The 98,692-nt window shown below is 35.5% G+C and carries 82 protein-coding genes and 1 other RNA gene; 75 read left to right on the top strand and 8 right to left on the bottom strand.

The window, feature by feature from the left end:
• The 9 genes from F823_RS0102100 to F823_RS0102140 form a co-directional block, all read left to right on the top strand.
• Window positions 1-253 (top strand): hypothetical protein (locus F823_RS0102100; RefSeq protein WP_019595328.1); only part of this gene is annotated, 253 nt, incomplete at its 5' end.
• 206 nt (window positions 254-459) lie between these two features.
• Window positions 460-1,251 carry a Fe-S cluster assembly ATPase SufC gene (gene sufC / locus F823_RS0102105; RefSeq protein WP_002845041.1) on the top strand — a complete coding sequence of 264 codons (792 nt, stop codon included), beginning with the start codon at window positions 460-462 and terminating at the stop codon, window positions 1,249-1,251.
• On the top strand, window positions 1,241-2,653 hold the full coding sequence (sufB, locus tag F823_RS0102110; RefSeq protein ID WP_019595329.1) for a Fe-S cluster assembly protein SufB: 1,413 nt from the start codon (window positions 1,241-1,243) through the stop codon (window positions 2,651-2,653). Before sufC ends, sufB begins: the two co-directional genes overlap by 11 nt.
• 11 nt (window positions 2,654-2,664) lie before the next feature.
• The gene (locus tag F823_RS0102115) at window positions 2,665-3,495 is read left to right on the top strand and encodes a SufB/SufD family protein (RefSeq protein WP_002845039.1); all 831 of its coding nucleotides are present in this window, start codon (window positions 2,665-2,667) and stop codon (window positions 3,493-3,495) included.
• 111 nt (window positions 3,496-3,606) lie between these two features.
• Window positions 3,607-4,842 (top strand): aminotransferase class V-fold PLP-dependent enzyme, encoded by a 1,236-nt coding sequence (locus F823_RS0102120; RefSeq protein WP_002842524.1) that lies wholly within the window; start codon window positions 3,607-3,609, stop codon window positions 4,840-4,842.
• On the top strand, window positions 4,832-5,278 hold the full coding sequence (sufU, locus tag F823_RS0102125) for a Fe-S cluster assembly sulfur transfer protein SufU (protein ID WP_002845038.1): 447 nt from the start codon (window positions 4,832-4,834) through the stop codon (window positions 5,276-5,278). Before F823_RS0102120 ends, sufU begins: the two co-directional genes overlap by 11 nt.
• Window positions 5,279-5,477: 199 nt before the next feature.
• Window positions 5,478-6,062, top strand: a complete 585-nt coding sequence (locus F823_RS0102130) for a hypothetical protein (protein WP_019595330.1) — start codon at window positions 5,478-5,480, stop codon at window positions 6,060-6,062.
• Window positions 6,063-6,073: 11 nt separating this feature from the next.
• Window positions 6,074-6,622: a chromate transporter gene (locus tag F823_RS0102135; RefSeq protein ID WP_002842551.1), complete on the top strand. Its 549-nt coding sequence runs from the start codon at window positions 6,074-6,076 to the stop codon at window positions 6,620-6,622.
• A complete protein-coding gene (locus F823_RS0102140) occupies window positions 6,623-7,180 on the top strand; it encodes a chromate transporter (protein WP_002842508.1) in 558 nt (185 codons plus the stop codon).
• A gap of 632 nt (window positions 7,181-7,812) precedes the next feature.
• On the opposite strand, the gene F823_RS0102150 is transcribed toward F823_RS0102140, so the two are convergent.
• Window positions 7,813-8,223: a hypothetical protein gene (locus F823_RS0102150; RefSeq protein ID WP_002845033.1), complete on the bottom strand. Its 411-nt coding sequence runs from the start codon at window positions 8,221-8,223 to the stop codon at window positions 7,813-7,815.
• Between the two features lie 57 nt (window positions 8,224-8,280).
• Complete coding sequence (locus F823_RS0102155) at window positions 8,281-9,012, bottom strand: HAD family hydrolase (protein ID WP_002845032.1); 732 nt, start codon at window positions 9,010-9,012, stop codon at window positions 8,281-8,283.
• Window positions 9,013-9,163: 151 nt separating this feature from the next.
• Here F823_RS0102155 and F823_RS0102160 point away from each other — a divergent pair, with 151 nt between their 5' ends.
• The 4 genes from F823_RS0102160 to F823_RS0102175 all read left to right on the top strand — a co-directional run bounded on the left by F823_RS0102160 (window position 9,164) and on the right by F823_RS0102175 (window position 12,698).
• Window positions 9,164-10,312 (top strand): hypothetical protein, encoded by a 1,149-nt coding sequence (locus F823_RS0102160; RefSeq protein ID WP_002845031.1) that lies wholly within the window; start codon window positions 9,164-9,166, stop codon window positions 10,310-10,312.
• Window positions 10,313-10,435: 123 nt separating this feature from the next.
• A complete protein-coding gene (locus F823_RS0102165; RefSeq protein WP_002845030.1) occupies window positions 10,436-11,092 on the top strand; it encodes a helix-turn-helix transcriptional regulator in 657 nt (218 codons plus the stop codon).
• Between the two features lie 251 nt (window positions 11,093-11,343).
• Entirely contained in the window at window positions 11,344-11,634 is a 291-nt protein-coding gene (locus F823_RS0102170; protein WP_002842535.1) for a hypothetical protein, read from the top strand.
• 296 nt (window positions 11,635-11,930) lie between these two features.
• Complete coding sequence (locus tag F823_RS0102175; RefSeq protein ID WP_242821680.1) at window positions 11,931-12,698, top strand: hypothetical protein; 768 nt, start codon at window positions 11,931-11,933, stop codon at window positions 12,696-12,698.
• A 94-nt stretch (window positions 12,699-12,792) separates the two neighbouring features.
• Here the strand turns inward: F823_RS0102175 and F823_RS0102180 are convergent, their stop codons facing one another.
• A complete protein-coding gene (locus F823_RS0102180; RefSeq protein WP_002842548.1) occupies window positions 12,793-13,047 on the bottom strand; it encodes a hypothetical protein in 255 nt (84 codons plus the stop codon).
• A 133-nt stretch (window positions 13,048-13,180) separates the two neighbouring features.
• Here F823_RS0102180 and F823_RS0102185 point away from each other — a divergent pair, with 133 nt between their 5' ends.
• Genes F823_RS0102185 through F823_RS0102200 form a run of 4 tightly spaced genes read left to right on the top strand, consistent with a single transcriptional unit; the run spans window position 13,181 to window position 16,178 of the window.
• Window positions 13,181-14,092: an MBL fold metallo-hydrolase gene (locus F823_RS0102185; RefSeq protein ID WP_026333314.1), complete on the top strand. Its 912-nt coding sequence runs from the start codon at window positions 13,181-13,183 to the stop codon at window positions 14,090-14,092.
• A gap of 22 nt (window positions 14,093-14,114) precedes the next feature.
• Window positions 14,115-14,921: a GTP pyrophosphokinase gene (locus F823_RS0102190; RefSeq protein WP_019595331.1), complete on the top strand. Its 807-nt coding sequence runs from the start codon at window positions 14,115-14,117 to the stop codon at window positions 14,919-14,921.
• A 1-nt stretch (window position 14,922) separates the two neighbouring features.
• The gene (locus F823_RS0102195) at window positions 14,923-15,618 is read left to right on the top strand and encodes a metallophosphoesterase (RefSeq protein ID WP_002842496.1); all 696 of its coding nucleotides are present in this window, start codon (window positions 14,923-14,925) and stop codon (window positions 15,616-15,618) included.
• Window positions 15,615-16,178 (top strand): 5' nucleotidase, NT5C type, encoded by a 564-nt coding sequence (locus F823_RS0102200; protein ID WP_019595332.1) that lies wholly within the window; start codon window positions 15,615-15,617, stop codon window positions 16,176-16,178. Before F823_RS0102195 ends, F823_RS0102200 begins: the two co-directional genes overlap by 4 nt.
• Before the next feature lie 92 nt (window positions 16,179-16,270).
• Here the strand turns inward: F823_RS0102200 and fba are convergent, their stop codons facing one another.
• Window positions 16,271-17,194 carry a class II fructose-1,6-bisphosphate aldolase gene (fba, locus tag F823_RS0102205; protein WP_002845023.1) on the bottom strand — a complete coding sequence of 308 codons (924 nt, stop codon included), beginning with the start codon at window positions 17,192-17,194 and terminating at the stop codon, window positions 16,271-16,273.
• A gap of 254 nt (window positions 17,195-17,448) precedes the next feature.
• Between fba and F823_RS0102210 the strand changes: the two genes are divergently transcribed.
• The 48 genes from F823_RS0102210 to F823_RS0102445 all read left to right on the top strand — a co-directional run bounded on the left by F823_RS0102210 (window position 17,449) and on the right by F823_RS0102445 (window position 84,656).
• Window positions 17,449-18,606, top strand: coding sequence for an MGDG synthase family glycosyltransferase (locus F823_RS0102210; RefSeq protein WP_002842537.1), 1,158 nt, complete (start codon window positions 17,449-17,451; stop codon window positions 18,604-18,606).
• A gap of 126 nt (window positions 18,607-18,732) precedes the next feature.
• Complete coding sequence (locus F823_RS0102215; RefSeq protein WP_002845020.1) at window positions 18,733-19,422, top strand: polysaccharide deacetylase family protein; 690 nt, start codon at window positions 18,733-18,735, stop codon at window positions 19,420-19,422.
• Between the two features lie 11 nt (window positions 19,423-19,433).
• A complete protein-coding gene (locus F823_RS0102220) occupies window positions 19,434-20,468 on the top strand; it encodes a lysylphosphatidylglycerol synthase transmembrane domain-containing protein (RefSeq protein ID WP_002845019.1) in 1,035 nt (344 codons plus the stop codon).
• A 466-nt stretch (window positions 20,469-20,934) separates the two neighbouring features.
• Entirely contained in the window at window positions 20,935-26,088 is a 5,154-nt protein-coding gene (locus tag F823_RS0102225; protein WP_019595333.1) for a cell wall-binding repeat-containing protein, read from the top strand.
• 393 nt (window positions 26,089-26,481) lie between these two features.
• Window positions 26,482-29,226, top strand: coding sequence for a hypothetical protein (locus F823_RS0102230; protein ID WP_002845012.1), 2,745 nt, complete (start codon window positions 26,482-26,484; stop codon window positions 29,224-29,226).
• Window positions 29,227-29,248: 22 nt separating this feature from the next.
• Window positions 29,249-29,950 (top strand): hypothetical protein, encoded by a 702-nt coding sequence (locus tag F823_RS0102235; protein ID WP_002843576.1) that lies wholly within the window; start codon window positions 29,249-29,251, stop codon window positions 29,948-29,950.
• Between the two features lie 77 nt (window positions 29,951-30,027).
• The gene (locus F823_RS0102240) at window positions 30,028-35,151 is read left to right on the top strand and encodes a cell wall-binding repeat-containing protein (protein WP_019595334.1); all 5,124 of its coding nucleotides are present in this window, start codon (window positions 30,028-30,030) and stop codon (window positions 35,149-35,151) included.
• Between the two features lie 301 nt (window positions 35,152-35,452).
• Complete coding sequence (locus tag F823_RS0102245; RefSeq protein ID WP_019595335.1) at window positions 35,453-40,993, top strand: cell wall-binding repeat-containing protein; 5,541 nt, start codon at window positions 35,453-35,455, stop codon at window positions 40,991-40,993.
• A 289-nt stretch (window positions 40,994-41,282) separates the two neighbouring features.
• Window positions 41,283-43,358 carry an NEAT domain-containing protein gene (locus tag F823_RS0102250; protein WP_242821679.1) on the top strand — a complete coding sequence of 692 codons (2,076 nt, stop codon included), beginning with the start codon at window positions 41,283-41,285 and terminating at the stop codon, window positions 43,356-43,358.
• Entirely contained in the window at window positions 43,345-44,442 is a 1,098-nt protein-coding gene (locus F823_RS0102255; RefSeq protein ID WP_002843598.1) for a heme-binding Shp domain-containing protein, read from the top strand. The genes F823_RS0102250 and F823_RS0102255 overlap by 14 nt, the downstream gene beginning before the upstream one ends.
• A complete protein-coding gene (gene isdE, locus F823_RS0102260) occupies window positions 44,435-45,355 on the top strand; it encodes a heme ABC transporter substrate-binding protein IsdE (protein ID WP_002843570.1) in 921 nt (306 codons plus the stop codon). Before F823_RS0102255 ends, isdE begins: the two co-directional genes overlap by 8 nt.
• Entirely contained in the window at window positions 45,355-46,419 is a 1,065-nt protein-coding gene (locus tag F823_RS0102265; RefSeq protein ID WP_002845006.1) for a FecCD family ABC transporter permease, read from the top strand. The genes isdE and F823_RS0102265 overlap by 1 nt, the downstream gene beginning before the upstream one ends.
• Entirely contained in the window at window positions 46,409-47,173 is a 765-nt protein-coding gene (locus tag F823_RS0102270; RefSeq protein WP_002843601.1) for an ABC transporter ATP-binding protein, read from the top strand. Before F823_RS0102265 ends, F823_RS0102270 begins: the two co-directional genes overlap by 11 nt.
• 127 nt (window positions 47,174-47,300) lie before the next feature.
• A complete protein-coding gene (locus F823_RS0102275) occupies window positions 47,301-48,776 on the top strand; it encodes a cell wall-binding repeat-containing protein (RefSeq protein WP_002845004.1) in 1,476 nt (491 codons plus the stop codon).
• 246 nt (window positions 48,777-49,022) lie between these two features.
• Complete coding sequence (gene rpoN, locus F823_RS0102280; protein ID WP_019595336.1) at window positions 49,023-50,363, top strand: RNA polymerase factor sigma-54; 1,341 nt, start codon at window positions 49,023-49,025, stop codon at window positions 50,361-50,363.
• 154 nt (window positions 50,364-50,517) lie between these two features.
• A complete protein-coding gene (locus tag F823_RS0102285) occupies window positions 50,518-51,462 on the top strand; it encodes an NTP transferase domain-containing protein (protein ID WP_002845002.1) in 945 nt (314 codons plus the stop codon).
• A 6-nt stretch (window positions 51,463-51,468) separates the two neighbouring features.
• Entirely contained in the window at window positions 51,469-52,035 is a 567-nt protein-coding gene (locus tag F823_RS0102290) for a histidine phosphatase family protein (protein WP_002845001.1), read from the top strand.
• 6 nt (window positions 52,036-52,041) lie between these two features.
• On the top strand, window positions 52,042-53,070 hold the full coding sequence (locus tag F823_RS0102295; protein ID WP_002845000.1) for an XdhC family protein: 1,029 nt from the start codon (window positions 52,042-52,044) through the stop codon (window positions 53,068-53,070).
• Window positions 53,036-54,103: a molybdopterin-binding protein gene (locus F823_RS0102300; protein WP_019595337.1), complete on the top strand. Its 1,068-nt coding sequence runs from the start codon at window positions 53,036-53,038 to the stop codon at window positions 54,101-54,103. The genes F823_RS0102295 and F823_RS0102300 overlap by 35 nt, the downstream gene beginning before the upstream one ends.
• Window positions 54,104-54,125: 22 nt before the next feature.
• Complete coding sequence (gene moaC, locus F823_RS0102305) at window positions 54,126-54,599, top strand: cyclic pyranopterin monophosphate synthase MoaC (RefSeq protein ID WP_021935209.1); 474 nt, start codon at window positions 54,126-54,128, stop codon at window positions 54,597-54,599.
• The gene (gene moaA, locus F823_RS0102310) at window positions 54,587-55,573 is read left to right on the top strand and encodes a GTP 3',8-cyclase MoaA (protein WP_019595339.1); all 987 of its coding nucleotides are present in this window, start codon (window positions 54,587-54,589) and stop codon (window positions 55,571-55,573) included. The genes moaC and moaA overlap by 13 nt, the downstream gene beginning before the upstream one ends.
• Before the next feature lie 59 nt (window positions 55,574-55,632).
• Window positions 55,633-56,568 (top strand): MOSC domain-containing protein, encoded by a 936-nt coding sequence (locus F823_RS0102315; RefSeq protein WP_002844996.1) that lies wholly within the window; start codon window positions 55,633-55,635, stop codon window positions 56,566-56,568.
• A gap of 167 nt (window positions 56,569-56,735) precedes the next feature.
• Window positions 56,736-57,611, top strand: a complete 876-nt coding sequence (gene modA, locus F823_RS0102320) for a molybdate ABC transporter substrate-binding protein (RefSeq protein WP_002844995.1) — start codon at window positions 56,736-56,738, stop codon at window positions 57,609-57,611.
• 53 nt (window positions 57,612-57,664) lie between these two features.
• A complete protein-coding gene (modB, locus tag F823_RS0102325; RefSeq protein ID WP_002844994.1) occupies window positions 57,665-58,348 on the top strand; it encodes a molybdate ABC transporter permease subunit in 684 nt (227 codons plus the stop codon).
• A 135-nt stretch (window positions 58,349-58,483) separates the two neighbouring features.
• Entirely contained in the window at window positions 58,484-59,638 is a 1,155-nt protein-coding gene (locus F823_RS0102330; protein ID WP_002844993.1) for a sulfate/molybdate ABC transporter ATP-binding protein, read from the top strand.
• A 189-nt stretch (window positions 59,639-59,827) separates the two neighbouring features.
• Window positions 59,828-60,709, top strand: coding sequence for an FAD binding domain-containing protein (locus tag F823_RS0102335; protein WP_002844992.1), 882 nt, complete (start codon window positions 59,828-59,830; stop codon window positions 60,707-60,709).
• A 2-nt stretch (window positions 60,710-60,711) separates the two neighbouring features.
• The gene (locus F823_RS0102340; protein ID WP_002844991.1) at window positions 60,712-61,197 is read left to right on the top strand and encodes a (2Fe-2S)-binding protein; all 486 of its coding nucleotides are present in this window, start codon (window positions 60,712-60,714) and stop codon (window positions 61,195-61,197) included.
• Between the two features lies 1 nt (window position 61,198).
• On the top strand, window positions 61,199-63,544 hold the full coding sequence (locus tag F823_RS0102345) for a xanthine dehydrogenase family protein molybdopterin-binding subunit (RefSeq protein ID WP_002844990.1): 2,346 nt from the start codon (window positions 61,199-61,201) through the stop codon (window positions 63,542-63,544).
• Window positions 63,545-63,626: 82 nt separating this feature from the next.
• Entirely contained in the window at window positions 63,627-64,034 is a 408-nt protein-coding gene (locus tag F823_RS0102350) for a YopX family protein (protein WP_019595340.1), read from the top strand.
• Between the two features lie 9 nt (window positions 64,035-64,043).
• Window positions 64,044-64,586, top strand: coding sequence for a hypothetical protein (locus F823_RS0102355; RefSeq protein WP_002844988.1), 543 nt, complete (start codon window positions 64,044-64,046; stop codon window positions 64,584-64,586).
• 1 nt (window position 64,587) lies between these two features.
• Window positions 64,588-65,031: a hypothetical protein gene (locus tag F823_RS0102360; RefSeq protein ID WP_019595341.1), complete on the top strand. Its 444-nt coding sequence runs from the start codon at window positions 64,588-64,590 to the stop codon at window positions 65,029-65,031.
• Window positions 65,032-65,045: 14 nt separating this feature from the next.
• Window positions 65,046-65,624, top strand: coding sequence for an HD domain-containing protein (locus F823_RS0102365; protein ID WP_002844986.1), 579 nt, complete (start codon window positions 65,046-65,048; stop codon window positions 65,622-65,624).
• 410 nt (window positions 65,625-66,034) lie between these two features.
• Window positions 66,035-67,063, top strand: a complete 1,029-nt coding sequence (locus F823_RS0102370) for a sugar-binding transcriptional regulator (protein ID WP_002844985.1) — start codon at window positions 66,035-66,037, stop codon at window positions 67,061-67,063.
• Between the two features lie 34 nt (window positions 67,064-67,097).
• The gene (gene gap / locus F823_RS0102375; protein WP_002843571.1) at window positions 67,098-68,105 is read left to right on the top strand and encodes a type I glyceraldehyde-3-phosphate dehydrogenase; all 1,008 of its coding nucleotides are present in this window, start codon (window positions 67,098-67,100) and stop codon (window positions 68,103-68,105) included.
• Window positions 68,106-68,327: 222 nt separating this feature from the next.
• A complete protein-coding gene (locus F823_RS0102380; RefSeq protein ID WP_002844984.1) occupies window positions 68,328-69,527 on the top strand; it encodes a phosphoglycerate kinase in 1,200 nt (399 codons plus the stop codon).
• Between the two features lie 156 nt (window positions 69,528-69,683).
• Window positions 69,684-70,424, top strand: a complete 741-nt coding sequence (gene tpiA / locus F823_RS0102385; RefSeq protein ID WP_002844978.1) for a triose-phosphate isomerase — start codon at window positions 69,684-69,686, stop codon at window positions 70,422-70,424.
• A gap of 73 nt (window positions 70,425-70,497) precedes the next feature.
• A complete protein-coding gene (gene gpmI / locus F823_RS0102390) occupies window positions 70,498-72,024 on the top strand; it encodes a 2,3-bisphosphoglycerate-independent phosphoglycerate mutase (protein ID WP_002843588.1) in 1,527 nt (508 codons plus the stop codon).
• Between the two features lie 257 nt (window positions 72,025-72,281).
• Window positions 72,282-73,568, top strand: coding sequence for a phosphopyruvate hydratase (gene eno, locus F823_RS0102395; RefSeq protein ID WP_002843568.1), 1,287 nt, complete (start codon window positions 72,282-72,284; stop codon window positions 73,566-73,568).
• 261 nt (window positions 73,569-73,829) lie between these two features.
• Window positions 73,830-74,063 (top strand): preprotein translocase subunit SecG, encoded by a 234-nt coding sequence (gene secG / locus F823_RS0102400; RefSeq protein WP_002843596.1) that lies wholly within the window; start codon window positions 73,830-73,832, stop codon window positions 74,061-74,063.
• Window positions 74,064-74,181: 118 nt separating this feature from the next.
• Window positions 74,182-76,293, top strand: coding sequence for a ribonuclease R (rnr, locus tag F823_RS0102405; RefSeq protein ID WP_002844975.1), 2,112 nt, complete (start codon window positions 74,182-74,184; stop codon window positions 76,291-76,293).
• A gap of 12 nt (window positions 76,294-76,305) precedes the next feature.
• Window positions 76,306-76,761 (top strand): SsrA-binding protein SmpB, encoded by a 456-nt coding sequence (gene smpB, locus F823_RS0102410; RefSeq protein WP_002844974.1) that lies wholly within the window; start codon window positions 76,306-76,308, stop codon window positions 76,759-76,761.
• Window positions 76,762-76,953: 192 nt separating this feature from the next.
• On the top strand, window positions 76,954-77,988 hold the full coding sequence (locus tag F823_RS0102415; protein ID WP_002843579.1) for a helix-turn-helix domain-containing protein: 1,035 nt from the start codon (window positions 76,954-76,956) through the stop codon (window positions 77,986-77,988).
• Between the two features lie 38 nt (window positions 77,989-78,026).
• A complete protein-coding gene (locus F823_RS0102420) occupies window positions 78,027-79,421 on the top strand; it encodes an aminopeptidase (RefSeq protein WP_002843594.1) in 1,395 nt (464 codons plus the stop codon).
• A 182-nt stretch (window positions 79,422-79,603) separates the two neighbouring features.
• A complete protein-coding gene (locus tag F823_RS0102425; RefSeq protein ID WP_002843562.1) occupies window positions 79,604-80,290 on the top strand; it encodes a YdjY domain-containing protein in 687 nt (228 codons plus the stop codon).
• A gap of 18 nt (window positions 80,291-80,308) precedes the next feature.
• Window positions 80,309-81,493, top strand: coding sequence for a TVP38/TMEM64 family protein (locus F823_RS0102430; protein WP_019595342.1), 1,185 nt, complete (start codon window positions 80,309-80,311; stop codon window positions 81,491-81,493).
• A 34-nt stretch (window positions 81,494-81,527) separates the two neighbouring features.
• Complete coding sequence (locus tag F823_RS0102435) at window positions 81,528-82,214, top strand: TVP38/TMEM64 family protein (protein WP_002844970.1); 687 nt, start codon at window positions 81,528-81,530, stop codon at window positions 82,212-82,214.
• 49 nt (window positions 82,215-82,263) lie between these two features.
• Window positions 82,264-83,247 carry a heterodisulfide reductase-related iron-sulfur binding cluster gene (locus F823_RS0102440; protein WP_019595343.1) on the top strand — a complete coding sequence of 328 codons (984 nt, stop codon included), beginning with the start codon at window positions 82,264-82,266 and terminating at the stop codon, window positions 83,245-83,247.
• A gap of 80 nt (window positions 83,248-83,327) precedes the next feature.
• Entirely contained in the window at window positions 83,328-84,656 is a 1,329-nt protein-coding gene (locus F823_RS0102445) for an HlyC/CorC family transporter (protein WP_002843581.1), read from the top strand.
• Between the two features lie 153 nt (window positions 84,657-84,809).
• On the opposite strand, the gene F823_RS0102450 is transcribed toward F823_RS0102445, so the two are convergent.
• Window positions 84,810-85,658 carry an NAD(+)/NADH kinase gene (locus tag F823_RS0102450; RefSeq protein WP_002843595.1) on the bottom strand — a complete coding sequence of 283 codons (849 nt, stop codon included), beginning with the start codon at window positions 85,656-85,658 and terminating at the stop codon, window positions 84,810-84,812.
• Window positions 85,659-85,785: 127 nt separating this feature from the next.
• On the opposite strand from F823_RS0102450, the gene F823_RS0102455 reads away from it, so the two are divergent.
• Window positions 85,786-86,709, top strand: coding sequence for an RluA family pseudouridine synthase (locus F823_RS0102455; protein WP_002843582.1), 924 nt, complete (start codon window positions 85,786-85,788; stop codon window positions 86,707-86,709).
• A 71-nt stretch (window positions 86,710-86,780) separates the two neighbouring features.
• Entirely contained in the window at window positions 86,781-87,791 is a 1,011-nt protein-coding gene (locus F823_RS0102460; RefSeq protein WP_002844964.1) for a nucleoid-associated protein, read from the top strand.
• Window positions 87,792-87,880: 89 nt separating this feature from the next.
• Here the strand turns inward: F823_RS0102460 and acpP are convergent, their stop codons facing one another.
• Window positions 87,881-88,108 carry an acyl carrier protein gene (gene acpP, locus F823_RS0102465; RefSeq protein WP_002843564.1) on the bottom strand — a complete coding sequence of 76 codons (228 nt, stop codon included), beginning with the start codon at window positions 88,106-88,108 and terminating at the stop codon, window positions 87,881-87,883.
• Between the two features lie 266 nt (window positions 88,109-88,374).
• Between acpP and F823_RS0102470 the strand changes: the two genes are divergently transcribed.
• From F823_RS0102470 to F823_RS0102480, 4 genes are all read left to right on the top strand, one after another.
• Entirely contained in the window at window positions 88,375-89,400 is a 1,026-nt protein-coding gene (locus F823_RS0102470) for a LacI family DNA-binding transcriptional regulator (protein ID WP_002843560.1), read from the top strand.
• Between the two features lie 80 nt (window positions 89,401-89,480).
• Window positions 89,481-89,672: non-coding RNA, 6S RNA (ssrS, locus tag F823_RS10820), on the top strand.
• Between the two features lie 62 nt (window positions 89,673-89,734).
• The gene (locus F823_RS0102475; RefSeq protein WP_002843580.1) at window positions 89,735-91,126 is read left to right on the top strand and encodes an aminotransferase-like domain-containing protein; all 1,392 of its coding nucleotides are present in this window, start codon (window positions 89,735-89,737) and stop codon (window positions 91,124-91,126) included.
• A 109-nt stretch (window positions 91,127-91,235) separates the two neighbouring features.
• Complete coding sequence (locus F823_RS0102480) at window positions 91,236-91,436, top strand: DUF896 domain-containing protein (protein ID WP_002843589.1); 201 nt, start codon at window positions 91,236-91,238, stop codon at window positions 91,434-91,436.
• A 40-nt stretch (window positions 91,437-91,476) separates the two neighbouring features.
• On the opposite strand, the gene F823_RS0102485 is transcribed toward F823_RS0102480, so the two are convergent.
• Together F823_RS0102485 and F823_RS0102490 are read right to left on the bottom strand one after the other, a co-directional pair.
• The gene (locus F823_RS0102485; protein ID WP_002844618.1) at window positions 91,477-92,391 is read right to left on the bottom strand and encodes a selenium metabolism-associated LysR family transcriptional regulator; all 915 of its coding nucleotides are present in this window, start codon (window positions 92,389-92,391) and stop codon (window positions 91,477-91,479) included.
• A gap of 579 nt (window positions 92,392-92,970) precedes the next feature.
• On the bottom strand, window positions 92,971-93,765 hold the full coding sequence (locus tag F823_RS0102490) for a DeoR/GlpR family DNA-binding transcription regulator (protein WP_002844619.1): 795 nt from the start codon (window positions 93,763-93,765) through the stop codon (window positions 92,971-92,973).
• A gap of 227 nt (window positions 93,766-93,992) precedes the next feature.
• Between F823_RS0102490 and deoC the strand changes: the two genes are divergently transcribed.
• From deoC to F823_RS0102510, 4 genes are all read left to right on the top strand, one after another.
• Complete coding sequence (deoC, locus tag F823_RS0102495; RefSeq protein WP_002844624.1) at window positions 93,993-94,658, top strand: deoxyribose-phosphate aldolase; 666 nt, start codon at window positions 93,993-93,995, stop codon at window positions 94,656-94,658.
• Window positions 94,642-95,832: a phosphopentomutase gene (locus F823_RS0102500; protein ID WP_002844961.1), complete on the top strand. Its 1,191-nt coding sequence runs from the start codon at window positions 94,642-94,644 to the stop codon at window positions 95,830-95,832. The genes deoC and F823_RS0102500 overlap by 17 nt, the downstream gene beginning before the upstream one ends.
• A 27-nt stretch (window positions 95,833-95,859) precedes the next feature.
• Window positions 95,860-97,062, top strand: coding sequence for a NupC/NupG family nucleoside CNT transporter (locus F823_RS0102505; RefSeq protein ID WP_002844611.1), 1,203 nt, complete (start codon window positions 95,860-95,862; stop codon window positions 97,060-97,062).
• Between the two features lie 106 nt (window positions 97,063-97,168).
• Window positions 97,169-98,470, top strand: coding sequence for a pyrimidine-nucleoside phosphorylase (locus F823_RS0102510; protein ID WP_002844597.1), 1,302 nt, complete (start codon window positions 97,169-97,171; stop codon window positions 98,468-98,470).
• Window positions 98,471-98,692 lie beyond the last annotated feature (222 nt).

Here is a 98,692-nt window from a genome sequence, read left to right on the forward strand (position 1 = left end):
GAAAAATATGACAAAAATAGACGAACATCTTCGAAACCGTATGAGAATAGTCATCTGGAAACAGTGGAAAACCAGTGAGAAAAGGATGTGGGGGTTAAAGAAACTTGGCGTACCCGAATGGATGGCAAGACAATCCGTAGGATTTGCAGACCATTATCAGGCGGTAGCAAAAACAGCCGGACTTCGCAAGATAACAAAAGAAATCCTCGCAAAGCGAGGACTCATTAGTTGTTTAGATTATTACATGAATTGAACCGCCGTATGCCGAACGGCACGTACGGTGGTGTGAGAGGGAGGAGAAAGTCCTCCCTACTCGATTCAAAGCAGCAAATAAAAAGCCTTTCAGCTAAAATGCATCTTGTTAAAAGAAAAACAAAATAATTCCTAGTAAATTAGTCGAGATTGATTGATTTTTTTGGGTAAACATAGTAATATAGTCTTGTACAATGAGAATATTAAATGTTAATAGAAAGGAACGTGAACCTAGTGAACGATAAATTATTAGAAATTAAGGACCTATGTGTTAAGGTTGGAGAAAAAGAAATATTAAAGGGTGTTAACCTAGTTATAAATAAGGGTGAAACTCACGTAGTAATGGGACCTAATGGTTCAGGTAAATCTACACTTGTAAATACTATAATGAGCAATCCTAAGTATGAAATTACTTCAGGTAAGATATATTTTGAAGGTGAAGATGTAACTGATATGGCTGCTGATGAAAGAGCAAGAAAAGGTATTTTTATGTCATTCCAGCATCCGGTAGAAGTACCAGGTATCAGTGTTGAAAACTTCATCAGAACATCTAAGAATTCTGTTGAAGAAAAGCCAGTATCTGTATTGAGATTCAATATGGACCTATCTAAGAAGATGAAGGAATTAGAAATGAAGTCTGAATACGCTGGAAGATACTTAAACTATGGTTTCTCAGGCGGTGAAAAGAAGAAGACAGAAATACTACAGATGCAGATTCTTAATCCAAAGCTTGCTATGCTAGATGAAACTGACTCAGGACTAGATGTAGACGCAGTTAGAATAGTTGCTGAAGGAATAAAGAAGTATAAGAGTGATGAAAATGCACTTCTTATAATAACTCACCACAAGGAGATAATACATAACGTAAAACCAGACCACGTTCATGTTATAATTGACGGTAAAATCGTGAAAGAAGGAGATTTCTCAGTTATAACTAGAATTGAAGAAGAAGGATATGGCTGGATTAGAGATGAGGTGAATTCATCTAATGGAAACTAAGAAGAGAACTCAAATAGAAGAACAGGATCGTGGCATATACGATATAAAAAATGAATTTAAGTTCAAGTCAAAGACAGAAAAGGGATTAACTGAGGAAATAGTAACTCAGATATCAAGGGAAAAGAATGAACCAGATTGGATGCTTGAGATAAGACTTGCATCTTTAAAGAAATTCTATGAGCTTGATAATCCTACATGGGCACCCAACCTTGATGAAGTAAATATTGACGAGATAACTACTTACATCAGACCGGATGCTGACCTTGTTGAAGACTGGGACCAGGTTCCAGAAGATATAAAGAATACATTTGATATGTTGGGTATACCAGAAGCCGAAAGAGAAAAGAACCTTTCAGGTGTTGGTGCCCAGTATGACTCAGAAGTTGTATACCACAATATACAGCAGGACCTTCTAGACCAGGGAGTAATTTATACTGACTTTGAAACAGCGGTAAGAGAATACCCAGATATAGTTAGACAGTACTTTATGAAGTGTATAACTAATGCAGACCATAAGTATGCTGCCCTACACTATGCTGTATGGTCAGGTGGTTCATTTGTATACGTACCAAAGGGCGTAAATGTAAACGTACCACTACAGTCATATTTTAGATTAAATGCACCAGGAGCTGGTCAGTTCGAACATACGCTTATAATAATTGAAGAAGGTGCCTACTGCCACTTTATAGAGGGATGTTCAGCACCTAAGTACAATGTTGTAAATGTACACGCCGGAGCAGTTGAGCTATTTGTAAAGGAAGGCGCAACTCTTAGGTATTCTACAATAGAAAACTGGTCAAGAAATATGTACAACCTAAATACTAAGAGATGTATAGTTGAAAAAGATGGTAAGATAGAGTGGGTATCTGGATCATTTGGTTCAAAGGTATCATGTCTATATCCGATGTCTATACTAAGAGGAGAAAATGCCAAGTCTGAATTCACTGGTATTACATTTGCAGGTAAGGGCCAGTACCTAGATACAGGTACAAAGGTAGTACATGCAGCACCTAATACATCATCAACAGTAAATTCCAAGTCTATATCTAAGGACGGAGGAGTTGCAATATACAGGGGTCTTGTAAAGATGACTAAGAATGCTACTGGTTCAAAATCTACAGTATCTTGTGAGTCTCTAATGCTAGACCAGGAGTCAAGGTCTGATACTATACCAGTAATAGATATAGCAACTCAGGATGTCGATTTAGGCCACGAAGCAAAGATAGGTAGAATAGATGATGAAGTTATCTTCTACTTGATGTCAAGAGGTATAAGTGAGGCTGAGGCCAAGTCAATGGTTGTTAGAGGATTCGCTGAACCTATAGCAAAGGAACTACCACTTGAATACGCAGTTGAAATGAACAACTTAATAAATCTTGAACTTGAAGGTACAATAGGTTAGGAGGAATTACGATGATAGCAAATACATTACCACTAATAACTTGGAGATGGCTAAAGGTAAACGACTCTATAATCGAATTGCCAGAGGTAAAAGACCAAGTTCACAATATAGTAGCAGAAGAAGGGGACAACATATCAACTCTATTTGATATAAATGAACTTTCTAGTGAAAACAAGGCTAGACATACTAAGATAAATATAGAAGCCAAGAAGGGGTCTAATGTAGACCTATACTATGTAGCTAGGTGTACAGATGAAGAAAAGGCCCTAACAGATATAGTTGCAGATGTAGCAGAAGATGCGTGTGTAAACTTTATCCAGGTTGAAGCAGGTGCCCACCAGGCTATTACAAACTATACTGCCAACTTGAATGGCAAGAAGTCTCAGACAAATGTTGAATCAGTATACTTTGTAAACAAGGACAAAAAACTAGATATAAACTATATAATCAACCATATAGGTGAAGAGACTAATTCAAACCTATTGATAAATGGGGCCCTAAAAGACCAGGCAAGAAAGGCCTTTAGGGGAACAATTGACTTTAAGAGAGGGTCAAAATTATCTAAGGGGGCTGAGGAAGAATATGCAACACTTCTAGATGAAGGTGTAAGAAATATCGCAGTTCCAGTCCTACTATGCCAGGAAGATGATGTTGAAGGTCTACATGCGGCCAGTGCAGGTAAGATAGACCAGGATATACTATTCTACATCATGTCTAGGGGTCTAGATATAGATTCAGCTAAGAAGATGATAGTTGAGACAAAGCTAGCACCTACTATCCACAAGCTACCTAACAAGGAGCTTAGTGAATCTGTATGGAAGCATATAGAAGAAAGAATATAATTTAATTGAAATAAAAGATATGATTGGGATTGTAGCACAAAAGTTCAATCCCAATTGTAAAATAAAATAAATAATACTATAGGTATAATTTAAGGAAGAGAGGCAAGCCCGATGGACAAGGAAAGAGTAAATGAAATAAGATCAGAATTCCCTTACCTAAATGAAGAAAAAATGGGAAGAAAGATAGTATATTTTGATAATGGAGCCACATCTCAGAAGCCACAGTGTGTTATTGACGCCCTAAGTAACTACTATAGTTACCAGAATGCAAACCCACACAGGGGTGCTCATTATCTAGGTATGCTGGCTACTGACCTTTATGAAGATGCAAGAAAGACTACAAAAGAGTTCTTAAACGCAAAATCAGAAAATGAAGTTATATTTGTAAGAAATACAACTGAAGCCCTTAACTTGATTGCCTATTCTTATGGATTGGACAAGTTAAATCCAGGAGATGAAATATTAATCTCCATCGTGGAACACCATAGTAACCTTGTTACATGGCAGTTTGTTGCCCAAAAGACAGGCGCAGTTCTAAAGTATGTATATTTAAATGACAAGAATGAAATAGATATGGATAGTTATAAGGCAGCCCTAAGTGAAAAGACTAAGGTTGTAGCACTTGCAGGAGCTTCTAACACAGTTGGTGGAGTTATAGATGTCAAGGAAGTTGTAAGACTAGCCCATGAAGTTGGAGCAGTTGTATCACTTGACTGTGCCCAGTTGGCACCTCATGTAGTGATGGATGTACAGGATTGGGATGTAGACTTTTTATCTTTCTCAGGTCACAAGATGTATGCGCCAATGGGTATAGGTGTCCTATATGGCAAGTATGAGATACTTGACTCAATGGTACCATATATGTATGGTGGAGATATGATAGAATATGTTTATGAACAGAATACTACATTTGCACCAGTACCAGCTAGGTTTGAGGCAGGTACTCAGAATGTAGGTGGAGCAGTTGCCCTAGCAGAGGCTATTAGATTTATGCAAAGAGTGGGAATAGACAATATCCATGAGCATGAACTAGCACTTACAGACTACTGCTATAAGAAGATGGCAGAACTTGACTTTGTAGAGATATATTCTACGGACTCATACCTAAGATCTCCACTTATAGACTTTAATATCAAGGATATACATTCACATGACGTGTCTACTGTACTAGATACTTACGATATAGCTATAAGAACAGGACACCACTGTGCGATGCCACTACATACTCATTTGAAGTTGAATTCTACATGCAGGGTAAGTTTTGCAGTTTATAATACATTTGAAGAAATAGACTTCTTTATTGATAAGTTAAAAGAAGTAAGAAAGGTGATGGGATATGGATCTTAAGAGTTTATATACTGATATGTTGCTTCAGGAAAGTAACAATAAGGCAAATAGAAGGGATTTAGATGATCCTACATTTAAGGAATTGGGTCATAATCCATCATGCGGGGATGAAATCACCCTACAGTTAAAGATGGATGGCGAAACAATAGAGGATGCCAGCTTTGTAGGCGAAGGTTGTGCTATATCAAGGGCATCTACATCAATGATGATTGACCTTATAAAGGGCAAAAATATACATGAAGCCAAGGAGTTGACAGAGAAATTTATAGGCATGATTAAGAAGGAAGTCGAAGTTGATGATGACCTAATCGATAGCCTAGGAGATGCAGTAGTACTTGAAAATGTATCAAATATGCCTGCTAGGGTAAAGTGTGCAGTGCTTGCATGGCATACACTAGCAAATATAATAGACAAGAACTATTCTGAAAATAAGTAAGGGTTGTTTAGACAAACTAAAAATTTTTCGATTAAGTAATGTCATAGTTTTGGCATTACTTGATTTTCTATTTAGACTTTTTGATAAGTGTGGTAAAATGTACTTGTAGCTTGATATATAAAAGTAGATTTATTGTACATTATTAGTATTTCAATAGGGCTGCTTAAATAAATTTATTAATAATAAATGAGGTATGTTTATGTTTGATGAAAATAAGAAGCTTTTAAAGTTTGAAGATGAAGAATTTAATTTAGAAGTAGACTACCAAAACAAGAATAGTGTATCTCAAGATACTATTGAGAGAGTAAGTATCAAAGATTCTAGTACGGATGATATCTTGGATGTAGAATACGAAAACAAAAAAACAGACCAGTCGGAAGGTTTTGATCTTGATGATTCAGGCCATATACCAATGCTTGAACAATTGATGGCAAGTTCTAATAAGAATGTGTATTATGAAGAAGACCAAGGAGATCACTATGAAGAAGACGAAGATTACTATGAAGAAGACGAAGATTACTATGAAGAAAATGAAGATGATTTTGTTCCTATAGGACTTAAAAAACCAAAGCCTAGAATGTATGATGATTCCTTGGATAGTATTAGAACAGTCTTGCTTGATGAGTACGAAGATGATTTTGTAGATAATGAAAGTGATTTAGAAAATTTATCAATCAATTTTTACGATGATGATAATGAGGGCATAGAGTCTAAGAAACTTGAACAACTTGAAAGGATAGCGAGTGCCCTTGAGAGAATTGCTGATATGATGGAAAAAAGATAGGACTTGATAAAATGAAGATTTTATTTGAATTATTTGTAACCTTTATGAAAATAGGTGGTTTTACTTTTGGTGGTGGCTATGCTATGTTGCCGATGATTCAAAAAGAAGTTGTAAATAACAAAAAATGGGCTACTGATGGGGAAGTTTTGGACTACTTTGCTATCAGCCAAGTAACACCAGGTGTTATAGCCGTAAATACTGCTACATTTATAGGATATAGGTTGGCAGGAGTAATGGGTGGTGTATTTGCCACTATAGGAGTTATTTTCCCTTCAATAATTATTATTGCAATTATAGCTGCATTTTTAAATAACTTTGCCACTTTGCCGGTAGTTATCCATGCTTTTAATGGGATTAGGGCCTGTGTATGTGTACTGATTTTGACTGCTGTTTATAATATGGCTAAAAAGTCTATTGTTGATATAGCTACAGCTATCTTGTTTATTGCGGTTACACTAGTTACAATAATGAAAGTGGTATCTCCATTTGTACTTGTAATATTATCAGGTATTTTTGGGGTCATAATACAATTGATAAAGACTAGGAAGAAGGTGGGATAGTTGGGAAATATATATCTACTAGTCTACTATTTCTTTACAACAGGTCTATTTTCTATAGGGGGTGGACTTGCAACCCTTCCATTCCTATATGATATAGGTCAAAAAACAGGTTGGTATACTGCTATGGATGTCGCCAATATGGTTGCTATAGCCCAGTCAACTCCAGGACCTACAGGAATCAACATGGCTACTTATGTTGGATTCAAGCAGTTTGGAATACTTGGGGCATTTATTGGGCCTATATCTATAGTAGCGCCATCTTTGATCATAATTATCATAGTGTCTAAGATTTTGAATAAATTTAAAGAATCAAAGCTAGTAAAGGATGTATTTTATGGCATTAGACCTGCATCTACTGGTCTAATACTAGCCGCGGCCTTTAGTGTTATTCAAATATCCCTAATAAATATGGAGTCAGATTCTGGATTTGTAGGATATTTTAGGTGGCCAGCTCTAGGACTGGCAGCCTTGGTATTTGCACTATATAAGTGGAAGAAGCCCCACCCTATAGTCTTGATAATTCTTTCTGGTCTATTGGGAGTTATATTTAAAATATAAATGCCTAGAATAGGATAGCGACTTATTTTTTTGGAATTTGTCGCTCCTTATTCTAGGCTGTTTTTTAGTTGAAAAATTTAATCCTACTTTTGATTTTTTGATAGTAAAATTCTATTGCCATACTAAACATATAATCGTAGGCAAAAAAGCCTACTTGATATAATAAAAAACCTCCAAGCAGGTAGATTGGCTTTATATTTACAAGACCGACAAAATATCTTATCTCAAAATATATAAGCAATAAAACAAGGTTGGCATAGAGGATTTTTATAGGTGTTTGCCTATTAAAAATCAATTTAAAAGGAGAATCTGTTGTCAGTTTTTTATACTTTGACTCTATAAGAGCTTTTACAATGCCGTAATTTCCTATCGAGCTTAAATATACAATAGCCCTTAGTTTATTACTGACCAAGAGCAGACAAAGTAGGGACAAGGCCACGAAATATAGACCTGCATACCTTAGATCGATTTCAACTATTACTGCAAGTATAATAAAAGATGAGACGACCATTAGGGCTATGGTATTTGTATCTATTATATTTACTAGTATAAAAATGATTGAACTAAAGGCGAGAAGGAGACCACAAAAGGCCAATTTTCTCGCCGTAGTATTTTTATTCATATTTATAGACCTAGCAGCAGGCTATTAAGTCTCCACCACAGCACTCACACATTGTGTCCAAGCACCATAGTTTGCAGCAGGTATCACAACAATTTCCACCACAGCAACAGCATCCAGCATTGTCTAGCCCGTTTCTGCTCCTATTGTAGTAGTCTGCCCTATTGTTGTAGCCACTTCTAGCATAGATGTATTGGTCATAGGCATCTTGATATTCCCTATTGCCTGGTTCCATAAACTTAGCCCTCTTAAGATAGTCTTCACCTTCTTCATAATAACCAAGTCTCATAGCTGCTAGTCCCCTAAGATAAAACCATTCAGAAGTCCTATCATCAAGTCCAGAAAGTGAATCATAGGCTCTTTTAAAATTTCCTTCTGATATCATTCTTCTTGTGTACGAAAAATCTGTAAATGTTGCTGTCATATATATCACTCCTTTAATTACATAATAGTATTATAAACTTTACTTATTCTTAGCTTCTTATAGATTGTCTATGTGGTTAACACCAGGTTTCAATTCATATATAACATCTTTTCTTTCTACCATTATTTTTGCCTTTTTACTCAAGTCACCATCCTGGGATATCTTGTTGAGCAATTCCCTAGATGGGTTTATGGCAATTGGGTTACCGACCCTTTTAAGCATACAAAAATCTCCGTTTGTATCTCCATAGGCATATGAATTTTCCATATCTATATCGTATTTTTTGATAAATTCATCTATGGCCCTGTCTTTACTATGGGAGTCCCACATAGGGGTCACATTTCCAGTGAGTATGCCATCCTTATTTTCATAGGTTGAACCTACCCAGTCATCGACCTGGTATTTTTTTGCCATCCTGTCAACTAGGTAGTCTGGTGAGCCAGATATAAATATTAACTTGTGGCCTTGGCTCTTGTGCCAGTTGATCTGTGACCTAGTATACCTGTAGACCCTGTCAGACTTGAGCCTTATAACTTGGTCGCTTGTAAAATCAAGGACCAACTGGTCAAGCCCTCTTATAACGTCTATATACTGGTCGGATATCTCATGTATATAATCATCGTAATTACCCTGCCTCTTATCCCAGTTGTTGTAGGTAGAGGACAGGCTATCGGACCATTTTTCTTCTTCTACAACATCGTATTTTATCAATTTTTTGAAGTGTTCTATTAGTAGGGAATCTCTGTACAAGGTCCCGTCTATGTCAAAAAATGCTGCTATATTTCCCATTCACTACCTCCTAGCAGTTAATATTAACTCTAGTATATCATAATGTCTGAAAAATGTAACAATAATTTATAATATTATTTGCTTATACTTGATGCTTTACACAAATTGTTTTTTCCTTTAATATAGAACTATAGGCATTTGGAGGTGAAATATGAAGTTTAAAAGAGCTTTTTGTACAGATACAAGGCTTATGGGAGCTATGATGCTTGTTGTCGAATGGATTGGTGAGTCAGGTATAATAGAGGCACATATATTTTTAATGGATTCAGAAGGACTTGGTTTGACTGATTTTTATAAATATGAATCTAGTGATATGAATTATCTAGAAAGGGTCTACAAGTATAGGACTGGTGGACTTGGAGGACATAATGTAGGTGTAGAAATGACTATGGCAGCCTATATGGTCAAGTCTTATAGGGACAGGACTATCAGGTATTCAAAGCCCCTACCTGAAAATTTGGATATAGGTTTATATGAAGACATAGATACAAGTAGTTTGTCGGTTGAAGATATGCTAGATTTGACCTGTAAGGATATATCCTGTGACAATGAATTTATAAACTACTGTGTTATGAGGTTTATTGCTAGAGATAGGGAAGGCTTGCTATATATTTCGGACAATCAAAATGTTGCTGACCACCATATAACGGAAATTAATGGAACACTTTTATATAATAAAATAGAAAAAAAGTCTGATGATCGTTTTGTGTGTATATGTGCCTACGAAGACAAGGATGGATACTATGAGGCAAAGTTGATTGTTAGTATAGATAAGACGACAGTGAGACAGGTTGAGGGTATATATAGTGATTTTATAAATATAGAGGAATATAAGTCTTACTATAAACTAAGGTCTATAATGGTCATAGATAAGTATCCCATATCGGAATATGATGCATTCTGCCTAATATCTAAGCCGGAATTAATAAAAAAATATAGGATCCTAGATGATATGAAGAAATATGATATATCTAGAGAATTAATTAATATGTGTCCGGCAATACAGACTAATGACTATGAGCGTGGTATTCTCCTTACTCAATACTATATGGACAATAGCCATGTTGAAGAAGATGAGTATATCATAAACAATGACATAATGTTTAATATTTACATAGATGAGAAATACCTTTATTTAGCAGCCTATGATTATGATGAATTAGATCAAGTGAGTTTTAGCATGGAGAAAATATTTTCAGAAGCCATAATTGAAGAAAAATTATATGATTTTGACGATTTAATCCTATTCGACTTTATAGAGTCGGAAAATGAAGATTTTGACGATTTCCTAGATGAATAGTAGAAAATTCAAATAAAGATTACAAGATGTGTAAAATTATGGTAAAATAGAAGTAGCAATTATATAACAAACGGAAGGAGTGTAAAACAGATAATTAATGGTTATATCTGTTGGTAAAAAAATATGGAAATCGGCACATACAAGGGTGAAGTAAAAGATTTTGAAAGTTTTATTGAGTACATTAATACACTAGCTGTTATTATTTCCGAGATGTTTGGTCAGAATTGTGAAGTAGTAGTCTCAGACTTGGATAATCCGGACCACGCAGTATTGGCTATCTATAATGGTGAAGTAACAGGAAGAAAGGTGGGAGATCCTCTAAACACTAGGTCAGAAGAGTTGATAGAGAGAAGTATCGGTGGATATAACATCAACTATAAAAAGGCTAATAAGAAGATCAAGAAGGAGATAAAGTCATCTACAATAGTTACTAAGGCGTTTGGAAGAAATATTTCTTTTTGCATAAACTACGATTGCGATGATCTTACAATGTTACAGGGACAGTTAAAGAAATTCCTTTCAATGGGCAACGAGGCCTATGATGAATTTGATTCATACAATAATGGGGAGCTAGTAGAGCAGAAATTAATGGTAGAAGTAGAGAAGATGGGCAAGTCTATTGTCAGCATGAATAAGAGCGATAGGATAAATTTGATAAGGAATTTGAAGGCTACAGGTGTATTTAAGATACAAAAGTCGGTCCCGTATGTAGCTGAGCAGTTGGGGGTATCCAGATATACAATCTACAACTACTTAAATGAGATAGAAAAAAATAAATAAAAAAGCATGATAAAATTTGTTATTTGTGTTTATGAAAAGAATTATTGGGCAAATATATAATACAAACATAATAAATTAAAATACTCAATCTCCCAAGAGAAGACCTCATCCCCCTGAGGTCTTCTCTTACTTTGTAATCAAAATTTATTGATTGACATTATGAATTGATCGTGATAAGATTTAATTAAATGTAACGTTACTATAATGGTCACATATAAATTTTTTACTAATATTTTGATAGGAGAATTGTAATGAAAAAAATGTCTTTATGTGTTATTTCTGGTATGGTTTTGAGTTTACTGATGACTGTGCAAACGTTTGGAGCTGAACTTTCTGGAGAAGTAGAAGCTAACTACAGGGCTATGGGTATGACAGAAGCAGAAATTATGTCAGTGAAAAATGAACTAAGTGACGTAGATGACCCCAATTACATAACTAATACCGAAAAAGAATTCTATATTAGGATGGGTATTAAGCCAGAAGATATATACCCACCAGAAATGATAGATTCTGGATATGTGTATAGGATTTATATACAGTAATGAGTACTAAGAAAAGTAATTTATGTTATATCATCGCTATATTTTGCATATTTTTTCTCCTAACAGCTTGTACTACAGGTTCAAATAATACCAAAATAGAGGAAGATATAATAGTAGTGGAAAATGAACCAGGTTGAGGAAGCACACATTTTAATATTTTTGATAAAAGCTTAAACCTAAAAAACAGTAAAAAAGCTAGTTATAGCGTTATGGGTACAAGGATACAATCAATAGCAACTGATGAAGATAATGTTTACATTACCACCCAATATGAAAATAGTCCTATTGGCGAGAAAATGTCGGATGATTTGCTTGTATATTCATTGGATAGTTTTAAGGAATCTAGTATTAGGTTGATGTCGCATATGGCTGATTCCATCTTGGTGGATGATACTAGTATATACACAACTTTTAATTGGGATGAAGGTGTTCTAATATGTAAACAAGACAAGGAAGGTAAAAATCACATAAAGAGAAACTTGGATCCATCTCACCAAGGATTGATAGAAAACATGGTTGATATGGGAGAAAAGATAGGTTTGGTTTATACCAATATGAACGAGAGAACTACATACTTACATGTAGTATCTAAAGACACTCTTAAAACTACAGAGACTTTAAAACTTGAAAGTGATAAATTTTCTACTTATCGTTATATTATGTATAGAGGTGGATATATATACTTGGCAGGAAGCACAGAGGATGAGAACTATAGAGGAGTATTAACTATAGTTGATCTCGCAAATAAGAGCTCAAAAAATATCTACGCACAGAAAAAAGAGGAATTTGTATCGATACATGATAAAGGGGATAAGTTAATATTGTTTGCCTGTGACAGCGTAAGATATGAAAATTCAGGTTCAAGTGTATATGAATTTGATAAAAAAACGACCCATATCGCTCAAAAATCAAGATATGATTTACCAATTGAAAGGGTTGTTCAGACGGATGACCAGTATTTTACAATTGGATACGGCAATATTTGCAGGATAAATAAAAACTATAAAATAGATAAACAAATAAAAGCAAAAAGTACATATACCAGTCAGATTTTTGTGAGGTAGTGTACAGGAGATAAAAATGAGGTCACGATTCATCTACACTAGATTTGAATATGTGACCTTTACTTTTGGTGTATATAACAATAGTGGTTAAGCACTATTTTCTACGCTTTTGAATAAATGAAGATCCAAGATACTTCTTAATATCTTCTTCAGAAGAAAAATCATCTACTAGGATTTCACGTCCTGTATCTTCAAATACAACTAGGATTTCGCAATCTCCCTGTAGGAAAAACTTTCTTACAGTTTCTTCTTTTACTTCTCTAACTTTAATTATATTTTTCTTTTCTTTTTCAAAATCTTTAGTGTAGTAACTACCCATCATGTTGATAAATTTTGTGTATCTGTTCATAACTTTTCCTTTCTTTAAATACATATTTACCATTATACAGAATAACAACTTATCTTACAAGCTAAAATATTTGTCTTAAATCCGTTTAAATATGGTAAAATATAGAGGGTAGTAATTTATGAGAGAGGTAGCTATGGAATTAAAAAACCTTAAAGGGAATACTAACTGGATAAGGGGTGGGACAAATACAGGTGTTTATGTATTTGAAGACAATACAGCCCTTTTGATAGATGTTGGATTAGGTGGAGATAGACCAGAAAAATTAATAAAAATATTAGAAGAAAACAATATAGTACCTAGTCATATAATCTGTACCCATGAGCACGAAGATCATGTGGGTGGAAATAAACAGATCAGGGACAGGTATCCTGACATCAAGATATATGCATCTAAGAAGAGTAGGGTCTATATAGAAAATACAGACATATATATGGATTTCTTGGTTGGTGGAAGAAGATCAGGCTTAGTTGTTGATGCTATTGCAAGTTATATGGATGAGTCTAAGGTTGATTTTACTATTTATCCAGACCAGGTACTGACTATCAATGGGCATGACTTTAAGATATTTGATTGTTCAGGTCATACAGAAGGAAGTATAGGCATAGTGACCGACGATGGGGTAGCTTTTTTCTCAGATTTGATGGTGACAGACAATTCACTGGATAAATTTGATTTTTTATTTATGTGCGATTATTCAGCCCAGATGAAGTCGCTTGCTAGTCTTGCCTATCTTGACTTTGATAGGGGAGTGTTGGGTCATTCTTCAAGAGTTTTTACTAAGGATGAGATGATGGTTGTTGCAGACTATAACTATAAGAACCTCCTAGCTATACTGGAGTTTTTGATGAATAGTATTGAGGAGCCTAAGACCTTTGATGAGTTGATTAAGGTGTTTATAGATAGCAAAAATTGGCCAACAAACTATATAGCATATTTAGAATATAGAAATTCACTGAATGCTGCAATATCATATTTGTTGGATTCAGAGATAATAGACTATACATTAGATGACAATATTATGAAGTTTAAGATGAAAAACATATAAAAGTAGATAGGAGGATGAATATATGAATTATGAATCATGGAAAAAAATAATAAGTCCCTATTCATTCGCAGTTGAAGAGTTAAAAATCAAATTTAGAAATATAAGAAAAGAATACCTGGACAAGGGTGAGCATAGTCCGATTGAATTTGTAACTGGTAGAACAAAAAATATATCTTCAATAATGTCTAAGATGCAGAGGTTAAATGTAACAGATATAGAAGGAGATATAGAGGATATAGCAGGTATAAGGCTGATGTGTCAGTTTGTTGAGGATATATACGTAATAGTAGATATCATCAGACAAAGAGCTGACATGAGGGTTATAATGGAAAAGGACTATATACAAAATGTAAAAGAGAGTGGATATAGGTCCTACCATATGATCATAATGTATCCTATTCACACTATAGACGGTTCAAAGGAAATCCAGTGTGAGATACAGATACGTACTCTTGCTATGAACTTTTGGGCTACTATAGAGCATTCATTAAAGTATAAATTTGATCATTATTTACCAGATGAGTTTTCTGCTAGGCTTCAAAGGGCGGCTGATGCGGCCTTCCAGTTAGACCAGGAAATGGGTGCAATTAGAGAAGAGATAATAACAGCCCAGGTTCTATTTAGTGAAAAAGAGAGTGTAGCATCTGATGTCTACACTAGGATTTATAAGCTTAGGGAATTTGGAGATTTGGATAAGTACTTTAAATATAGGGCGAGGATAGATGAATTATCATCAAATAACGATGTATCGGGATTGATAGAGTTAAAAAGAGAGTTGGATGAAATACTAAAGTCTCTTAGGATCAAAAACGATAGGAAGGAAGACTAGTATGAAGTTGTTTGCTATAGGTGATCTTCATATGTCCAGTGCGATTGACAAGCCTATGAATGTTTTTGGAGATAACTGGGATAGGCATGAAGAGAAGATATTTGATGATTGGACTACTAGAGTTAGGGATGAAGATACAGTATTAGTTGTAGGTGACATATCTTGGGCTTCAAAAATAAATGATGCCAAGATGGACCTAGACAAGATAGAAGAAATGCCAGGTAGAAAGATATTTATAAGAGGCAACCACGACTACTGGTGGACTACGGCCTCAGCCTTAAATAAGTTATGTGGTGATTCTATGATATTTATGAATACAAACTATGAGACCTATGGAGATTATGCTATCTGTGGTACTAGGGGATGGCTTTGTCCTAATGACTTTAAGTTTGACGAAAGGGATGAGAAGATATACAAGAGAGAGGCTAATAGGCTAAGGATAAGTCTTGAAGCTGCAAAAAAAGATGGCTATGAGAAATTTATAGTCATACTTCACTACCCACCTACTAATGACAGGTTTGAGAATTCACTTTTTAAGGATATAATAGATGAATATAAGCCAGACCACGTAATATATGGTCACTTGCATGGTCAAGATAGTTTTGATGGTGGCTTGCTAGGAAAACATGGTGATAGTATGTACCACCTAGTTTCATGCGATTTTTTAGATTTCAAGTTAAAGGAGATAAATATATGAATCAAATAAAGTGTGTTTGTATAGATATTGATGGTACCCTTACAGACCCTTATTTTTTCATACCAATACTAAATGAGATAACAGGTAAGAATCTTACAAAAGATGACTATACATCTATTAATTGGTTGGATACATATGGACCAGACTATAGTGAAATGTACAAGACCTTTGATGATGAGTACAGTTATGTATATAAGACCTCAACTATAGTTGAAGGGGCTAAGAATGTAATTGAGAATTTGAAAGCGAGGGGCATAGAGATATATTATGTTACAGCTAGGAGCAAGTCCATACATGATATAACAGCACAGTGGATAGCAGATCAAGGCTTAGACCCTAATAGGGTACATTCCCTAGGTGGAAACCATGGTAAGGTTGAAACAGCTAAAGAATTAGGCTGTGATGTTTTTATTGAAGATGACCCTAACAATGCCAAAAATTTGGCAGAAGCAGGGTATAAAGTTATCTTGATGGATACTAACTATAATAAGGGAGTGTCTGGAAACAATATCATTAGAGTAAATGGCTGGTATCAAGTAAAAGATATAATAATTAATTAAATAAAAAAAGAACTCCAGCCTAGGCTGGAGTCTTTTTTAAGTATCAAAACTTATAAGGTTTTCAATTTAATCTTATCAGAATTCTGGATTTCTTATAAAGAATCTTTTGATCCTAGAACTACGTCAATCTTTCCTTCTACTGTAGCCTTGATTGCTTCTTTACCTGCACCAATGTACTTTCTTGGGTCGAATACTGAAGGATTTTCAGCTAAGAACTTTCTTATAGCTGCTGTCATAGCAAGTCTTAGGTCTGTATCCATATTGATCTTGCATACTGCCATTGAAGAAGCCTTTCTTAGCATATCCACTGGAACACCCTTAGCACCAGCTATGTCACCACCGAACTTGTTGCATGTAGCAACTGATTCTGGATCAACAGCAGAAGCACCGTGAAGTACGATTGGGAAGTTTGGTAGCTTGCCCTGGATTTCTTCAAGTATGTCGAATCTTAAGTTAGCTTCGCCCTTGAACTTGAAAGCACCATGAGAAGTACCTATAGCTATAGCTAGAGAGTCTACACCAGTTCTGTTAACGAAATCAACTGCCTGATCTGGTTCTGTATACTTGTGAACGTCTGAAGAAACTTCATCTTCAACACCTGCAAGAACACCTAGTTCAGCTTCAACTGATACATTGTGCTGGTGAGCGTACTCAACTACCTGCTTAGTTATAGCAACATTTTCTTCATAGTCTAGGTGAGAACCGTCAATCATAACTGAAGTGAATCCTGCATCTATACACTTTTTAGCTACTTCAAAGCTTGGACCGTGATCTAGGTGTAGAGCACAGTCAACTCCGATTTCTTCAGAAGCTGCCTTTACCATAGCTACTAGAGTATCCATACCAGCATAGCTGATAGCTGACTTAGAAGCCTGAATAATTACAGCTGAATTTCTAGACTTACAAGCCTCTAGAACTGCCTGTAACTGTTCTAAGTCACTGATATTGAAGGCCCCTATAGAATATCCACCCTCATACGCTTTTTTAAACATCTCTTTAGTATTAACTAATGCCATAATTTCCTCCTTATAAACTTTTAAAACTTACCCATCATGAATATTATACCAAAAAAAATAGCTTGAGACACATATTTTTGGATTTTTGTGATAGTAATATTATAAATATTAAGCTATATGTCAAGTAAAAAAATATAACTTAAAGAAAATTTAAGAAAATACAGCGGTCCTTTTTTAGTTTTATTGTGTATAATATGTTAAGGAACTAAGGTAATATGTGTTTGATTGTGAAGTGTGAGGAAAGGAGAAGGATGATGAAAATATTAATTTTAACAGCCAAGTATGGTATGGGACACGTCTCTGCAGCCAATTCAATTAAAGAAGAAATAGAAAAATTCCATCCTGGAGCTCAGGTTGAGATTGTTGATTTTTATGAGTACTCTATGCCTTTCCTAGCTAAATATATGTATAAGGCCTTCAAGGCTATAGTTAAATACACTCAGTCATTTTATATCAAGTTTTATGAACAAAATGACAGGGAAAAAACAACTACTGATATAATCACCAAAAAATTTGCTTGTATGACATCTCAAATTATAAGCGAAGAAAAACCAGATATGATTATATCTACTTTCCCTATAATATCTCAGGGAGTAGGCTACTACAAGGAAGTGTATGGAGGCGATATACATCTTGTTACCGTAATAACTGATGTTAGTAGTCACTACGAGTGGTTGAATCCTTACACTGATGCTTATTTGGTTGCAAGTCATCAATTAAAAGAAAAGATAGTTGAAAAGGGTATTGACGAAGATAAGGTCCATGTATTCGGTATCCCTGTGTCCAACAAGTTTAAGAAAATAAGGATTAATAAGGCGCGTAAGCTATACTCCAAAAAATCTGACAAGTTGGCAGTATTGGGTGAGTACAAGAAAAAGAAAGAATTACTTATAATAGGTGGTGGATTGGGTATTTTACCTGATGAAGACACTTTTTATGATAAATTAAACAGGATAGATAATTTACATACAACTTTGGTTGTGGGCAACAATGAAAACCTATATAACTTGATAAATGGTAGGTATGAGAATATTGAAGTACTAGGATTTACTGATAGGGTACCTGAGCTTATGGAAAAGGCTGATTGTGTAATGACAAAGCCAGGCGGAATAACCGTTTTTGAAGCTATTTACTCTATGACACCTATTATATCATTTGATACAAAACTACCTAATGAACTCAAAAATCAGGACTTTATTGTAGACGAGGACTTTGGTATAGTCCTACATACAGGTGCTAGTGGATGTTTGGACATGGTAGAGAGGTTTGTCAATAATACAAAGAGACTAGATAGGATTAGAAATTCAATGTTCAATTATGTTAATGGTCTGGAGAGAAACTACTTCTATAAGGAGCTATACATAAATGGGGATTTTGGTGTCCAGCCTAATAAGAAAGTTAAAAATATGTAGAGTATATATAAAAGTTGCCTCTAAATTTTAGAGGCTTCTTTATTTATATGGGGATATCTGCTAGAGTATATGTAGCGGGAGTATTTTATTTATTGGTTGGAAATTTTTAAAAGTTAGAGGTGAAATATGATTGTTTTAAAGATATTATTGGGACTGTTGGCGGTATTTTTTGTACATTCAATTGTCCCGACCTATTACAACAAGCTATTTAATAAAAGGGTTGTAAAGGAAGTAGACGGTGATAAGAATATAATGCTTACCTTTGATGATGGACCTGATAGAAGGTATATATATGACTTGATGGATCTCTTGGATAGGCATGATGTCAAGGCTATATTTTTTATGGTAGGAGAAAATGCAGAAAAAAACAAGGACATTGTCAAGGAATTAGTAGATAGAGGACATAGGGTAGGTATGCATTCATGGCAACATAAAAACGCCATGCTTTATTCCTACTTTTATACCAAAAAAGATTTTGAAAACTCAATAAGGATAATGAAGGAATTAAACTTAAATACAAGACTATATAGGCCACCGTGGGGGCATGTAAATATATTTTCCAATTATTTTGCTAATAAATACGGCATGAGACTAATATATTGGAATGTTATGGCAGAGGATTGGAAGGCGTCTAGTAGTCCTAAAATGATACATAGAAAGCTCTTAGATAGGGTGAAAAGTCATAGTATAATATGCCTTCATGATGCCGGTGAAAATTCTGGCGGGGCCCCTGGTGCTCCTATCAATATGATGGGTGGACTGGACTTGGCAATTAGAGATTTGAAGGACTTGGGCTACAAGTTTAAGATAGATTAATAGGAGAGTGTATGGAAGGTTTACAGGACAAGAAAAAACAATTTATGGGGATTGGCTTTATAGTCGTGCTTATGTGTGTGACAATAGGATATATACTCAAGGGTGAGTCTCCCCAGAAAGTAATAAACACAATTTTGAGTATCAAACCAGTATATATAATAGGGACAATAGCTTTGATGGTTTTCTATATACTATGTGAGGGTTTAAATATATGGATAACTCTAAAGGCTCTGAAGATTAAGACAAAGATGATAGACTGCTTTGGCTATGGTTTTGTCGGATTTTATTTTTCTGGTATTACTCCGTCAGCATCAGGTGGACAGCCAGCCCAAGTATATTTTATGAATAGGGGCAAGATACCAGTTTCTATATCTTCACTTAGTTTGATGATTCTTCTATTCGCCCATCAGTTGGTAATAGTAGTATTTGGTATAATAGGTCTTTTTTCAAAGATGGATTATGCGGTTACCTTTAAAAGCGGCATGAACTTGCTACTCTTATATGGTTTTTTATCCAATACATTTATATTGTTGGGTATACTGATGCTTGTAATAGCTCCAAAGACAGTATTCAAAATTGTAAACTTCTTTGGTAGGTTGTTATACAAGGTAAAAATCATAAAGAACAAGGAAAAAATAAGAAAAAAAATTGCTAGGTCGCTTGAAGAATATGAAGATGGTGCCATATATATGAGGGAAAATCCAAGGGTAATAGTCTATGTTGTCTTGGTGAGTCTCTTACAGGTATTTGCATTTTTCGCAATACCCTATGTAATATATAAGGGGATGGGGCTTAATGGGTACAATCTAGGAGACTTGGTATTTGCCCAAGCGGTTCTTAATATAGCTGTTTCTTCACTGCCACTACCAGGTGCTGTAGGAGCGAGTGAATCAATATTTGTAAATATGTTTAAGACATTTTTTGGATCCAAGCTAGTGATACCTGGAATGTTGCTTACGAGAATAGCTAATTTTTATTTTGCACTGATATTAAGTGGTTTGATATCTGTTATAATATATATTAAGAGTATAAAGAATAGTGTTTAATATATTTATATAGATTAGTTTTATATTGAGTTTACGAAAATTTTTGCAAGCTAGCCTTTTATTTTTGCTTAGCCGATAAGTTATTAAAAAATAAATATCTGATTATAAATAAATACGGCTCTTCGCAAAATAGCGTTGGTCACAATTAAATCATTACTTATGCGACAGCATCATATTAAATTTTTGTGATGCTGTCGATTTTTATCTTCTCTCTTAATAATAACCTATTTCTTATATTTTTGTACTTCTAACTCCGAAGAAAATTTTAGTATACGTCTTGCGGTGAAGAAAATGAATCATACTCTATAGCTAAAAATAGTTAAAAAATATCTAATAATATTGAATATTATTTGTACTAGACTTGATATACTTATAGTATACAATGCTAAATAATAATTAAAATCAGAATGGTTATGATATTTATTCTATTTAATGATATAGAATAATAATTTTTATGGAGGTATTTATGACTTATAAAAAAAGATGTAGAAACAAGAGCAGTAAAGTGGCATCTTTGACTCTATCTATGATAATGTTAGGTTCTGCAAGTTCTCCAGCTATTAAAATTTTGGGGGAAGAATATGGAAGGATACATGCTGAAGAAAGTATCAAAGATGATTCTTCGACAAATTTAAAGATAGGATATAGTGATGAAAAAGGAGAAGTAGAAAAGGGGGGTACTAAATCTGATTTTGTAGATGATGAGTCTGCCTATAAGAAAAAAATGACTGTTTTTTCTGATAAGGCTAGGGACAGATCATATGCAACATACGTTTTTGGTATGAAACCAGTGATTGTCAATAAAGAGGACAATAAAAATGAGGATGAAAATGGTGTAGGAATTGAATTATATTCGGTAGATATGGATCGAAGTGAGAGGGATTATAAAAATAAGGTATTTACAAGAATTGATAAGATAATTGTTGATGGTCAGGTTATTGATTACAAGGGCAGTAAAATAGATATAAATGAGGATGTGGATGGATATGGATATTATGAATTAGATGCTAGATTCGAATTGAGAAAAAATACATACTCAGAGGGACAGAATAATGTTCTAAGAACCCTTACTATAAAAGATAATTCGCTTTATTATGCCTATAAGGCAGTAGAAGAAAAAAAAGGTAATCATAAATTTGCCATCGTATTTGCGGATGGGTCAGTTCTAAGGTATATGACAGGTGATAAAAAGCCTGATAATATTACTCTAGCTGATTATTATAAAAACGCTGTAAAATCAGTTGTTGGAAATGGATCTTCAATTGAAGTTAACTTGCTTGGTTTTGATGAAAAGGGCGATGAAGCTGAACAAGTTCACAAGGCCCTTGTCTATGATTTTGTACCCCACATAAATGGAATATCTATAAATGGTCATAGTCTAGATATGGATATATTTGTCATGAATGCCGGTGGTAAAGACTTGATGAGCATTCCAGATTCTGATGATAAGGAAGTAGTTGAGAATTGGAATTTTGAAGTTGGGAAAAAGAATACGGTAGTATTTAGCCTAGATGACGGTTCTGAGATTACCTGGACTGGTGAAGTGGGTGAAAAGATTGAGCCTAGCATACCAAATGATGACGCGAAAGAATTAGAGGGGCTAGAAACAATAGATGTTGGAGACATTGAATCAGCACCAGATGGACAATATACAATTGGATTTGAGGCTAGGTATGCTGATGGTAGAAAAGGTACGTCTATGCTTCAGGGATTCTTCGACAGGAATATTATGATAGAAAAGAAGGGCGGCAAGTTAAAGGCAAAATTTTTAAACTTATTTTTTGCGAATGGTCTGCTTGATTTTAGAATTAAAAATACAGATGGTACTTGGCCGGAAATGTCTAAAAAGGATCCAATTGGCAATAGTGGTGAACAGGCATACTTTACAATGGACATAAAAGATCTTAAGGAAGTTCATGAGGGGGCCGTTTTAGTAAGTTATATGGGTGGTAAATTAGACGACCTGGGTAAGATGGATGAAAAATATACAAAGGTAAAGATTATATTTAAGAAAGAAGCCCACAAGGGTTGGAAGAATTTCCATGAAGTGTACGATTTGGAAAATAAAAAAGCCATGTCTAAGGATATACTTAGACAGAGATTGATAAGGTCTGGGCTTGATACAAATTCTGATGGGAAAATTTCGAGTGAAGAATTGACTAATGCACCGGCAACAGTTGACCTTACTTGGAAGGGTGGTGTTTTAGAACCTCAGTTTAACAAGATATATGATATAGATATACTGAAAGATTTGGGAGCAAATGTTAAGGTTATCAGGCTTAATTCTAATGGTTTGACTTCTTTACCTAAAGGTATATTTGATAAGGCAGTAAACTTGGAAGAAGTATGGTTGAATGGAAATAAAATTTCTAATATACCTAAAGACATTTTCAAGAATAACACTAAACTAAAGAAGGTTAGCTTAGCATCTAACCCTGTGACAATGCTAGATGAAGGCTTATTTGCCAATAATCATGACCTAGAACTTATAGATTTAGAAAATACTATGATTAGTGAAGTTAAACCCAATACATTTAAAAATCTTAAAAAGCTGACTGACCTAAAATTAGGAACAAATAACCTATCAATATTGGATGATAATATATTTAGTGACAACAAGGCCCTTGTAAATTTGGAGATAAACAATAATGCACTTACGTCAATACCAAGTTCTTTAAGAGGTGCTAGCAGACTTGAAAAATTGATATTATCACAAAATAGACTAACAAGTTTACCGGAATTTTTGAGTGGGTTTGATTCCCTGAAGAATGTAGATTTAAGTTTTAATAAAGTTAGTAATGTCAGCAAATCAATATGGGATAGTTTTGCTAAAAAAGAAGGACTTAGGATAGATTTGACCCATAATGACTTGACTAGTCTACCAGATATATCAGAGCCTAAGTATGAATCACTAAATGTTGCGTATAATCTTCTACCGTCAGAAATATCTACAAAGTATGAAAATCTGAAAGTGAATAAGAGTGTAAAAAATGGATATTATGCACAGAGGACGCCAGTTAAATATAAGCTTGAGGCTAAAAATGGTAAAATAACATTCAACCAGACTAGCGAATTGGGTATAGTAGACTTATACAACTGGGAAAACTATGTTGTGTATAAAAATGAAGACCTATTTACAGAAGCAAAGTACAAGGAAAGAAGAGAAAGTGATATAGGTCAGACCCTAAAAAATCAAGGGACAGATTTTAAGGTTGTCACTAGGATAGAAGAGGTAAAGGGAGATATAACTAAGACTGTATACGAAAAGGAATCTATCAACAAGGTTGATGAAAAAACAGATACAGGAAGCGATAAGAGGATGAAAAACAATGGCAAGTATAGGTTGACTAAGCAGTTCTTTATCATGATAAACGGAGAATGGATTAAGATGGTAGAGTTGACTAAAGACACAATTGCCATTGTGGATGCTAACTTCAAACCAGAAGGAAAGGAATCAGAAAACTCACAGAATAGTAACAAGGAATTAAAGTATACACTTCCTGTAAGATTGGTAAAATTCAGAGAAGAATCTAGTCCATCAATGGGCGCCAATGCCATGAACGATACTATAGAAGTAGTAGAGACTAGAGATGGTATAAAGATGACTCTTGGATTCCATGCCATGGATTTAGAATTGGCAGGTAAGCAGAGAAGGGGTCACTTGTACAAGATGGCAGTCTACGATAGTGTAGATGATGCGGCAGGAAAAGACTACGAAATAGTAGATACTCTGGAAGAGTATGTTGATTCAGGAAGAAAATTCCCAGGTAAAGTGACTTTTACTAGATACAAAAGAGGCGAAAAAAAAATCGGTATCAGAGTATGGGTGGACGCGATGGATGATATTGCTAGAGAAACTGGAAATACAGGTGACGCATCTCAGCCTGCCGTTTTAATCGTTGATTGGTCAAAGGCACCAAAAGAATCTGTAGTAGATAAGGATGCTAAGGAAAAATCAGAAAGAAGAAAAGATTCATCAGAAGACCTTCTAGCATCAAAAACTCTTTTGAACAACAGTTTATCTATAGCCAATAAGCTGATGGATGCGGGTGTTATAGAGGGTAGAAGTAAGGACTTACTTGAAAAGGCTATACAAAAGGCCAATGAAGCATTAAAGTCAAATAATAGGATGAGTATAGCCACTGCTAATGAAATAATCCTGTTTGCTATAGATAACATCAAAAAGGAATCAGGCTTACCAGGTGGTGTAGATAATTCAAAAGTATTGGATATTAAACAATTAGACCAAGATATGGCAAAGGAGATAGGCAAGGGGGCTAAGTTATATTCAGTACCGGTTAAGTTATGGCATGCCTACGACAATAAGGCGTCTATGGGGGATGGTTCCTTGATAAAGAAGGCTGTCGTAAGCGAGAAGGATGGAAAATATACATATTATGTAGATTTCAAGGGAATGGAATTTATGGGAATGCATGGTCACCTGTGGGGACTAGGCATATATGAATCAGGTCCGAATTCTAGTGTTGTACCAGCCAAGGTAGAAAAAGAAGTTGAAGACAAGGATCTAAATGGAAGCATGAGGAAGTTCCCATCTAGATATTCATTTGTAAAATCTACCAAGGAAAATGAAGTGTATGCAGAAGTAAACGTAGATGCTATGGACTCTATGTCCAGCAATGCAAAATCATATGATGCTATTGTAAAGGGCAGTGGTAAGCAAAAAGCTAAGTTTATGTTCGATTGGTCAAATGCCAAGGAATTTAAAGAGGGAGTACAGGGGGCGTCTAGTCCTAGGCTGGCAGGAACAGACAGGTACGAAACTTCTACAAAAATTTCTCAGAAATACTTTGATAGGGCTGACACAGTTGTTCTAGCTAGTGGATTTAAGAATGCGGACGCTCTAGTATCAGCATCACTTGCTAGTGTAAATCAGGGACCGATTTTATTGACAAGGGACTCCTCTGTTCCAGCTAGTACCAAGGCTGAAATAACTAGATTAGGAGCAAAGAGGGTGATTTTAGCAGGTGGAACTAGTTCAATAGGATATAAAGTCGAAGAAGAATTGAAATCGATGGGTCTAAGTATTGAGAGAAAAGCAGGTGCAAACAGGTATGCAACAGCTGCTAGTATTGGACAACTTGTAAAGGATAAATCAGGTTCAAATAAGGTAATACTAATAAATGGAGAGAAGGATGCAGATGCCTTAACAGTATCATCTTTAGCTACTGAGGCTGGAATTCCAGTCCTAATGACCAGGTCAGGAGTGCTAGATGCAAATGCTAGAGCGAAGATAAACCAGTGGAAACCGGATGAAGTAATTGTAGTTGGTGGAAGAGGTTCTATTTCAGATAGAGTTCTAAATCAAATAAATGCAAAATCTAAGATAAGGGTAGCCGGTGCGAATAGGTTTGAAACATCACTTGTCATAGCCAATAAGGTATATCCTAATGCTGAAACTATATTTATAGCCAATGGAAGGAATTCCGTAGATGCACTATCTGCGGGAGCTGTTACAGGAATAGCTAAAGCACCAATAGTACTAGTGGAAAAAGATAATGTCAATTCAAGTGTAATTGGCAAGTTGAAGTCTACTAAGGGTTTGATTATACTTGGTGGAGAAAGTACTGTTAGTTCAAAAGCTATAGATAGTATAAAATAGCCAATAAACAATATTATAAATTATAAAAAATAAGGCAAGAGATAGCTTCCCCTTCTCTTGTCTTATTTTTATATCAGTAGTGGTCATAGAATACTTTCCTATAAATAGATTAGTATTATGAAAATTTATTTTGAATAGTTAAATCAATACTCAAAAATAATTAATATAATGCTATTGTAAGCGTAGAATAGCGAGGTATATTAAGATAGTGTAAAATAAGTATGGAGTTTTTGAAATAAAAAAATAGAGATTACAACCTCTTGTATTAAAATATATTTGACCAAAAAATAAAAAAAGTAGAAGCAATTTATAGAAATTTATGATATAATGGAATTAAAATTGATTATCATTAGTAAAAAGCAGTCTATTTTTAGTTGAAAGAGGTGATATAAAATGGTTTTTCGTAAGGCTAGTACAAGAGTTTTGAAAAAAACAGCTTGTTTGACACTAGCACTTGCAATGTTGGCAGGACCTTGGATAATCCCACCAACAAAGGCTATCAATATGTCAAACGATGTTGCTAATTTGGTGGTTTCTGAAATTGGTACGTCAGGATATTCCTTAAAAAGAATGATTGAACCACAGGCCAAGCTGTACAAGACAGCAGATGGTATGAATTTAGAAATCTACTATTTTTCAAAATATAATTATTACAGATCGACAGGTCAATTGGAAGAATCAGGGATTGATAATATTCAGATAACAAGAACAGCTGAATATAAAAATCCTGAAAATCTTCAATCGGCAGTAGTCGAGAGTGGAAATGCAGGTGGCATCAACTATGAATTGAGGAAGATAAATCTAAAATTAGCTTCTATGACTTCCAAAGTATACTTATGGAGTGAGAGTAAAGGTAATGTCAAAGGTTGCATAATATCAATTAAGGATACAATCAATTCAGAAGATACACTAGAAAATCCAGACATATTATTTACAGCACAGACAAGAATTTTTCCTATGAATGCTGAAGAGTCAAATCTTCCATATGTAATGAATATAAACGGAAGAAAACTTAGTCCTTACGACTCAAGAGAGTTAGGTAAATTTATGCAGAGTGAAACAAAGGGAATAAATTTAAGATTTAGAAAGCCTAATTTTGGTGTAAGTAAGGGAGAGAAACTGAGGTTTACTCTAGATGGTAGCGAGCCAAATTCAAATTCTATGGAGGCAGAACACTTGTCTTTCAGAGGGTATGGTTTGCCTACTATCTATGAAAACGTAAATATCAAACCGGAGGATGTAAAAAAATATGTAGGTAAAAATGGTGGAAATCTAACCTTGAAAGTAAAATACTTTGATGAAAACAATAAAGCTATGCTATCAACAAAATCATATACAATACCTTATGGTAAAAGAGGTGTATACAAGGTAGAAAATTCATATTCTGAAGGGGGTTGGTTTAGTAGTCAAACATGGAATTTTTCGCTTACAGACTCAAATAGCGCAATACCATATGACAGTGCAATAAATATAAGTAATGGCAATGACAATGCTTGTTCGAATGCCATGTATGATATAGGCATATCGAACTATAAGGCATTTGATGTTCAGCTAAGAGAAGGTGATCAGAGCTATAAACCTTTGAGCAGACAAAGTTTCCCAGAGTATATTCAGCAGTTGGCTGTTGATGGCTACAGTGATGCAAACGATATAGCTGTATACACGATACAAAATTCAAAGGCAAAATTATTGCCAGCAATGTTGACAAATGCCGGTTTAGTAAAGATAGATACAAATCTATCGTATGCAAAGTACATAATAGTTCCAAATGGAAGAAGTAAGGCAAAGCAAATTGCGCTAAGAGATGCTAATAATTTAAAGGTGCAGGCACAAGATATACTAGATGGGGATGCCGGACTAAAGGATATAAGTTATGCTACAAAATTAAGAAACGGTATCTTATCAGTAGACAATAAGATTGAAAAGATAAACAAGAAGTATGATGATTATGTCTTCAAACTGGAAAGAGCAAATCTTGAGTTAGAAAATTCAATAAGGGCCTTTAATGAAGCTCCTCAACTTACGGTAGCAGAATTAAAGGATAGGTTGAATATAGTCATAGAGAATGCAGACAAGGAAGAACTATATCAATCAAAGAGCAAGACTTCTGTAGAAGCCTTGAAGGCTGAACTTGCTAGGGCTAAGGAGATAGTAAAGACTTCAAACGATCCTAGTCAGATAGTAGAAGAAATAGAAGCCCTAAACACAGCCCTTAAAAATCTAGTTCCGGCAGGCAAGTACTACAAGGTACCGCTACAGGCCTTAAAGGAAAAGAATAATAAGCCTTCAATGGCTGCCGGTGTATTCCAAAATATGGCAATAGTCAAAAATACTGATGGAAAGTCTAGGATAACGATTGGACTAAAAGAAATGAAAGTTGGAGACAAGTTTGCTCATCTCGAAAAGTTGTTTGTATATCCTAATATGTCATCAAATGCAGAAGCAAAAGAAGCAAATATTGATGAAACAATGCAGGCAGTAGGCTATGATGGCGTAAAAGCCATATTCCCTAAGGTAATCAGCATAGACAGAGACAGTACAAATGAAGAATACATACTAGTACAGGTGGAAAACGATGCTATGGGAACGAGTAGACCGTTTTTGAGATTGAGGCTTGACTATGCGAATGCTCAAGAGGTAGATGGTGGTCAACCATATGACAATGGTGGCTCAAATCCTCAGCCACAGCCGGGACAAGATTGGAAGGTAGAACCAATACTTCCAGAAGAGAATGAAGAAGTAATAAAAGAGGTAAATGTAAATTTGATGCAGTTTGATGATGATGAAGAACCATCAATGGCCTCGCCAGCAGTAGTAAATCAAGGTCAAGTTGTAAAGAGAAATGGGGAATATTATGTAAAGTTATCTTTTAGAGAAACAGAAATATATGGCTTGCCAGCATATGTAAAATATGTATGGTACTTTGAAAATAACAATCCAACAGATCAAGCATCAAAAAGAAGTGTTAGAATTCTAGATGCATATAATGCAAATACACCAAGTGTAAGTGGGCAAATGATTAAAACATTTGAGATACCACTAAAGGATCCAAATCAGAGACAGGTATATGCTCAGTTTTCAGTACCTTCAATGGGTGAATATATCCCAACAGCTCAGTATATATTTACTGATAAATAATTTTTAAAAGGAGAGTAGAGAGATGAAATTAAAAAAACTTACAAAGAAAGCATTATTAGGAGTGTTAGTTGCAGGATTTATCATGAGTGTAAGCACACTAGCAAAGGCATATGACGCTAAAATAGTGAAGCAGCTCAATACTACTGTCACTTACAGTGATGGAAATGATGCTAGCAGTGAAAATCTTGGAAAGGAAGTAAAGGTTACAATATACCCTAATGATAGCAATATAAATACTAAAATTCACTCTATGGCAAATGTCCTTGTGGATAAGGTCTATATAAGTGGAACAGAAGGAAATGAAAAGTTGAGAATAACATTTAAGGAGGTTGTATTTAAACCTGTAGCAAATGTTGGTGAATTGCCATCATATATAGACAGGATAGTCTACTCTACAGAATTTAAGCCTATAAAAATAAAAGATGGGACTAAATACAAGACACCGATTGCAGATGCTACGAAAATATCAATGTATAATGTAAGTGACTCTAGCCAGTTTGCTAGCTATGTGAACTATAATGGGACACATATAGATGATGTTACAGGGCTGGATACCTTTGGATACAAGGGTATAAAAGAAAGAACAGTAGAAATACCAGTAAAGACTGTAACTGATAAGTTCAATCATACATACAAGCGTTGTTATCTTGCATTTGAAGTACCTGCTATGTATCAGGCTATCAAACCAAATGTAAAAAAGAATGCTGTTTTGGTGGTTGAGTAAGGCATAAATAAAAATATGTGATAAGGAGGTAGTGTCATATAGAATGGGAATTTCCCATTCTATATGATCTAATTTATATGAGAAAAATAAAAGAAAAAATAGTATCAATTTTGTTAGCCTTATCTATTATTTTCAATGTATCACCTATGGTACTAGCAGAAAAAAATAAGGCAGTCGATGATACTGCTATAATTAAGCAAATAAATTCTGTCGAGCCGATAGTATCTGGTTGCAACATAATTGCTAATCAAGGAGAACTTATAGAAAAGTTTGATAAGCTATTAGAGGGTACTTATCAAGAGGACACCTTTGACAAAATAGGTAGGGAGGATTTTTACTTTAACAGCAGAATGCTTTTGGGTGTAAATTTTAGCGTACATAAGTATGTAAAACTTAAAAAAATTGATGAAAATAAAACTGAAATAAGCCTAAGGTTTAATACTATTTTAGGAAAGTCAAAACTGGGATATTCTAATGCTGTTTTAATGGATGGCAATAATGAAATACAGCCAAGTAAAAAGCATATGGCAGATGCATACGCATACAAAACTATACCAAAAACTGGTGAAGATGGAAAGCCGATTGTAGAACCAGGAACTGCATCAAAAGATGGTGAAAAATTTAAGGTCATTGATCAAGCTACATACACCATCGACAAGCCTATCGATCAAATAAAAGATTTAAAACTTAAGTTTGAAATAAGCAGTACAGATGAAATAAAAAATATGTACAATGACGCATTAGAAAATGGTAATGATAGTACAGAAAAATTGAAAAAATTATTTGAAAAAGAAGCAAAACTAGGTATTTTGCATCTTCTTTATGGAACTGAAGTAAGTAAACTTACTGCTGAAAAAAAGAAAGAAAAGAGTGGGGCTCTAACTGAAGAAGAAAAAAAAGAAATAAATAGAACGGCGTACGACAAAGCCTATAAAGAACTTAAAAATAAAACAAATGAAGAAATCGAAAAAGAAATAAATAATGAGGCGGTTAAGAGAAGTAACCGTAATGGTGGTCTAGAAAATTATGGCTTTATTAAGGATGATAATAAATTGCACATTCTATATGACTATAAGCTAGATAGCTCTTGGAAAATGGATGAAAAAACATTTAATACACCTGAAAAGGTAAAGGATGTAGTATTAGGTTTGATTAACTATGGTAATTCAATTGATACAGTTACAGAGGAACTTTATGATAACGCAAAGGCAGATCAGAGCGCAGAAGATGTTACAGATTCTCTAGACAATGCACTTGAGTTCTCTATGGCTGATTCACATGGTACTGGTCAAGGTGGATGCTTTATAAGGTGTGGTCAAGTAATAAAAAGAGGCGACAAATACTTTCTAAAGGTGAAGGCAGATAAATACTTTACTGCTTCCGGTTTAAATGGTGCATTGAATTTTGTAGGGTCAGAGAGTAACATAAGTTCTGCCGATCTTCCTTATGTAGGGTGTCTGGCTTCTACAATAGCTAGAAAAAAATATGTAAATTCTAATAAAGTAAAGGAAGACATACTAAATGATGGCTATAGTGTCTATACTTGTTTTGAGGGGCTTGTCTACGATGAGATTGAGTTTGAACTACTACCTTTAAAGGATGGAGTAGTGTGCGAAAATCCTATCATATATGATAAGGATTGCAAGAGATGGGCAATAGCACTATCGGTATGCGTAGATGCAATGGGAGACTACACTCCTATGTGTCACATTTATATGTCAGATATGGATAATTTCGAGGGTTTTAACTATAGAAATTATATGATATATGACAATTTTAGAAGGAATTTGTACAAAAATTTCGATGTTCAACATGGAGATAAGCTAGATAAATTTAAAAAGAATACAGATATTTTTACAGGTGAAAGCATAAACAATATTTTAAAATTAGATGAGATGAAATTATATCGTCAAACATTTCCAGCTCAAAGCTATGAAGAAACAGAAAAATTGATGAAGGCTTGCAAGGAAAAAATAAAAGAAACCTTAAAAAGAAAAGATGGTAAGCCTGTTACTGATCAAGATATAGCATTTATGGACTACAATATGGATAAAGTAAAAGCATATCCAGAAGAATCGCCATTTGAACCAATTGATGCTAATATGTCAAATTCCACAACAGAGTTATCTGGCGAAGAACCACAAGAGGAAGAGGCAAGTGTAGATTCAGTAACAATCAAGGATAAAGACATTCAAATAGAAAAAGGAAAAAGCTACAGGCTTGAAGCAGATGTAGCAGGAAAGAACCTAAAAGTAGAAGATAAAAAGGTAGACTGGAATTTAGTAGGAAGTTATGATAAGGATACTACTATAGACAAAGATGGAAACCTTAAAGTATCAAAGAGTGAAGAGGCAGAAAAAATAAAGGTAAAGGCTACATCAAAGAAGGATTCTTCAAAATCAGATCAGGTAGATCTTGTTATCAAGAAATCTACTGTAATACCGACACCAAGTAAAGATTTGACAAAATATGACGAGAATAATAACAATGTAGCTGCAAAACCTATCTATGAAGAGATAGACTCCGCATATGAAATACCAGTAAGCCTAATAAATCATGTGGACAAAAATAGACCATCAATGGCAGAAGATGCTCTTATTAATGATAAGAAGATGATTGTTACAGAAAAGGGTGGTATCAAAAAGGCATATCTAGTTTTTGATAAGAGAACTGTACTTGGAGGAATAGAGGGAAGACTAACAAAACTATTCTCTCTTAAGGATAACAAGATTGAAAGTAAAAATAAAAACGACATTCTTTGTGATATACTATCATATAAAAAAGGTAAGCAACTAGGACAGGGCTCAGAAAAACTATTCCCTCATGTATTCAGTCTAGCATATACAGATTTTAAGGAGGGGGAAAATACCATCTATCTGAGAGTAAATGTGGATGCAATGGATACTGCTGGAGAAGGCTCAGGACAAAAAATTGTTGATTTAAAATTTAATACTAATAGCAAACAAGATTTAACTATAGATAGTTTAAAAAAGAAGTTTGAAAAATTCAACCATCCTAAGCATATGAAGATAGTATCAAAGGACAAGAAGACTTTTGTAAGCCTAGCCAATGTAGACGACAATGCCAAGTTAAATGTAGGCATATCTACTTCTAAGGATAATGAAAAACTAAAAGAGGTAAGTGAAAAAATTAAGAATCTTGCTGAATTAAAGGATAAGGAAATTTCAAAACTAATCCATACTTCTATACCAAAGGATACAAGTATAGGAAGTGAACCTATATTTACTTATCAAGTAGATTGCAAGGACTTAAAGAATCCTAAGCCATACTTTGTAGATGGAAACAAGTTAGAAAATATTCAGGGGGCTAGAATAGTTGGAAATACTCTTATATTTGGTCTTTCAAAGTTAGGTGATGCAATAATCACATCAGATGCAAAATCACCAAACCCACCAGAACCAAACCCACCAGCACCAGACCCTCAAAATCCTGCCAAAGTAAAATCAGTTAAGATTGAACAAGAAAACATTAAAGCAAAAGCAGGAAAAACATATAAGCTAACTGCCAAGGTGGAGGGTGAAAGTTTGTCTGATGAAGACAAGGCTGTAGACTGGAGTATATCTGGAAATGAACTTACAGCAACAAGTATCGACAAAAACGGAAATCTAAGTATATCAGCAAAAGAAAGCTCTACTAGGCTAAAGGTAAAGGCTACATCAAAGAAGGATCCTTCAAAATCAGACGAAGTTTCAGTTTCTATAGACAAGGTTGAGGAAGCTGACAAGGATTTAGCTTATTATGAAGTGCCGGTAAGATTAATGCATGTAGGTAAAACAGAATATGCTGACAATACACCATCTATGGGTGATAATGCCATAATAAAGACTGCTATTGTAAAGGTTGAAAAAGGCAAGCCAACGTATCAAATCAAATTCAAAGGCTTAGATTTTATGAATTTACACGGTCATGTGACAAAGTTGTTTGTATTTGATGAAAAAGTGACAAAGGGGTCAAATATGACGCCAGACTCAAATGGTAAAAAAACTGAAATGAAGGTATTAAAGCACATTGAAGATGAGTCTTTGATTAAAGGTTTAAGGAAAAAGTTCCCAGAAATATTTGAATTTTCGAGAGGTGAAAAAGAAGATGAAATATATGTAAGAGTAAATGTAGATGCTATGGATTCACTTTCATCAGTTGGTAAAAGTGGTAAGCTGGGTGACATTCATTCATATGATGAAATCAAGCAGGGAGCTGGTGCACAGTCTGCAATACTAAGATTCGATTGGAGCAAGGCAAGGAAGACTGATAAATCAAACTTTATTGGAAGCAAGGATGATAAAGATGAAAAAGTAGAAGTGAAGGGTAGATTATCTGGTTATGATAGATATGAAACATCTGTTGAAATATCTAAAGCGTACTTTAAAAAGGCTGATAAAGTTGTTTTGGCTAGTGGAATGAATGATGCAGATGCATTAGTAGCCGCTTCCTATGCTGATTTATCAAAGTCACCAATCTTACTAACTAAGATTAAAGACCTACCTAGTAAAACATTATCAGAAATTGAAAGATTAAATGCCAGTGAGGTTGTTATAGTAGGAGGAAAGGCTTCTGTTTCTTCTTCTGTTGAGAAAAAGCTAAAGGAGAAGGGATTGGCTGTAAGTAGAGTTTCTGGAAGTGATAGATATGCTACTTCTATAGATTTGGCGAAAAAAGTGGTAAAGAATAGTAGTTGTGGCAAGTTAGTGCTTATAAATGGACGTAAAAATGCAGATGCTCTTACTGTTTCATCTTTGGCTACAAGTGAATCACTACCGGTTGTCATGACAGATGGAAACAATGTTTCAAAATCTGTTAAGAAATTTGTGAAAGATAACGATATAAATGAAGTAATAATCGTTGGTGGTAATTCATCTATGAACGCTAGGATGATGAAACAGTTAGACGTAAAAACTAGGAGGATTGCAGGAAAAGATAGATTTGAAACTGCTATAAAGATAGCTGATGAAGTTTATCCGTATTTAGAAAAGGTAATACTAGCAAATGGATATAACTCAATAGATGCTCTTTCTGCAGGCGCAATAACTAACATTGCAAAAGCACCTATTATTCTTATAAATAAAAATAGTATACCATCAAGTGTGAAGTCTAGACTTAAAGATTTGGATGAGGATGGAATTATAGTAGTTGGTGGTAAAAATACTATTACTAATAGCGTGTACAACAAATTAATAAACTAAATCGAATGGAAGAGACTCAGGTGGTGCTATATGTACTGACTTGGGTCTTTTTTATATCAGTAGTGGTCATAGAATACTTTCCTATAAATAGATTAGTATTATGAAAAATTTATTTTGAATAGTTAAATCAATACCCAAAAATAATTAATATAATACTAATGATAATTAATATCGCATACTTGAAATAATGTTATACTAATCACAGTGAAAAGATATTGAGTATCAATGGTTGTTGTGAATGAAATTAAAAAAATTGAATGGTGCAATGACTATTAAATGTTTAAATTTAAGGGAGGTTAAAATGACTTATAGTAAAAAGCATAGAAAAGGTAAAAAAATAGTTGCTATAGCTATGTCTATGGCTATGTTAGGAACAAGTACTATACCTTACATAAATGAAGGGGGATTTTTAAGTGGAGTATCATACGCTGAGACATCAGAATCTGAAGAAAATATTTGGCAGCATATAACTGTAATGCCACCACAGTATAGCCCTGAGTATAAATTTAATTTTGATCAAGATTTTGATAAAAAAAAGGCTAATGAAATAATAAAAAAGATTAAATATGTATTTATAAATGGGGATAAATACTCAATTAAAGAATTTGAAACAATAGACAGTCCATACTATGGTATTACTTTACAAAGTAAGACTGATAAGGCAGATAAGCATAAGGAATCATATAAAAAAGTGAATGATGCTAATTCAGCTAAGTATGCATTTGAGTTAACCAATGGTAAAACACACAAACTTTCATATAAGGTTGTGAAGAATGCAGGTGGCGAGAGTGATGTAACACCAGAATATAGTATAACTAAATCGTCTACTGGTGTTGTGGATTCAGATACGGAAGAACCAACTTTACCAAAGCCAGATGTAGATGATAAGGTGATACCAGAGGATCATTTAGAAACTAAAACATATGTGTGGAAAAAGACATCTAAAAATGGTGGAGAGTATGAAGCTGTTACGTGTGGTTTTTCATATTATATAAAAAATAGAGAAGTTGTATTAAAAGACTATATGGAAAATTTAAGTTCAATAGTTATTAATGGAACAGAATTTCCTATTAGCGAGTTTATAACTGATAGATTTGGTGGTATATATAGTTCTGAGGAGTATGCAAGTAAGCATGTTGAAAAATGGGACAGGGATACAAATAGAAATACCATAATTATAAAGTTAAAGGATGGTAGATACGGTACGTGGAAATCTCCGGCTCAAAAGGCTTTTGAAAGTAGTAACGGAGAAAAGAAAGAAAATCCTGGGAATACAACAGATAAGGGTAATGAACAGACTGGTGAAGCAATAAATACAAATACAAGCAAGAATTTTAAGAACCTTAAGATAGAGAATATATCTGTTGATAAAGAAAAACAAGTCTATCAAATACATTTATCTGGATATTCCCAAATAGGAGAAGAATTTGGGGATGTTAAAGACACTAATACTTTTTGGTTATATCACATGCAGACACTTTTGAAGAGTGTGGAGATAGATGGATATACAATTCCATATTCATATAAGGAAAATAGAAGGGTTGCATACAGTGGTGAAAAGGCTTTATTGACTGTTCAAGATCCTCATTTGAGTGGTTTTACAAATAAAAATGCACATAGGGTTGTTTTGAAATTCCATTCTGCTAAGGTTGGCAATTACGTAACGGCAGATAAATCAAAAGAAGATGGTAAGATAGTATTCCAGCAGAAAGGCTACATAGCCCCTAAGGAAGGTGAAGCTGAAGAAGCTGCTAGAAACTACGGAAAGAATAAAAAAACTGAGGAAGAAAAGAGGGTGGCGAAATACACTACTTCAGAAAATATACCAGATGGGACATATACAATCGGATTTAATGCCCTGCTTGCAGATGGAAGAGAAGGAACTTCAATGTTGGAAGGTTTCTTTGACAAAAATGTGAAGCTGGTAGTAGAAAATGGAAAGATGAAGATAACTATGTTAAATACACTGTTTGCTGATGTATTATATGATTTTCAGATTCAAAGTGGTGGAAAGTGGCCAGGCAAATCCGAAAAGAAGTTCTGTGGAGAGGCAAATGCAAATAATGTGAAAGACCACGCAGAATTTACCATGAATATAAGTGATTTAAATAAGGAACATATAGGTGGAGTACTAGTTGGACCTATGGGTGGCCAGAAAAGTGATATAGGTCAGACAGATAAGTACACTAGGGTAAAGATAGTTTTTAAACCGGAAGTGTATGAAGGCTGGACTGGCTATGATGAACCTAAGGCTATTGCAAAAAAGAAGGAGTCAAGTAAAAAGGCTCTACAAGATAGGCTAAAGGCATCTGGAGTAATAGATACAAATGGGGATGGAACTATTGACGGAAATGAGATAAAAAGCTTCTCTGGAGAACTTAAATTATCTAGAGGTCTAGGTGAGGAAGTAGACAGGGGTGCTATATATGATATTAGTCTATTGGCAGGTAATATAGGACCTGGTGTTACAAGTATTGAACTTGGTGGAAACCATATCGAGTCTATACCAAAAGATTTATTGAAGGGTGCTACTGGACTTAAGAAATTTTATATAGGTGGAAATGCAGTTAAGTTTATTCCATCAGGGTTATTTGATGATTGTAAGGAATTAGAAGAAGTAAAATTAAATTCCAATGTAATAGGAAAACTTCCAAGCGGCATATTTGACAAGAATACAAAGTTGAAAACTTTAGAATTGAGTAAGATTTGGTTGACTGAACTTCCAAGAGGTGTTTTTGACAAGTTGGGCAACTTAGAATCAATAGATCTTAGTGAAAACAATATAAGAGAATTTGATAATGATGTGTTCAAAAATAATAGTAAAATTAAGTTCATGAATTTAAGTCAAAATAAGCTTGAAAAAATGCCAGATAGTATTTCAAAAGCGTCTTCGCTTGAAAATTTATCTGCTTACAATAATAAGTTGACTAAACTTCCTGACAATTTTGGTGAACTTAATAATGTTAAGACTCTAAGACTATCTAATAATATGATAGAAAGTATAGATAATAAGGTTTGGTCAAAGCTGGCTTCAAAGGATGATGCTATAATAGACCTACATAATAATATGCTTACTTCTATACCAGAGAGTATTCTTAGAAACAAGAAAAAGAGAAAGCTAGAGTTAGCATATAATATGATGGACGAAGATATAAAAATATCAAATCCAGAAGAATTAGGTATAAGCGCTAACCTAGAAAATGGTTACTTCCCACAGAAGAAGGCTTATTCAGTAAGGGCTAGGGCTAATAATAATAAGATATCTGTATCTGCGGGTGATATCAGTATGGTTGACATGGCATATTGGAAGAGACCTGTAAAGAATGGTGAACGCATTCCACAAACTAAGAGGGAATATATAGAAAAGAGAGACCTGTTAGCAGGAGCAGACCTTAAAGAGTACCTTGTCAATAAGGAAAATGGTCCAAGATGGAACTGGAAGGTTGTAACAAAAGTAGAGAAGATAAAGTTCAATATACCTACATTTATTGGTGAAGCTACTATGTCTAATGAATTGGATAAGAAAGTAGAAATCAAAGATCCAAGCATGAGGAATGGAGATAAGTATAGGGTTACAAAAACACTGTATCTTTCAAGATCATCCGCTGATAGAGATACCTATGAATTTGAGGTTTCATCTGATGTAGTTGCTAGTGTAGATAACAATAATGATAATGGAAATAGTACAGATGAAAATAGGGTGTTAGAATATAGCCTACCTGTTAAGCTTGTGAAGTATGGCCAGGAAGACCAAGCATCTATGGGTGCTGATGCCATGAAAAGCATGGCAAAGGTAGTGGAATCTAGGGATGGTGTTAAAATAAGTCTTAAATTCCAACCAAAAGAGATGTTATTTGGTGGTGTAAAGATGAGAGGACATCTATACAAATTTGCTACTTACAATAGCTTGGATGATATAAGAAACCATGGAAGGTATACAGAAGCTAATAGAGTGGAAACATCTGATTATACTGATGGTGGAAAAACATTCCCAGGAGAAGTAGAATTCGTAAGAGACTCTAGAGGAGAAGAAAAAATTGGTGTAAGAGTATGGGTTGATGCTATGGATGAAGTAGCCAAAAAGGCCAATCCTAATGCTGATGCATCACAGCCAGCAGTCTTATTAATAGATTGGTCAAAAGCACCTAAAGACAGTCCTATAGACAAGAATAAGTTAAGTGGTACACAGGGCAAGGAAGAAGGGATACTTTCTTCAAAGGCAGTACTAAAGAATAACATTGAGATAGGTGAAAAGCTTATAAAGGCTGGTGTGATTGAGGGTAGAAGTAGAGAAATGTTAGAAAAGGCTTTAGCGAGGGCCAAGGACTCTATTAATACAAATGACAGGGTGAAAATATCAATTGCTAATGAGGTTGTTCTATTTGCTATAGATAACATCAAAAAGGAATCAGGCTTATCTGAACTTAATGGCCCATCACAGCAGACAGATATAAATAAGATAGACAAGGATATAGCAAATAAGGAAATCAAGAATGGAGCTAAGTTATATTCAGTGCCAGTTAAAATGTGGCATGCTTTTGACAATAAGGCTTCAATGGGTAATGCTTCACTTGAAAAAACTGCTATTGTAAGTGAAAAAGATGGAAAATACACTTACTATGTTGATTTTAAGGGAATGGAATTCATGGGAATGCATGGACACCTTTGGGGACTAAGTGTATATGATTCTGATTCAAATTCATCGCTTAAAGAGGCAAAGGTTGAAAAGGAAACAGAAGACAAGGACTTAAACGGAAATATGAGAAAGTTTCCTTCAAGATATTCTTTTATAAGAGATAAAAAGGAAAAAGAAATATTTACTGAGGTGAATGTAGATGCCATGGACTCTATATCAAGTAATGCAAAATCATATGATGCTATTGTAAAGGGCAGTGGCAAGCAAAAAGCTAAGTTGATATTTGATTGGTCTCAGGCAAAGGAATATAAAAAACTTACAGGTAATGACGTAATAAAAAGATTAGCTGGAAATGACAGATATGAGACAGCTACAAAGATATCTCAGAAGTTCTTTAATAAGGCAGACACAGTAATCCTTGCTAGTGGAACTAAAAATGCAGATGCCCTAGTATCAGCTTCATTTGCTAGTACAAACGAGGCGCCTATACTACTTACAGAAAAGGCAAATGTACCAGCTAGTGTAAAGGCAGAGATAACAAGATTGGGTGCCAAGAAGGTAATCTTGTCTGGTGGACTAAGCTCTATGTCTGGAGCAGTTGAAAGCCAGCTTAGGTCTATGGGACTAAGTGTAGAAAGAGTTGCAGGCAAAAACAGGTTTGAAACAGCAGCAATGGTTGCTCAGAGGGTAAAGAACAAGTCCAACTCAAACAAGGTAATCCTAATAAACGGCGAAAAGGATGCAGATGCTCTAACAGTATCTTCACTAGCAACACAGGCTGGAGTACCAGTACTTATGACAAGAGCAAACTCATTAGATCCAAATGCAAAGGCTAAAATAAATGAATGGAAGCCAGAAGAAGTAATAGTAGTTGGAGGAAATTCTTCAATAAGTGAAGGCGTAATGAGACAGATAAATGCCAAGTCTAAGGTAAGGATATATGGAAGAACTAGGTTTGATACAGCACTTGCAATAGCAAATAAGGCATATCCAGATACAAAGACAATATTTGTATCTAATGGCTACAATGCTGTAGATTCATTATCTGCAGGAGCAGTAACAGGTCTAGCCAAGGCACCGATTATACTAGCAGAAAAGAATAAGGTACCTGCTAGTGTAGTAGAAAAGCTAAAAGGTAATAAGGATTTAATTATATTAGGTGGAAACAACACAATAGATGCTAATATAGAAAATAGTATTAAATAAGCAAGTAATAAAATCCCAATAAAAAATATTATACAGGCAGGGCAAGAGAAATATTTCTCTTGTCTTGTTTGTTATATACAAAAATAGGACTCTTATACCACTTTAAACAAATTTTAAATAAAAACCAAAAATAGCTAAAATATTGCCAACATATTTTAATTGATAATACCTATCTATTATGTTAAACTAATATTGGGAATGAAATGATACTGAGAATTTTAATCAATACAGAATCATGGATAATAGTGAGTACGTATATATAAATTATGGGGAAATAAGGGTGAAGATTATGTTTGTAAAAAGAGATATTAAAATTATTAATAGATTTATACTGGTTAGTCTATTGATAGTATCTGTATTATGGTCGAATTTATTTGTTTCAACAAGTAGGGCAGAGACTATGAAAGATGGGAATTATAAGGTGCCTATATCCCTTATACATAAATATGAAGACAGAAAATCAATGGGTAATCCAGCTATGACACAATATGGAATACTTTCTGTGAAAAATGGAAAAGCAACTATGAAACTAAGGTTTGTTGCTCTTGATTTTATGGGCTATAGAGGTTTTTTGGGTGAGTTTTATGTAAAGGGGCAAAAAGTTAAAGAATTAAGTCATTACGATGACATAGATGTATATAACAATCCTTCTACAGGTAAAGATAAGAGAATGAAGGGCAAGAAATATCCAAAAGATCTTGAGTTTGAAGTAAACGTAGGAGAACAAGATATACCTGTAGCCGTTTATGTTCCGGTTATGGAAGAGGTTTCGGGAGGCAATGGTGGCGGTCAACAGGAAGCCAAACTTAGGGTTGCTTGGGACAAGTCTGCAAAAGTTGGTTCTGACTCATATGATGGTTTAGATTCAAGCGCACCTAGTCCTCCAGTTAACAATGGTCCTTCAGAACAAGATGATACAGACAGTATATATTCACCAAAAGACAAAAGAAACCTTCCTCAACTTGAAAAAGGAGAAGACTTAAAGTTGGAGGATGGATTATATTCTCTTGTAGTAAATCTTCACCATGAAAGAGAAGATAAGCCTTCTATGGGTAACGGAGCTATGGTCCACACTGCCAATATAGTAGCCAAGAATGGTAAATATACAATGCTGATAGGTAGCGATAAGATGGAAGTACAGGGGATAATAGCATCATTGGTATCCTTACAAATACGAGATGATAATGCCTATTATAGGTTTGCTGAGCCCCATGCTTTTGACCTAGTGATACCAAACGAGCAGGATAAGAGACCTAGGGTGTTTAGCTTTGATATAAGTAGAAAAGACCCAATGATATATGTAAAGGTAGACCCAAAGGTAAAGCCTATGGGAGAGATACCTGTAGGAGCTAGGTTTAAGTTTGATTGGTCTAGTCTAAAGAAGATTGATCAAAAAGATGCCTTACTATACAATCTGATGAAGACGGGTACTCCTAGAAAGAAATTCAATCCAAATGAAACTATTATAAAGAAGACTGATATATTTGAGCTAGTAGCCAAGCCAGGTTGCTTCAAGGACAATATAAAGTTTAAGGTAGATACAGTAACTGGGGGCAACGACTATACAAAGGTCATGAAGACGTTTGGTAGATCTTCTAGTTTTGTAATATATAATTTTAAGGTTGAAAATGATTATGGGGTTCCTCAAAAGCCATCCAAGCCGATAGAAATAAAGCTTAAACTGCCATCTAACATCAAAAATCCAAAGGCTGTTTATGTGTCGGACATGTCTGATGTAAGTATAAAGACTAGCAATGGATATTCAAATCTTAATTTGAACAAGCTTGGTCAAGTGGCTATTGTGTCTTCTGATGGTGGTCCAAATAGGGCTAGTACTAGGGATAAATTTCCAGGTCTTAACAAGAAAAGTAGTGCAAGTACTGGCGCTAGATCTTCAAACAATAGAAGTGGTTCTTCTGATAGGAAGAATTCAAATAAAAGTCATTCATCTGGCAATAAAGCAAAAAGTAAAAAAAACAATAGTGAAACTAGTTCTGGTTCTAAATCATCCAATAGTGAATCAACATCAACTAGTGATCCAAGTAAAGGACTGATAAATGAATCGACTAATTTTGATCAATCTACAAGTGAGGATGAACCTAAAGAAGAGAATAGTACAGATATCAAAAAACAAAAATTTGAAGCCAAAGAAAATCCAAAGGTTATATTTTATTCCTTGTTAATAATTATAAGTATATTAGCTGGTTCTGCTTATTCATATATAAAAGTAGCCAAGAAGCTTATTTATGAAATAAAGTTAAGTAAAAAGTTAGACAGTGAGTTATCAAAAAATATATTTAAAAAAGACACGGTAATTGGCTCTTGGTTGGACAGTCTACAGGGAGGTAGAGATGAAAATAAATAGAAAATTTAATACTATACTACTTGCCCTTGTCATGGTATTTATTGCATTTACAACCAATGCCAAAGCTGGTGAAGTATATACTGCTGTTGCTAGAGGTTATTACGACCATCCAGTTACCCATGTAATTGAAGATCCAGGCAATAATCCAGGCATAGGTGAAGGTATGGTAAACAATGTTGTATATGGGGTCGCCTTGATAGAAAAAGATGATGACGGTAAGTTATATGCAACAGTCAGGTATAACCTTAGGGACAATATTAAAGATGTTGTCATGTGGGTTCAAAATAGGGGGGATAGTGGTTTTTCCCAAGTACCTGTAAAAGAAATATCAAATGGTGGTACTACAGGAGATTTCAGATTTGAGATTCCATCTGCTGATTGTGTTGTTAAATCAAGCTTTTTTGTAGAACCTATGGGAAGGGCAGTTATATTTTTTGTGGACTTTGATGACTTACAAGAAGGTGGCGGTAATGGATTCAAGGTAAGTGTAAAAACAGACAAGCCTGTAAAGAATGAAGATAGGGTAAACGAGCATACAAAGGAAGTGAGTGCTCCAACTAGTTCTAGCGTACAGGCTGCCACAAGGAATAGTGGTTCTAAGAGTAATACAAGCTCAACTAGTGCTAATTCTAAAGCCAGGTCAGAAAATAATAAGTCACACAAAAAGTCACATGACAATAATAAAAAAATAGGGGATAGATCTAATAAGACAGTCTCTGGTCTAAAATCATCAAACAAGAGTCTTGGTAAACCAGTTGGGCCTCCAAGCTCAGGAGACGAGAAAGAAAGGATAAATCAAGCAGACCTAGGTTATAAGCATGGTTTGCTTACCAACAAAGATTTCGATGATTCGCAGACACTTGTTGGTACATCTCAAAAGGATGAAAAAACACCATGGGGACCTTTTACAAGGGCATTATTTACAATTATTATAGTCATGATAGCTATATTGCTTACAATTGTTATGTTGGGGGCTATAGGAATAGCTGTCTTATATAAGTACAAGAAAAGAAAAAACATGGAATTAGAAGAGATTCTAGTGTCTAGTAATTCTGATATGATCGGTGGTGGTATAGATGACTAGACTAGGTAAAAAATTGGTCCTAGTAGGCCTTGTTTCACTACTTAGTATCGTATTTACTGCCTGTGTTGACCAGCATCCTGGTGGCAAGGATGGTCAGATAGAGTCTCTTAGCCAGATACCTCAGATAGATAATCCAAGGATAATAGCTACATCTCCTGCTACAGTGGAGATCATGGATGGGCTAGATGTTGATTTGGTTGGGGTGCCAGACAGTAAAATCTCCAAATTGCCCAAGAGATATGATTCAGCTACCAAAGTGGGTATGGCTATGTCACCGGACATGGAGATTGTAAAGGGATTAAATCCAGACTGGGTATTTAGCCCGGTCAGCCTCGTGAGTGACCTACAACCTAAATATAAGAATGCTGGACTTAGGTATGGTTTCTTAAACCTAAACAATATACCAGGTATGTACAAGTCCATATCTGACCTTGGTGTAGTTCTTAATAGGCAGTCAGAGGCTGAGAAGATGGTAAAAGAATACGAAGATTTTATGAAGGAATACAAGGAGCGTCACAAGGACAAGAAGAAATTAAAAGTTTTAGTTCTTATGGGATTGCCGGGATCCTATGTAGTTGCAACAAATCAATCATATGTAGGATCACTGGTAGAACTTGCAGGAGGTCAAAATGTATTTGAATCAGATACAGACCAGTTTATAAATATATCTACAGAGGATATGTTGAAGAAAAACCCTGACCTTATATTGAGAACCGCTCATGCCATGCCTCAAGAAGTCATGAAGATGTTTTTGGATGAATTTAAAACAAATGACATATGGTCGCACTTTGAGGCTGTCAAAAAAGATAGGGTATATGACTTAGACTACAAGAAGTTTGGTATGTCTGCCAAGTTTAACTACCCTGATGCCCTTGAAGACCTAGACAAAATTTTTTATGGGGGTGATAAATAGTGGAGTGGTCTAATTTTAAAAATGGATTACTTAGAAAGATATTAGACAAGGATACAAGAGGTTATGCTGTAAATACAAGGAAAAAGACAGTGGTGTTTTTAACAACTTCTGTTTTATTGATACTATTGTTTTTTATAGCTATTAGAACAGGTAGCATAGATATAAGTTTTTCTAAGCTGATGTCAGGTCTTTTTGTAAAGAGAAATCCTGATGTTGCTACAATTTGGGACCTAAGATTTCCTAGAGTAATAATAGCTATGTTAGCAGGGGCTGCTATATCAACATCTGGAGCCCTTTTGCAGTCAGTGATGAAAAATCCTCTGACAGACCCAGGTATAATCGGTATATCATCAGCAGCATCCTTTGTTGCAGTGATAATAAGTTCATTCTTCCCAGCTATGTATTTTTCAATACCTTTTTTTGCTGTTCTTGGAGGACTTGCTGCCTACTTGTTGATATACCTTCTAGCTTGGGATGGTGGAGCCAACCCAGTGAAATTGATACTTGTGGGTGTTGCCCTTAATATGACTTTTTCAGGCCTGTCTGAATTTTGTAAGGCTTCAGTTGGCAAGGGGGCGAGCCTGTCTAGAGTCCAATCTATAGTAGAGGGCAATATAGCCCAGAAAACATGGGCAGATGTAAATCTCCTATTCTGGTATGTCTTGATAGGACTTATAGTTGCATTTCTGCTTGCTAAAAAGTGCAATGTCCTATCTCTTGAAGATAAAACTGCAAGGGGTCTTGGTGTGAATGTCGATAGGGATAGATTTATAGTTGCGATTGTGGCAATAGTTATAGTAAGTATATCTACAGCCACAGTTGGTGTAATAGGCTTTTTGGGGCTTATTGTCCCTCATATAGCCAAGTTATTGGTTGGTAGTGACCACAAGGTTAAACTACCATATACAATGCTCTTGGGTGCAGTTATGCTCTTACTATCCGATACAGTAGGTAGGGCTATGTTTGCCCCATATGAAATACCTGCAGCAATTATATGTGCTGTAGTAGGTGGTCCATTCTTTATACTATTACTTAGAAGAGGGGGAGATAGTTTTGGAAGTTAAGAACTTAAGTTTTTCATATTCGAAAAATTCGCCCCTAATCCTAGATGATATATCATTTAAGATATCAGATGGCAAGATTACAACCATACTTGGACCAAATGGTTGTGGTAAGTCTACTTTATTTTATTTGATGACCAAAAACCTAGAGCCCAAGATAGGGGAAGTGACCCTTGGCTATAGAAGGATAGATTCTATGACCAATAGGGAGTTTGCAAAAAAGGTGGCTATAGTCCACCAGTACAACAAGGTTGCCAATGATATAACAGTAAGACAGTTGGTCAGTTACGGACGTACTCCATACCAGGTGATGATGAAGGCTAAGTCTGAAGATGATGAAAAAATGATAGATTGGGCAATGGATGTTACAGACCTTGGACCCGTTAAGGATAGGACAGTAAACTCGCTATCAGGTGGTCAAAAGCAGAGAGTTTGGATAGCTATGGCTCTGGCTCAGGGTACTAAGATATTATTTTTGGATGAACCTACAACATACCTTGATATCAAGTACCAGTTGGAGACCCTAAAGTTGATAAGAAACTTAAATAGGGACCTAGGTATTACCATTATAATGGTCCTACATGATATCAACCAAGCAATGTACTATTCAGATGAAATTATAGGTTTAAAAAATGGTAAGGTCCTTGTAAAGGGGGATGCCAAAGAGGTTATAACAGAAAAAGTAATAGAGGACTTGTATGGTGTACACCTGAAAATTATTGACCTTGATGGTGAAAAAGTAATAATGAATGTTTAGAAATTAATCTTGACAGATATCAAGCAATATTGAGGACAAAGATAATTGATTATAAATACAGTATGTATTTACATATAAAAGAATTTAAAATATTAATGTATAGTTAACAAAATTGGGAGGTAGAACTATGAATAAGAATTTTAAGACAATTATGTGTGCTACAATGGCAGTGGCTTCAGCTACTAGTGTGGCTGGTTTTGCAGGTAATATAAGCGCAGATGAAGTTGCAAATGCAGCTGTAGAATATAGCGTGCCTGTTTATCTAAAGCATGCAAATGAAGATAAGAAATCCATGGGTAACAAGGCTATTGTTGGAAATGCCAAGGTTATTGAAAAAGATGGAAAGTCTACTATATACATACAAGTAAAGGGTCTTAGCTTTATGGGAATGTTTGGTCACCTATGGGGCATGAACGTATATGAATCAGGTTTTGATAGTTCTACTAAGCCAGCTATAGTAGAAAAGATGGTAAAAGACAAGGGACTAGATGGTAAGGATAGAGACTTCCCAAGCATAATTAAGATAGAGAGAAATGCTCAGAAGGAAGATTCAATATACATAAATGTTGAAGTTGATGCTATGGATGCTATTGCATCAGATGGAGCAAGATCATATGACAAGATCAAAAAGGGAGCAGGAACTCAGAAGGCAATAATAAAACTTGACTACTCAAAGGCTAAAAAAGTAGGCGAAGAAAAGCCAAGTACAAATGCCCAGGTAAGTAGAATAGCTGGTAGCAATAGATTTGCTACTGCTGCAAAAATAAGCGAAAGTACTTATCAGTCAGCTGACACAGTTGTACTTGCAAATGGTAGAAAAGAAGCAGATGCCCTTGCAGCAGCACCACTAGCAGCACTTAACAAGGCTCCAATCCTACTTACAGAAGCTAATGTGTTAAAGACTGAGGCTGAAAATGAAATCAAGAGACTAGGCGCTAAGAATGTAATTATAGCAGGTGGAAATGGGTCTGTATCACCTCAGGTAGAAGCAAAGCTAGTAGCTATGGGTCTAAAGGTAGAGAGAATTGCAGGAAGCAACAGATATTCTACATCTTTAGCAATCGCCCAGAAAGTTAGGGAAAAGTCTACAAACAAAGACCAGGCAATTCTTGTAAATGGTAAGCAGTCAGCAGATGCCCTAGCAGTATCATCACTAGCTGTAAAGGATACTACTCCAATAGTTCTTGCTGAAGCCAACAATATACCAGCAGATACACTAAAGGCCCTAGATTCTTGGTCACTTGCAAGACTTACTGTAGTAGGCGGAACAAACTCTGTTAGTGATTCAGTGAAGTCATCTGTAAAGGCAAAAGAATCTGTAAGAATAGCAGGTAAGAGTAGATATGCTACATCAGTGGCAGTAGCTAAGGTTGCTTATCCAGAAGCCAAGTCACTTATGGTAGCAAATGGAAAGATAGCAGCAGATGCCCTAGCAGCTGGTGTTGCTACTTCAAATATGAATAGCCCAATTGTACTTGTAGATGGGGTAAATTCAAATCCTGAACTTAACGCATTTGTAAAGGCCAACCAGATAGAGAAATTAATATTAGTTGGTGGTCAGACTAGTGTTTCAGATTCAGTAGTTAAAAATATATATAAGTAAAAATTCTATATTTTGTAGGCTATGCACTATAGTGTTATTTATACAATAATTAATAGTATATAAATAGTCATATTAAAAGAATTTATGCTGTACAATAGTTCTTAAGTAGTCCCCTGTGTATTGATTTACAAGGGGATTATTTATTTGGTATACTATTTATGATTATTAGGATAAAATTGTATAACAAATTATTTGGTAAATGGGTTATAATGATAGAGGGCAGTCAGGGATATTAGGGAGGTAAAAATGATTTCAAATAAAATTCAACAAACACAAACATTGAAACTCAATATATCCAATAATTTGGTGCAATCACTTAAGATACTTAACATGGGTAGACAAGAGCTGGAAGAGGAATTAGAGAATTTTTCTCTTTCAAATCCTGTCTTAGATGTTGAAATAAAGAAAGATACAATCGACTGGGAGAAATACTTTAAAAACGAAAGAGGGACTATTAGTTACGATAGGAATGAATCTGCCTATCAAGATGACTCAGACTATGATTTTGAGAATATGACTACAGACTATGACAGTCTATATGATAGTTTGCATGGCCAAATAAATATTATTAAAATGGATGAGTCAAAGAGGAAAATATGCCACTATTTGGTAGATAGCCTAGATGATGATGGATACCTAAGAGAAAAAGAGGAGGATCTAGCTAACAAATTTGGTGTAGACAAGTCAATTGTACTGTCTGCTATAAAAATGATACACAGTTTAGAGCCAGCAGGTATAGGTGCTAGAAACCTTCAGGAGTGCATTATTCTTCAGTTGAGGGATAGGTATATATTCGACAAGCAGTTGGAGCAAATGGTCCTAAATGACCTAAACTTAATAGCTAACTCAAATATATCTTATCTGTCATCTCGTTACAAATTTACTAGGGATGAGGTCATGGAATATATCAATATTATTAGGTCTTTGGATCCTAGACCAGCTCAAAAATACGCTAGAACAAATATAGTGTATGCCTTTCCTGATGTAATTGTGGAGTACCAGGATGGAGAGCCTATGGTAAAGTCATTTAAAGAACGTAACATAAGTTTATCTATAAACCAGTATTACAAGGATCTTCTTTTGACAAGTGATGATGAGGAAGTAAAAAAATACATAAAAGAGAAGTTGAATTCAGCTAAGAGTATGATAAATGATATTGAAGAAAGAGGTAATACAATAGTATCTATTTCCAATGCTATAATAGAGTTCCAATATGATTATTTTAAGAATAATGGAAGGCTAAAGCCTATGACTCAGGCTGATATTGCAGACAAGCTTGATTTACACATATCTACAATCTCAAGAGGGGTAAACGACAAATATATGCTGACAAACAAGGGGCTGTTTGAACTAAAGAGGTTCTTTACAGGTGCTTACGAGTCTAGGGATGGTGAGGATATATCTACGGATACTGTAAAAGATGAGATAAAGACGATAATAGATGGTGAGGACAAGCGTAAACCTTTAAGTGATTCAAAGATAGAGGGTATGCTTAAGGAAAAGGGCTTTGATATAGCCAGAAGGACTGTATCAAAATACAGGGAAGAGCTAGGTTACCTAAGTTCTTCAAAAAGAAAAAATATATAGTTTATAAAATGGGACATAGCCATGCTTATGTCCCATTAATTTTTATACGAATACCAACTGAATATATTTACAATAAATTTTAATCGTGATATAATTAAAAAGGGTTAGTTATTTAAAAAACGAACGCTATAATAATTGTTTGGAGATAAAGCTTATGAAAAAAACAGGAGCTGTAATAGTAGCGGCTGGATTATCTTCCAGAATGAAGGCATTTAAACCTTCCCTGCCTTTTGGAGATTCTACAGTAGCCAACCACACAATAACTAAGTTGAAGAAAATGAATATTGACCCGATAACTGTGGTAGTTGGTCACAGGTCTGATGAACTCAAGAAAAGTATATTCTATGATGATATCAGATATGTTAAAAATGAAAAATACTCACAAACACAGATGTTTGATTCTGTGCTCCTAGGTGTTAACGATGTTATGAATTTGTGCGATAGAATTTTGATAATGCCTATGGATCTGCCTGCCATTTTAGAAGAGACATTGAAGAAGGTTTTGAGTATTGATTCTGAATTAGTGAGAACTACATTTAATGGTCAACCAGGCCATCCCATCATCGTATCTAATGAATTCGCCAAATCATTAGTTAATTACAGTGGTGTGGACGGCTTGAGAGGGGCCATGGAAAACTACGATTCACCTATAACAAATGTTGAAGTGGATGATGAGGCTGTGTATTTTGATATAGATACACCAGAAGAATACCACGAACTAATTGAATGGAATTATAGGAGGGGAAACGGTTATCCAGTTGGTCCGCAAGTTGAGGTCAAGCTTAAGGCTAGAGAGGTTTTCTTTGATGAAACTGCATGTAGCCTATTGATTAATATAGATTTACATAAATCAATACAACAAGCTTGTTCTAGTGTTGGTATTTCATATTCAAAGGGAAGTAAGATTATTAAGGATATTGAGAGAGAGCTAGGTTTTCCGGTTGTAGAAAAATGGACTGGGGGAACTGGCGGTGGTGGTTCTTCGCTTACTAGAGAAGGTATAAGACTAGTTGAAAATTACTCGAAGCTAATGAGTGAGATGCGTCAAGAAATGGAAAAGAAGTACAAAAAATATTTTGCGATGGGATTGAGAGTTTAGTAGCTTATGAGAAAATTATATCTTGTTAGACACGCATACCCAGACTTTAAAGATGATATCAAGCTCTGCATTGGTAGGACTGATATAGATATTGGAGAGCGTGGAATAGATGAAAGTAAAAAATTGAGGGATTTTTTTTCTAAAAAGGATATATCCTGTATATATTCAAGTCCCTTGACGAGGTGTATTAGCACTTCAAAAATAATTTCTGATGGAAATATAGAAATAAAAATAGATCCAGGACTCATGGAGATTGACATGGGAGAATGGGAAGGTATTCCCCTAAAGGACATAGTCAAAGAACTAGGAGATGAACCCTTAGGGGGAGAGAGACGTTTAGACGCCTTAGATAGAATGGAAAATACCCTTTTGAATATAATGAATAATTCTGAGGGAGATGTTATTTGCCTTGCACATGCAGGGGTTAATTGCGCCTTTGTTGCAAGGGCCACAGGTTCTGATATAAGAACTTCAAGAGCTATTAAGCAGCCATATGCATCATACAACTGTTTTGAGTTTGTTGATGGCGAATTTAAGTGTTTGGAAATTGGGGTCGTTCCCAAGGGAGATTAAGATAATATGAAGAAGTTTTTTGAGTTGTTAAATGATGAATTGATGGCCGGTAGAGATGTTACTATGGTCAGTGTTACTGCTAGTTCTGGCTCAACACCAAGGGGGGCAGGAGCCAGGATGATTGTAGGAGAAAAAGGGAGAATATATGGGACAATTGGTGGCGGTGCTGTCGAGTACCTATGCCAGCAAAAGGCCCAAGAAGTTCTAAAGACAAAGAAATCTTTTAATGAGAGCTATATGCTTAGACAAAATCAAGTACAGGACCTAGGTATGATTTGCGGTGGTGATGTAGCTTGTTTTTTCCAGTATATATCAGGTCAAGACGAAAAGATAAAAGAGATGGTAAAATTCGTTTTGGATGGATTTGAAAAAGATGAAGATATTTGGATGATAATGGATATAACTGATGGCGATAAACCCTCAATGGGAATTGTAAGGGGAGACGGCAAAAAATCAGGTGATGAATATCCAAAACAAGTACTAGAACACCTAGATAGAAAATCAAGAAAGTATAAGCTTGATTCAAGTGTGTATTTTATTGAAAAAATCAACCAAAATTCGAAGGTATATATATTTGGTGGAGGACACGTAGCCCAACAGCTAGTACCGACACTTCACAGAATTGGATTTAACTGTATAGTCCTTGAAGATAGGGTGGACTTTTCTAAAAAGGAATTATTCCAAGGAGTAGTATCTACCAGGATAGTCGATATGCAAGACCTGTCTGACCTATGTGAAGAGATAAGCGAGAACGACTATATATGTATAATGACTAGGGGCCACAAGGATGACTATATTATCCAGCGTCAAGTCCTAAAGACACCAGCCAGATATATTGGAGTTATAGGTTCTAGGAGGAAAACTGCGGGAGTAATGGAAAAGCTTAGAAATGACGGTTACAATGACGAGGACTTGGCAAGAATAACAGCACCTATAGGCATTCCTCTAGATGCTGAGACTCCAGCAGAGATAGCTATCAGTATTGCAGGACAATTAATAAATGAAAGGGCAAAAGATAGACATGAAGATAATTAAAACAGTAGACGCAGAGGGAGCAGTCCTTTGCCATGATATAACACAGATTATAAAGGGTGTAACAAAAGACACTGTCTTTAAAAAAGGGCATGTAGTAAGAAAAGAAGACATACCAGTCCTATTGAGCGTAGGAAAGGATAACTTGTATATTTGGGAAAATGACGATAATATGCTTCATGAAAATGAAGCAGCAGAAATTCTCTGTTCCCTATGTATAAACGATCATATGAATCGTACAGGCCCTAAGGAGGGTAAGATAAACTTATCTGCTGACTGTCATGGACTATTAAAGATAAACAGAGAAGCCCTAAAGACTGTCAATAGTTTCGGTCAAATGATGATAGCCAGCATACACGGCAATTTCCCTGTCCACAAGGGGGACAAGATAGCTGGAACAAGGATTATACCTCTAGTTATAGAAAAAGAAAAAATGGAAAGAGTGAGAGACCAGATAAATAGTATGACATCTGGCCAGCCTATATTTGAGATAAAGGAATTCAAGGGTAAAAAGGTCGGTGTAGTTACAACAGGAAATGAAGTTTTCTATGGAAGAATCAAGGACACATTTACTCCTGTTATAATAGACAAGATAGCTGAGTTCGGTGGAGAGATGTTTGAACATATTGTCCTTGAAGATGATGATAAGAAGGTTACAAAGGCCATATTAGAATTGATAGAAAAGAGAGCAGACATGGTCGTATGTACTGGTGGTATGAGTGTAGACCCAGATGATAAGACTCCTTTGGCCATTAAAAATACAGGTGCAGATATAATATCTTATGGAGCTCCAGTCCTTCCGGGTGCAATGTTCTTGCTTGCCTATTATGGAAAAAATGGTAGTGATAAGACTATTCCAATCCTTGGGCTTCCAGGATGCGTAATGTATGCCAAGAGAACTATATTTGACCTTATACTACCAAGGGTTATGGCAGATGATGAGGTTACAGCAGAAGATATAGCAGAGTTAGGTGAAGGTGGACTCTGTCTTGAATGCGATGTATGTGTATTCCCTAAGTGTACATTTGGTAGATAGTATTGTTGAGAATGGAGAAAATATGAGCGATTTTACACATTTTGATAAAAATGGCAATGCCATTATGGTAGATGTCAGCCACAAGGATGAAACCCTTAGAGAGGCTATTGCAGTTGGTAGCATAAAGATGTCAAGGGATTGTTTCCTAAAGGTTAAAGAGGGAGATATGAAAAAAGGAGATGTCCTTGGAGTTGCAAGGGTAGCTGGAATTATGGGAGCAAAGAAGACTTCAGACTTGATACCGCTTTGCCACATCCTAAACTTGAGCAAGGTGGAGATTGACTTTTCCCTTGATGAAGAGAACTATAAAATAACAAGCACTTGTTGCGTAAAAACTCTTGGTCAGACAGGTGTTGAAATGGAAGCCCTAACAGGGGTAAATATATGCCTTTTGACAATCTATGATATGTGCAAGGCCATAGACAAGGGCATGGAAATATCAGATATCAAACTCATGAAGAAAACCGGTGGTAAGAGTGGAGTTTGGGAAAGGTAGAGATTATCTTGATAGATTTATTTAATAGAAAGATAGATTACATGAGAATTTCTATTACTGATAGGTGCAATCTCCGTTGTAGGTACTGTATGCCAGATGGGATAGACCTATGTTCGCATGATGATATTTTGTCTTTTGATGAAATACTAATGGTCTGTAGGGAGGCTATCAAGCTTGGCATAGTGAATTTTAAAATTACAGGCGGTGAACCACTTGTCAGGAAAAATTGTCATGAATTGATTAGGAAGATATACGACCTAGATGGGGTTAATGAAGTAACACTGACAACAAATGGTGTCCTACTTGGCCAACAATTGGACAGGCTTGTTGAGGCAGGTGTTGGGTCTATAAATATAAGCCTTGATACCCTTGATAGGGAAAAATATAAGCAAATTACTGGTTTTGATGAAATCGATAAGGTATTTGAAGCTATAGAAAAGTCTATAGAAAAGGGTATAAGGGTCAAGATAAATTCTGTCCTACACGATGAGGACTATTCAAAAGATTTTATTAGCTTGATTGATTTTGCTAGGAGATACCCTATAGATGTTAGGTTCATTGAGATGATGCCAATAGGTCTTGGAGCTGAATCTATGTTAGTATCAAATGAAGATTTGAAAAAGATACTAATGGATACATTTGAAAATGTCACTAAAGACAACAAAAAGCATGGAAATGGACCGGCTGAATACTATAATATAGACGGATTTAAGGGGGCAATAGGCTTTATAAGTGCAATACATGGCAAGTTTTGTGATTCTTGCAATAGGATTAGGATGACATCAACGGGTGACATCAAGTCCTGCCTATGCTTTGACAAGAAGATAAGTTTGAAAGATGCCTTGAGGGAAAAAGATCCTAATAGAGTTTATGACATGCTTGTAAACAGCATATTAGAAAAACCTGAAATGCACTCTTTTGAGGACAAAAATAGCATAACAGAATTAAAGAAAATGACACAGATAGGTGGATAGAACTAGAATATATAAGTTCAATCTAGAATATAAAAGTTTGATTAGGAAGGAATAGCAGTATGGCTAAAATAATAGGGATATGTACAAGTGAAAAGAAGGGCACTCAAAAGACTGAGGTTGAAAGTGCGGTGCTTGTGGAAAACCACGGTATAGAAGGGGATGCCCATGCAGGCAAATGGCATAGGCAGGTGAGTCTTCTTTCGTATGACAAGATAGAGGACTTTAGAAAAAGAGGAGCCAATGTCGAGCTTGGTGCATTTGGAGAAAACATAATAATAGATGAGTACGATTTTAGGTCAATGCCAATAGGTACTAGGTTTAAAATAGGAGATGTAATACTAGAGTTGAGCCAGATAGGTAAGGAATGTCATTCACATTGTGCAATATTCCACGCAGTTGGTGACTGTATAATGCCTAGAGAGGGTGTATTTACAGAGGTAATAGTCGGTGGAGAGATAAGAGTTGGTGACAAGGTAGAACTTATACCGGCTGATCCTAATAGACCTCTTACAGCAGCTGTTATAACAGTGAGTGACAAGGGTTCAGTAGGCCTGAGAAAAGACGAGAGTGGTCCTATAATCACAGAAGGTCTAAGGGAAAATAACTTTATAGTAAAGGAAGAAATAATAGTCCCAGATGAACAACCTATTATAGAAAAACAGTTGATGAGGTTGGCTGACCAGAGACAGGTAAACCTGGTAATAACAACAGGTGGTACAGGTTTTGCCCTTAGGGATGTTACTCCAGAAGCTACAAATGCAGTATGTGATAGGATGGCAAATGGTATAGCAGAGGCTATAAGGGCATATTCAATGCAGTATACAAAGAGGGCTATGTTCTCTAGGGCTGTCAGCGGAATTAGAAAGCGTACTCTTATAGTAAACCTACCAGGAAGCCCAAAGGCTGTTACAGAGGCACTTGAATTTCTCCTACCAAACTTAGAGCATGGACTGGGTATACTAAAGGGAACAGCAACTGAATGTGCTAGGAAATAAGATAAATTTTCGTGTATAGGGCTTAAAACCAAGTTTTAATATTTATATGTATAAGGCTTAAAATCAAGTTTTAATGCTTATATGTAATCGGCTAAATATACATAATGAATAAGAACTAGTAATCAAATAAAGTGAATTAATAGTTGTAAAAGAATTGGAGGATCAAAATGAAAAAATTATTCAAAGGAAAATTAACAACAATCTGCTTTTTATTATCTATGGTTTTAATTTTAACTACGACAATGACAGCCTGTTCAAAAACTGAGACAAAAAAAGAAGAACCTAAAAATGTGAACTTGTTTATAGCTGCCAGCCTAACTGACGCAGTAGGAGAAATAGTAAAGGACTTTGAGGCTGAAAATGAAGGCGTAAAAGTAGTGGTGAATGCCGATAGTTCTGGCAAATTAAAGAGTCAAATTCTAGAGGGGTTTGACTGTGATATATTCTTGAGTGCCTCTACTAAGGAAGTTGAAGAACTAAAAGAGAAAGGTTTGATTGTAGAAAATTCTACTAAAGACCTTTTGGAAAATCAGTTGGCTATCATAGCATCTAAGGACTACGATGGTCAGGTAAAGGGGCTAGAAAATATCAAAGATGCCAAGAGTATAGCCCTACCATACGGAAGTGTTCCAGCTGGTTACTATGCTAGAAAGGCCCTAATAAGTGAAGGAATTATAAAGTCTGTAGCCAAGGATGCTGATAAGGCGACTATAAAGGCAATTGAAGGAAATGTAGTTTCACAAGCCTTAGGTGGACTTACAATCAGTGAAAAGGACAATGTAAGCTCAGCCCTAAGCGCTGTTGCAGAAAAGGCTACAGAAGTTGGATTTACTTATGTTAGTGATGCTAAGAGAAATGAAAATGTCAAGGTTATATCTAGAATAGACCTTGAAAAGACAGGAAAGATTAAGTATCCTATAGCAAAAATTAAATCTAAAAAAGATAACAAGGATAGAGAAGAAATAATAGAAAAATTATACCAGGCCCTAGCAAGTGATAAGGCAAAAAAGGTATATGTAAAATATGGATTTAAGGTTGATTAATTCAGAAATTGATGCTGTTGATATTGATCTTTAAATTGAGGAGCGATTGAACATTGGAAAATTTAGTTGAAATATTTACAAAATTGGATTGGAGTCCCTTGATTATATCTATAAAGACAGCAATCGTAGCTACGATAATTTCTTTTTTCATCGGAGTGTATCTCGCTAAAAAAGCCATGTCTTTTAGTAAAAAAAGAAAGGCTTTTTTAGATGGGGTCATGTCTTTGCCGATGGTATTGCCACCTACTGTAGCCGGCTTTATCTTGCTTATAGTATTTAGCAAGAGGAGATTTTTGGGGAGCTTCCTACTTGAAAACTTCAATATATCAGTTCTTCAGACATGGTTAGGATGTGTTATTGCTGCTACTGTGATTGCCCTACCTCTTATGTACCAAAATGCTAGGGCAGCTTTTGAACAAGTTGATAAAAATCTGGTATATGCAGCAAGAACCCTTGGGATAAGTGAAAAAAAGATTTTTTATAAGATTTTATTGCCTGTTTCAAAGCCGGGGCTAATGTCAGGTTCTATTTTGTGCTTTGCAAGGGCTATGGGAGAGTACGGTGCAACTTCTATGATTGCTGGAAATATACAGGGAAAAACAGGAACTATTTCACAGACAATAGCTATGGTGATAAATGACGGTAATTATCTGAAGGCCGGTATTTGGGTAGTAATAGTTTTGATAATATCTTTTGTCATAATTTATTCTGCCAATGTAACAATGAGTAAAAAGTAACCGTATTTGTTGCAGCTTAAGTATAATATTAAATTTATTGAGACTTAAGTGTAATATTAAATTTGTTGAGACTTAAGAATAATATTAAATTTGTTGTGGATAAAGTACAATATTAAAAATGGATGGTAGAAGGAAATGAAGAGTTTATCGATTGATATAAAGTCAGATTTAAATAATTTTGGTATGGATATTTCTTTGAAAACTAAGGCTAAGAGAATAGGCATATTGGGAGCATCTGGTGCTGGAAAGAGTATGCTACTCAAATACATATCGGGCATAATAAGTCCAGACCAAGGTCGAATAGAGATAAATGGAGAGACCATTTTTGATAGCTCTAGAAAAATCGATGTGATACCCCAAAAGAGAGATGTAGCCTACATGTTTCAGAATTATGCTTTGTTTCCTAATATGACTGTAAGGGAAAATATTGAAGTAGTTCTAAGCGGAAGCAAGGAGTATAAAAGGGACAAGGCAGATAGGTATATGAAAAAATTCTGTATAGATAATCTTGAAGATAAGATGCCAAGAAATCTTTCAGGTGGACAGCAGCAAAGAGTTGCTCTGGCAAGAATTATGGCATACGAGCCCAAGCTTATCCTTCTAGATGAACCTTTTTCGGCACTGGATAACGACCTAAAGGACAAGCTTCAAATAGAGCTTGAAGATATGCTATCTGATTATGAGGGAATGGTTATAATGGTTTCACACAGTAGGGACGAAATTTATAGGTTTAGTGATGAATTGATTATAATCCATAATGGTATGGTTGTGGAGCAAGGAAAAACAAAGGAAGTTTTTTCTAGACCTAAAACTTTCGAGGGAGCGAAGATGGTTGGTGTAACAAATATCTTACCTGTAGAAGTAGACCAGGATTCAAGTATAAAAATACCAGACCTCGATATTAGAATTACAAGAGATGACTATGAACGTTTGGATGTTAAAGATAGAATTATTGATTTTGTAGAGTTTAAAAATAAGATCAAGTATATAGGTGTTAGAGATAGGGATTTTAAGATAGTATATTCACAAAGTATAGATAAAAACAATAAAGATGTAGAGGAATCTAGTTTTATTTTGGATGCAAAAGTAGAGCGTATTTACGAGGGGCTGGATATGACCAGCGTCTATTTTTCTGTTCAAAATAGGTTTGATAAGTCTAAAATTGTAAAAAAGCCACAAAAAAATTATTGTATCAAAATAAATAGATTAGAAAATAAAAATAATTTATTTGTTAATGCACTAATAAGCATTTCCATTGATAAAGAAAAGCTTATTTTTATAGAAAATTAAATATTGACATAATTGTTTGCAAAATATAGGTGCATCGCGATAAAGAAAATTACTTTTTTAACGAAATACAATTGTAAAATTCATATTCTTATTATATAATTGAATTGAAATATACGCACAAATTCATTTTTATGAAAGAATATTTCATTCAAAAGGCGAAAGCGTAAATTTAAAAGGGAGGCGTAAAGAATGAATATTTTATGTAATTTTCAGTACCATGCACCTAAGACTAAGGCAGAAGTCTTAGATTTGCTGGCAACTATTGGCGACAAATCAAAAATGCTCGCTGGAGGTACAGATCTAATCATCATGCTTAAGGAAAAGATGATGGAAACGGAAAACATTATCAACATTGCTGATGTTGAGGAGTTGGCAGGCGTAAAATTTACTGATAATGGCGTTGAAATAGGGGCCTGTACTAAAATAGCTGACATTGAAAACTCTAAAGAGCTTGCAGTTGACTATGGCGTGTTAACGTATGCAGCAAGCCAGTTAGGTTCTTATCAGGTAAGAACAATGGCGACTATAGGGGGAAATATAGCACACTGCTCTCCATGTGGTGAGACAACTTCACCATTAGTGTCATTAGATGCTGATGTAGTTATTGAAAGCAAGAGAGGACAGAGAGTTTTAAAGATTGAAGAGTTCATCGTAGGTAATCGTGCGAACGTTTTAGAAAGCGATGAGATGATTACAAAATTCATAATACATGCTCCTGCAGCTAATTCTGCTGCAAGATATGGATGTATAGGTTTAAGAAATGCTATGGAAATAGATGCTGCTAATATGGCAGTAAACCTTGAGCTAGAAGAAGATAAGAAAACTATCAAGAATATCAAGCTAGTAATGGGTTCTGTGGCTCCAAAGCCTCTTGTATCTGAAGCTGTTCCAGCTCTACTTGTTGGAAAAGTATTGGATGATGAGTTGATTGAAAAGGTTGGTCAGGCTGCTATGGGCGAAGCTAAACCAATTACAGATGTTAGAGCAACTGCTGAGTACAGAAAAGAAGTAGTAGGAGCTTTAGCTAGAAGATTGACTAAAGAAGCATATAATAAGGCAATGGAGGCATAGAAATGAAACAATTAATCACTTTAAATATTAATAATCAGAACTATGATGTTGTTGTTACTCCAATGGAACTTTTAGTAGACGTAATTAGAAAAACTGTTGGATTAACTGGTACAAAAAAGGGTTGTGGTCAAGGAGACTGTGGCGCTTGTACAGTACTTATAGATGGAAAACCAGAATTATCATGTCTAAAGCTTGCAGTAGCAAGTGTTGGCAAGAAAATTACTACAATTGAAGGTATAGCTAACGAAGATGGTAGTCTACACCCAATTCAGGATGCCTTCCTAGATCATGGTGCAGTACAGTGTGGATTCTGTACACCAGGTATGATTTTATCAGCTAAGGCCTTGGTAGACAGAAATCCAAACCCTACACAGGAAGAAATAAAGACTGCTATTTCTGGTAACACATGCAGGTGTACTGGATATGTCAAAATCATTGATGCTATAGAGTCTTATGCAAATTTAGTTGCAGAAAAGGAGGCTAAGTAAGATGGGAAAGATGTATGAAGTATCAAACAGATACAACAACTACAGGGATTATACTAAAGAATATACTGAAGTAGGTAGAAGCATCCGTAGACCTGATGGTCCTGATAAGGTAAAGGGTAAGGTTCGTTATACAGATGACTTGACTCTTCCAAGAATGGTATATGGTAAATTACTTAGAAGTAAGCATGCACATGCTAATATAGTTAAAATAGATTATAGCAAGGCTATGGAACTTGAGGGTGTACTAGGGGTTATAACTGGAGAAGATTGTCCAATTCCTTATGGTATAGTTCCTCATAATGCCAATGAACACGCTCTTGCTGTAGGAAAAGTTAGAAACTGGGGAGAACCAGTAGCGGCAGTAGCAGCTGTAACTGAAGAAATAGCTGAAAAAGCCCTAGAATTAATCGAAGTAGAATACGATGTTTTAGAAGCTATCGTCGACCCTAGAGAGGCTGTAAAGAGAGATGACATTAGAATCCATGAAGATTCACCTTATAATATATCTTATGAAGGTGTTCAGGTATATGGTGATCCAGACAAGGCATTAGAAGAGGCTGATTATGTGTTAGAACAGGATTACTATTCTTCATATGTAAACCATGGATTTATAGAACCACAGTCTGCAATTGCAGATTATGATGTTGCTACAGGTAAATTACACCTATATGCAACTTGTCAGGTTCCTCACTATACTCACCAGCAGTTGGCTAAGGTTCTTGAAATGCCTCTAAACAAGATAAGAATAACAGTTCCACTAATAGGTGGTGGATTTGGTGGTAAGGGTGTTGCTTCTCAGGCGGACTTCTGTTCAGCCCTACTATCTAGAAAAGTTGGTAGACCAGTAAAGATAACTTACGAAAGAAGTGAAGTATTCGCTACCAACAATGGTAGACATCCATGCTATATGAAGATGAAGTTAGGATTTGATAAGACTGGTAAGATAACAGCTTGTGACTTTACTAACTTGATGGATGGTGGAGCATACGCAGGATGGGGTATAGTTGTTCTATTCTATACAGCATCAATGGTACACATTCCATATGTGATACCAAACGTGAGATTTGACGGTAAGAGAGTATATACTAACAAGCCTACTTGTGGTGCCTTCAGAGGACTAGGTGGAGTTCAGCCAAGATTTGCTATGGAACAGATGCTAGACCAGGCTGCTGCTCACTTTGGTATGGACCCATATGAAATAAGAATGCTAAATGCTGCAGAATCAGGCTACACTGCTAAGAGTAAAATGTATGTACCTCATACAGAATACAAGAAGTGCTTGACTGAATGTGTTGAAAGATCAGGCTACAAAGAAAAGCATGGTAAGTTACCATTTGGTAAGGGTATCGGTCTTTCTGGAGGATATTATATTTCAGGAACATCATACACATTGTACCTATCTTACAAGCCACATACAGTAGCAACTATAAAGGTTGATGAAGAGAATGACGTAACAGTATACTGTGGTGCAACTGATATAGGTCAGGGTGTAGATATGGTAATGGCTCAGATGGCAGCTGAAACTCTAGGTATTAAGACTGAAGACGTTACAGTAGTACCAAGAGATACAAAGATATCAACATTTGACCTTGGAACATTTGCCAGCCGTCTAACATTTGCAACAGGTTGGGCTATAAGACAGGCTGCTGAAAAGGTAAATGCTGAACTTAAGCCAGTTGCTGCAGGTATGTTAGGTATCCGTGGTGAAGAAGTTGAAGTACAGGGTGGAGAATTCTACAATATCTACAAGCCACACAAGAGAGTTCCTTGGAGAGATGTAGTATCTCAGTACATCCAGACAAACGGACCACTTTCAATGACAGGTCAGTTTACTCCTCCAAGAAGAAAGGGTATCCAGCAGGGTGGTAATATAGGACACTCTCCAACATTTGGATTCAGTGCTCAGATTGCAGAGGTAGACGTAGATCTTGAAACAGGTAAGGTAAATGTAGTTAAGATTACAGAGGCAGGAGACTGCGGTGTAGCTATCAACCCACAGAGTGTTGAAGGTCAGGTACATGGTTCAATAGGTATGGGTATGGGACAGGCCCTATATGAAGAGATGAAGGTCGCTCCAGACGGAAGATTCCTAAATCCATCACTACATGACTACAAGCTACCAACAGCTCTAGATATGCCAGAAATAGATGCAAACATAGTAGATGCCTATGACCCATCAGCACCATACGGAGCTAAGGAATCAGGTGAAGGTCCAATCCAGCCTACAATTCCAGCTATATTTAATGCTGTATACGATGCTATCGGTGTTAGGTTTACAGAAATGCCACTAACTCCTGAAAAGGTTCTAAATGCAATAAAAGAACAGAAGGCTAGAGGCGTATTTTAAATAAAATAAACTATTTAATAATTAATTTGTATCGGTGCCACTATTATAGTGGCACCGGTATGTGTTAGATGGGGGGATTAAGATGAGAGAAATAAAGTTTAGAGCATGGGATGATGAGAATAAGAAGATGTACTCTCCAGAAGAGCTTGAGCAAGAAGGCGCATCTGAGTTAGAAAAGACAATCTATGGTTATCTTTCATTTGGCGCAGTTTTGATATATGATTTTAAAAATCCTGAAGAACCAGTAGAATTATTACCACTTCAGTCTACTGGATGGTATGACAACGAACAAAAAGAAATTTACGAAGGTGATGTGGTAGAGAGTGACACTGGAACATATCAAATAATGTGGAGCGAAGAAGTTGCCGGATTTATCCTAATAGGAAACGATGGATCAATGGCAATGGGTGGTCCATACCTATCAGAAACATTTAAGTTAAAGGGAAATATCTATCAGAATCCTGAATTATTGGATTTTGGTCTTAGATAGTGGTAAGTTATGATGTTGGATATAAAAGATAAAGAATTTTTTATAAAGGCAGATGGAAAGTCTGTAGATTTTTACCTTGAAGATGATATGTTCGAGATTGAAGGCAAATTTTCAGTAGAGGGTGATGATGTATTTATTATTGTTATAGATGCAGTCAGCCATATGCTAAAAATTGCTGGAGATAAATTAAAAATTGGAAAGAAATATGGAAGGTTTACTGCTTCTAGGGTAGAAGACGGTAAGACTTTCGATTTAGAAATAAATAGGGTCTTTATACCATTGGTAAATCCAAGTGTAGAAGATTTTGAAAGAGAATTTGAGAAGGGTATAAGCCAGTTTTTTAATAAACCAGATGATACTCTTGTTTGGTATGATTTTGAAACTAAGAAATGGAATATTGAAGTAAATAAGATAAATATGTATTGTAGCGGAGATAGGTATGACTATGATTCAATATCTGAGATGTTTGAGGCTTCAAGAGAATACTTAGATGGTAAGTGGCAGTGTATATATTTTAGCGCTGAAGTTGAAGAAGATGAAGGAGAGTTTTAACATGGGTAAGCATATTGTAGAAAAAAACTATCACCGTTTAGACCCAGTAGGTCAAAGTGATATGTGTGCAACTTGCTCAACAGGATGTAAAACTAGCTGCAGCAGGAAGTTGGCAAAAAATATGGGTAGCGAAGTTTCTTATATTATAGATGATCCTGTTGAAAAAAATGTAACATTTGATAGACTTTATGATGTTATTATTAGAGATGTTGATAGTATACCTTGTGAATTAAAGAGCCAGAAATTAGTCTATGATGTTGATGGCAAGTTAATTGAAGGTCAGTTAAAAGTTCCATGGCCTATGGATTGGATTTATGAAGTCGTATCTGACTACCTATCAAAAGACAGTCACTTATCAGGGACAAAAAGTGTTAAATTTGCAAATCCAGAAGAAGTTGACCAATTGATAGTATGTGACGTTGTAAGCTACGTCCAAAGGCGTTAAGGAATGTTGATTGAATGAGTATGGAAAAAGGAACTTATTTTTCAAAAGAATATTGTCCTACAAAGGCAGAGTGTTTCGATATATTAAGGGTTTATGGGACGCCAATACACGTACAAGGCCACTGTAATGCTGTAGGTGAAGTAGGTTATGCTATTGCAAGGGCATTAAAGGAAAAAGGTTTGGATATAAATGAACGACTGGTCGCATCTGCAGGTTACTTGCACGATATAGCTAGGGTTCACAAAATTCACGAAAAGGTTGGAGCAAATTATCTTAAGTCCATTGGTCTTGAAGATGTATCAAGGGTTATTTCAGACCATACAAAACACAAGATAAATCAAGAAATCCTATCATTGGATGAGGAAGATATCTTGTGTATAGCTGATAGGCTAGTTATAGAAGCGAGTTTCGTTGGTCCAGAAAAGAGAATGGATTACATTAAGAGTAAGGCTATAAAAAAATATGGGAAAGAGAGCGAACCTCTACTAGATAAGATCAAGGACGATTTTATAAAATTTGTAGCTGAAATAGAAACCTTTATAGGTGATGAAATAATAAATATAATTCCAGATGATATAAGGCTCACATCATAAAATTGGTGTGGGTTCTTTTTTGTCCAAACAAGAGGTATAATTTGTCCAAATAAGTGGCCTAACTTGTCTAAACTAGAGGCCTTAATTTGTCCAAACAAGGGATATTAATCTGTCTAAAAAAGGGATATTAACGAGGTGGGGTCAATATATGTCCCTTTATTTTTTGTGATTTATTAGATAATATAAATCTTGAAAGTACTGATTAAACTGGATTTTTAAGTGTATTAAGTTAAATATAAGGAGATAGAAATAAAAAAATATATAAAAAATAAAATAAGTGTTGATTTTTGCGTCCCGCTATTATATAATAATGTTGTGGGACGTGATAAGTAAATGTGGGACGCAAATCAACCTGATCTTTAAGGTGATTACCGATTAAGATTTCCAAGTAGGAAATCCAAGGAGGCAATATGAAAAATATAATCGAAGTTCAAAAAAAGATTATACCCCAAGCGATTGAGTTGATGGAAAAAAGATATGCAGTTCTTAGACAGATAGCTATCAGTCAACCCATTGGTAGAAGAATGTTGGCAAATGTGCTTAACCTGAGTGAGAGGACAACTAGGACAGAGGTTGACTTCCTAAAATCTCAAAAAATGATTGACATATCAGTTTCAGGAATGACACTTACAGAAGAAGGTAAGGAAGTACTTGAAAGTCTAGAGCTAGTCATGGGTGAGGTAATGGGAATATCCGATCTGGAGATAAAGTTGAGAGACTTACTGGGAATCAAGCATGTAGCTATATCTAAAAATGTCAATGAAGACAGAAGTATCATAATAAAAGGCGTAGCTGAATTGGCAGCCAAGTACTTGATATCTACACTAGCAAGTGACGATATAGTAGCGATCTCAGGTGGTAGTACTATGAGGGAACTTGCAACGAGCATTAAGGAAGAATATTCATTTAAAGATGTGACAGTTCTTCCAACACGAGGAAGTGTGGGCTCCGACATAGATATTCAGGCTAACTCGGTAGCTGCAGTCCTAGCTAAGAAACTAAACTCAAAGGTGGAATTTCTATATGTTCCTGATGAGCTTGAAGGTGAGGCAAAAGACGTCATAATGTCTATTCCAGACATAATGGTTACTAGCCAGCATCTAAGGGAAGCCGACAAAATGGTATTTAGTTTTGGATGTGCAGACTTGATGGCAAGAAGAAGGGGTACAAGTGAAGATGACATCAATCAATTACTTAATAAGGGAGCGATTGGTGAAGCCTTTGGACATTATTTCGACAAGGACGGTAACATAGTGATGAAACTCAACACAGTCGGAATAGATATGAATATGTATAAGAATTCAAAATATCCTATAGCAGTATTTTCAGGTGTTGAAAAAGTGGATGCTTTCATGGCTTTATATAAGCTGAATAAGAATCTAACACTGATAACTGATGAAGACAGTGCAAAGGAAATTTTAAATAAAATAAACAATTAACTATATTGATAAAGAAAATTTTGGAGGTAATGAAATGGTTAAAGTTGCGATTAATGGATTTGGTAGAATAGGTAGATTAGCATTAAGAAAAATGATGGAACAGCCAGAAAAGTTCCAGATAGTTGCTATAAATGATTTAACAGACTCACATATGCTAGCTCACTTACTAAAGTATGACTCTTCACAGGGTAGATTCAATGGTGAAGTAGTTGAAGAAGAAGGTGCTTTCGTAGTTAATGGACAGGAGATACTTGTTATATCTGAAAGAAACCCAGAAAACCTACCTTGGGGAGAAATGGGTGTAGACATAGTTCTTGAATGTACTGGTCTATTCACTTCTAAGGAAAAGGCTGAGGCTCATATAAAGGCAGGTGCTAAGAAGGTTCTTATATCTGCTCCAGCAACTGGTGACGTTAAGACAATAGTTTACAATGTAAACTCTGATATAATAGACGGAAGCGAAACAGTAGTTTCAGGTGCTTCTTGTACTACAAACTGTCTTGCACCAATGGCTAAGGTACTTAACGACAAGTTCGGTATCGTTGAAGGTTTAATGACAACTATCCATGCGTATACAAATGACCAGAATACTCTAGATGGCCCTCATAAGAAGGGTGACTTAAGAAGAGCTAGAACAGCTGCTGCAAACATAATACCTAACACAACAGGTGCTGCAAAGGCTATAGGTCTAGTAATACCAGAACTTGCAGGTAAGCTTGACGGAGCTGCACAGAGAGTTCCAGTACCAACAGGTTCAATAACTGAATTAGTATGTGTACTTGAAAAGAACACATCAGTAGAAGAAATCAATGCTGCTATGAAGGCTGCTGCTAATGAATCATTTGGATACACTGAAGAAGAATTAGTATCAACTGATATAGTAGGTATCAGCTACGGTTCATTATTTGATGCTACACTTACTAAGGTAATGGATGTTGCAGGTAAGCAGTTAGTTAAGACTGTTGCTTGGTATGACAACGAAATGTCTTACACTTCTCAGTTAGTAAGAACATTAGGACTAGTAGGAAGCACAACTAAATAATAAAAGAATCTTGTTTAAATAAATATTTATTAGGCCACGAAGGCGAGAGATTTATCAATAGAGGCTTATATTATATAAGCCTCTTTTTTGAAAATAAGTATAAAAAAAATCGATATAATACACAAGATGGTCTGAAAACATCCCACTTATGATATAATAGTAATAGCGGAAATATTCAGATTAGAGACTTAAATATAATATTAATTTAAAAGGAGATTTGTTATGACAATGCTAAACAAAAAATCAATTGAAGACATTCAGGTAAAGGGCAGAAAGTGCCTAGTGAGATGTGACTTTAATGTTCCTCTTAAAGATGGAAAGATAACTGATGAAAATAGACTTGTTGGTGCCCTACCAACTATAAAGTATCTTGTAGATAACGGAGCTAAGGTAATACTTTGCTCACACCTTGGTAAGCCAAAGGGAGAGGCCAAGCCAGAACTTTCATTAGCACCAGTAGCTAAGAGATTATCAGAAATGTTAGGCAAGATAGTAGTATTTGCTGCTGATGATAATGTAGTTGGTAACAATGCTAAGGCTGCAGTAGCTGCTATGGAAGACTCTGATATAGTACTATTACAGAACACTAGATACAGGGCTGAGGAGACTAAGAACGAAGAAAACTTCTCAAGAGAACTAGCTTCACTTGCTGATGTATTTGTTAATGATGCATTTGGTACAGCCCATAGAGCCCACTGCTCAACAGTAGGTGTTGGTGAATTCCTAGAAGAAAGAGTATGCGGTTACCTAATCCAGAAGGAATTAGACTTCTTAGGATCAGCAGTAGAAAATCCTGAAAGACCATTCCTAGCTATCCTTGGTGGTGCTAAGGTTTCTTCAAAGCTTGGTGTAATCAACAACCTATTAGAAAAGGTTGATACACTAATAATAGGCGGTGGTATGTCATACACATTCTTCAAGGCTATGGGTCACGAAATAGGTACATCACTAGTAGAAGATGACAAGATTGAATATGCACTTGACATGATCAAGAAGGCAGAAGAAAAGGGTGTAAAGCTACTTCTTCCAATAGATGTAGTATATGCTGACAAGTTTGCAGAAGATGCTAAGCCAAAGTTTACTGAAGGCAGAGATATACCAGCAGACTCAATGGGTCTAGATATAGGACTAAAGACTAGAGAATTATTTGTAGATGCTGTAAAATCTGCAAAGACTATAGTATGGAATGGACCAATGGGTGTATTCGAATTCGAAAACTTTGCAAATGGTACAAAGGCAATAGCAGAGGCTATGGCTGAAATAGATGCTACTACAATAATAGGTGGTGGAGATTCAGCAGCTGCTGTAAACCAGATGGGATTTGGAGATAAGATGAGCCATATATCAACAGGTGGTGGAGCATCTCTAGAATTCCTAGAAGGTAAGGAACTACCTGGTATAGCAGCACTTGACAACAAGTAATAGATAGTATTTAGTAAATTCAGCAATATAACTATAGATATAATATTATAGGGATAATGCTATATACATAATCTTGTAGAGATAATATCATAGAACAATAAGTGTATAAAGGTGGGCTAGCCTGTCTAGCCTGCCACATATAAAAAGGAGATAAAAATGAGAAAGCCAATAATAGCTGGAAACTGGAAGATGAACAAGACTATAAAGGAAGGTCTTGAATTTATAGAAGCAGTAAAGGGTAAGACTGAAGGTGATGCAGAAGTATTGATATGTGCACCATTTACATTACTAAAGGACCTAAAAGAAGCAACTAAGGGAACTAATATAAAGATAGGTGCTCAGAATATGCATTTTGAAGAATCTGGTGCATTCACAGGTGAAGTGGCTCCTGCCAACCTTGTAGAACTTGGAATAGATTATGTAATAATCGGACATTCAGAGAGAAGAGAGTACTACAATGAAACTGATGAAACTTGCAACAAAAAGGTTCTAAAAGCTATAGAAGTGGGTATAAATCCAATACTTTGTTGTGGAGAGACTCTTGAAGAAAGAGAATCAAACTCTACAATGGACAAGGTAAAGGGACAGATAGTAAAGGGTCTAAAGGATGTAAAAGCTGAAGACCTTGAAAAGGTAGTAATAGCTTATGAACCAATCTGGGCAATAGGTACAGGTAAGACTGCAACAGCTGAGCAGGCAAACGAAGTAATCGCCTACATAAGAAATGTTGTAAGGGACCTATATGCTGATCTTGCTGACAAGGTGAGAATCCAGTATGGTGGATCTGTAAAGCCAGCCAATGTAGCTGAAATAATGGGACAGACTGATATAGACGGCGCCCTAGTAGGTGGAGCTTCATTGAAGGCTGATGACTATCTAGGACTATTAAAGTTCTAATACTACTATAGTTTCTAACGTTTAGTGAAAATATGCTCGGATATTGAAACGAGTAGTGTAAAGGAAGTGTATTATGAAAAAACCAGTAGTTTTAACAATAATGGATGGATTTGGATATACTCCAAATGAAATAGGAAATGCTATATCACTGGCTGGTACTCCAAGACTAGATGAAATAGCTAAAAAATACAAGCATACCCTAATTCAGGCCAGTGGTTTAGATGTTGGTCTACCAAATGGTCAGATGGGTAATTCAGAAGTTGGTCATACAAATATAGGTGCAGGTAGGATAGTATACCAGGACCTTACAAGAATTACAAAGTCTATAGAAGACGGTGACTTCTTTACAAATGAGGCCCTAGTAGCAGCCATGGAAAATGCAAAAGACAAGAGTCTGCATATCATGGGACTACTATCAGATGGTGGTGTACATTCGCATATAGACCACCTAAAGGCCTTAATTGATATGGCTAAAAGGTTTGGACTAGAGAGAGTATTTGTTCATGCCTTCACAGATGGTAGGGATACAGATCCTCAGAGTGCCATTACATATGTAATGGAAATCCAGGAATATATGACATCTTTAGGAACTGGCCAGTTTGCCTCAGTATCGGGTAGGTACTATGCTATGGACAGGGACAAGAGATGGGAAAGAGTGGAAACTGCCTACAATGCTATTGTAAAGGGCGAGGGTCCAAAATCAGAGTCAGCTATTGAATGTGTTCAGGCATCTTATGATTCTGGTGTAAACGATGAATTTATCATACCTACAGTGATGACAAAAAACTTAGAGCCTGTAGGAAAGATTGAAAAGGACGACTCAGTTGTATTCTTCAACTTTAGACCTGACAGGGCTAGAGAAATAACAAGATCTATAGTAGATGTAGACTTTGAAGGATTTAAGAGGGACCTAGTTCCAACAAGATTCGTGTGTATGACAACATACGATGTGACTATAGAAGGTGTGGATGTAGCATTTGGACCTGAGAAAATAGTAAATACCCTAGGTGAATACCTAGCAAAGAATGGTAAGAAGCAGTTGAGGGCAGCTGAAACTGAAAAGTATGCCCATGTTACTTTCTTCTTCAACGGCGGCATAGAAGAACCAAACGAAGGGGAGGATAGGCTACTTATACCATCTCCAAAGGTTGCTACATACGATTTACAGCCTGAGATGTCAGCCTATGAGCTACTAGACAAGCTACTAGCTGCAATTGATGAAGACAAGTACGACTTTATAGCTGTCAACTTTGCCAACCCTGATATGGTAGGTCATACAGGTAGTATGGAGGCAACAGCAAAGGCTATAAAGACAGTTGATGAATGTGTAGGAAGGCTATTTGACAAGGTCCTAGGTCTTGGTGGAAGTGGTATCATCACAGCAGACCACGGTAATGCAGAACTTATGATAGACCTTGAGACAGGTAGACCTATCACATCACACTCTACTAACCCAGTTCCTTTTATAGTAGCTGGAGAAGAGTTTAAAAACCGTGACCTGCTTACAGATGGTAGATTATGCGATATAGCACCGACTGTACTTGATATGTTGGGCATGGACAAGCCAAAGGAAATGACAGGTCATTCATTGATTAAATAAGAAATTCATTGATCAAACAGGATAATTAATAAAATTGATTATATAAATAAATACAAGCAAGTTAATAATGAAGTTTTGAGTGCAATAAGCGAAAATAAAATTTTAAAATATAAATTAAACTTTACAAATTTACCCATCAATTTATTTGTAATAAAGAATCGTCTATTGGTACAAAAATTAAATTTCAATATAGCGGTTTGTGTTATAATAAGTAAGGACAGTGTCCAAGATTTTTTAGAGTTGAGAGGAGATATATAATGTCAGCTATTGAATTAGTATACGCAAGAGAAGTTTTAGATTCAAGAGGTAATCCAACAGTAGAAGTTGAAGTAGTTCTAGAAAGTGGTGCTCTAGGTAGAGCCATAGTTCCTTCAGGTGCATCTACAGGTGCTTTTGAAGCAGTTGAACTTAGAGACGGAGATAAGGAAAGATACATTGGTAAGGGTGTTTTAAAGGCAGTTGACAATGTAAACGAAATAATAGCTCCTGAAGTAGAAGGTCTAGACGCTTTTGACCAGCCAGGTATAGACGGTCTTATGATAGAACTAGATGGTACTCCAAACAAGGGTAAGCTAGGTGCTAATGCTATACTAGGTGTTTCTCTAGCAGTTGCAAGAGCTGCTGCAGATGAACTTGGTCTTCCACTATTCCAGTATATAGGTGGAGTAAATGCTAAGCAGTTACCAGTCCCAATGATGAACATCTTAAACGGTGGAGAACACGCAGACAACAACGTAGACGTTCAGGAATTCATGATCCTACCAGTAGGAGCTGAGTCTTTCGCTGAAGGCTTAAGAATGGGTGCAGAAGTATTCCATTCATTAAAGAAGGTTCTTGCAGCTAAGGGACTAGCTTGTGGTGTAGGTGATGAAGGTGGTTTCGCTCCAAACCTTGGATCAAACAGAGAAGCTCTAGAGCTAATCGTTGAAGCTATAAAGGGTGCAGGTCTTGAACCAGGTAAAGACGTTATGCTAGGTATGGACGTTGCAGCATCAGAAATGTACAATGACGGAAAGTACGAACTAAAGGGAGAAGGCAAAGTCCTTACTTCAGAAGAAATGATAAACCTATATGAAGGTTGGGTAAATGAGTTCCCAATAATCACTATAGAAGACGGTCTTAACGAAGAAGACTGGGATGGTTGGAAGCTACTTACTGAAAGACTTGGTAAGAAGATCCAGCTAGTAGGTGACGATTTATTCGTTACAAACACTGAAAGACTTGAAAGAGGTATTGAAGCTGGTGTTGCTAACTCAATCCTAATCAAGGTAAACCAGATAGGTACACTTACTGAAACTCTTGACGCTATAGAAATGGCTAAGAGAGCAGGATATACAGCAGTTATATCTCATAGATCAGGTGAAACAGAAGATACTACTATAGCTGATATAGCTGTTGCAGTAAACGCTGGACAGATCAAGACTGGTGCTCCATCAAGAACTGATAGAGTTGCTAAGTACAACCAGTTACTAAGAATCGAAGAAATAGTTGGAGAATCAGCTAGATACGAACAGTTAAAGTCATTCTACAACCTTTCTAGATAGTTTTATTTAGTTTTGTACATGGATATGCAATATTATACTAGAGTCTAATATTGATATATAAATTAATGTTAAGATAATTTCTAAATATTGAAAATATTAGCCGTAGATTGACACACTAGTGTTGATTTACGGCTTTATTTTTTCGTGTTAAAATAAAATAAGAATTAGACATAATACTAGGTAAATCCTTGTAATATTAATGGTTTTATGATATAATACACTACAGGCTGAGATAAAACTAATTTTGAAATGGAGGATCAAATGAACGTTAGATACATACTAATGGGTATTCAGGTATTCCTAAGTATCCTTATGATTATAACTGTACTACCGCAAGAGAGTAAGCAGAACCAGCCCCAGGTATTTTTAGAAGACAATGCTTCACAGGCATACTTCAAGCCAAAGGGTAAGGAAGCTTTTTTAAATAAGATGACAAAGATAATATCTGTCTTATTTTTCATCAATGCAATAGCATTAGTTATTGTGATGAAATAGTCTTGCACAAGGCCAGTGTGGGATTTAATTAAAGAATTAAATTTAGTTTTTTAAAAAGATGTCCTCAGGGCATCTTTTCTTGCTAATAAGCGTAACTATAAATTACAAAAGGAGAGATATGCAAAAAGAAGAATTAAAAGAAAGAATATCGGGATTGTTAAACGATGAAAATTATAAACCGCTCAATATCACTGACCTTGTAATGATATTTTCAGACACTAAAAAGGGTGGAGTAATGATATCAGAAGTGATAAGAGAAATGGAAGAAGATGGAGACCTATTTATCAATAAAAAAGGAAAAATTGGGTCTCTTGCCTACTATGGTATGGCCAAGGGTAAGTTTATGGCCAAGACAAAGGGATTTGGCTTTATAAGTCTAGGTGACCAGGATGTATATATTGGTGCTGATGATACCAACCATGCCTTCAATGATGATACTGTCATAGTCAAGATTACAAAAGATGCCACTGGTGACAAAAAAGCAGAGGGTGTGATTATAAGGATAGTAGAGAGGGCCAATGATGAGTTTGTAGGTAGGCTTGAAGTGAGTAAAAACTTTGGCTTTGTGGTTCCAGATAGGAACAAGATGAGTACGGACATATTTGTTGCCAAGAGGGACTTCAATGGTGCCAAGGAAAATGATATGGTCGTATGCAAGATTACAAAATGGCCAGATAGTGATAAGGGAGCCAAGGGCGTGATTGTAGATGTTATAGGCCAGAGAGGTGAAAGGTATGTTGAGATAGATTCAATCATAAGAAGCCACAAGCTGCCAGATGCCTTCCCTAAAAAAGTAGAGATTGAACTAAAAAATATACCTGACTCGATAAGCAAGTCCGAGATGGAAGGAAGATTAGATCTTAGAGATAGGCTTACATATACAATCGACGGGTCTGATTCCAAGGACTTTGACGATGCTATAGATATAGTCAAGGAGGGTAATATCTACAAGTTGGGTGTCCATATTGCTGATGTAACCCACTATGTTAGAGAAAACTCCAACCTAGACAAGGAGGCCTTGAAGAGGGCTACTTCTGTGTATATGGTAGATAAGGTTGTTCCTATGCTACCTGAGAAACTATCCAATGGCCTGTGTTCATTAAATCCAGGCGTAGATAGGTTGACCCTATCTTGTCTTATGGATGTAGATTCTAAGACTGGAAAGGTAGTAAATTACAATATTGAAAAGACTATTATCAATTCAAAGGCTAGGATGACATACACACAGGTGTCTGACATACTTGAAAATGAAGATAGAGACATTATTGATAGGTACTCAGACTTTGTAGAGTCATTTAAAAATGCTAGGGACTTGGCTGACATCTTGAGGAAGAAGAGAGAAAAGAGAGGGGCAATCGATTTTGATTTCCCAGAGGCTAAGATTAAATTAGATTCACAGGGTATGCCTGTAGATATAGCCCCATATGAAAGAAGAGTATCCAACAAGATGATAGAGGAGTTTATGCTTCTTGTCAATGAAACTGTTGCAGAGCATTACTTCTGGTTGAAGGTACCATTTGTCTACAGGGTCCACGAAGAACCAGATGAGGACAAGATAGTCACCCTAAAGAACTTTATAGCAGGCTTAAACTACAAGATGCCTATGTCAAAGGGAGGATTAAAATCAAAGGATATGCAAAAGCTCCTAGGCTCCATAGACCACAAGGAAGAAAAAAGAGCCATAGGTTCAGTGATGCTTAGGTCATTGAGGCAGGCTAGGTATTCACCTGAATGCTTGGGTCACTTTGGACTAGCTGCCAAGTATTACAGCCACTTTACATCACCAATCAGGAGGTATCCTGACTTACAGATACACAGGATTATAAAGGAAGATATAGAGGGTAGGCTATCTGACAAGAGAAAGGCCCACTATGCTTCAATTTTAGAGGACGTATCTAGCCAGTCTTCTACTCAGGAGAGAAAGGCTGAAATGGCAGAGCGTGAAGTAGATGACTACTACAAGTCAGTATATATGTCTACAAAGATTGGGGAGGTATTTGAAGGGGCTATTTCTGGAGTGACTTCATTTGGTATATTTGTAGAACTTGACAATGGTGTAGAAGGCTTGATAAGATTAAGAGAGTTACCAGATATGTATATATACAATGATATGTCACACACACTTGTAGGAGAGAGGACTGGTAACGTATTTAGGTTAGGTCAGGTGGTTCAAGTAGAACTTATCAATGTTAATGTTGAAGCCAGGGAGATAGACTTCGACCTGGTATAGGAGGAGAATATTATGGTTGGAATAAAGGTTCTGGCTACAAACAAAAAGGCCAGACATGATTATTTTATAGATGAGGTGTACGAATGTGGTATTGAACTCAAGGGTACAGAGGTCAAGTCCATAAGACAGGGGCGTATAAATCTTAAGGAGGGATATGCATCTGTAGAAAACTCAGAAGTATTTTTAAAGCAAGTCCATATTAGTCCATACGAGCAAGGTAATAGGTTTAATGTAGATCCATTGAGGGTTAGGAAATTGCTCTTACATAAGTCTGAGATAAGAAAGCTAATAGGAGCTACAACTATAAAGGGTTATTCCTTGGTACCTATGAGGATGTACCTTAAGAATGGAAAAGTAAAGCTTGAGCTTGGTCTTGCCAAGGGTAAAAAGCTATATGATAAGAGGCAGGATCTTGCAAAGAAGGATGCAATGAGACGAATAGAAAGAGAGTCCAAAGATAGGTACTAAAAAGACTTACATGGTGTTATAAGATAATAAATACATAGAGGTGTATAGTATACACATTGTGATTTAATCTTATATGTATCAGTAATTTCAAGGGTTGCAACCAGCAGTTGACAAATTTCCAAGTCGACTTTCTTGTATGCAACCCCTATTTATACTATCCTTAAACCATAAAATATATGAGGAGGACTTAAAATGATTATGTCTGAAAAAATTATGAGCCTGAGAAAAAAGATGGGCTGGTCACAAGAGGAACTGGCTAATGAATTAAACGTATCTAGGCAGTCTGTATCTAAATGGGAAACTGGAGTATCTATTCCTGATATGGCAAAAATAGTTATGATGAGTGAGGTATTCGGTGTTACAACTGATTACTTGTTAAAAGAAGGAGCTAATGATGAAATACTAGAGTTAAATTCTAGTAGTCAAGAAATTACGAGTTCTGATATCAAAAAGGACTATAAAAAAGAAGGCAAGACATTTGTAACAATTGAAGAAGCAGACGCCTATTTAGACCTAGAAAAGAAAAACAGCCTAGAGGTAGGATTTGGTGTTGCCCTATGTATATGGTCATCAATAATACTGATAATTTTGGAATCTATATCAGAATCTAAACCTAATGTCTTAAGAGAGAGCCTAGCCAGTGCAATAGGTGTTTCTATAATGTTTATTATGATAGCTATCGCAGTATATATATTTTTCACTAGGGCGTCTAGGGCTGAAAAATTTTCCTATATAGAAAAGGAAGTCTTAGAGTTAGCTTATGGAGTAGAGGCCAGTATTAAAAGAAAAAAAGAAGCATATGCCCATATTGGCGATATGAATATAGCCCTAGGAGTAGTAGCTATAATTCTAGGAGTTATACCAGTAGTAGTTGCTAGTAGTATGGATCTTGAAGAAACATATATGGGTGCGAGTGTCGGCCTAATGTTATTTATGATTGGCATAGGTGTTATGACAATAATAAAGGCCAGTAGTATAAAATCGTCATTTAAAAAAATACTAGAGGATGAAGAAAGCAGAGTTTATAGGAAATTGGTGAAAAAAGAGATAGGATGGCTGCCTGGAGTGTTTTTCTCAACTGTCACAGCCATATATCTAGGCTATAGTTTTATAACTGAAGACTGGTCTAGGTCTTGGATTATATGGCCTGTAGCCTCTGTAGGATTTGCAGCTTTATATGGTTATGTGGAAAGGAAAGTAAAGCACAAATTAGAATATGAGAAATAAATTATATATAAATTACAAAATGAATTAGAGGTGGTTTGATGTATAGAAAAAATATGTGGGAAGTTTATGACGAAAAACAATTAGGTCAAGTAGAAAGGCTAGCTGAACAATATAAAAAAGATTTAGATCTTGGTAAGACAGAGAGAGAATGTGTCGACATAATTGAAAAAAAGGCTATAGATAAGGGTTATAAGAACCTAGAGGATCTTATTAAGGGTAAGTACACTGTAAAAGCAGGTGATAAAGTCTACGCTAAGTGCATGGGTAAAACAATAGTTTTGTTTAACATAGGTAGGGAACCTATTGAAGATGGGATGAATATATTAGGGGCCCATCTTGATTCTCCTAGGATAGATGTAAAACAAAATCCCATGTATGAAAATACGGGCCTTGCCTACCTTGACACTCACTATTATGGTGGTATTAAGAAGTACCAATGGGTTACAATACCACTGGCAATCCACGGTGTGGTAGTCAAAAAAGATGGGAGTAAAATTGATATAGTAATAGGTGAAGATGATAATGATCCTGTATTTGTTATAACCGACCTCTTGATTCACCTAGCTCAAGACCAGATGCAGAAGAAGGCTAACGTAGTTATAGAAGGGGAGGGTTTGGACCTCTTATTGGGTTCAAGAGGTTTGAAGGATTCAGAAGAAAAAGAACTGGTTAAGTCCAATATATTAAAAATTCTAAAAGATAAGTATGGCTTTGAAGAAGAAGACTTCTTATCTGCAGAGCTTGAAATAGTACCTGCTGGCAAGGCAAGGGATTGTGGTCTTGATAGGTCAATGGTAATAGGTTATGGCCAGGATGATAGGGTATGTGCCTTTACATCATTATATGCCATGCTAGAAGTCGAAAATCCAGCTAGGACGTCTTGTTGTATATTGGTTGACAAAGAGGAAATAGGGTCAACTGGAGCTACTGGTATGCAGTCTAGGTTCTTTGAAGATAGTCTTATGGAACTTGTAAATCTTATGGATATAGGGGATTCAATGACCGTCAGGAGGGCAATGAGAAATTCAACTATGCTTTCCTCTGATGTTAGTGCTGCCTATGATCCATTATATTCCAATGTATATGAAAAGCAAAATTCTGCTCATTTTGGTATGGGCTTGGTGTTTAATAAGTATACTGGTGCTAGAGGTAAGTCAGGTTCTAATGATGCAAATGCGGAATATATTGCTGCACTTAGGTCTATAATGGATGACAATGAAGTTGGCTACCATACAGCAGAGCTTGGAAGGGTAGACCAAGGTGGTGGTGGAACCATAGCCTATATACTAGCAGGACAAGGTATGAATGTAATAGATTCAGGGGTCGCAGTTTTATCAATGCATGCACCTATGGAAGTTACTTCAAAGGCAGATATATATGAAGCATACAAGGGCTATAAGGCGTTTTTAAATGATATGAAAAAGATTGATTAGTAAGTTTGAATAAATATATTATTGGAATTATTTTTAAAATAAAAAATGATTATAATAAGTATAGAAAAAATCTTGAGATGCTATTCAAAATTAAAATAGGTAAAATATGGCTTTTACTATTCAAATTTTAAAATCATGTTATAATTAAAGGAAAGAAAAATACGCCTAGGAGGTATGGTATTATGAAATTAAGTAGAAAAATTATGGCAGGACTACTTTGTCTATCATTAGTTGGTATGGTTGGATGTAGTTCTAAAAAGAATGAGGAATCCAAGAAGGAAGCAACAAAGACAGAGGAAAAGATGAAAATTGAGGTATCTGAAAAGAACCCAATCATCGTAGACAAGAAGGCAAAGACTGTGACAGTTCTTTCTCAGGTGAATGGTAAGTATTTTACTGAGCCTACTAGACATGCTTCAGTTGAAAAATCAGGAAGTAACGGTACTAAGTCAATATTTACGGCCTATGCAACACCAGAACAGTTCTATAATGGTTTAGTTGAAATCGGTGCAAAGGCAGGAGAGAATATGAACCCAGATAATGCAACAACTACTCATGTTGAAGGATCTAAATTAACTGCAACAGTAACTTGGGATGGTGCTGATAAGGCATATGATATCAATGATGTAGTAAAAGATTCAAATGGAAAGAAGATAGATTTTAGATTTGGTGGTAATCTTGAAAGAGCTAAGACTAAGAAGACTGGTTGCCTTTCTTGTCTAGATTCTTGTCCAGTAGGTATAATATCTAATACTACATATACTTACGGTGCAGTAGAAAAAAGAAATGAAGTAGCATTTACAGGTAATGCGGATGTATTGCCAGAAGATGGTACATTTGTAGCAGTAACTTATAAGTTAGCTGAGTAGTAAATTAAGGAGTAATAAGTGAAGAGATTAAGAGCGTTGTTTTATCATTTAACGACGGGTATTGCCATTGGACTTTTGGTATGCCTACTTTTATTCTTTAGTGTGAACTATGAGATGATGGTAGGTCATCCTCTTGTTATGTATATATTTACAGGTTTTGGCTTGTTATTGGGGCTTGCATATTCAACTATAAACAAGAGATATACATTTTTCATTCTAGAGGCTATTATACTTGTAGTGGGTGCAGTGTCTGGCAAGTTAGTCAGCCTACAGTACGTAGTCAAGGAAACTATAATGTACAATGGGCCTGTTAGAGAGATACTTGTTCCAACAATTGTTATTATAGCTATAGTTAACTTTATAAACCTGTATATAGTACTTACACAAGACAAGTACCAAAAGTACTATACTAGGGCAGAAAAAAAGGCTATGAAGCAAGAACAAGTTAGGCTGAGTGACCTTAGGGAGGAAAAATCTGAGGAAGAAGTAGCCCATTTAAAGAGAAAAAGAAAAAAAGAAAGAATAATAGCCTTGCTATTTATAGCGATTTTATTAGGTGTGTATTATTTTGTCCCTACAGTGCGCTATAAGACTAATGAGGCTTTTGCAACTATATCTAAGCTGGATACGAAGGTAGTAATTGCATATTTGAGGTCATATGGAAAGATGGCAGCTGTAGTGTCATTTATTCTTATGGTTTTACAGTCTATAGCTGCACCGATACCAGCATTCTTGATAACATTATCTAATGCAGCTATATTTGGTTGGGTGAAGGGAGCTATGCTTTCTTGGTCATCAGCAATGGCTGGTGCAGCCCTTTGCTTCTTCCTAGCGAGAGCCCTTGGTAGAGACTTTGTTGAAAGACTTACAAGCAAGGGTGCTATGGAGAGCGTTGATGTATTTTTTGAAAGATACGGTAAGTATGCGATATTGATTTGTAGACTACTTCCATTCGTATCTTTTGACTTTGTAAGCTATGGAGCAGGACTTACAAATATGAGTTTCTGGTCATTCTTTATTGCAACGGGTGTTGGTCAGTTGCCAGCGACAATAGTTTATTCATACGTCGGAGGAACCCTAACTGGTGGTGCTCAGAAGTTATTCGTGGGTCTATTGACATTGTTCGCATTATCTATAATGATAGGTATTGCTAAAAAGATCTACAATGACAAGCAGAAGAAGAAGGCTGGAGAAGAAGTATAGGATATATAAATTATTTGAACAAGGATGGATTTAAATGACAAAAAAGATAAACAAAAAAACAATATCTATAGTATTGGGTTTGGTTTTATTATTTTTGTTTTATAAGTTCTTTTTGAGGGGAATCACAGCTCAAAGTATTCGTGATTGGGTCAATGGATTTGGTGTATTGGCCCCAATCGCCTATATATTTGTATGGGCCGTGCTTCCCGTTTTCTTTTTTCCGGTACCAATATTGGCACTTGCAGGAGGGTTATCGTTTGGTCTGATAGATGGGTCTATATATACAATTGTAGGTGCTGTTGTAAACTCATCAATCATGTTTTGGATGGCCAAGCTCCTAGCCAAGGATTTGGTTGCATCTTATCTAGAGAGGAAGATGCCCGAAAAGTGGTGGAATAGGTTTATGAAGTTAGGTAAAAGAGATGGATTTTTTGTTTTATTTATTTGCAGGTTAATTCCTGTAATGCCATATAACGTTATAAATTATGCATCTGGACTTACTGAAATTTCCTTTGTTTCTTATTCACTAGCTACTATTTTGGGTATATTACCAGGTACAGTGATATTTTTAAATGTAGGAGATAAAATATTGGATATTAGGTCACCTGAATTTATTTGGTCAATAGTATTTGTAGTACTATTGACTATTATATCGATAATGCTCGGTAAATATGTATCCAAAAAGGCAGATGAAAAGGAAAAAAGATTAAAGAAGAGTTAGTTACAGGATAATTGGCTTTATAAAACAATGATAATTGAAGGAGGCAGATATGTCTTACTACGATATTGAACTTGCAAAAGATTGTATACATTGTGGAGCCTGTACCAGGAATTGTACATTCCTAACAAAATACAATATGGATTTAAAAAACTTTGAAGAACACAGTGAGCTTGCCTATTCTTGTTTTTTATGTAATAAGTGTAAGATTGTATGTCCAGTTGATATAGATGGGGCTGCAATAGGTATCAAGCACAGAAGAAATGAAGTCAAAAACAATGGCGGCAAGCTGGATAAGAAAGGATATTCTGGTATAGTACTAGAAAAATACAATTACAAGTTTAAAAACTATAAGAATGCCAGGGGAGTCAAGTCTGCTATATTTACAGGTTGCAACTTCCTTTCTTATACACCTAATACTGCCAATACACTTATAGACATGATGAAAGAATTCGATATAGGGGTTATATTTGATTGTTGTGGCAAGCCTATATCCGAACTAGGCCTAAAAGATAAGGAATTAGACATCATCGAAAAAATACAGAAGAAGCTTGATGACATGGGTATAGAAGAACTTATTATGGTCTGTCCCAACTGCTATTATTATCTAGCTGGTAGGTTAAATGTCAAGATGGTCGACATATATACCAAGTTAAAAGAATTGGGTCTAGGTCAGAATTTTGATGAAGAAAAAATCAATATGTTTAGACCTTGTCCTGATAGGGAATCAAACTACTTAGAAGAAAAGGTGGCTCAGTTTATGCCAAATACAGAGATTATAAACCTCAACGAACAATGCTGTGGAGCAGGTGGTTGTGCAGGTGTTAGAGAACCTGACTTGTCATCTGGCTTCAAGGAAGATATTAAGGCCCAGGCGAATGGTGAGAAGGTCTACACATACTGTGCTACGTGTACAGGTATGATGAGACCAAAAGATATAGATATTAGCCATGTTCTTACTAGGATTCTAGGCGTTGAAGAAGGTGAAAAGATGAGGAACTCTCTGATCAATAGGATGAAATTCAAATTTAAGTAGAATAGATATCTTATATGTGGTATAGTATACTTGAGATATTAAGTAAAAAACAAAAGAGATAAATAAGGAGCGTGGTTTTATTGGAATCTGGCAGTTTGTGGATTCAAGTAGTAGTATTGGTGATATTGGTGATTTTGTCAGGTTTTTTCTCAGCATCAGAAACAGCCTTGATGTCGATAAGCAAGATGAAGATTAGGCATTTGAAAGAAGAAGGCGTAAGGGGAGCTAATGTAGTTGAAAAGATTACTAGTGAACCCAAAAAACTCTTAAGTACGATTTTAGTCGGTAACAATGTGGTAAACATTGCTGCCACTTCTATATCTACATCTCTTTTACTGTCCTTGTTTGGCAGTCAGGGTGTGGCTATGTCTACTGCGATAATGACAATTATAATACTGGTATTTGGAGAAGTTACACCAAAGACTCTAGGTTCTAATAACAAGGAGAGAGTTTGTCTATCGGTTGCTAAGATCATAAACATTTTGATTATAGTTATGACGCCAATAGTCTTTGTAATGAACCTTATCACAACCATAATATTCAAGATTTTTGGTATTAAGGATGATGATCCCAAGTCTCTTGTTACAGAAGAAGAGTTAAAGCTTATGGTAAATGTAGGTCATGAAGAAGGTGTGTTAGAGCAGGAAGAAAGAGAGATAATAAACAATGTCTTTGAGTTTGGTGATATGAAGGCAGAGGATGCTATGATCCAGAGAAAGGACATGATAACGATAGAGGCAGATGCTAGTTATGATGAGGCACTAGAGATATTTAAGAACGAAAAAATGTCTAGGATGCCTGTGTTTGAAGATTCTGTTGACGATATAATAGGTATACTGAATTTCAAGGATATAGTATTTTTAACTGATGACCAGGAAGAAAATTTCAAGGTCAGGGACTATATGAGAGAGCCATTTTTCACATATGAGTTTAAGAAGATATCACATCTTTTAGAAGATATGAAGATGGCTAAGGCCCAGATAGCTATAGTATTAGACGAGTACGGAGGAACATCTGGCCTATTGACTGTAGAGGATATAATAGAAGTTCTTGTCGGTGATATTGACGATGAGTATGATGAAGAGGACGATGATATAGTTATGGTCAAGCAGGATGAATATATAGTAGATGGGTCTACCAAGATAGCTGATGTAAATGAGTTTTTGTATGAAGAACTAGAGTCAGAGGAATTTGATTCAATAGGTGGTTACATAATGGGATACATCAACGGGCTACCTGAAGAAGGACAAGAAATTGAACTTTCAGAGTCAACCAAGATAAAGATTTTATCTTTGGATAAAAACAGGATAGGTAGGATAAAGATCAATGTAGTAAAAGTTGAAAAAGATGATGACGAGATCAGTTTTAAGGAGTACATTGAAAAGGAAAGCGGCAAGGACCAAGATTAGTTACAAGGGTCAGAGCCAAAGATAAGTTTTTACAAAAAAGCAAAAATAAAAATGCTAAATTTCAACCATTTATTTAGTTGAATTTAGCATTTTTTTATTCTCTGAGACTTATGAGTCAGTCCCTTTAATATTATAAACAAGAGCCTATATAGCTTATCTTCTCCTAAGTTCGTCGGCCTTATAATCGTATGTCTTTAAAAACTTCATATAGACCCTATCCCAGAACTCATAGTCAGAAAGTCTAAGAAGCTTGACCTGTTTTTTAGATTGTCTAGTCTTGATTGATCTTACATTAGATAGTTTTGTTTCTTCACCGTCGATCACCAAAATTATAGTGGCCTCGTTTTTGTATTCAGGAATTATAGAGATTTCGCTATCTTCAGATGGAAGGATGATACTAGATGTAAAGCTCCTAAATGCATTGGTGCTTATTGGAGATATTGGTGTTATCTGCATAATTTTAAGCCTGTTATCAACTATGCTACCACCAGCTGAGTAATTGTAGGCAGTAGATCCAGTGGATGTTGATATGATAAGTCCATCTCCACTGAATGTCTCCATATAATTGCCGTTTACATGTAGGATGAGGTGGGCAGTTCTTGACCTATTGCCCCTTACTACCAATTCATTAATAGCCTGTTTTATTGTTTTACCTTCATTGTCAAGTATTTCTATTTCTAGTAGGTCTATTTCATTGACCTCAAAATACATTCTCTGGTAGCAATCTATAAAATAATCTATTTCAGCTTCATCTGGCAGTATTTCAGCAAAAAATCCAAGGTGTCCAGTGTTTACACATATAAAGGGAAGATCGGGAAAGTCTAGGTCCCTGGCAGCCTTTAGAAAAGAGCCATCACCACCGACTGATATCACAAGCTCTGTATCAGATTCTAGTTTATCACTAGTTGCAAAGCCATTTTTTTTGAATTTATCCTCCATTATATCTTTAACTTTTTTAGATATTTCAAGTTCATTTGACCTGAATGTTATTGTCCTTGCCATAATATCATCCTCGCAATTTTGAAAATTAATTAACATAGTAATTATATCATATTGGTAGCCACTTGTGTTATAATATATAAGCATATTGAAGAGACTGTACAAAATAAGTAAAGAGGAGAGAGGTATTTTGTTTATAAAAGATGAGCAAAGTTGGGATAAGTTTGTTATCAGTGTGGATAAAGAGATAAAGATTCAAGACCTACTAAGAGATGAACTTGGATTTTCAGCTAGGTCTATATCAAGACTAAAAAGAGAAAAAAATATATATGTCAATGGTAAATATACAAAGCCTACACTCCATGTAGATAAAGGGGATATAATAGAAATACCGATAATAGAGGAAGGGTCTGATTTTGAGGGTCAAGACCTAAATGTAAGGGTATTGTATGAGGATTTTGACCTTGTAGTTGTGGATAAACCTCCATTTATGGTTGTACATCCTACCAAGAGCCACTATCAAAATACCCTAGCCAACCACCTAAGCTACCATTTGGACCAAGAAGGACAAGATGTGAGGGTTAGGTTTGTCAACAGGTTGGATATGAACACATCAGGCCTAGTTATAGTTGCCAAAAATGCCTATGCCCACCACAAGTTGTCTTCGGATATGTCAGACAAGTTGGTTGAAAAGGAGTACTATGCAATAGTAAATGGTGTACCTGACCATAAAGAAGCCACAATAGACCAACCGATCTATAGGGAGACAGAGGATTCCATAAAAAGAATTGTAGACCCAAGGGGGCAGAGGTCTATTACCCACTATAGTCTTATAGGCTCCTATAAGGACTGTGAGGGACATTTGATAAGCTTACTAAGGATTAGCTTAGAGACAGGTAGGACCCACCAAATTAGGGTTCACATGGATTATATTGGCCATCCAATAGTCTCTGATGAGCTGTATGGTCAACTACAGGATAACTTGATTGGTAGACAGGCCCTTCATGCTAGGAAGTTGGTTTTTAATCAACCTAGGATGAAAAATGAAATTGAGCTAGTGGCAGACCTTCCAGATGATATGGTAAGGCTTTTGGATAAGTGTGAAAAAATATAAGAATATACGCTACTATAGTATTTATGGTTAGTGTTTAAATCTAGGATAGAATAGGTAGACAGGAGATTAAAATGATAATTAATAAGTTTATAATACACGTATTGGACAAGAATTCGGAATTTCCAATACTAAATGATGTTGAGAATACAATAACACCAGAGACAGATGCCTTTTACCAGAAGGTTATAAGAAGGATATTGAGAGATGATGATTTAAGAAAGGCTAAGTTTGACTCATACCAGGACAATGAAATAAGAATCTGCGCTGACCATATTTTAAATGAGGAGCCATCCTTTGTAGTGAGTTCACAGGGAATAGCTAGGTTTTTATTTGATTCAATGAAGATAAATGCAGAGTTGGAGTCTTGTGATTTGGCAGTAGTCCTATATACCCACAAGGACCAAAAGGGGGTAGCTATAATCAAACTGGATTACAAAAAGCTATACACTCATGATATTGGATATGACGATGACAAGCAGGCAGTATCTATAAAGATGGTCACAAATGACATAGGTATCCAAGACTCCCAGAAGATAGTACATGCAGCCCTAATAGGAGTAAATGGTATAAATGATGAGTGGCAGCTTGAAATCTTAGACAAGTTGGCTGAAAAACAGGAGACGGACTCAAGCTTTGTAACTGATTTTATAAAGGCCCACAAGGTAAAGGACGAAAAATTCCTTACTAAATCATTTAGAAATACAACTGAAAATTGGATTACAAATGCCTATGGTAATAATGTCAAAGAGGCAGAGGGAATCAGAAGCATACTCAACCATACCCTTAAAGAGGGCAATGATGTATCAATATCAAAGTTTATTAAAGAATCTATAAGCGATCCTGAAAGACAAGAGAGTTACAAGGAATTGCTTGAAGAAAAAGAAATAAATGAGGACTTTCCAATTGACAAGACATGGGTAGAAAAGAAATTGAAGAGAAGGTCTATTAAAACTAATACAGGCTTTGATATAAAGGGACTATTAGAAGACTTTGAAGATCCCATGAAGTATACAATAACTCAGAATCCGGATGGTACTGTAGATATAAGAATCAAGAACATAGAGTTTTACGAGGAAAAATAGAGCAGGTAAAATTTGAGCAAGTAAAAATAGAGTCTAGCTACTGTGTAAACAGATAGGAGACTCTATTTTGTATTAGTAGATATTGGAAATTAAGCCCTAGCTTCGATATAGGAAATAATATCATTGATAGTTCTAACCTGGTCTATATCTTCGTCAGGTATCTTCATATCAAATTCTTCTTCGATATTCATAATAATTTCTACAGCGTCAAGTGAATCTGCATTAAGATCTTCTAGAAGATTTGTTTCAGGTGTTATTGAATCAATATCATCGACACTTAGCTGTTCTGCTATGATTTCTCTTACTTTTTCAAACATAATATCCTCCTCTAAATTTAACCATAATATATAAGTCTTTTCATATACGAGTATAATAATATATTTTGAGGCATTTTTCAATAAAAAAAAAGTAAATCTATGTATTTATTAGTAAATATGTTATATAATAGATTGTGAGAAAACATTTTTGTGAAGTAATTTTGATTAAATAATAAAAAAGATTAATGGTAATGTAAATAATATGGGTAATACTTTATTAATGAAATTTATAGCGTGATAAGTATAAATGGGGAGGAGAACACAAGATGGTTATTAAAAAGCCGACAACAATTAAAGATGTAGCCAGAGAAGCAGGTGTGTCGATATCTACTGTTTCTAGAGTAATAAATGATTCTAAGCCTGTAACTAACGAGGTCAAGCAACGTGTTTTGGATGTGATAAAAGAGACTGGTTATGTACCAAACCCCCTAGCTAGGAGTCTTGTTACTAAGAAGAGCCAGCTAATAGGTGTGATAGTACCTGAGGTTACAGATCCTTTCGCAGCGGAGATACTAAATGGTATAGAAGAAATATCTAAGATGTACAACTATGATATCTTGCTTGCCAATACATACTCTGAAAAGGAACTTGAAAAGAAGAGCATAAACCTACTTAGGGCAAAGCAAGTAGAGGGCATAGTTATGATATGTTGGGATCTTGACCAGGAATTGGTAGATCAGCTAGACAACAGTGGTATACCGGCAGTTTATATCAGTAAGACTAATAGAAACTTTGATATATACAATGTATCAGCTCAGAATAGGCCAGCTGCTAGGGATATGACTGAATTTTTGATAGAAAAAGGACATAAGGATATAGCCTTGATGGTTACTAACTATCACATATCAGACCTAGCCAATGAGAGACTAGAGGGTTACAAAGAAGCCCTAGAAAAAGCTAAAATAGATTATAGGGAAGAACTAGTTGTTTCATCTGGTACAAATTATAGTGATGGATATGCAGCTGCAAAAGAACTTCTAGGCAAGGGAGAAAAGTTAGATGCAATATTTGCTACAAGTGATGAGGCAGCTGTTGGAGCAATCAATGCTTGTTTTGACATGGGCTATAAGGTTCCGGAAGACATATCAGTGGCTGGATTTAATGATGTGAAATTAGCCAAGATTTATAGACCTAAGTTGACATCTGTGTATCAACCTTTATTTGATATGGGAGCAGTCGCAATAAGAATTATAATCAAGCTAATAGGTGGCCTTGAAATAACCGAAAAGAGCGTGGCTCTACCATATAGGATAATGGATAGAGAGAGTGTTTTGGACAGAAATAACAAATAAGTCAAGACATTGGGACCACAAAAAGAAATATTTTTTATAGGTCAAGCACTTTAAAAAAAGCATAAAATAGTATATAATATACTTAACTGAAGCATACGTGATGGCTATATATAAGTTCAACCTACATATTGAATACGGGAGACCGAGTTCTACTATTAGTATGGACGGCCTAGCTTATTATAACCTAGGAAACCAGAAATTGTATGACAGGTCACCCACCTGGGTGAATCTCGGGTGTGAATTTAAATGGTCTACGGTGTTTTGGATATATAGGTGTTGTCTTGTATTAGGCAACACCTTTTTATATGTATGAACTTGTGATGGTGGTGATTATATGGATTTAAATAAGTACTATCTAGAATTTGGGGAAGATGAGAGTAAGTATCTACAGCTGGTAGCAAAAATAAAGGATATGATTATATCTGGTAAATTGGAGTATGATGAAAAGTTACCTGCAATTAGGTCCCTATCTAATAAGTTGAATATCAGTAATGCTACTGTTGTAAGGGTTTACAATATATTGGAGCAGGCAGGTTATATAAGTAAGAGAGAGGGTAGTGGTACCTACGTATCCTATCGTCGCAAGATAACAAAAAATATAGATCTTGACAACAAGGATATGTATAGACTTGATGGTGGACGTTCGCCTGTAGATATTTTCCCAGTTGAAGATTTTAAGAGGGCTATAAATACTGCTGTGGAAGAAGATTTTAGCATGATACTTGCATATGATGATGGCGATGGCCTAAAGGAACTTAAAAAGTCTTTTTCTAAGTACCTGTCAAAGTTCAAGATTATGAGCAGGGAAGAAAACATAATGGTTATATCTGGGGGCCAGCAGGGTATAGACATAGTCTGTAAGAGTCTTATAAATTATTCGGACCCTGTTTTTATAGAGTCTCCTAGCTACTCTGGTGCAATAGAGGTCCTAAAATCCAGGGGAGCCAAGATAATATCTATACCAATGCTAAGTGATGGACTAGACATAGGCATCCTAAAGCTAAAGCTTGAAAAGATAAGGCCAAAACTACTATATGTAATGCCAAATTTTCAAAATCCTACAGGAATATCATATTCTACTTACAAGAAGAAAAAGCTGATTGAATTAGCTCAAGAATATGATTTTTATATACTAGAGGATGACTTTATAAGCGATTTTAGATTTATGTCAGAAGACAATATGCCTATGAAGACTTATGATACTTACAATAGGGTCATATATATAAAGAGTTTTTCTAAGATTCTGATGCCAGGTCTGAGGTTGGGCCTAATGAATTTGCCACTGGAGCTTTCAAGTCGTATGCATATATCTAAATATTCTACAGATATATCTACATCTCCTCTTATTCAAAAAGCAATGTACTATTATATGGAGATGCCTGCTTGGAAAGAAAACCTCATGGTTATGGAGAAAAATTACTGTGAAAAGTATAAACTAGCCAATAAATATATAAGGTCTAGGTTAGATGGCTTGGTGTCAATTGTTGAAAATGATGGAGGCCTAAACTTTTTTATAGAGTTAAGAAGAGGTTATTACTCAAGAGACTTTGTTGATTTTATATACAAAAAGGGTGTAGTTGTCCAGTCTGGGGCAAAATATTTTGATAATGATATAGATGATAGGTATTTTAGGGTGAATATTGTAAGCGAAAATATAAGTAGGATTAGGGAAGCTATAAATATTATTAGACAAGGCTTAATTGAGTTTTATGATGCTGGAAAATAGATATTAAAGTCCTAGTTTTATTTGTTATGATTGAATTAATTAGACTTGTATAGTATAATTAGAAGCTGTAGTTTGTATATTGAATTACTATAATAGTAAGGAGGAAAGTATGGATTTAGTAAATGAATTTGATTCAAAAAAATTAGCTAGAATAAATGAACTTGCAAAAATTGCAAAAGAAAGAGCCTTAACATCTAAGGAAGAGTCAGAGAGAGCTCAGTTAAGAAAAGAATTTTTGGATAATTTCAGGGCTGGATTTAAGCAGCAAATGGACAATATAAAGGTTGTACATCCTGAAGATTTAAATTAGAAAAAGCCAGTGTATACTGGCTTTTTTGTTGGATTAATAACTATTCGTGTATAATATCTAGATTGTATTGGTCTGAGAAATATTCTAGGAATTTCTTTTCAGTTGGAGTAAAGATTTTCTTTTTTGAGAATAGGAAATAGAAATCCCTATTCAGATTAAGTCCTTTAATTTTATAGTGTTTAATTTCTCCTCTTGCTATACTGCCTTCTACTGACATCTTTGAAACAAGTGAAGAACCAAGACCGTTTATTACCATTTCAATAATTGCTTCGTTGGATTCGACTACGGCTCTAACGTTTAAGTTATTAATTGAGATTCCAGCCTCAGAAAGTGACTTTGAAAGGGCATTTCTTGTACCAGACCCATCTTTTCTCATAATTAATACAAGGTCTTTAAAGGTGTTTATGTCTACAACCCCATCCTTGTTTGGTATTTCTAGGTCAGTAGGGCATATCAGACAAAGATCATCTTCGAGAATCTTATGGTACTCAACATGCGGATGCTTTGTTTTTGATCCTACTATACCGAATGTCGCCCTTTCACTAAGAATCTCAGGTACTACAAGGTTAGAATCGCAGTGGCTGATATAGAAATTTATATTTGGATATTCTTTGCAAAATTTAGACAAGAAACCAGGGAATATGTAGGTCTCGGGTATAGAACTACAGACTATATGTATAGAACCTTCAATCTTACCTGAATACTCTTTGATGTCGTATACTGCCTTTTTACAGTTGTTTATTATGACGATAGCATGTTTGTAAAGAAGTTGTCCAGAGTCTGTCAGTGTTATAGTCTTATTGGACCTGTTTAATAGGACTGTTTGTAACTCGTTTTCGAGGTTTTGTATATGTGAACTTACAGTAGGTTGTGTTAGAAAAAGTTCCCTAGCTGCCTTGGAAAAACTCTTGTACTTTGAGACAGCTACGAAAACTTCCAGTTGTTTTATATCCATTTAATCCTCCTTTAGAAAAATAGAATACTATTATTATATTTTCATTATACTACAATAGACAAAAAAAAGATAGATTTTAGCAATAATAGTGATAGGAATATATAATATATCGATTAGTAAGGATTGATTATTGCATATTTATCCTACACTTTCATGATATTAGTAGATATTCACTATATAAGATGATTTTTATAAAGACTAATTAGGAATTGTTTCTAATTTTTATTATAATACACCGATAAAAGTATAAAAATTATCTGAAAACATTAAAAAAGTAGTAAATTTTCGGATATGAATAAAAATATTAGAAAAAACTAAATATTCATATTAAATTCATATTAAAATTACTTATAATTCATATAGACCTGTTATCATAACAGTGTAAAGACGATGTGGTCGTTTTTATAAAATATAATTACCCTATAAACTGGTGACGAACTCCCTCACATCCTCGATAATCGTCATCAGGGCTATTTTTTTCCTATAGGCGGGATTCTCGTCTATAGGTTTTTTGCTGTTTAGATGTACTAGTAGAGGGCTGGTTATTGAGCAGTAAAAAATAGTGTGAAGTAAATACTATCACACTATTATTAGTTCTATATGATTTTTATTAATTATATCTATCCACTCTTGACTGATTCCTGAATCGGTTATTATCTTATCTACCTTGTCTAGATTACACACAAAAGATGGTCTTACCTCTCCAAACTTACTTGAATCTACTAATAAAATAACTTCAAGAGAATTTTCTATGCTGAATTTTTTGATTGCAACTTCATAGGAGTTTGCACATGTCAGACCTAATTTTTCATGTACACCTGCAGCTGACAGGAATAGCTTTGTTGTCCTGGTATTGCTTACAATTCTGAGTGCATCTGGTGATTCAAACATACCTGTGTCTCTATGAAAGCTTCCACCTGAAAAAAGTATTTTAACATTGGGTTTTGATAGCATATGTATTAGGTTGTTTGCACTGAAAATTAGACTTGTAAATGTTAGATCGGGGTCTATATATTGTGATAGCCTCTCTGTAGTCGTTCCTAAGTCTATACATACAATATCATCTTCGTTAATTAGTTCAGCTGCTTTTTTTCCTATGGCTAATTTCTCATCTTCCATTTTTCTGGAGTTTTCATTTAAGTTATATGTAAAAACAATGTCATTTGTTTGTTTAAGAGGATTGCTCTGTCTAGGATTAAAAACAGCAGATCCATAGAAGTTATCTATTATTTTTTTTTCTTCTAAGTATTTTAAATCTCTTCTAATAGTCATCTCTGATACATCCAACATAAGGGCTAGTTCTTTAACTGAAGCACCATTATGTTCTTCGAGTATCTTTACTATATTATTCAGTCTATCTTCTTTTTTACTCAAATATACCGCCTCCATTCTCATTTATTATAACAAAAAAATATTGAGATTGGTAGAAAATGTGAAAAAATAATAAAAAATATTAATTTTAGAAAAAACGTTATCAAAAAGTGATAAAATACAAACAAAATTATTGACATATGTTCGAGTATGCAATATTATAATAGTGTAATCAAAATTAAGTTTTAAGTAAGTTTTTTAAATAGCATAATTTATTGGAGGTATATAAAATGAAAAAAGAAGAAATACTTAGTTGTATCGACCATACTTTGTTAAAAGCATTTGCAAAATGGGAAGATATAGATACTTTATGTGAGGAAGCTGTAAAGGCAAAGACTGCATCAGTATGTGTTCCTCAGTCATATATCAAGAGGATAAGTGAAAAATATCCTGACCTAAATATATGTACAGTAGTAGGTTTTCCTCTTGGTTACAATAGCACAGGATCAAAAGTACAGGAAATAAAGGATGCCTTGGAAAACGGTGCAAATGAAATAGATATGGTAGTAAACATATCAGATGTTAAAAACGGAGACTATGACAAGGTCGAAGAAGAGATAAGAACTCTAAAGGAAACTTGTAAGGGCAAGGTCCTAAAGGTAATAATAGAGACTTGTTACTTAAATGAAGAAGAGAAGATAGCGATGTGTAAGGCTGTTACAAACGCAAAGGCAGATTATATAAAGACATCTACTGGATTCGGAACAGCAGGAGCTACTATGGAAGATATTTTATTATTTAAGAAACATATAGGACCAGATGTAAAGATGAAAGCTGCAGGTGGAATTAAATCAGTTGCTGACTTAGAGGCATTTATTGAAGCAGGATGCGATAGAATAGGCACTAGCTCAGCACTAAAGATGTTAGAGGGGGCTTCAAATGGTGGAGAATATTAATAAGATAAAAAGAGTTTTTTTGATAGTATTAGATAGCTTTGGAATTGGTGAGCTAGAGGATGCGGCTGATTATGGTGATGAGGGTAGCAATACCCTAGCAGCCATAGTAAAGTCAGACAAGTTCAAGGCTCCCAACTTGCAGAAGCTAGGACTTTTCAATATAGAGGGTGTAGACCACTCAATGGCAGTTGAAAAACCTCTTGCAAGTTTTGCAAGACTAAAAGAAATGTCAAAGGGCAAGGATACTACAATAGGCCACTGGGAAATAGCTGGTATAGTTTCAAATAAACCACATCCAACATTTCCAAATGGATTCCCAAAAGACTTCTTAGAAGAGTTTTCAAAGAGAACTGGAAGAGGTTACTTGTGCAATATGCCATACTCTGGTACAGCTGTTATTGAAAGATATGGACAAGAGCATATGAAGACAGGTGATTTAATAGTCTACACTTCAGCTGACTCAGTATTCCAAATAGCTGCTCATGAAGAAGTTGTGAGTCTAGATGAACTATATAGATACTGTGAAATAGCTAGAGAATTACTAAAGGGAGACGACTTAGGAGTAGGTAGGGTAATAGCAAGGCCTTTTGTAGGAGAGCCAGGTAACTTTACAAGGACTCCTAACAGGCATGACTACTCATTAGTTCCTCCTAAAAAGACAGTGATGGACGAACTTTTAGAAGAGGGTAAGGATTCTATAGGTGTCGGCAAGATATACGATATATTCGCAGGCAAGGGAATAGCTCAGACCCACAAAATGAAAAACAACGAAGACGGAATGAATATAACAATTGACCTTATGGACAAGGACTTTGAAGGTATGTGCTTTACAAACCTAGTTGACTTTGATATGAAGTTTGGGCATAGAAATGATATAGATGGTTATGCAAATGCTACGACTGAGTTTGATCTTCAACTTGGACAGATGATGGATAAGATGAGAGACGATGATCTATTGATACTAACAGCTGATCATGGTTGTGACCCGTCTACACCAAGTACTGACCATTCAAGAGAACACGTTCCAATGCTAGCATATGGAAAGATGATTAAAGAAGGTATTGATTTAGGAACTAGGACTTCTTTCTCTGATATAGCTAAGACAATATCAGAAGCCTTCTCTACAAAGGGAGAAATCGAAGGAAATAGTTTTTATAAAAATATAGTAAAGTAAAAAAATACATCTAATTCGGGAGGAAATATGAAATTTTTATTTAATTTATTGGGAATCGTTCTTGTTCTAGCTCTTATGGTTTTGGTTTCTTATAACAGAAAAGCTATAGACAAGAAACAGGTTTTAAAGGCATTATTGGCGCAGGTTGTTATGGCAGCGATTATAATCAAGGTTCCAGCTGGTAGGGCAGTTATATCAACAGTAAGTGATGCTATAGCTAAGGTACTAAATTATGGTAGTGAAGGTATACAGTTTGTATTCGGATCTTTGGGGTTGGCTTCATCACCAACAGGATTTATATTTGCATTTCAGACTCTAGGTAACATAGTATTTATCTCTGGTTTGGTATCTGTACTATACTACTGTGGTATATTAGGATTCGTTGTTTCAAAGTTAGGCTGGGTACTTGGTAAGGCGTTTAAGACATCTGAGGTTGAGAGTTTTGTAGCTGTTGCCAATATGTTTTTAGGACAGACAGATTCACCAATACTTGTAAGTAAATACCTAGGTATGATGACAGACAGTGAAATAATGTTAGTTTTAGTATCAGGTATGGGTAGTATGTCAGTTAGTATAATTGCGGGTTATGTGGCTCTTGGTATACCAATGGAATCATTACTTATAGCATCAACTATGGTACCGATCGGGTCAGTTATAATATCTAAGATAATTTGTCCACAGACTGAAGAAATCAACGAGGTTGGAGAAGTTAAGATGGATAGAAAGGGTAACCACGAAAATGTTATCGACGCTATGTCAACAGGAGCTATAGACGGTATGAACATGGCGCTTGCAATAGGAGCAGCACTAATAGCTATAATATCTATAGTTGCCCTATTAAACGGAATACTAGGTAATTTTGGACTTTCACTAGAAGGAATATTATCTTACCTATTTGCACCTCTTGGTTATCTAATGGGTCTTGAAGGTGGTAATGTATTAAAGGCAGGAGAACTACTAGGTTCTAAGCTTATATTAAACGAGTTTGTTGCATTTGGTAAATTAGGACCAATGCTAAAGGCTATGGATCCTAGAACATCACTTATGTTATGTGTATCACTTGCAGGGTTTGCTAATGTAGGTAGTATAGGTATGTGTGTATCTGGTATATCAATACTTTGCCCAGAAAAGAGAGCTACTCTAGCTAGACTTGGAGTAAGAGGTATGATAGGTGGATTCTCAGTGAGTTTATTATCAGCTATGATAGTAGGTTTATTGATGTTAATATAGAAATTATTCAGTAAGATTGATGAATTAGTAGAATAGATATAGAAGATATATTTTTAGGTGAGAATTAGATATATACTTTTTGAAGTTTATTTTGGAGGTGGATATCATGAGAATGATAGATATAATAGAAAAGAAGAAAATAAAAGAAGAATTAACAGACAAGGAAATACAGTTCTGGGTTAGTGGAGTTACTGATGGTTCTATACCAGACTACCAGACTAGTGCCCTATTAATGGCTATACTTCTAAATGGTATGTCAGAAAGAGAAACAGCTACTCTTGCAGAAGCTATGATGCATAGTGGAGACGTTATAGACTTATCTTGCATAGAAGGTATAAAGTCTGACAAGCACTCCACTGGAGGTGTGGGTGATAAGACATCAATAGCCCTAGGATCAATAGTTGCAGCTTGTGGTTTAAAGGTTGCCAAGATGTCAGGTAGGGGTCTTGGACACACAGGTGGAACACTTGACAAGCTAGAATCTATAGATGGATTAAATATATTCCTTACAGAAGACGAATTTAAAAAGCAGGTAAGTGAAGTCGGTCTAGCTATTATCGGTCAGACTGGTGAGTTAGTCCCAGCTGACAAGAAGCTATATGCCCTAAGAGATGTTACAGCAACAGTTAACTCTATACCTCTTATAGCATCATCAATCATGTCAAAGAAGTTGGCTTCAGGTTCTAATGCTATACTACTTGATGTTAAGTATGGTGAAGGAGCATTTATGCCTACAGTTGAAGATGCAAAAGAACTTGCTACAGCCATGATATCTATAGGTAACAGACTAGGTAGAAACACAATGGCTATGATAACTGATATGAACCAGCCTCTAGGAAATACAATCGGTAATGCCTTAGAAGTTGAAGAAGCAGTTGAAACAGTAAAGGGAAATGGTCCAAAAGACTTCACTGAATTGTGTATGTGCGCTGGTGAGATAATGTTGATGCAGGGTGAACTAGCATCAAACAAGGAAGAAGCAAGAAAGATGCTTGAAGAAGCTATATCTAGTGGAAAGGCATATGAAAAGCTAATTCAGATGGTCAAAGCCCAGGGTGGTAACATAGAACAGATAAAGGATACAAAATTATTACCACAGTCTAAGTTCGTAACAGAAATGAAGTCAAAGGAAGCTGGCTTTGTTCATAATATACATTCACAGCAGCTTGGAATATTGGCTATGCACCTAGGAGCTGGCAGAGCTACTAAGGACGATCCAATCAACTATGCTGTAGGTCTTAAGATGAACTCAAAGAAGGGTGATAGGGTTGAAGTAGGAGACCTACTTTGCACAGTATACCATGATGAACCTCTTAAAGATGAATGGATAGAAATGTTCTACAACACATTTAGCTTTGGTGATGAAAAAGTTGACCCAATACCAATTGTTGAAGCTATACTAGACTAATTCAATTGAAAAAAGAGACAGAAATAAATCTGTCTCTTTTTTGCGTATGACGGGCATGCCGTCAGTCTGTGGTGAAAGTCCACGTAGGGCGTAGTTGCCGACGAACCTCATAGCAACTTGCAAGGTTATCACCGTGAGGTGATGGCGAGAAGAAGCAATAGCAAAATCGTAGCCTGACGTACAGAAACCTAATATAAAGGCTTACATAAAGGATGAGTGGGC

The organism is Peptostreptococcus anaerobius VPI 4330 = DSM 2949, assembly GCF_000381525.1.
In the GTDB taxonomy this organism is placed as follows: domain Bacteria; phylum Bacillota; class Clostridia; order Peptostreptococcales; family Peptostreptococcaceae; genus Peptostreptococcus; species Peptostreptococcus anaerobius.

Bases quoted from the DNA above. Each gene is read 5' to 3' on its own strand.
- sufC (WP_002845041.1), top strand. From the start codon at position 460: ATGTTAATAGAAAGGAACGTGAACCTAGTGAACGATAAATTATTAGAA.
- sufB (WP_019595329.1), top strand. From the start codon at position 1,241: ATGGAAACTAAGAAGAGAACTCAAATAGAAGAACAGGATCGTGGCATA.
- F823_RS0102115 (WP_002845039.1), top strand. From the start codon at position 2,665: ATGATAGCAAATACATTACCACTAATAACTTGGAGATGGCTAAAGGTA.
- F823_RS0102120 (WP_002842524.1), top strand. From the start codon at position 3,607: ATGGACAAGGAAAGAGTAAATGAAATAAGATCAGAATTCCCTTACCTA.
- sufU (WP_002845038.1), top strand. From the start codon at position 4,832: ATGGATCTTAAGAGTTTATATACTGATATGTTGCTTCAGGAAAGTAAC.
- F823_RS0102130 (WP_019595330.1), top strand. From the start codon at position 5,478: ATGTTTGATGAAAATAAGAAGCTTTTAAAGTTTGAAGATGAAGAATTT.
- F823_RS0102135 (WP_002842551.1), top strand. From the start codon at position 6,074: ATGAAGATTTTATTTGAATTATTTGTAACCTTTATGAAAATAGGTGGT.
- F823_RS0102150 (WP_002845033.1), bottom strand. From the start codon at position 8,223: ATGACAGCAACATTTACAGATTTTTCGTACACAAGAAGAATGATATCA.
- F823_RS0102155 (WP_002845032.1), bottom strand. From the start codon at position 9,012: ATGGGAAATATAGCAGCATTTTTTGACATAGACGGGACCTTGTACAGA.
- F823_RS0102160 (WP_002845031.1), top strand. From the start codon at position 9,164: ATGAAGTTTAAAAGAGCTTTTTGTACAGATACAAGGCTTATGGGAGCT.
- F823_RS0102165 (WP_002845030.1), top strand. From the start codon at position 10,436: ATGGAAATCGGCACATACAAGGGTGAAGTAAAAGATTTTGAAAGTTTT.
- F823_RS0102170 (WP_002842535.1), top strand. From the start codon at position 11,344: ATGAAAAAAATGTCTTTATGTGTTATTTCTGGTATGGTTTTGAGTTTA.
- F823_RS0102175 (WP_242821680.1), top strand. From the start codon at position 11,931: ATGTCGGATGATTTGCTTGTATATTCATTGGATAGTTTTAAGGAATCT.
- F823_RS0102180 (WP_002842548.1), bottom strand. From the start codon at position 13,047: ATGAACAGATACACAAAATTTATCAACATGATGGGTAGTTACTACACT.
- F823_RS0102185 (WP_026333314.1), top strand. From the start codon at position 13,181: ATGGAATTAAAAAACCTTAAAGGGAATACTAACTGGATAAGGGGTGGG.
- F823_RS0102190 (WP_019595331.1), top strand. From the start codon at position 14,115: ATGAATTATGAATCATGGAAAAAAATAATAAGTCCCTATTCATTCGCA.
- F823_RS0102195 (WP_002842496.1), top strand. From the start codon at position 14,923: ATGAAGTTGTTTGCTATAGGTGATCTTCATATGTCCAGTGCGATTGAC.
- F823_RS0102200 (WP_019595332.1), top strand. From the start codon at position 15,615: ATGAATCAAATAAAGTGTGTTTGTATAGATATTGATGGTACCCTTACA.
- fba (WP_002845023.1), bottom strand. From the start codon at position 17,194: ATGGCATTAGTTAATACTAAAGAGATGTTTAAAAAAGCGTATGAGGGT.
- F823_RS0102210 (WP_002842537.1), top strand. From the start codon at position 17,449: ATGAAAATATTAATTTTAACAGCCAAGTATGGTATGGGACACGTCTCT.
- F823_RS0102215 (WP_002845020.1), top strand. From the start codon at position 18,733: ATGATTGTTTTAAAGATATTATTGGGACTGTTGGCGGTATTTTTTGTA.
- F823_RS0102220 (WP_002845019.1), top strand. From the start codon at position 19,434: ATGGAAGGTTTACAGGACAAGAAAAAACAATTTATGGGGATTGGCTTT.
- F823_RS0102225 (WP_019595333.1), top strand. From the start codon at position 20,935: ATGACTTATAAAAAAAGATGTAGAAACAAGAGCAGTAAAGTGGCATCT.
- F823_RS0102230 (WP_002845012.1), top strand. From the start codon at position 26,482: ATGGTTTTTCGTAAGGCTAGTACAAGAGTTTTGAAAAAAACAGCTTGT.
- F823_RS0102235 (WP_002843576.1), top strand. From the start codon at position 29,249: ATGAAATTAAAAAAACTTACAAAGAAAGCATTATTAGGAGTGTTAGTT.
- F823_RS0102240 (WP_019595334.1), top strand. From the start codon at position 30,028: ATGAGAAAAATAAAAGAAAAAATAGTATCAATTTTGTTAGCCTTATCT.
- F823_RS0102245 (WP_019595335.1), top strand. From the start codon at position 35,453: ATGACTTATAGTAAAAAGCATAGAAAAGGTAAAAAAATAGTTGCTATA.
- F823_RS0102250 (WP_242821679.1), top strand. From the start codon at position 41,283: ATGTTTGTAAAAAGAGATATTAAAATTATTAATAGATTTATACTGGTT.
- F823_RS0102255 (WP_002843598.1), top strand. From the start codon at position 43,345: ATGAAAATAAATAGAAAATTTAATACTATACTACTTGCCCTTGTCATG.
- isdE (WP_002843570.1), top strand. From the start codon at position 44,435: ATGACTAGACTAGGTAAAAAATTGGTCCTAGTAGGCCTTGTTTCACTA.
- F823_RS0102275 (WP_002845004.1), top strand. From the start codon at position 47,301: ATGAATAAGAATTTTAAGACAATTATGTGTGCTACAATGGCAGTGGCT.
- rpoN (WP_019595336.1), top strand. From the start codon at position 49,023: ATGATTTCAAATAAAATTCAACAAACACAAACATTGAAACTCAATATA.
- F823_RS0102285 (WP_002845002.1), top strand. From the start codon at position 50,518: ATGAAAAAAACAGGAGCTGTAATAGTAGCGGCTGGATTATCTTCCAGA.
- F823_RS0102290 (WP_002845001.1), top strand. From the start codon at position 51,469: ATGAGAAAATTATATCTTGTTAGACACGCATACCCAGACTTTAAAGAT.
- F823_RS0102295 (WP_002845000.1), top strand. From the start codon at position 52,042: ATGAAGAAGTTTTTTGAGTTGTTAAATGATGAATTGATGGCCGGTAGA.
- F823_RS0102300 (WP_019595337.1), top strand. From the start codon at position 53,036: ATGAAAGGGCAAAAGATAGACATGAAGATAATTAAAACAGTAGACGCA.
- moaC (WP_021935209.1), top strand. From the start codon at position 54,126: ATGAGCGATTTTACACATTTTGATAAAAATGGCAATGCCATTATGGTA.
- F823_RS0102315 (WP_002844996.1), top strand. From the start codon at position 55,633: ATGGCTAAAATAATAGGGATATGTACAAGTGAAAAGAAGGGCACTCAA.
- modA (WP_002844995.1), top strand. From the start codon at position 56,736: ATGAAAAAATTATTCAAAGGAAAATTAACAACAATCTGCTTTTTATTA.
- F823_RS0102330 (WP_002844993.1), top strand. From the start codon at position 58,484: ATGAAGAGTTTATCGATTGATATAAAGTCAGATTTAAATAATTTTGGT.
- F823_RS0102335 (WP_002844992.1), top strand. From the start codon at position 59,828: ATGAATATTTTATGTAATTTTCAGTACCATGCACCTAAGACTAAGGCA.
- F823_RS0102340 (WP_002844991.1), top strand. From the start codon at position 60,712: ATGAAACAATTAATCACTTTAAATATTAATAATCAGAACTATGATGTT.
- F823_RS0102345 (WP_002844990.1), top strand. From the start codon at position 61,199: ATGGGAAAGATGTATGAAGTATCAAACAGATACAACAACTACAGGGAT.
- F823_RS0102350 (WP_019595340.1), top strand. From the start codon at position 63,627: ATGAGAGAAATAAAGTTTAGAGCATGGGATGATGAGAATAAGAAGATG.
- F823_RS0102355 (WP_002844988.1), top strand. From the start codon at position 64,044: ATGATGTTGGATATAAAAGATAAAGAATTTTTTATAAAGGCAGATGGA.
- F823_RS0102360 (WP_019595341.1), top strand. From the start codon at position 64,588: ATGGGTAAGCATATTGTAGAAAAAAACTATCACCGTTTAGACCCAGTA.
- F823_RS0102365 (WP_002844986.1), top strand. From the start codon at position 65,046: ATGAGTATGGAAAAAGGAACTTATTTTTCAAAAGAATATTGTCCTACA.
- F823_RS0102370 (WP_002844985.1), top strand. From the start codon at position 66,035: ATGAAAAATATAATCGAAGTTCAAAAAAAGATTATACCCCAAGCGATT.
- gap (WP_002843571.1), top strand. From the start codon at position 67,098: ATGGTTAAAGTTGCGATTAATGGATTTGGTAGAATAGGTAGATTAGCA.
- F823_RS0102380 (WP_002844984.1), top strand. From the start codon at position 68,328: ATGACAATGCTAAACAAAAAATCAATTGAAGACATTCAGGTAAAGGGC.
- tpiA (WP_002844978.1), top strand. From the start codon at position 69,684: ATGAGAAAGCCAATAATAGCTGGAAACTGGAAGATGAACAAGACTATA.
- gpmI (WP_002843588.1), top strand. From the start codon at position 70,498: ATGAAAAAACCAGTAGTTTTAACAATAATGGATGGATTTGGATATACT.
- eno (WP_002843568.1), top strand. From the start codon at position 72,282: ATGTCAGCTATTGAATTAGTATACGCAAGAGAAGTTTTAGATTCAAGA.
- secG (WP_002843596.1), top strand. From the start codon at position 73,830: ATGAACGTTAGATACATACTAATGGGTATTCAGGTATTCCTAAGTATC.
- rnr (WP_002844975.1), top strand. From the start codon at position 74,182: ATGCAAAAAGAAGAATTAAAAGAAAGAATATCGGGATTGTTAAACGAT.
- smpB (WP_002844974.1), top strand. From the start codon at position 76,306: ATGGTTGGAATAAAGGTTCTGGCTACAAACAAAAAGGCCAGACATGAT.
- F823_RS0102415 (WP_002843579.1), top strand. From the start codon at position 76,954: ATGATTATGTCTGAAAAAATTATGAGCCTGAGAAAAAAGATGGGCTGG.
- F823_RS0102420 (WP_002843594.1), top strand. From the start codon at position 78,027: ATGTATAGAAAAAATATGTGGGAAGTTTATGACGAAAAACAATTAGGT.
- F823_RS0102425 (WP_002843562.1), top strand. From the start codon at position 79,604: ATGAAATTAAGTAGAAAAATTATGGCAGGACTACTTTGTCTATCATTA.
- F823_RS0102435 (WP_002844970.1), top strand. From the start codon at position 81,528: ATGACAAAAAAGATAAACAAAAAAACAATATCTATAGTATTGGGTTTG.
- F823_RS0102440 (WP_019595343.1), top strand. From the start codon at position 82,264: ATGTCTTACTACGATATTGAACTTGCAAAAGATTGTATACATTGTGGA.
- F823_RS0102450 (WP_002843595.1), bottom strand. From the start codon at position 85,658: ATGGCAAGGACAATAACATTCAGGTCAAATGAACTTGAAATATCTAAA.
- F823_RS0102460 (WP_002844964.1), top strand. From the start codon at position 86,781: ATGATAATTAATAAGTTTATAATACACGTATTGGACAAGAATTCGGAA.
- acpP (WP_002843564.1), bottom strand. From the start codon at position 88,108: ATGTTTGAAAAAGTAAGAGAAATCATAGCAGAACAGCTAAGTGTCGAT.
- F823_RS0102470 (WP_002843560.1), top strand. From the start codon at position 88,375: ATGGTTATTAAAAAGCCGACAACAATTAAAGATGTAGCCAGAGAAGCA.
- F823_RS0102475 (WP_002843580.1), top strand. From the start codon at position 89,735: ATGGATTTAAATAAGTACTATCTAGAATTTGGGGAAGATGAGAGTAAG.
- F823_RS0102480 (WP_002843589.1), top strand. From the start codon at position 91,236: ATGGATTTAGTAAATGAATTTGATTCAAAAAAATTAGCTAGAATAAAT.
- F823_RS0102485 (WP_002844618.1), bottom strand. From the start codon at position 92,391: ATGGATATAAAACAACTGGAAGTTTTCGTAGCTGTCTCAAAGTACAAG.
- deoC (WP_002844624.1), top strand. From the start codon at position 93,993: ATGAAAAAAGAAGAAATACTTAGTTGTATCGACCATACTTTGTTAAAA.
- F823_RS0102500 (WP_002844961.1), top strand. From the start codon at position 94,642: ATGGTGGAGAATATTAATAAGATAAAAAGAGTTTTTTTGATAGTATTA.
- F823_RS0102505 (WP_002844611.1), top strand. From the start codon at position 95,860: ATGAAATTTTTATTTAATTTATTGGGAATCGTTCTTGTTCTAGCTCTT.
- F823_RS0102510 (WP_002844597.1), top strand. From the start codon at position 97,169: ATGAGAATGATAGATATAATAGAAAAGAAGAAAATAAAAGAAGAATTA.